This is a genomic window from Streptomyces sp. NPDC015125 (assembly GCF_043080045.1).
GTDB lineage: Bacteria > Actinomycetota > Actinomycetes > Streptomycetales > Streptomycetaceae > Streptomyces.
Window position 1 is genome coordinate 65559 of sequence record NZ_JBIBVF010000006.1, and the last position, 111513, is coordinate 177071.

Consider the following 111513-nt stretch of genomic DNA (forward strand, 5'->3'; position numbering starts at 1 on the left):
TGGTCACCGGAGCCTCCGGCACCACCGGCAGCCGCGTCGTGCGCCGGCTCACCGCGCTCGGACACCCCGTCAGAGCCGCCGCCCGCCACGCTCCCGAGCTGCCGCGCGCCCAGGCCGTCCCCTTCGACTGGTACGACCCGGCCACCCACGACGCCGCACTGCGGGGAGCGGCCCGGCTCTACCTCGTCCCGCCCACCGCGGCCCCGGACCCGGCCGCCGTGATGATCCCGTTTCTCGAACGGGCCCGTTCGGCAGGCACCCGCCGCGTCGTCCTCCTCAGCTCCTCCGCCATCCCCGCCGGTGGCCCGGGGGTGGGCCAGGTGCATGCGGCGCTCCCGGGCCTCTTCGAGGCATGGGCCGTGCTGCGCCCTTCCTGGTTCATGCAGAACTTCACCGGCCGCCACCCGCACGCGGAGAGCATCCGTACCAGCGGCGTCATCATGACCGCGACCGGTAAGGGCCGCGTCGGCTTCATCGACGCGGACGACATCGCCACCGTCGCCGTGCACGCCCTCACCGACGAACCGGCAATCCCGGACGCCGACCTGGTGCTCACCGGGCCGCAGTCCCTGAGCTACGACGACATCGCCGCCACCCTCACCGCCCTCACCGGCAGGCCGGTACGCCATCGCTCGCTCACCCACGACCAGCTGCACGACCGTCTGGCTGCCGGGATGCCCGCCGCGTTCGCCACCCTGCTGGCCGGCCTGGACCGCGCCATTGCCGACGGCGCCGAAGACCGCGTCACGGACACCGTCGAGCGCCTCACCGGCCGCCCGCCACGCAGCTTCGAGGAGTTCGCGGCAGCGTGGCGGCGCGGCTGAGCGGGGTGCACGTCAGCCGGCGAACCCCGGGTACACGAGGCCCGGGTACACGAGGCCGGGGTACATGAGGCCGGTGCCCGGGTAGACGGGGCTCCCCGAGCGCATGGGGCTCCCCTGGTACACGGGACTCCCCTGGTACGCGGGACTCCCCGGACTTCCCGGGCGCACCCGCTTTGCGGTGTTCCCCCGGTGTGCAGGGTTCACCCGGTGCGCAGGTTTCACCGGGTGCGCGGCGTTCACCCGATGTCCAGCCTTCACCGGGTGCGCGGTGCTCACCCGATGCCCAGCCTTCACCGGATGCCCAGCCTTCACCGGGTGTGCGGTGCTCACCGGGTGCGCGGCGTTCACCGGGTCCGCCGGACGCTCCGTGTTGGCAGACTGATCCGCGCTGTCCGAGTTCTCAGGACCGTCCGCGTTCCCAGGACCATCCGCGTTCCCAGGACCATCCGGGTTTCCGGGGCCGTCCGGGTTTCCGGGGCCGTCCGAGTTCCCCGGACCGTCCGCGTTCCCCGGACCGTCCGCGTCCTCCGGGCCGCCCGAAGACGCCGGGCCGTCCGTGTCTCCCGGGCCATCCGCACGCGCCGGGTCATCCGCACGCGCCGGGCCGTCCGGGTCACCCGGGTCGTCCGAACGCGCTGTGGTGTCCCGGTCCTCCGGCTCCTGCGGATACCGCGGGCCGTTCGCGCTCAGCCGCAGGCTCCCGAACCGCGCGTTGCGCCAGGATCCGGCGCGCACGGTGGTCACCACCGATCCGGAGCAGTCGCGGCCGTTGTACAGAACGAGGTCGGTGGGGGTGTCGTTGTCCACCTCGCCGTACCCTTCGCCCACTCCGTAGCAGTGGTCGTCGCCGGGATCCTCGATCCGGTACATCCGGTTGCCCTGCCGGATGTGGTACGTGATGACGCCGGAGACGGCCTCGGCGTCAGTGGGGCCGAACGCGGCGGAAGCCCCCGTGAAGGCCACAGCGCCAAGCAAAGCGATCATGCGTCGCACAGTCGGAACTCCTCGTCAGCCATGGGCAGCGGTCCGGCCCTCGGTCACACCCGTGCGGGATTTCGCCATGTGGGGTTCCCGATGACATATCGGGATATTCACCTCGGACGGGATATTCACCAGCCAGCAGGAGCCCGCGGGAGGCATTGCGGGCCCTGGGGCCGCTGTTCGAGGGACGGGCCGGACGCCGCCCGTGGGCCGGTGCCCGTCCCGTGGCCGGAGGGTCGGTGCCCGTCCTGCGGCCGGAGGGTCAGCGCCCGTCCTGCGGCCGGACGGCCGGTGCCCGTCCCGTGGCCGGACGGCCAGTGCCCGCCCTCCGGCCGGACGCTGCCCGGCCAGAGGACGTCGCGACGTCGCGGGGCACGGGTCATGGCAACGAAGAGCCGACCGCGGGCCGGCTCACCGCGCTCATCGGCCGTTTCGGTGGACGGGCTGTCGTCCGGCTTTCCCTCGGGCAGCCCGGCATCGTGCCGGGGCAGGTACACGCGCGGGAACTCCAGACGGCGGACCGGGCTACCGCCTACCCCACCCCCGCGACCGACGCCCTGAAGAGGCGGGCCGCCGACATCCCCAGCCCGGTCTGCTCGCCCAGCCACCCCGGCGAACCCGTGGGATGACGCAGCTCGGGCTCGGTGTAGCGCAGGCAGCCCCGGTGCCAGGTGAGGATGCCGGCCAGCCAGTTCTCCAGCTCGCGGACGTAGCCGTCGAGTGCCTTGCGGACCTCGGGCGACAGGCCGAAGTCGTCGCAGACGACCGGGAGTTCATGGGCCGCGACATGCTGGAACTCGTGCATACGCGAGGTCATGAGGTCATTGATGATGTTCAGCGCGGTCGGGTAGTCGCAGTCGAAGAAGTTCTGGACGACCAGGATGCCGTTGTGGACCTCGCCCTCGTACTCGATCTCCTTCTGATAGGAGAAGACGTCGTTCAGCAGACAGGCGTAGTCGGCCGCGGCGTTCTCCAGGGAGCGCAGGGTGCCGGTGCGGTAGACCTCCGGTGGGATCTGCCGGCCGTGGCCGATGCGGCACAGGCTCATGGTGAGGTCGGAACCGAAGGTCGCGCGGCGCATCTCGATGTAGTCGACCGGGTCGGGGATGCGGTGGTGGACCTGGTTGTCGAGCTCCCAGATCCAACTGGCCGTCATCGTGTCGACGGTTTCACGGAACATCCGGCGCGCTTCGGGGGTCATCGGTCCCGCCGTACGTGCCCACAGGTCGGCCAGCCCGCGTTCCATCGCGTTGACCGGCTCGGGCACGGCGGCCGAGGGGTCGAGCGGCATGCACGCCGACAGCCGCGCGGTGCACACCTTGGCCGAGGCGATATCGCGGGTCCGGCCGAAGACCTGGGGGTAGTAGTCGTCGGCGTAGGTGCCCCAGGCCAGCCAGGCGGCGCCCAGGTCCAGTTGCTCCGGAGTGGCGTCCGGGTGGAGACCGGCCGCGCACAGCGCCAGGTCGTAGCGGACCATCGCGGGCTCGTCCCAGACATCGGACAGCGGCACCCCGGGCTGCGGGCCGAAAATGCCCATGCGGCGCGCCCATGCGACGACGCGGTGGCGGGCGCCCTCCAGGTGCGGGCTGAGGGTGGTGGTGAAGGGCATGGCGAGGTCGGGGATGCGCGAGGGGCCGACCTTCTGGTGCGGGACATGGGTGGAGCTGCGGAAACGGTGCGCACCGGCCGTGGTCAGCGCGGTCCTCAGATCCGTCGCCGAGGTGCCGAGTCCACCGAAGGAGAAGGGCGACCAGGGCCGCGAGGTGCCGGCCGCGGACCCGCCGCCGTTCATATAGCGGCTGGAGCGCAGATGCCATTCGTGGCCACCCGACTGCCAGTCCTGGAGCCCCTTGGCGTACGCCAGCACCTGCGCACAGGACTTGGGATCCAGGCCCTGGTCCAGGAAGAGCGCGGGGAGTTCGGCGACCACGGTGTTCTCGAACTGCTGCAGCCGCGAGGTGATCAGGTCGTTGACGGCGTCCGCGGCCTCCTGGGTGGTGCAGTTCAAGAAGGTCTCCAGCACCAGGACGCCATTGCTCAGCTCGCCCTCCTCCTCCGTCTCCCGCTGGTAGGAGAAGAGGTCGTTGCGCAGATGCACCCCGTCGGAGAAGGTGTCGCGCAGCACCCGCAGCGGACGGGAGCCGGCGACGGCCGCGGGCACCTCGGCGCCGGTCGCATACTCCACCAGGCCCGCCGACCAGGGCGCGCCACCGACCTTGCGGCGCATCTCGATGTACTCGACGGGGTTGGGCACCCGGTGGATGTTGATGTTGGACAGTTCCCACAGCGACTCATTGAGCAGATGCTCGGTGCTCTCGGCGAACCGCTTCCGCCACGCCATGGACATATGCGGCACCGTGCGCGCCCAGAGATCGGCGAGCCCCGCCTCGACGGGATTGGCCGGTTCGGGAACGGCCGCGGTCAGGTCCATCGGCATGAAGGCGGGCAGCCGGTCGAGGTACTCCTTGCCGCCCTTCCGGTCGAGCGTCCGCTTGAACTTCTCCAGGAAGTGGTCGTCGAAGAAGAAGACCCAGACGTACCAGTCGGTCACCAGCGAGAGCGCATCCGCGTCGCAGTCCGGGTGGGTGTAGGAGCACAGCAGGGCGTAGTCGTGGGCGTCGAGATCCTTCTCCTCCCAGATGTTCGAGCCCTCCAGCATCCTCATCTCGCGGGCCCACTTCTTGGAGTGCGTACGCGCCGTCTCCAGATGCGGGTTCAACCGCGCCGGGTAGGGCGTGTAGAAGTCAGGCAGTTCGAATGGCTGTGTCACCGTTGCCGGCCTCTCCCCTTACGTACGGAAGGAAGGCGCGGGGAACCACGCCTTCCGAACGGGGCAGCGCTACCCCAGGGGTCAACGCATTAGGCCTTACGGAGGAGGAGCTTCCGCCTCCGATCCACTTCGGTTCGGCGCCCTCCGAACAGGGTTTATTTCTCGCCGACTTCTGCCACTTTTCTTTCGCCGGGGCCTCTTTTTCCGGGGCCTCTTTCGCCGGCTTTACCGGGCTTACCGGTCTTACCGGCGCCGAGGCTCCGGCCTCTCGCGGCCGTGCGCAGGGCGAGCTGTGCCAATGCCTCCGGGGCGCCGGCCTGGCCGCGGATACCGGGGAAGGCATTGATGTCCACGATGAGGGGCGCACCGCCACCGGCGTCGAGAACGTCCACCCCGTAGACGTCCAGACCGAAGACCTCGCCGGCCCGGAGCGCGGCGCCGGTCCAGCTCGCGGGCAGCTCACCGACCGGCAGCGGCAGCGTCGGCCCGCGGCCGTCCGGGGCCAGCTCCGACCGGCGCAATCCGGCGAAGAGCCGCCCGTCGACCACCCACAGCTTGTGGTCCCAGCCGCTGTTCGCGGTGAACTCCTGGACCACCACCGGCTCATCGGGCCAGTCGGCGGCCAGCTCCCGCAGCCGTGCGGCGCTGTCGGCACGGGCCACGAGGTCATGGCGTCGGCTGAACCGGCTCTTGATCACCAGCGGGCCGTCCGGTTCACCGGCCGCGGCCAGCTCCCCGACCGTGGCCACGGCCGCGGTACCGGCGAACGGCAGCCCGGCCGCGCGGGCCACCGCGGCCATCTCGACACGGTCCTGGCATCGCGCGGTCGCCGCCGCGGAGTTGAGCACCGGGGCGCCGTGCTCCTCCAGGAGGGCGGCAAGCGCCAGCGCCCGGGGCGTACGCGCCTTGAGGAGGTAGACATCGGCGAGCGAGGAGAGATCGAGCGAGGAAGAGTCGGGCCAGGAAGAGTCGGTCGAGGAAGAGTTGGTCGAGGAAGAATCGAGCGAGGAAAGGTCCCGGGCCTGCCCCTTGCTGCCCGGGTCCAGCCAGACGACCTGATGCTCCGGGGTCAGCAGCTCGGTGACCGCGGCCAGCAGCGGATGCCCAGGATCCGCGGTGACCAGCCCGATCCTCACCGGCCACCACCGATCGAGGCCGCGGGCCGGCTGGGGCGGGGAACGGGCGGAGCAACGGGCGCAGCGGTGAAGGGAGGTGTCGTGGCGGACGCCGCGGCCGCCGGCCCCGTCGTGGCAGGCGCCGCCGTCGGCTGCCCGGTCGTCGGCTGCCCGGTCGTCGGCTGCTCGCTCGTCCGCTGCGCGGCCGGCCCGGCCCCCTGCCCCGCCGTCCCGTGACGGGCGAGGTCCAGGATCGCGGCGGACACCCGGGCGACCGCGTCCGGCACCTGACGGAAGCTCGGGAAGTCATTGATGTCCACGACCACCGGACCGTCCGGTCCGAGCAGAATGTCGACCCCGTACAGATCGAGGCCGAACACCGTGCCGACCTCGGCGGCGAGCCGGGCGATGTCGGGGGTGAGCGGGACCTGACGTTCGCGTACGGCGTGCGCGGGGTGCAGCGGAGAGCACCGCTCGGTCGCGTACAGCTCGCCGGCGACGCTGTACACCTTCAGATCCGTACCGGAGTTGGGCACATAGGGCTGGGCGATGAGCAGCCCCCCGCCCGGCGCGCCCAGGTCCCCGGCACCGGCCGGCTCCACGGGATCCAGCAGCCGGTCCGGTGTCGCCACCAGCCGCACGGCACGCCCGGAACTGCCGTCCGCAGGCTTCACCACGAGAGGGAACTCCGCCTCTGCGATCTCCGCGAACTCCTCGGGACGGGCCGCCGCATACGTCACCGGGACGGGCAGCCCGCTGCGGCGGGCGATCACCGCGGCCAGCGCCTTGTCCCGTACGCCGCGGATCGCCCGGACATCGTTCACCGTCGTCAGCCCGACGGAAGCGGCGGCTTCCAGAAGCGTCAGCCCCGGACCACCCGAAACGGTCTTGAGGACCCAGGCATCATGACTGCCGGCCTGAATCGCCTCGGATATGGGGATCAGCGAGCGGCCGGGCCACAGCACATCCACCTGGTGGCCCCAGGCGCCGAGTTGGCGGATGACGTCCAGCGGCATGCCGTCGTGGCGGTACTGCTCCTCCACCAGGAAGCAGAGTCTCATCGGGGCACCCTCATCATCGCCGCACGTCCGTCCACCGTCCGTCCGTCCGGCAGATCCATGACGTACCAGGATCCCATGCGCATTCCGGCGGGAGCCGTGGACCCACGCACCCGGCTCCGGCCCGTATTTCCGGCGTGGCTGCGGCACCCTGCACGCCCGCCCGGCCCTTACGGCCCCTCCTGCCCCGCGCCTGTGCCGCTCGCTCTCCCGCCCTCGCGGTCGATATTCTGGGCGACTCCGACCGATTGGGAGGTCGCCCCGGTGACCAACAAGGCCGCGCCCTTCGACGACCTCGACCGCAAGATCGTTGCGGCGTTGATCGACAACGGCCGGGCGAGCTTTGCGGAGATCGGTGCGGAGGTCGGGCTGTCGTCCACCGCGGTGAAGCGACGGGTGGACCGGATGCGGGAGAACAACGTGATCACGGGGTTCACCGCTACCGTCCGGCCGGCCGCCCTGGGGTGGCTGACCGAGGCGTATGTCGAGGTGTACTGCGACAGCGCGGCGCCGCCCCGGCGGCTCGCGGAGGTGGTGCGCAACCATCCGGAGATCGCCGCGGCGATGACCGTGACCGGTGGCGCCGATGCGCTGCTGCACGTACGGGCGAAGGATGTCGAGCACTTCGAGGAGGTGCTCGAACGGATCAGGGCCGAGCCGTTCATCCGCAAGACGATCAGTTACATGGTGCTGTCCCATCTCCTGCCGGACAGCCCGGAGGCGGGCGCCAGCCAGTCCTCGGGCGGCTCCGCCCCCTGACCAGGGGCCGGGCGAAAAACGCGCCGGTGGTACGCGTGGTGCACAGCGTGGTGCACAGCGTGGTACGCAGCGGGCGCGTTGCGCGCAGTAATCCGGCGCCGGGCTGCACGATCACGCAGCATTCCTGCGTTGATGTGCAGCATTTGATTCTTGTGACCCGAATCCGTCGCTCCTTACCGTGGAAGCACCCCGGGTGACCCTCGGTGATATCCGGTCGCCCCGCATGCGACGCATGCCCCGTAAGGAAGCGAAGGGACATCCCGTGCCGATGAGTCGTGTGTCGCGCCCCCGGCGCTATCTGGTCTGCGAGCCCAGACACTTCGATGTGCGTTACGCGATCAATCCGTGGATGAGTGCGGACATCCCGGTGGACACCGCCCTCGCGGGGCACCAGTGGGAGACGCTGATGGGCGCCTACCGCGACCACGGGCACACGGTGGAGCGCGTGCCCCCGGTGGCCACGCTGCCCGACATGGTGTTCGCGGCGAACTCCGCGCTGGTCATGGGCGGCCGGGTCTTCGGCTCGTCCTTCCACGCGCCGCAGCGGCGGCCGGAGTCCGTGGAGTACGAGACCTGGTTCAAGGCGGCCGGGTACGACGTCTACCGGCCCGAGTCGCCGTGCGAGGGCGAAGGCGATCTCGTACCGGCCGGCCGCTTCATCCTGGCGGGTACGGGCTTTCGCACCACACCGGCGGCGCATCGTGAGGTGCAGGAGTTCTTCGGCGTACCGACCATCGGCCTGCAGTTGGTGGACCCGTACTTCTACCACCTGGACACGGCGCTGTTCGTCCTTGAGGAGACGGCGGAGACGGGCGACGCGAATATCGCCTACTACCCCGGGGCGTTCTCGACCGGCAGCCGTGAAGTACTGCGACGGCTCTTTCCCGAGGCGGTGCTCGCCACCCGGGACGACGCCATGGCCTTCGGCCTCAACTCCGTCTCCGACGGCCGCCATGTCTTCGTCGCCCCGCAGGCGACCGGCCTGATCGACCAGCTCAGCGCGCACGGTTATGTCCCCGTCCCCGTCGACCTCTCGGAGTTCCACAAGGCCGGCGGCGGCATCAAGTGCTGCACCCAGGAGATTCGCTCATGACCGCTCCCACCCGTACCGCCCGCGTGCACGCTCCCCGTTCGTCCGCGGAGCTGATCCAGGCCGAGGGCCCGGTCCTCGCGCACAATTACCATCCGCTGCCCGTGGTGGTCGCGCGCGCCGAAGGGGTCTGGGTCGAGGACGTCGAGGGGCACCGGTACCTCGACATGCTGGCCGGCTACTCGGCGCTCAACTTCGGCCACCGCCACCCGGCCCTGATCGAGGCCGCGCACCGCCAGCTCGACCAGCTGACCCTCACCTCCCGCGCGTTCCACAACGACCGGCTCGCCGGTTTCGCCGAGGGCCTCGCCGAGCTCACCGGCCTGGACATGGTCCTGCCGATGAACACCGGCGCCGAGGCGGTGGAGAGCGGCATCAAGGTCGCGCGCAAGTGGGCGTACGACGTCAAGGGCGTGCCGGCGGACCGGGCGACGATCGTGGTGGCCGGCGGCAACTTCCACGGCCGGACGACCACCATCGTCGGCTTCTCCGACGACGACACGGCCCGTATCGGCTTCGGGCCCTTCGCCCCCGGCTTCCGCACCGTCCCCTACAACGATCTCGCCGCGCTCGAAGCGGCCGTCGACGAGACGACGGCCGCCGTGCTGATCGAGCCCATCCAGGGCGAGGCGGGCGTCGTGATCCCCGACGACGGCTACCTCACCGGCGTACGCGACCTGACCCGGCGGGCCGGGTGCCTGTTCATCGCCGACGAGATCCAGTCCGGACTGGGCCGCACCGGCACCACCCTGGCCGTCGAGCACGAGTCGGTCGTGCCGGACGTGCTCCTCCTCGGCAAGGCGCTCGGCGGCGGCATCGTCCCGGTCTCCGCGGTCGTCGCCCGCCGCGACGTGCTCGGTGTACTGGGCCCCGGCCAGCACGGTTCGACCTTCGGCGGCAATCCCCTGGCGGCCGCGGTCGGTTCGGCCGTCGTCGAGCTGCTCGCCACCGGAGAGTTCCAGCGCCGCGCCGCCGAACTGGGCGAACGGCTGCGCAGCGGCCTGGCCGCGCTGACCGGCAAGGGTGTGACCGGCTTCCGCGCCCGCGGCCTGTGGGCCGGTGTCGACATCGACCCCGCCCTCGGCACCGGCCGGGAGATCAGCGAACGGCTGCTGAAGGAAGGCATCCTGGTCAAGGACACCCATGGCTCGACGATCCGGCTGGCCCCGCCGCTGACCATCACCGGTGAGGAGCTGGATGGGGCGCTGGGGAGCCTGGAGCGGGCGCTGGGGTAGGGGTCGCGGGTCGGCCCTGAAGACCGGCGCGGCCCCGGCGGTTCGTTCACCGCCGGGGCCGCGCAAGTGCGTCGGGATCAGCCGCGCTGCGTCGACCCGTCCGTGGGCGTGGACTCCGTCGAGGACGCCGTCGAGGACGCCGTCGTGGACCGCCCGGCCGTCACCGCGGCCGGCCGGTGTACGGGCGACGGGGCCGCCGCGCCGTTGTGCTGCGTGGTCCAGCCGTCCAGCGCGGTGCGGCAGGCGTGGTCCAGGTGCCGCAGTTCCGTCAGATCCAGCTCGACGGGCTTGTCACGGGGCAGCGCCTCCAGCGCGTCCAGGATCTTGGGCAGCCGCAGGAAGGTCGCATTGCCGCTGAGCGCGACGACGGTCCGTCCTCCGGTCAACTCCGGTACCCCGACCTGGACATGGGAGGTCTCCCAGGCTGCCTTCACCACAGCCAGCAGGAGGCCGAGCAGCACCCCCTCGAACATGTTGGTGAAGACGATCGCGCCCGCGGTCACCCCGAGGATCACCGCCTCGCCCCGGTGCTCCCGCCACAGCTGCGACAGCTGCCGTACGGGCACCAGCTTCGCCCCGGCGTGCACCAGGACGGCGGCGAGCGCGGCGAGCGGGACGACCCCGAGGGCTGCCGGGAGCAGCGCGGCGAAGACCAGCAGCCAGCCGCCGTGCAGCACCCGGGAGGCCTTCGTCCGCGCCCCGGCCTGCACATTGGCCGCACTGCGGACGATCACCGCGGTCATCGGCAGCGCACCGAGCAGCCCGCAGACGGTGTTGCCCGCGCCCTGCGCCATGAGCTCCTTGTCGTAGTCCGTGCGGGCCCCGTCGGCCATCCGGTCGACCGCCGCGGCGCTGAAGAGGCTCTCCGCGGAGGCGATGAGCGTGAAGGCGAGCACGGTGCCGATGACGGACAGCTGGGCCAGGCCGCCGAGTTCGCCGAGGCCGGGCGGCTGGATCGACGCCAGCAGGCCGTGCACCTCCACCTTGCCGATGGGCAGGGCGAACACCCAGGTGACAAGGGTGGCGACGGCGATGGCCGCGAGCGGGCCCGGCACCAGACGGACCTTCTCGGGCATCCGCTGCCACAGCACGAGCAGGCCGAGGGTGCCCACGCCGACCGCGAACGCGGTGAAGGCCTCGGGCCGGCTCGCGATCCCGGCGGCGAGAGAGGGCAGTCCGGTGATCTTGGCAAGGCCGCTGCCGGGCTGGTCGGTATCGGCCATGGCGTACACCTGGCCGAGGATGAGGATCAGCCCGATCCCGGCCAGCATGCCCTGGACGACGGCGACGGAGATCGCGCGGAACCACCGGCCGCAGCGCAGCGCGCCGAGTGCCAGTTGCAGGACTCCGGCTGCGAGCACGATCGCACCCAGGGACGCCAGGCCGAATTGCTGCACGGCTTCGTGGACGAGCACGGTGAGCCCGGCTGCCGGGCCGCTGACCTGGAACGAACTGCCCGGCAGACAACCGACGACCAGACCGCCGACAATGCCCGTGAGCAGCCCGAGTTCGGCCGGCACACCCGAGGCGACGGCTACACCGACACACAGCGGGACGGCGACGAGGAAGACGACGATCGAGGCGAGGACGTCACGGCGGAGCGTGCCGGGACTGAGCGGGGGGAGCTTGGCCGTGGTGCGCTTGAGCGCGGTGAGCATGGAGATCTCTCAGGTTGGAGGCGTAGGGCGGGGCGGGCGGCGGGCGGGCAGGCGGGCAGGCGACCGCTCAGAGCGGCTCGAAGCGCCCCGTCTCCGGCCGGTGCCGCCGCACGGCCCCCGTATGCACCTCGTAGAACCAGACGTCCAAGGACAGCCGCCCGGCGGCGAGGCCCTCCGCCACGCAGGGGTGGGCCCGCAGCCGCTCCGCCTGCGTCAGCGCATGCCGCTGCACAGCGGCGGCGAGTTCCGGTGTGCCGCCGTCCGCCCCGGCCGCCTCCGCGCCGCCCGAGAGTGCCGGCGCGGCGCTCTCCAGCCAGCCCCGGACGGCGGGCACCCCGGTCAGATCCTCCCCGCGCACCAGCGCACCGACCGCCCCGCAGTGCGAGTGGCCGCACACCACGATGTGCTCCACGCCCAGGACCCGCACGGCGTACTCGATGGTGGCGGCCTCCCCCGCGGGCCGCTCGGGGCGGTACTCGGGAACGATGTTGCCCGCGGTACGCAGCTCGAACAGATCGCCCGGCGCCGCCCCGGTGATCAGCGACGGCACGACCCGCGAGTCGGAGCATGTGAGGAACAGCGCCTGCGGCGACTGCCCGGCGCCGAGCCGGCGGAACTCCTCGCCACGCTCGACGCAGCGGTCCTCGAAGGAACGGGCGTGCGCGGTGAGTTGGTGCATGGTGGCCTGCCCCCTACTCGCCCCTGGGGGCGCGTGGTGTGGTCGGGTCATGGGTGGCGCGGCCGCTGCATCGACGGTGAGGTGGCGGCGGCGTGCCCCGGCGCGGGACGGTTCCCTGCGCCGGGCGTGCTCCATGAGCACGTGGGCCACTCTTACGGACCCTTCCTGAAGGCAACCTGAAGACCGCCCGAACGGCGAGCGCCCCGGCCCACGTCAGGCCGGGGCGGGCGCCTTCCTTGCCGGCCCTCCCAGGGCCGGCCCGCCCCCGCCGGAACGCCGACGCGGCCGCAGCTCGGGTGAGCTGCGGCCGCGTCGTGTCCCGCGGGGTGCCGCGCCGCGGATACCGCGTCACGCGACAGCACGGACCGGCGCCGGAGTGCCGGGGCAGCTGTCGCACGCCCCGCCTCCGTCCGCCCTCCCCCTCAAGGGAGCCGTTGCGGTTAGAAGGAGCCGTTGCGGTTGATCATCTCCAGGCAGGCCTTGTGCGGGCTGCCCTTGAAACGGACACAGAGATCTCCGCTCTCCTGCAGCCCCGGGGCGGTGTGGCCGACGATCTGGCCGCCGGACCGCTTCGCCTTGAACGAGTAGCTGAAGCCGCCCGGCTCGTAGATGTAGACGGTCGCGGACTTCCGGCTCTTGGGCGGGTTGGTCCAGGTCGCGGTGACAGTGCCGGGCTGGGGCGTCCCGTCCTGGCCGTCGGTCTTCATGCAGATCTGCGGCCCCGACCAGTCGTGGGTGCAGGCGGACGCGGCGGCGTGCGCGGCCGGTGTGGTGGCCACGGCGCTCAGCGCGATGGTTCCGGCGACGGTCAGCGCGCGAAGCAGCTTCGAACGGGTCATGTGTGGGGGGAGTCCTCTCCTCGGTGTACCGGCGGAAGACACAACAGCCCCGCCACGAATGGGGCGTGGCGGGGACCGCGGTCAAGTAGTTGATCTTAGTCTTACCTCGAACTCACGTGCCGTCAAAGGGGTTGCCCACCGCGGCGTGACGAGGTCGGCACAGGCCGCGGTACCGGGCCTCACCGCCCTGGCCCGGCCGGACAACGCCGGCCGAGGACCGCTCCCCTCGGCGGCTTCCGCCGACTTCGGTGATCGCCGCACCCACCCCCTCCGCGCTAACCACTCAAAAGCATGTGACCGGTTGACCCGTCCACACCTAACCCCTAAAGTTCAATTGAGTGGTTACGCCGACGGGGTCGAAGCCGCCCAGGTCGCCGTCCACCACCGCAATGCGCCCCGCGCACCTCTCCTGACCTCCCGGAGGCTCACGTCATGACCGCCATCGTTCTCGTCCACGGCCTGTGGGCCGACGGCTCCGCCTGGAGCGAGACCATCACCGCCTTGCGCGCCCTGGGCCACGAGCCGGTCGCCGCCCAACTCCCCCTGGACTCCATGGAAGGCGACGTCGCGGCCGTACGCCGGGTGCTGTCCACCGTCGACGGACCGGTGCTGCTGGTGGGCTGGTCCTACGGCGGCGCCGTCATCACCAACGCGGCCGTCGGCCAGGGCCACGTCAAGGCACTGGCCTATATCGCCGCCTTCGCCCCCGACCAGGGCGAGTCGGTCAGGGACCTCGCACACCGCCGCCCCGGCAGCGCGCTCCCCGAGCACCTCAAGGTCACCGACGACGGACACTCGTACATCGACCGGCCCGCGTACGGGAAGGTCGTGGCCGCCGACGCCGACGCCGCACGCATCGCGCTCGCCGCGGCCGTGCAGAAGTTCCCGCGCCTGGGCATCGACTCCGCCCCGTCCGGCACCCCGGCCTGGCGGGAGGTGCCTTCGCACTACCTGGTCGCCACGCAGGACCGTGCGCTGCCCGCCGCCACCCAGCGCGAACTGGCCGACCGCATGGGCGCCCAGACCACCGAATGGGACACCGGCCACGGCCCCATGTACGCCCACCCCCAGGACCTGGCCGACTACCTGCACACCCTCACCAAGGGCCTGTGACGCACCCCGCCCCGTTCCGCGGCGGTCCACCGGGAGGCCGGCCCTCCCGTAGGCGCACGGCACGCCCCTCGGCCCTCACCCAGGGACGGCCGGCGGCAGCCCACGCCGAACGGCGCTCAGGCCTCGCGCGTCTTCGCGTAGTGGCGAGAAGCCTTCGCGCGGTTGCCGCAGGCCGCCATCGAGCACCAGCGGCGGGTGCCGTTCCGTGAGGTGTCGAAGAAGTGCAGGATGCACGCCCCGTGCGCGCACCTGCGGATCCGGTCGGAGGCGGTGCGCAGCAGATCGAGGTAGTCACGGGTCGCGGTCCAGGCCGCGCCCCAGGACGGATCCTCGAACTCCGCCTCCTCGCCGGGACCCTCGGGAGTCAGGGTGGCGCGGATCCGGCCATGGTCGAGTACGGCGTTGACGCCCTCGATACCGGCCGCGCCGCCGGGGTCGTCGACGGCGGCGGCGAGCGCCTCGCGGGCGAGCAGCACATGCTCCAGCGCGGCGGCGTCGGCGGGAAAGCGGCGGTCGAGACCGTTGCTCGCGAGCCAGATGCGCAGCCCTTCGGGGCCGGTGAGCAGATCCTGGCGTACGCCGTCGAACATCCAGCGGGTATTCAGGAGATCCAGCGAGACGGGCTCTCCGATCAGGGGACGGGGGTCGGGTGCGGGCATCCCTGCCTCCTTCTGACGTCCGTATCCCCTCAGGGCTAACCACTCAAGAGTACGTAATCGGTTGCCCGCCACGTCTCTAACTCTTAACATTAAGTTCACCAGTTAGATCGGCGGATCGACCGATCCGCCGGAGAGGGGTCTGCCATGACGGCGACCAGCACACTCCGGGCCGGCCACGTCGGCCTGAACGTCACCGACCTCAACCGCTCCCTCGCCTTCTACGGGGACGTGCTCGGATTCGACGTGCTCGGCAAGGGCAGCGAGGACGGCCGGCACTTCGCCTTCCTGGGGCAGGACGGACAGCTCACGCTCACGCTGTGGCAGCAGGCGGACGGCGGGTACGCCCCGAGCCTGGCCGGGTTGCACCACCTGGCGTGGGAGGCCGGGACGGTCGACGAGGTGAAGGCGTTCGAGGCCCGCCTCCGCGAGCGGGGTATCGACTTCGCGTACAACGGATTCGTCGCCCACGGCGAGGGCGCCCCCTCCGGCGGGATCTTCTTCCACGATCCGGACGGCACGCGGCTGGAGATCTGCGTCCCCACCGGCGCGGAAGGCGCACCCACCCCGGTGACGGCCGCACCGACCTGCGGATTCTTCTGAGGAGCCAGAGGAGCTGGAGAAGCCGGAGTAGCTGGGGAAGCTGAGGACCGTGGACGATCGGAGCTGAGGAGCTGAGGACCGTGGACGATCCGTACCACGAGGGTGCGCGCGCCGTGCAGGACCGGCTCGGCGTACGCGCCGTGGCCGACCACATCGGCCGCTCCATCGGGCCGGGCATCCGCGAGGTGGCCGCGGCCTTCCTCGGACTGCAGCCGATGCTGGTGATCGGCGCGGCGGACGAGGCCGGCCGGATGTGGAGCTCCCTGCTCACCGGTACCCCCGGATTCGTGCGGGCCACGGGCCCCCGCCGGATCGCGGTCACGGGCGGCCCGCCGGACGGCGACCCGCTCACCGCGGTCCTCGCGGCCGAGGGAACCGACATCGGCACGATCGCCCTCGACCCCCGCACCCGCCGCCGTATGCGCCTCAACGGCACGGCCGCACCGACGGCCCGCGGCTTCGTGGTGGCGGCCGAGCAGGTTTTCGCCAACTGCCCGAGGTATCTGCAGCGGCGGACGCTCCGGGCACCGGTCCCCGCCCGGGCCGGTGCCGTGCGGCGGGGCCGGGAACTCACCCCCGGCCAGCAGCGGCTCGTCCGCACCGCCGACACCTTCTTCATCGCCACCGCGGCCGCCGACCGCACTGACGCCAGCCACCGCGGCGGCAACCCCGGATTCGTCCGGGTGACCTCGCCGAACGAACTCTCCTGGCAGGACTACCCGGGCAACTCGATGTTCCTGACCCTGGGCAATCTCGAAGGCGACCCGCGTGCCGGACTGCTGTTCGTCAACTGGAGCACCGGCACGACGCTCCAGCTCACCGGCACCGCGACCACCGTATTCGGCGCGGCCGGCCGCACCACGCGCTTCACGGTGGCCGAAGCCGTGGAGACCCCGCACGCCAGCCCGCTGCGCTGGTCCACACCCGAGTACTCGCCGGCCAACCCACCCGTGCGGGAGGGCGCATGAACCTCCCGGTGAACCTCCCGGCGAACCTCCTGGTGAACCTCCTGGTGCCGCCTCTCCTGCGCACCGAGCCGCCCCCCCCCCGCCAAGAGAAGGGCCCGCCCGGGTTCTCCCCCACAGTCAAGAGAAGGAGCCCGCCATGGGACCCCGCCCACCGTTCCCGCCGTTCGACGAGCCGAGCGCGCTGCAGAAGGTCCAGGCGGCCGAGGACGCCTGGAACACCCGCAATCCGGAACGGGTCGCCCTCGCCTACACCGAGGACTCGGTCTGGCGGAACCGGGACACCTTCCTCACCGGCCGCGACGAGATCGTCGCGTTCCTGCGCCAGAAGTGGGCCCGCGAACTGGACTACGCACTGCGCAAGGAGCTCTGGTCCTACAGCGGCAACCGCATCGCGGTGCGCTTCCAGTACGAGTCCCATGACGCGGCCGGCCAGTGGTGGCGCAGCTACGGCAACGAGCTGTGGGAGTTCGACGAGGAAGGCCTGATGCGCCGCCGGGAGGCCGGCCTCCACGACGTCGCGATCACCGGCGACGAACGCCGCATCTTCGGGCCCCGCCCAGTGGAAGAGAAGGGGCGGCCGATTCCGTTCCGCTGACCATCCGGAGGCGGGGATCCACCGGCAGACCCCTGCTCACCCGCCCGTCAGCGCCTCCCCCAGGACGGCCACCCCCTCCGCGATCTCGCCCGGTGTGCGGGCCGCATAGCCGAGGACCAGGCCCGGCGCGGCGGGGAGTTGGCGGTGCCAGGACAGCGGCTGGACCTTGACGCCGCGGGCGAGGGCCGCCGCGGCCAGGTCCGTATCGGAGCCGCGGCAGGCGCCCGGTGCGAAGGTGATCGTCAGATGCAGGCCGGCCGCCGCGCCGTGCACGGTCGCGCCCGGCAGCTGGGCCCGGATCGCCGCGATCATGGCGTCCCGGCGCTGCCGATGACGCCGGCGCAGCAGCCGCAACCGGCGTTCCAGCTCACCCGATTCCATCAGCCGGGCCAGCACCAGTTGCGGCAGTGCGGCATTGCCGAGGTCCGCGAACCGTTTGGCGTCGACCAGCGCCTTCCGGTACCCCGGCGGCGCCAGCACCCAGCCCACCCGCAGGGCCGGCGCGAGCAGCTTGGAGACGCTGCCGGCGTAACAGACCTGGTCGGCGAGGAGTGAGCGCAGCGCGGGGGCCGGTGCACGGTCGTAGCGGTGCTCGGCGTCGTAGTCGTCCTCGATGATCAGGCCACCGTCGGCCGCCCAGCGCATCAGTTCGCGGCGTCGGCCGCCGCCGAGCACCACCCCGGTCGGGAACTGGTGCGCCGGGGTGAGCAGTACGGCCCGCGCACCGCTCGCCCGCAGTGCGTCGACGCGTATGCCGTCCTCGTCGACCGGGACCGGCGGCGTCGCCTGCTGCCAGTGGCGCAGATGCTGTTGCGCTCCGAGGGACCCGGGGTCCTCCACCGCGATCTCCCGGATCCCGTCACGGTGCAGCACCTGGGCGATCAGGCCGAGGGCCTGCGCGGTACCGGCCACGATCAGCACCTCGTCCGGGTCCGCCCTGATCCCGCGGTTACGGGCCAGCCAGTTGGCTACGGCCAGCCGTAGCGCAGGAGTGCCGCGGGGGTCCCCGTAGCCGAGCTCGGTGGACGCAAGACCGGCGAGCACCGCGCGTTCGGCGCGGAGCCAGGACGTGCGGGGGAAGGCGGAAAGGTCGGGTACGCCGGGTGAGAGATCGATCCGCGCGGGAGTGGTGCGCAGCTCGTCGAAGATCTCCGGGCCGGGCGGAGCGGCGAACGGGGTGGTGGCCCGGTGCACGGAGGGCGCCGGGCCCGCGGTCCTCGCCGTGGCCGTCACGGGCGCGGCGACGACCACGGTGCCGCCTCTCCTCCGCCCGGCGAGCTGCCCGTCCTCGGTCAGCCGTTGATACGCCTCGGTGACCACACCCCGCGATACCCGCAGCTCGGCGGCGAGTACCCGGGTGGCGGGCAGCTTGCTGCCGACCGGCAGCCGGCCGTCCGCGATCGCGCGCCGCAACTCCCGGGCGAGCCAGTCCGACCGACCACCCGCGGGCGCCTCCGCGAGATTCAGCTGCAGGAAGTCGGAGGAGCCGGTGGCCCGGGGAGGGGACGACGAGCCGGCGGACGAGGACGCCGCGGACGAGGGAGTCGCGAACGAGGGAGTTGAAGGAGCTGAGGGAGTCGACGGAGCTGAGGGAGTCGAGGGGGTCGAGGGGGTCGAGGGGGTCGAGGAGGTCGACGGAGCTGAGGGAGTCGAGGGGGTCGACGGAGATATGGACCGGTCGATGATCCGTTCTTTGGACCTGTGCACCGGGCCATTGTCCCGGCACGGTGAAGCCATGAACACGAACACGGCGTACGTCCACGGCTACTTGCCCCGGGAGGCCCGGCGCCTCTGCGACCAGGCGGACACTCTGGCCGCATTGCTGCACGCCGGTACGGCTTACCCCGCCGGCAGCCAGGTCCTGGAGATCGGCTGCGGGGTGGGCGCGCAGACCGTGCATCTGGCCAGGAACAGTCCGGGGGCGCGGATCGTCGCGGTCGACCGTTCCGAGGAGTCGCTGGCCCAGGCCCGCGCCTACGTGACGGAGCAGGAGCCCGAGGCCGACGTGACGTGGCGAACCGCCGACCTCTTCCATCTCCCCTTTGAAAAAGCCGCGTTCGATCACATCTTTGCCTGCTTCGTACTGGAGCATCTTCGGGACCCCGACCGGGCGCTGGCCGGGCTGCGCCGCCTCCTGCGCCCCGGCGGGACGCTCACCGTGATCGAGGGCGACCACGGCTCGGTGGTCTTCCATCCGGACAGCCTGCACGCCCATGAGGTGATCGGTCATCAGGTGCGCCTGCAGGCCGCGGCGGGTGGCAATGCGCTGCTGGGCCGGGAGTTGCAGCCGCTGCTCACCGGCGCCGGATTCGGCAATGTGGTCATCCGGCCGCGTACGGTCTACGCCGACCGGACCCGGCCCACTCTGGTGAACGGCTTCACCCGGAACACCTTTATCGCCATGATCGAATCGGTCCGGGACGATGCACTGGGCGTCGGTCTGACCACCGCCGCCGACTGGGACCGGGGGATCACCGATCTGCGGCGGACCGCGGAAGGCGACGGGACCTTCCACTACACCTTCTTCAAGGCCGTGGCCGTCAATCCGCTGTCGTAGAGGGTCGTGGGCCGAGCTCTTCGCAGTGCAGGTCCCGCAACTCGCCGCCCTCGACGCATTGCCCCCGACGCGCTGAATTCCGCACGGCGCCTCGCAAACCGACCCCAACCACCCACCACCCACCCACCCCTTCACTCACTCACCACCCCTCGCCGACGCTCACCCATTCACCCGCTCACGCGCTCAGTCGCCCACCCGCCCCCCGCTCACTCGCGCATCGGCATTCCGCACTTCATTTGCGGATGTCTTAACGGGAAATTGACCGCCGTGGCCCGTCCCGCCAATTCGCCGCCGACCCCCCATAGGCCACCGCGTGCCGGAGCGCTATGGTCGGTTTTCCAGGAACGTAACGGGGGAGGGCAGCCGCGGATGGCACAGGACGATGCCGTAATCGGCTGTACGGGAGTGCTGCTGATCGGCACGCGCGGGACTGCCGGTCCCGGTGAGGTCCTGGTACGGATCAGAGGCGGTACCGAGGCGTTTCTCGCCTGGTCCGCCGAGCCCCTTCCGGTAGGGGCGACCGTGCTCGTGATCGAGTCGCGTGGCAGTCGTCAGGTCGACGTCATGGAGTGGGCCGATCCGTTGGACGCGTTGTCCGGCAATGCCGGCGACGCCGGTTGAGGAGACATAAGGATGTTCGGTTACCGCGTCCCTGCCCCCGATCAAGCCATGCTGATCTCGGGAGGCAGGCGTGGACAGGGGGGCGCGCCATTCCGAGTGGTCACCGGGCACGGCAAGTTCGTGCTCCCGGTCTTCCGCAAGGTCCGCTTCCTGACGCTGGCGATGTGTGAGGCGGAGGTCGCAGAGACCTGCGTGACCCGGCAGGGCATCGCGCTGACGGTGCGCGCCGTCATCGCCTTCAAGGTCGGCAACGACACCGAGAGCGTGGTCAACGCCGGTCAGCGATTCCTGTCCGACCAGGACCAGATGTCGGTACTGACCGGCCGGATCTTCGCCGGTCATCTGCGCTCCATCATCGGTTCGATGACGGTCGAGGAGATCGTCACCGAACGGCAGAAGCTGGCCACCGAGGTCCTGGAGACGTCCAAGACCGAAATGGCGAAGATCGGCCTGATCGTCGACTCGTTGCAGATCCAGTCGATCGACGACGGCGAAACGGGCTATATCGAGGCGATGTCCGCCCCGCACAAGGCGGCCATCCAGCAGCAGGCACAGATCGCCCAGGCCCATGCCACCCAGGCATCGGTCGAGGCGCAGCAGGAAGCCGCGCGTAATCAGGCCGAGTACTCCCGGCAGACCGCCGTGGTCCAGGCCGAGTACTCCGCCGAGGTGGACCGCGCCCAGGCCCGCGCCGCCCAGGCCGGCCCGCTCGCACAGGCCCATGCACAGCAGGAAGTCCTCGCCGCCAAGACCGAACTCGCCGAGCGCGCGGCAAAGCTGCGTCAGCAGGAGCTGGTGGCCGAGGTCGTCAAGCCGGCCGAGGCGGAGGCCGAGCGCATCCGACTGCTGGCACTGGCCGAGGCCGAGCGGATGAAGATCCAGGCCGAGGCCGCCGCGTCGCACGACCGGGTGGCCCTGGACCGGATGCTGATCGACCAGCTCCCGCAGATCGTCAAGGAAGCCTCCACGGGCCTGGCCAACGCCAATGTCAACGTCCTCAACGGCACCGACGGCCTGGGCGAGATCGCCGCGGGACTGGTCGGACAGGGCCTGACCATCCTCGACTCGGTCCGCCGCAACCTCGGCACCCCCGAGGGCCAGGACGGCAAGACCGACAAGAACGGCGGCACCGCCGCGCAGCAGAGCCGCAGCGGCCGGGTCGAGATCGAGTAGCGACCGAGTAGAGATCGGGGAGCGACACCGGACGCATCGGGGAGCGACACCGGGCGGGGTGGGGCGCAGGGGGACACCCCCGGCCCGGCCCCGCCCCGTTCACACCCCCCGCCCCCGCGGTGGGTCTTCCGCTGTGTGCTTACGGCGGGCGTGGGCCACCAGATGGTTGAGCACGGCGACGGTGGCGGCGATATCGGCGTCGTCGAAGCCGTCGAGCGCCTCGTGGAGACCGGCCTGGCTGGTGTGCTGGAGGCGGCCCAGGACGGCCTTGCCGTGGGGCGTGATCGCCACCTGCCGGGCGCGGCGGTCGAGCGAGTCGGGGGTTCGTTCGACCAGGTCCTGAGACTCCAACTGGCTGATCTGGCGGGTGACATGAGGGGGCTCGACCATCAGCAGTGCGGCCAGATCGCCGACCCGGCTGACCCCGCCGCTGTCCTCCAGAGCCATCAGCAGCCAGAGGTCGGAGCGCGCCGCCGTGACTCCCGCCTGGGCCGCCTGGCGTTCGTGCGCCCGGGAGCGGGTGAGCAGGTAGGACAGCGTGGCCAGCACTCTTTGCAGTGCGGCGATGGGGTCCTGGTCTCTTCCGGGGTCCGACATGCAGGCACTTTAGCTGCCCTTGGGGCGCCCGGATCCGCCCTGTGGCACGTCGCCCCGAGGGCGCGCGTCCGCTCGGTTTGAGCCAACCTCGGGGGCGCCTTGATCACCTCTTCCCTCCCCCGTTCGCGGTGAGTTAACGTGTGAACAACTTAGTTGCTTAAGTTAGGTAACTAGCCATCGGTGGCCGCGATCCCCACAGTTCACGGCGGCTGCCGAGGTGGTTGCCGAGTTCGCAGAGCCCGTCAAGGAAAAGCGCTACCCGCACCGTTCGCCACGGCAGTGCCGTGTCCCGATCGTGGAAGGACCAGCCGCATGACGACTGCAGAACGTACCGAGGCGGAGCACGACACCGGCCCGGGCGAAGACCTCGCCCCCCTCGCCCCCCTCGCCGTCCCGGCCAAGCGGGCCGAAGGCTGCCCGTTCGACCCCGCGCCCGGCGTCGAACGGGCTCGCCGGGAGGAACCGATCACCCGGGCCACGCTCTGGGACGGCTCCTCCTGTTGGCTGGTGACCCGGCATCAGGACGTACGGGAGGTGCTCGGCGACCCGCGGTTCAGCGCCGATGCGACCCGGCCCGGATTCCCCTTCCTCACCGCGGGCGGCCGGGAACTCGCCGCCTTCAAACCGACCTTCATCCGCCAGGACGACCCCGAGCACGCGCGGCTGCGCCGGATGCTCACCGCCGACTTCATGGTGAAGAAGGTGGAGGCGATGCGCCCCGAGGTGCAGCGCCTCACCGACGGCCTGCTCGACCGGATGACCACGGGACGCAACTCGGCGGATCTGGTGGCCGCATTCGCGCTGCCGCTGCCCTCCCTGGTGATCTGCCTGCTGCTCGGCGTCCCGTATGACGACCACGAGTTCTTCCAGGACCGCAGCCGCCTGCTGCTCAGCCTCCGGTCGACGGCCGAGGAGGTGCGCACCGCACAGGAGGATCTGCGGCGCTATCTGACCCGGCTCGCCGAGTCCAAACGGCGCGAGCCGGACGACGGCATCGTCAGCCGGCTGGTCGCCCGCGGCGACCTCGACGCGGAGGAAATCGCCTCCATGGGGCGGCTGTTGCTGATCGCGGGCCATGAGACCACCGCCAACATGACCGCACTGTCCACCCTCGCCCTGCTGCGCAACCCCGGCCAGCTGGAGCGGCTGCGCGCGGACCCCTCGCTGATCAAGGGGGCCGTCGAGGAGCTGCTGCGCTATCTGACGATCGTCCACAACGGTCTCCCGCGGGTCGCCTCCGAGGACGTCACCATCGGCGGCCGCACCATCCGCGCCGGCGAAGGCGTGCTGTGCACCCTCAACTCCGCCAACCGTGACGACGACGTCTTCCCCGGGGGCGACGCACTCGACGTCGGACGCGATGCCCGGCGTCATGTCGCCTTCGGCTTCGGCGTCCACCAGTGCCTGGGCCAGCCGCTCGCCCGGGTGGAACTGCAGATCGCCGTCGAGACGCTGCTGCGCCGCCTGCCGGACCTGCGGCTCGCCGTCCCCTTCGAGGACATCCGGTTCCGTCACGACATGGGGATCTACGGGGTCCACGCGCTGCCGGTCGCGTGGTGAGCCCCCCGCTCCGTCACCCGCTCCGTCACCCGTTCCGTCCCTCGCTCCGTCACCCGTTCCGCCCCCGTTCCGTCACCGGAACCCCTCCGGCACTCCGTACCTTCCGTCATCCCGTCCAACCCGTCCGCCCACGGCGCTCAGCAGCCCGGCGGCCCATCGTGGGGAGAACCATGCGCGTGCACATCGACCAGGAGAAGTGCTGCGGCGCCGGCAGCTGTGTGCTGTCCGCACCGGAGGTGTTCGACCAGCGCGAGGAGGACGGCATCGTCGTCCTGCTCGACGCCGAACCGCCGGCCGGGCTCCATGACGCCGTCCATGAGGCCGTGGCCATCTGCCCGGCCGCGGCGATCTCGGTGGAGCAGACGGACCGGGCGGAACAGGCCAACCGGGCGGAACAGGCGGACCGGGTGGGGCGGGTCTAGACGACAGGCCCCGGGACCGGTCCCCACCGGATCCGCCGGAGGGGACCTGGCGGGTCCGGTTCGGCGTGCAACAGGGGTGCACGGGCGTTTACCCTGGGGGGTGAACGCCCGTGCACCCCTGTCCGCCGTTCCGCCGCGCCCTATGGAGAGCCATGCCCGCAGCGATACCCGAGCCCGTCGAGACCGCCGTACCCGGCGGGGCCGGCCACCCGCGCGCACTCGTCGGCGTCCTCGCCTTCTGCGGTGTCGTCGTGGCCGTCATGCAGACCCTCGTCGTACCGCTGCTGCCGCACATCCCCCAGCTCACCGGCGCCACCCCGGCCACCGCCAGCTGGCTGGTCACCGTCACCCTCCTGACCGGCGCGATCTGCACCCCCGTCCTCGGCAGGGTCGGCGACATGTACGGCAAGCGCCGGGTGCTGCTGGCCTCCCTCGGCGTCCTGGTACTCGGCTCCGTGCTGTGCGCCGTCAGCTCACAGATCGGGGTGCTCATCGCGGGACGGGCCCTGCAGGGCGCGGCGCTCGCGGTGGTACCGCTCGGCATCAGCATCATGCGCGACGAGCTGCCACCGGCGCGGGTGCTGTCCTCGGTCGCGCTGATGAGTTCCACGCTGGGCATCGGCGCCGCGGTCGGACTGCCGATCGCCGCGCTGGTCATCGAGCACTCCGACTGGCACACCATGTTCTGGGTCTCGGCGGCCCTCGGGCTGCTGGACGTGGCGCTGGTGCTGACCTGGGTCCCCGAATCGCCGCTGCGCTCGCGCGGCCGCTTCGACGTCCTGGGCACCCTCGGCCTGACCGTTTCGCTGAGCTGCCTGCTGCTCGCCGTGACCCAGGGCGCCGGCTGGGGCTGGGCCTCCGTGCGCACCCTCGGGCTCCTCGTCGCGGCCGTACTGACCGGCCTGGCATGGGGCGCCTACGAACTGCGCTGCACGTCGCCGATGGTCGATCTGCGGGTCTCGGCCCGGCCCGCGGTGCTGCTGACGAACCTCGCCGCGCTGCTGATCGGCTTCGCCTTCTACGCCAACTCGCTGGCCACCGCGCAGATGGTGCAGGAACCCCGGAACACCGGATATGGGCTGGGCGCCTCCCTCGTGGTCAGCGGACTGTGCCTGCTGCCGGGCGGGCTGACGATGGTGGCGCTGTCGCCGGTGTCCGCGCGGATCTCGGCGAAGCACGGGCCGAAGGTCACCCTGGCGCTGGCCGCCGCGCTGATGGCGGTGGGGTATGCGGTGCGGTTCTTCACCAGTCATCAGCTGTGGATGATCATCACGGGGGCGACGGTGGTGGCCGCGGGCACCGCGATCGGCTACTCCGCGCTGCCCGCGCTCGTGATGCGCGCGGTGCCGGCCGGTGAGACCGGGGCGGCCAACGGCCTGAACACCCTGATGCGTTCGGTGGGGCAGGCGTTCTGCAGCGCGGCGGTCGCCGCCGTACTGACCAATGTCACCTTCCGCGCGGGCGGCCGGACCGTCCCGACCCTCCATGCGTACCTGCTGGTCTTCCTCATCGCCGGCGCCGCCGCCCTGCTCGCCCTCGCCGTCACCCTGTGCCTGCCGGGGGACCGCACACCGCCGCCGGCCGGTACGGTCGAACAGGTCCGGCGACCGTCCGCGCCGGCGCGGACGGCGCTCACCCAGGAGGACGCATGACCGCTCAGGCCGAGGCCGCCGCAGCCGCCCCGGAGGGCACGGGACGCCCGAGTCCGGCCACCGTCCCGACGCCCGCGACCGGCCCCGGGCCACGCCCCGCCACCGGCGCCGGCACGGACCCGAGCCCCGCCACCGCCACCGCCACCGACGCCCACGCAGGTACAGGCCCGAGCTCCATGGCCGACCCCGGCACCGACCCCGGCACCGGCCGCAGTGCCATCCTGCGCGCCGCCCGGCGGGCCTTCGCCCTGCGTCCGTACGCCGAGGTCACGCTGCGCGGTATCGCGGCCGACGCGGGGGTGAGCGCCTCACTGATCGTCAAGCGGTTCGGCAGCAAGGAGCAGCTCTTCGCCGCCGTGGCCGACTTCGGCCCGGCGGCCGACGCGCTGTTCACCGCACCGCTCCCGGAGCTCGGCCGGCACCTGGTGCGCACCCTCGTCGGCCAACGCCGCGCCCAGCAGGGCGATCCGCTGCTGCGCGTGGTCTTCTCCCTGGGCATCAGCGACGAACGCTCGCTGCTGCGCGACCGGTTCCAGGAGCAGATCACCGACCGGCTCACCACCCTGCTCAGCGGCCCCGACGCCGCCCTCCGGGCCGAGCTGATCGCCGCCCAGCTGATCGGCCTGGGCGCCACCCTCAGCATCCACCGCACCGGCGCCGCTTCCCAGGCCCCGCCCGAACGGCTCGCCGACCTCTACGCGCCCGCCCTCCAGCGGCTCCTCGAAGGCTGACCCGGCCCGCCCACCGGCGGCTCTCCGAAGAGCTGCCCCGACTCGGCACGAGCGGGCCCAGGGGAGACACCCCCTACGACCGGGGCACCAGCCCGTCCTCGACCAGCCCGGCCAGCACCGCCTCCCCCAGTGCCTGCACCGCGGACTGCGGCCGCACCATCACCGTGAACTCCTTGATCCGGCCCGCTTCGTCGAACTGCAGCAGATCGATGCCGTGGATCTGCTTGCCGTTCACGGTGGCCCGGAAGATCAGGATCGTCGAGTCCACGGAGCCGCCGTCCGGCCCCGCCGCCGTCTGGGCGCTGCCCGCGAGCTCGCCGACGTAACGGAAGTCCTGGAACGTACGCAGCAGCACCCCGAAGAGCCCGAGCACCATCGGCCGCCCCTCGAAGGGCGTGAACTTCACCGGGCTGTACAGCCGCACGTCCTCGGTGAACAGCCCCTCCACCGCGTCGAGATCCTTTGCCTCCACCGCCGCCTTGAAGCGGTCCGCCGTCGTCCCCATCGCTCTTCCTCCTCGCCTCGGCCGGGCAGACAACCCGACCGACCCCGGTGGGCTCTTAGTCACGACTATGATTAGTCATATTCTTGAGTATGGGAAGGGGCGGCCGGACATGGCTCTCAAACACGCGGTACTGGCGGCGCTGCTGGACGGCGAGTACAGCGGCTACCAACTGGCCAAGGCGTTCGATGCCGGTGTCGCCAACTTCTGGCACGCGCTGCCGCAGCAGCTCTATACGGAGCTGGCCAAGCTGGAGGCACAGGGGCTGATCGCCGGCCGCCAGGTGGTCCAGGAGACCCGGCCCAACAAACGACTGTTCCAGGTCACCGACGAGGGCCTGGCCGAGCTGGAGCGGTTTGCCGCGGCCGCGTCCAAACCGTCGTTCATCCGTGATGATCTGCTGGTCAAGGTGCAGGCCGTGGACCGGATCGACGCCGCGCCGGTGATCGAGCAGCTGGCGGAGCGGGCGCGGGTCGCGGCCGCCAAGGCCGAGATCTTCGACCAGCTGCTGACCCGGCTGCGCGGCGGCAGGGACGAGGCCGAGTTCCTGGTCCACGGCGACCGGATCGGCCCGTATCTCACCTGTCTGCGCGGCCTCGGCTTCGAGCGGGAGACCCGTGAGTGGTGCGAGCGGATCGCCGGCGTACTGCGGGAGCGGAGCGAGGTACGCCCGGGCCCGTAGTGCACCGTTCGCCCAGAACTCCTTCGTGTGACTACGGACATCAGCCGGCGCAGACACGGGAAACAGACATTCCACAAAGAAAAGGAATGGAAGGACATATCCCCATGCGTCTTCGCCACACCGTCGCCACCGCCGTCGGCGCCCTCGCGCTCGCCCTGGCCCTGCCCACCGCCTCGGCCGGAGCGGCCACCGGCCCCTTCACCTACGTGTACACCGACTCGACCGGCACCCCGCACGTGGGCCTGCTCGCCGACCCCCCGAGCCGGGCGTGCCTCGCCCTCCCCGAGGTGACCGACCCGTCCGTCCAGCCCGCCCACACCCCGAAGAACTACACCTCGTCCGTCGCCACGGTCTTCGCGGGCTCCGACTGCACGGGCGACCACTTCAGCCTCCGGCCGAACGGCGGTCACGCCTCGGAGCAGTTGAAGGTCCGTTCGGTGATCTTCTCCTGATCCGACGCCAGCAGCCGGAGCGCTTCGGCCGACCGCGACCCCGGTTCGGCGTGGTAGGTGATCACCTGCTGGTCGGGGTCCGCGGGCAGGGTCAGGGTTTCGTACGCCAGGGTCAGCCGGCCGGCCAGCGGATGGTGCAGGACCTTGCTGCCGAAGCCCTTGTCCTGCACGTCGTGGGCGGCCCACAACTGCCGGAATTCCCCGCTGCCGAGTGAGAGCCGGCCGATCAGCGAGGCCATTTCGGGGTCGTCCGGATTACGGCCGGCATCGCGCCGCAGATAGCCGACCACAGCGGTGGCCTTGGCGTCCCAGTCCTCGTAGAGCTCGCGCGCGGCCGGATCGAGGAACACCTGCCAGGCCAGATTGCGGCGCTCGGGCGGCAGCGCGGCGAAGTCGCCGAGCAGGGCGCAGGCGAGCCGGTTCCAGCCGATGATGTCCAGCCGCCGGCCGATGACATAGACGGGGACGCGCTCCATCGTGTCGATCAGCTGCTGCAGCGCGGGGCGTACCCGCTGCGGCCGGGGGGCCGGGCGGACCCGGCGGGAGACCGGGCGGACGAGATGAGCGAGGTGATCGCGCTCGGCGGGGGTCAGCCGCAGGGCGGTGGCGATGGCGTCCAGTACGGCGGACGAGACATTGCGGCCGCGGCCCTGTTCGAGGCGGATGTAGTACGCCACACTCACCCCGGCAAGCAGCGCCAGCTCCTCGCGGCGCAGCCCCGGCACCCGGCGCCGCCCGCCGTACTCCGGCAGGCCGACGTCCTGCGGCCGCAGCCGGGCCCGCCGGGAGCGAAGGAACTCACTCAGCTCCGTTCGCCGGTCCATGACCGCGGTCTGCGGCAGCGGACCGGGCCGGAGGGTGGTTCCGTCAGTACTAGGCACGCCATGCATACGTTCAAGAGTGCACTGGTTACGACCGGCGGGACGCCGCATTCTCGGTGTCATGACCCACACCTCTGTCTTCGCGTACGCCGCACCCGCCCCGAAAGCACCGCTGGAGCGGATCACGATTCCGCGCCGCGAGCTGGGTGCCCACGACATCCTGATCGACATCAAGTACGCCGGCATCTGCCACTCCGACATCCACACCGTGCGCGCCGAGTGGGGCGACGGCGGGGCCTTCCCGATCGTCCCCGGCCATGAGATCGCCGGTGTGGTCGCCGAGGTCGGCGCCGAGGTCACCCGCTACCAGGCGGGCGACCGGGTCGGCGTCGGCTGCTTCGTCGACTCCTGCCGGGAGTGCGAGAACTGCCGGGCCGGCCTGCAGCAGTACTGCACCGGCGAGCTCGGCAACGTCGGCACGTACAACGCGACCGGCCGGGACGGCGAGACCACCCACGGCGGCTACTCCACCCACCTGGTCATCGACGAGAACTACGCCCTGCGCATCCCCGAGAGCATCCCGCTGGACGCCGCGGCCCCGCTGCTGTGCGCCGGCATCACCCTCTACTCGCCGCTCGCCCACTGGCAGGCCGGCCCCGGCAAGAAGGTCGCCATCGTCGGCCTGGGCGGCCTCGGCCACATGGGCGTGAAGATCGCGCATGCGATGGGCGCCGAGGTCACCGTGCTGAGCCAGTCGCTGCGCAAGAAGGACGACGGCCTGCGGCTGGGCGCGGACCACTACCACGCGACCTCCGACCCGGCCACGTTCGAGGAACTGGCGGGCACCTTCGACCTGATCGTCAACACCGTCTCCGCCAACCTGGACCTGAACGCCTACCTCGAACTGCTGCGCACCGACGGCACCCTGGTCCAGCTCGGCGCCCCGGAGAGCCCGCTGCCGGTCGCGCCGTTCGCCCTGATCCCGCGGCGCCGCTCGATCGCCGGCTCGCTGATCGGCGGCATCCCGGAGACGCAGGAGATGCTCGACTTCTGCGGTGAGCACGGGCTGGCCGCGGACATCGAGGTGATCAGCGCGGAGCAGATCAACGAGGCGTACGAGCGGGTGCTGGCGAGCGATGTCCGCTACCGCTTCGTGATCGACACCTCGACGATCTGAGCCAGCTGATCCACCAGCGCCCTCCGCCCGGTTCCGGGCACGAGCGATCACGCCCGGGGCGGCCTGCCGCAGGCCGCCCCGGGCGTGCGCATGCCGTGACTCCACAGCGGCCGGGAACCTCATGGGGCGCCACCCTCATGGGGCGCCACCCTCATGGGGCGCCACCCTCATGGGGCCGCCACTTGAAAACGGTATCCATTTTCACATAGCCTCCTGACGGCACCCCGCCGGGGAACCGCTCCGGCTCGCCCGCCGCCCCGAAGGAGGCCCCGCTCCCATGGCCGTACCCAAGCGCAAGCTCTCCCGCAGCAACACCCGCCATCGCCGCGCCCAGTGGAAGGCCACCGTTCCCCAGCTGGTACCCGTCACCGTCGACGGCTCCGTCCACCAGGTCCCGCGCCGTCTCGCGAAGGCCTACCGGCTCGGCCTGATCGGCCCGAAGGGCTGAGCGGCCATGGCGGACTCCCGGCTGCCGGTCACCGTGCTCTCCGGCTTCCTCGGCGCGGGCAAGACCACCCTGCTCCACACGGCCCGGCAAGCGGCCCGGATCAGGCCGCAGCCGGGGCCGCCCGGGAGCTGGTCTTCATCGGCACCGGACTGCGCCCCGAGCCCCTGCACGCCGCCCTCACCGCCTGCCTGCTCGCCCCCGACGAGCCCGCACCGGCGGCCGCCGACGACCCCTTCCCGGCCTGGGAGGTTCACAGCACCGAGGACCGCTGCGTGCAGGAAGGCGGGGAGGTCACCTCAGCCGCGTGGACGGCCGGTTGAGGCAGGGGCGGGCGGCCCGCAGCCCTCGCCCCTGCCCGCGCCGCCCGCCGCCCGGAGCGCTCCTCGGCCCTACGCCCGCCGCATCGTCCGGGACGGCCACCAGGCCACCCGCCCCAGGAGGATCAGTACCGACGGCAGGATCACGACGCGGATGACAAAGGCGTCCAGCAGGACGGCCACCGCGAGGCTGAAGCCGATCTGCTTCATCTCGGCGAGGTGCAGGAACATATAGCTGGCGAAGACCGTCACCATGACCACGGCCGCGCTGGTGACGACCTTGGCGGAGGCGCCGACCCCGTGCAGCACCGCCTCCCTGGTCGGTACGCCGCGCAGTGCCGCCTCCCGTATGCGGCTGACGACGAAGACCTGGTAGTCCATCGACAGGCCGAAGAGGATCACGAACAGGAACAGCGGGACACGGGACCCGATGGCGCTGGTCGCCGTGGCGTCGAAGCCGAACAGGGTGCCGGCCAGGCCGTGCTGGAAGAAGATCACGACCAGGCCGAACGCGGCGGCAGCGGAGAGCAGGTTGAGCGCGACCCCGATCAGGCCGATCACGAGGGAGCGGAAGACCAGGGCCGTCATGAGGAACGTCAGAAACAGCAGCGCCCCGACGACCAAGGGCAGTTTCTCGTTCTGGTGGGCGAGGTAGTCGGTGTCGTGTGCGACGTCCCCGCTGACCGCGAACTCCGCGCCGGGCACCTTGCCCACGGTGGCCGGCAGATAGTCCCTGCGCAGGCGGTCGAGCGAGGCGAGCGCCTGCGGGGAACTGACCTTGTGGGGCGTCGACACGTCCATGGTGGTGGTGCGCCGGTCCCGCGAGGTGCGCAGGGGCGGCGCGGTGTCCTTGGCGTAGAGCGAATCCAACCGGGTGCGGGCACCCAACTCCCCTAGCGCGGAGGCCACTTCGGGCGCCTGTGCGGCGGCGGCACGGACCACGATCTGATGCTGGACCCGTAGGTCGGGGAAGGCCGTGGTCAGCCGGTCATAGGTCTGCAGGGCAGGGATCTCACGTGAGTGGCTGTCCTTGTTGAGGACGCGCAGCTGCATGCCCGCGGCGGGGGCCGCGAGGCCGAGCAGCAGCAGAACGGACAGGCACAGGGCGCGGACCGGGTGGGTGCTCGCCGGGCGCAGCAGGGCGCGCCAGAGGCGGCCGGCGCCGTCCGGCCGGACGCGCGGTGCCGGACGGCGTCCGGTCCGCTGTTCGCGGCGTGCCGCGCGGCGTTCGGCGCGCTGGGCGATCTTGACCAGGAGTGCGGGCAGCGCCGTCAGCGAGCTGAGGACCGCGGCCAGTACGACGATGACGGTGCTGGTCGCGAGCGAGGAGAAGACCACGTCGGTGGCCAGGTAGAGGGTGGCCGTGGAGACGACGACCGCGAAGCCGGAGACGACGATCGCCCGGCCGGACGTGGCGGCGGCCAGTTCCACCAGCGCCTCGGGCCGGAGGCGGCCGCCCGCGCGGGCCCGCTCCTCGCGTTCGCGCTTGAGGAAGAAGAGCGTGTAGTCGACGCCGACCGCCATGCCGATCAGCAGGATGACGTTGGTGCCCACCCCGGCGTCCGGCAGTACGTGGGAGACCACCATCGACAGGCCCACGGCGGCCGCGATCGAGGTCAGTGCCAGCAGCAGCGGCACCGCCACCATCAGTGCGGACCCGAAGGCGGCCAGCAGGGTCAGCAGGGTGACGGGCAGGGTGATCGCTTCAGAGAGCGCCAGATCCTGGCCGCGCTGGGCGTTGACCCCGACGCTGACCGACGGACTCCCGGTCTCCGCCACCCGCAGCCCCGGGTGGCTGCGCTGTACCGCCGCCGTCTGGCCGGCGAGCGGAGCGACATGATCCTTGGCGTCCGCCTCCGCCCCCTTCATGATCACGGCGACCCGTAAGGCGCTGCCGTCGGCCGAGCGGACCGGGGGCGCGACCCGCGCCACCTCGGGCAGCGCCCGCATCCGGGCGGTGAGGTCCCGGACGGCCGCACCGGTCGCGGCCTCGTCCAGCGGGCCGGACCGGGCGGTGATCAGCACCTGCTCGACCGGATCGTGTCCCAGCTGGGCCTCGGCGGCCAGGGTCTCCGCGCGGCCTGCCTCCCCGACGCGGTAGTCCTCCGCGGTGGCGTTGTGGGTCCCCGCCGAGATGCCGGCCCCCAGGCACAGCACCACGAACGCCAGCCATCCGGCGAGTGCGCGCCACGGATGCCGCGCACTCCAGGTCGCGCACCGCACCGTGACCGGCCGTCTTTCCTTCGGCCCGCGCTCCGTCGGCCGCGTTCGTACCGCCACGTTCATGTGCCTTTCCCCCTCGGCATCACATCGCGCCCCCCACTGGTACGCATGTAAGTCAAGAATTACAGGTGTCAGGCAGAGCGTCAACCGTAAGATGGCGATGGGCCGGCGGGCGCGGACGTGTGGGGCAGTCCGTCGATGACCGGCAGGCGCGGACGTGTGGGGCAGTCCGTCGATGGCCGGCGGGCGCGGACGTGTGGGGCAGTCCGTCGCGCCATACGGACCTCCGCCGACCGGCGTCCGGAACGGCAAGAAGGTGGGCCATGAACAGCGAGGAGCTGCTGGCCCTGCTGTCCGCCGTAGGCCATGCGCAGCGGCTGCGGGTGATCGCCGAGCTGGCCGGCGGCCGGCTCTACGTCAGTGAACTGGCCCGCCGGCTGGAGATGTCCCGGCCGCTGCTCTATATGCACCTGGACCGCCTGGAGAAGGCCGGTCTGGTGGTGGGCCGGCTGGAGCTGTCCGAGGACGGCAAGGCGCTCAAGTACTTCGAACTGACGCCGTTCGAGCTGAAGCTGAACCTGGCCACCGTCCTCGCGGCCCTCCAGGAGGACCGGTCCGGGACGGCCGCACAGCACGAGACCGGGGACGCGGAAGGCGCGGTGGAGCCGTCGGCCGCAAAGGGACCGAACGACCCTGGGGGGACCCGTACATGAACGGCAGCGCCCTCAACCCGATTGCCATCCTGGTGGTCATCTTCGGCTCGGTCACCGCGATCGTGGCGTCGCACCTCGCACTGCAGCGGCATCGCGCGGGCTGAGGGCGGTGGCACGGCGGGTCCGAGGGCAGTTTGCACGGCGGGGTCCGCGGGCTGCTGCACAGAAGGTGCCGAGGACCGCTGCACAGCGTGGGCCGCGGGCATCCGGCGGGCGGAAGCGGGGCCGCGGAAGTTTTTCCGCACCGCCCGGCAACCCCCGGCCCCACCGCACGTCGTGACGGGTGAGGGCGCCTTCAGGCGCCGCCCCGCCGACGAACGTGGAGCAGCCGACCGTGAAGTCCGTGAAGTTCACCCGCACCTCCCGCACCTCCCGTACCTCCCGCGCCTCCCGCACCTCCGCCGGCTTCCGGCCGTACGCCACCCGCCCCCGTCCGCGCGGTGCGGTCGGCGCCGCGCTGGTCGCGGCGCTCACGCTGGCCGCGCTGTCCGTGGCCGGCACCGCACACGCCGACGACCGGGCACCGCAGCCGCAGCGTCCGCACCCCGGCCCCGCGGCCCAGGCCCCCGCCCCGCAACCGGCCGCCGGCAGCACCCGGCCCACGCCCGGACCCGCCACCAGCGCCTCCCCGGCGCCCACCGCCCGGCCCAGCACCCCCGTTACCCCCCGCCCCTCCGTCTCGCCCAGCCACCCGGCGCCGCAGCCGCCCACCGCCCGGCCCCGCCCCAGCGCCCCGCCGACCTCGCCCGGCAAGCGCGGCGACGGCACCCACCCGTCCCCCCGCCCCGTTCCCGCCAAGGGGTCCGGGAGCGAGAAGGAACTCGCCCGCACCGGGGCCTCCTCCACGACCACCCTGGCGCTCGGCGGCACCGCCGCGGCCCTGATCGCCGCGGGTGGCGGCACCGTCTACGCGGTCCGCCGCCGGCGCGGCTGAGCCACCGCGAAAGGCCCCCGCCCCACCCCGAGGAATCGATGGAGTACTCCGCCGGCCCGCAGTACGCCCCGGTACGGTTCGCCCTGCCGGGGCCCCGGCCTGCCCTGTGGCGGTGGCTGCTGCGCACCGCCCGCCCGGCGGCCGCCCACCGCGAAACACCGCGCCCCGGCCACCCGGCCCGGTATCCCGCGTACGGCCAACCGGCAGATTTCGAGGCCTGGTTGCCGGACGAGGGCACCCCCGCACCCCCCGAACCACGGCCGACGATCAGCGAGCTCTACCACGCCCACCGGCTGACCATGGTCCGGCTGGCCGTCCTGCTCGTCGACGACCGCGCCACCGCCGAGGACGTCGTCCAGGACGCGTTCGCCGCGCTCTACAAACGGCACGGCGAACAGCTCGGCGAGGTCGACAATGCGCTCGCCTACCTGCGCACCGCGGTCGTCAACGCCGCCCGCTCGGTGCTGCGGCGCCGGCGTACCGCCCGCGGCTACACCCCGCCGTACGAGGCGGATGCGCCGTCCGCCGAGGAGCGGATCGTGCTGGACGAGGAGCACCGCGAGGTGTTCGCCGCGCTGAGCGGGCTGACCGCCCGCCGTCGGGAGGTGCTCGTCCTGCGCTACTGGGGCGACCTGACGGAGGCACAGATCGCGGCGACGCTGGGCATCAGCCGCGGCGCGGTGAAGTCGATCGCCAGCCGCGCACTGAACTCGCTGGAGAAGATCTTGGAGGAGCGGTCATGAACGGCCCCGGCACACGTACCGGTGGCGCCGGAGGCGGGCCCGGCGATGCCGCGGGTGACAGCGGCAGCGGCAGCGGCCCCGTCGACGGCGTCGGCGGTACGGGCGGCGCAGGCGGCAGTGGCGTCGGCGGTACGGGCGGCGCAGGCGGCAGTGGCGTCGGCGGTACGGGCCCCGGCCCCGGTGGCGCCGCGTCCGGACGCCCCGTGGAGGACCGGCTGCGCGGGGCCTTCGCGGCGCGCGCCGAGAGCATCGCCCTGCGGGACCTGCGGCCGGCCGCGCCCCCGGGCCCGCACACCCGCCGCAGCCGACTGCGGCGTCCGATGCGGCCCTGGCTGCGCCGTTTCGGGCTGCCGCTGGCCGCGGCCGCAGCGACCGCCGCCGTCGCGATCGGCTATCTGGCGACCACCCCCGGCGCCCCGCCGGACCGGCCCCTGCCCGCGACCCCGCCGAGCCCCGTCGGCCCTGCACCGTCACCGTCCCGTACGGGACCGTCTCCCGCCCCGTCACCGAGCCGGCCGTCGCCGGTCCCGCCCCGTACGGCCGGCCCCTCCGGCTCGGGGGCGCCCAGCGGGATTCCGGCCCGGCCGCCGACCCCTTCCCGTTCGGACACCCCCACAGCCCGGCCGACGAAACATCCGGACGGCGGCGCCTCGGGGACCACCGTGGCGCCCTCCCCGCCCCCGTCGACCACCCCCACCCCCCAGGGCAGCACCCGCGCCGCACCCGGCAGCAGTGGCACCTCCCCGTCACCGCCGCCCCGTTGAGAGCACCGCGAACGGACATCCACGGACAGCGGTCCACGGGGCAGCGGTCCACGGACAGCGGTCCGCGGACCGGCGCCCCGGCCTTGCACCGCCCGGCGGGCCGCCCCCGCCCGACCGGCCGCCACACCTGCCCCGGCCCCGGCCCCGGCCCCGGCCCCGGCCAACGAAAGGCCAAAAACCCATGGCCCGTTAGCCGTGCGTTAGCGGATCACCAGCACCCGCGCCGAAGGTCGTCTGGACGCCACCGTCCCGGGGGAGCTCCCTATGCCGTTCACCGCCACCGCCTGCCGGGCCGTTGCCGCAGGTCTCCTCGTCACCGCCGCGCTGTCCCTGACCACCGCCTGCCACGGCGCCCCCGGCAAGGGGAGCGACAGCTCCGTCACGGCCGTCTCGCCGGCCCCCGCCCCGCCCTTCCCGGACAGCGGCAATCCGCCCCCGGGCCCGGGCGGCCGGGTCGCCTGTACCCCCGAGATGCTCAGATTCCACGCCGGCGCACTGCCGCGACGGGACCACCGCATGCTGCTGACGGTCACCAACTTCTCCCGCCGGACCTGCGACTTCGCCGCCCAGCGCTACCCGCTGCTGCGGTTCGGCGACGGCCGGCAGCGGGCCCTGCCCGTGATCGGGGCGAGCCGGCCGCTCGCCGTGGTCTCCCTGTCCCCCAACGACACGGCGTACGCCACGATCACCACCTCCGCCGCGGGCGGGCCGGGCGGCACAGGCCACCACGGCCGGAAAATCTCCCAGTTCGGCGTCGCGCTGACCGCCCACGCCGCCCCCACCCAGGTCGGCCTGGACGGCCGCACCCCCGTCCGTGTCGACCCGCACACCGCCAGGGTCACCTACTGGCAGACCGGCCTGGCGGCGGCCCGGAAGTGGTGACGGTCCGGCGCGTTCGGAGGGGACAGGGCTCCTCCCTGTCCCCTCCGGAACGCGCCGCGCGGTAGCCCGTTCGGGTCGCATCCAGCCATATCCTCCGGGCCACCCCTCCCCAATGATCCAAATTTGCCGCCAATGATCCTTTTGCGTTGCTGCGGCATGGCTGCGCCCGGTGCCGCTCGCCCGGTAGGCTTTCCGTGTGATCTTCAAGCGCATCGGAAACGGTCGGCCGTACCCGGACCACGGCCGGGAGAGCACCCGCCAGTGGGCGGACGTCGCCCCGCGCCCGGTACGCCTCGACCAGTTGGTGACGACCAAGCAGCAGCTCGACCTCGAAACGCTGCTCGCCGAGGACTCGACGTTCTACGGCGACCTCTTCGCGCACGTCGTGAAGTGGGAGGGCGACCTCTACCTGGAGGACGGGCTGCACCGCGCGGTACGCGCGGCTCTTCAGCAGCGCCAGGTACTCCACGCCCGCGTGCTCGAACTGGGCTGACACGCCGCCTCCCCGACCAACTGGCCAACTGGCCGGAAAACCTCCCTTACCGCCCGGCACCCCCCAACCCACCCTGTCCGTATTGACCCTTTTGGGTTGGCTCTCGGGCGACGCGTTGATCATTTAGTAGGCACGGCCTGCCTCCCGCACTACGCTGCGCCCATGAGCATGCTGACGCCCCCAGGGATGGGCGGTAAGAAGTACCGCATCACGGGCGACAGGTATCCGCGGATGCGCCGTCCCCGCCACCGTCGCCGGATCGTCCTCACCGTCTTCGTCACGGCCTGCGCCCTCGGCCTGGCCGGCTGGGGGACCCTGCAGCTCATCGATGTCTTCGGCGGCCGCGGCAGCACCGCCCAGGCCTCCCAGGGGACAGCGCACTGCCCGGAGCACGGCAAGACGGACACCGCGCAGGCCAAGACCGCCGCACGGAAACTGCCCGCGCCCGGCACGCTGACCGTCAACGTCTTCAACGCCACCCCGCGCTCCGGACTCGCCAAGCGCACCGCCGACGAACTCCACAAGCGCGGCTTCAAAATCGGCAAGGTGGGCAACGCCCCTGCCGCCTACGACAAGAAGGTCAAGGGCTCCGGGATACTGCTCGGCCCCGAGGCGGCCGACGACCCCCTGAAGGTTCTCGCCACCCAGCTCACCGGCGCTCAGCAGAAGACCGACGGCCGCAAGGGCGCCGACCTCGACCTGATCATCGGTGACACCTTCAAGGACCTGACCACCCGGCAGAACGCCGCGAAGTCCCTGGCCCTGCTCACCCACCCGTCCCCGGCCCCCGCCTCCGACGCCAAGTGCTGACCGCATGCGGACGGGCCCCGCACCAACCCGTGGTGCAGGGCCCGGACTCTGATCGGGCAGGAAGGCCGTAGCGCGCTCAGCCGGCCGTGCCGTACATCCGGTCCCCCGCGTCGCCGAGGCCCGGCACGATGTAGCGGTCCTCGTTCAGCCGCTCGTCGACCGCCGCGGTGACCACCGTCACCGGCGTCCCGGCCAGCTCCTTCTCCATGACCGCTACGCCCTCCGGCGCGGCCAGCAGACAGATCGCGGTGACATCGTCCGCACCGCGCTCGATCAGCTCACGGATCGCCGCGACCAGCGTGCCGCCCGTGGCGAGCATCGGGTCGACGACGTACACCTGACGGCCCGAGAGGTCATCGGGCATCCGCGTGGCGTACGTGTGCGCCTCGTACGTCTCCTCGTTGCGGACCATGCCCATGAAGCCGACCTCGGCGGTGGGCAGCAGCCGCACCATGCCGTCCAGCATGCCCAGACCGGCGCGCAGGATCGGTACGACCAGGGGGCGCGGGTGCGACAGCCGCACACCGGTGGTCGCCGTCACCGGTGTCTCGATGCCGACCCGCTCGGTGCGCACATCACGGGTGGCCTCGTAGGCGAGCAGGGTGACCAGCTCGTCGGCGAGCCGCCGGAAGGTGGGGGAGTCGGTGCGCTTGTCGCGCAGAGTGGTGAGTTTGTGCGCCACCAGCGGGTGGTCGACGACGTGGATCCGCATGACATCGACACTAACCGAGCCGGAAGGCCGCGGCGCCCGCCGTGCAGCACCGACAGGCGCCCGCGGCATCGGAGTGTGATCGGCATCAAACCACCGAAAGGAGGGAAAGTGGGCACGTACGCCCGATCGGCCGTCCTGCCGTCGGGCGAAGTCCCCGCCCGAGGTGGTGTGCGTGTGCCCGACCACAAGCGGACCGATGACACGAACGACGCCGCCTTCGGCACCGAGGGCGCGGCCCCGGACACCGGGGCGGAGGCGGCGCGCCGACGGCGCCGCGCACAATTTCTGCGGGAACTGCACGAGGCCAAGGAGCTGCGGAACCGCGTCCAGCCGCGTCGCGCACGGGCCGAACGGATGCGCCAGGCCCTGCGGATGCGCACATTCCGCTGGTAGCGGAGCCCGTTCCGCCGGTAGCGAACCTCCGCCTCGCCCCCGCCCGCACTGCGGCACGTGAGCGACATCTCTCACAACCTCCGCACGACGCAGCGTCGAAGACCCCGCGCGAACGCGTTGTTTCTGCCACGATTCCGAAAGGGGCGGGACCAACGGCGTGCAGCGCCGCCCCGCCCGACCCGGCACGCCTATGACCAGTGGGAGAGTCACGGTGTACTTCGCCGCACTGCTCGCGCGCACCGAAGACGGGTGGGAAGCGAGCGATACGGAGCTCGACGATGTGGAGACGCTGACCGATCTGGCCGATCTGGCCCGAGAGGCGGCGGTCGACGACGACACGGTGGTGGCCTTCATCGAGCAGGAGGACGCCTGGTTCGGCGTCGTCCGGGTGGACGGCGAGGACGACCCGCGGGTCTTCCTCTCCAACGCCGCCGCTGCCGCCCGAAGCTCGTACGGCGCGATGCTGACCGACGAGCTGCTCGGCCGTGAGGAGGACGACGCGGCCGACGACCTCGACAGCCTCGACCTGGACGGCACGGAGGACGGCGAACCCGAATCGCACGACAACGTGGAGGACGACGACCCCCTGGAGGCGGTGAACGACACGGACGGCCCGCCGCACGGCCCGCTCGGCGATGCCGGCCTGCTGGCCGACCTGGGCATCGGCGAGAAGGAGCTGCTGGCCCTCGACACTGATGCGCTGAGCACCATCGCCGACGCGCTGGGCTGCACGGAGGTCCTCGAAGCCGTGCGCTGAGCCGGCCCCGGCCGGGCTCACCCCCGGGGCCCGACGGCCCCGCCACGGTCCCGTCCCCGACACTGGGGGACATGACCGTCCCCCCATCCGCCGCTCACTCCTCCCCCGCCCCCGACCCGCTGCGCGATCCGTGGATCGCACCGATGCGGCAGGCGCTGGGCGAGGCCGCCCGCGCCCCCGGGACCGGTGACGTCCCGGTGGGCGCCGTCGTGCTGTCCGCGGACGGCACGGTCCTGGGCACCGGCCGCAACGAGCGTGAGGCCACCGGCGATCCGACCGCCCACGCCGAGATCCTCGCGCTGCGGGCAGCGGCCCGGACCCTACGCGAGCAGGCATCACGCCCGGGGACCCGCCGGACGGACCTCGCGCAGGACGCCGCCGCGGATGCCGGCGGGCGACGGGCGGGCGAGTGGCGGCTGACGGACTGCACGCTCGTCGTCACCCTCGAACCGTGCACGATGTGCGCCGGCGCGATCGTGCTCTCCCGGGTCGACCGCGTCGTCTACGGCGCGCGCGACGCCAAGGCCGGCGCGGCCGGCTCCCTCTGGGACGTCATCCGTGACCGGCGTCTCAACCACCGCCCCGAGGTCATCACCGGCGTCCTCGAAGCCGATTGCGCGGCCCTGCTGACCGACTTCTTCCGCGACCGCTGACCGGTGTCCCGCCGCGCGCCGGCCCCTCCCCGGAATCCGATTTCGGCGCACGGCCCCCCTTGGGCTAAGCTCTCTCTCGGTAGCGTGTCCGAGCGGCCGAAGGAGCGCGCCTCGAAAGCGCGTGAGGGGGCAACTCCTCCGTGGGTTCAAATCCCACCGCTACCGCTCACACACCCCTCTGAACTGTGGAAACACAGGTCAGAGGGGTGTTTTGTGTGTGTGGACGGGTCCGCACCAGTCGTGCGGGGCTCACGTCCGAGCACATCAGCCCCCGCACGCCCCCAACTGACCTGCTGACACGGCTATCGAGCCCCCCCCCCCCCGGAACGGCGATCCTGCTGATGGCCGTGCGAGGTGGTCAGGAGACCGGCGTGGCGAAGTAATCGCCGTGCTCCAGGTCGTCGAGCAGTGTCGGGTGAACGGGCGACCAACCGAGCAGTTCCTGTGTGGAGGAGCTGGAGACGGGCGCGTCGATGCCGTAGACAGTGGCCATGAACGGGCTGGGGAAGTGCGCGACAGCCTCGTCCGGGGTCAACGAGACCGCGGGCAGTCCGAGGCTTCGAGCGATGGTCTCCGCGATGCTCTTGAGGGTGACGCCCCTTTCGGCCACCCCGTGCAGCATGCTGCCCGAAGGGGCCTTCTCCAATGCCAGGCGGAACAGTCTGGCAGCGTCGAGCCGATGCACTGCGGGCCACCGGTTGGTGCCGTCGCCGACGTAGGCCGACTTGCCGGTCTTTCGTGCGGCGGCGACGAGCATGCCGATGAAGCCGTGGTCCCCGGGGCCGTGGACGGTAGGGGCGAGCCGGACCACGCTCGCGCGGACCCCCCGGGCGGCCGAGCCCAGACAAGCTCGCTCGCCCGCGATGCGGAAGGCGGCGATACCGGACGGGTCGGGCTCGTCCTTCTCGGTGCTCTCCCGGCCGGCGGGCATGACCAGCGTGCCGGAGGTACTGACGAACGGCTTATCCGAGCGTTCCAACGCCTGACCGAGCGTCTCGATCGCGGTCCGGTCGCGCCTCATCATGTCGTCGAGGTCGGAGAAGTCGCCGCCGAAGGCCATGTGCAGGACACCGTCGGCGGCTTCAGCGCCGCTCCGCAGACTGTCGAGATCGTCCAGGGAGCCGCGGTGTGGTGCGGCACCCAGTGACTCCAGCCGAGCGGCGGCCGCATCCGAACGCGCCAGGCCGGTGACGGCGTGGCCGGCCGCGACGAGCTCAGCGACAACGGCGGGGCCGGTCAGGCCGGAACCACCGGTAACGAAGACATGCATGAAACACCCTCCCCTTTTGTCAGTCACTGGCGTTACTTAACGCCAGTGACTGACGCTAAGTAGTGTCAGTCACTGGCGTCAAGTAGTGCCGGTCACTGACATATGCGGTAACCTCAAGGGGTGCCACGGAGCGGAGCAGAAGCGCGCCGCCGCCTTCAGCAGGCGGCCTTGGAGCTGTACCGGGAGCGCGGGTTCGATCAGACCACCACGGCCGAGATCGCCGCCCGGGCCGGCGTCAACGAGCGCACGTTCTTCCGGCACTTCCCGGACAAGCGCGAGGTGCTCTTCGATGGCGAAGCCGCCCTGCGCACCGCGCTGACGCAGGCGGTGGCCGAAGCGCCCGATGATCTGCAGCCGCTCGACATGCTGCTCTGCGCCTTCCGGAAAGCCGGACGGACCCTTGAGGACAACCGCCCGTTCTCCGCACCACGACGAGAAGTCATCGCCAGGACACCAGCGCTCCGCGAACGCGAATTGACCAAGGCCGCGTCGCTCACCGAAGCCGTAGCGGAGGCGCTGCGGCAGCGCGAGGTCGCCGACCGGCTGGCCGGCCTGGCCGCTCGGACCGGCTGGGCCGCCTTTCACCAAGCGGTCCAAGCCTGGATCGACGACCCCTCACAGAGCTTGGACGCGCACCTCTCCCGGGCCTTCGACGATCTGCGTGCCCTCTTCGCGACCGCCCCGCCGACGACGGAACGCCCCGAAAGCTGATGTCGCCCCGCGCAGCCGGTTACTTCTTCACGGCCAGGGCGACGCCCAGCATGCGGGCGAATACTCCGACCATGGTCACGTCGTCCTGGTGCAGATCCCCCGACCGGAGACCGTCGACGGCCAGCACCCCGAACGATTCATCTCCCGCCGTCACGGCACAGGCGATATAGGTTTTGTAGCTGTCGCTGTCGGGCTTTAACGCAGCGGGTAAGAGGTCCACATTTTCCACGAATGTGCTGGTGCCGTCGTCGAGCAGCTTCAAGAGCTCCTTGCCGCGGAGGTCCGTTTCCCGGAATGTCGTCACGGGTGCCACATTCCGGCCCGACCAGAGACTGTTACGGCATTTCACCTCGCGCTGCCCGGCCGGCGTACCGGGAACCTGCTCCAGAAAACAGGCCCGTACATCCTGAGGACCGATCAGCGAAGCAGTGAGCGAAACGATGGCCTGCTTGGTCTGCTGCTGCAGCGCATTTCGTTCAGCCTTTGTCGGACTCGAAACAATCTGGCCGAGGTTGGACGCAAGGGGAACGAGGACATCCTCGAAAGCCCGCCGCTGGTTCTTCGTCGCCGCCTTCGCGGCTTCGTTTGCCGTGGTGACCCGACGGCTGGCCAGCCAGACCGTGGCCACCGTGGCCACGCTCCCGACCCCTGTGATCACCCAGAACAGCCACGTGGCCATGTCCAGCCCGATGACCATTTGAGCCACATACGCCAGGACCGCCAGCGCACCGGCGGAAAACGCACCCCACCCCATGTGCAACCCCTCCCCTGTCCCCAACCCCAGGCTGCTTGCGCTGTCACGCACGATACACACAGAGTAGTCTCTTCGGGCGAAATTCGTTTATCTCAGGGTTGGTTCGGGTACCCCTGGGCTAGTGTGTGATGCCGGATAAGGGCGATGTGCTCGACGTAACGGTGGGTGCACGTCGGGATGGGGGCCGCTCATGATCACAAGGCGAGTGGCCCAGTGGTAGTGATCTCGCTGTGAAACGGATCGGCAGCTCACGGCGGGTGTTCACCTCGGGGGTTAGGGACGGAACTCATGCCCGACCGCCGCGACAAAAGCACACGCGATGCAGAATCCTGGGGGGATTCCGTCATGAGTACGACTGCAGGTGTCTGGAACGGCGTGGCCTTAGAAACGGACCCGCGTATCGGGGAGTTTCAGGCAGATCCCGCTGCGTACATGGAGCAGCGCGCCGGAGCATGGCGTTCAGGTGACCTGGCGCAGGAACAGGCCCGCATCCTCAAGCAGAAGAACCAGTCCCTTCGGCTGACGCTGAAGACATTCCTGGGCCTTCTCCGCGGAAAGTGACGCAGCCACGGCTGCAGGCGCAGCCACGGCTGTAATCGGCCGGGGCCGAAACCGGCATCGCCGGAACGCCGACGGCCCGCGCGAAGGCGGCGCACGGCAAAAAGCGGCGCGCCCGTCGGAACGGACGCGCCGCGGGGCCTGGCCGGCCCGTAGGGAATGACTAGTCGTTGCGCCGGTTCCGCGCCGCGCGGCGGAAGAAGCGCACGATCAGCCAGATCACCAGAATCACGACGACGAGGAAGAGAACGAAGAGCACGAGCAGGAAGATGCCGAGCTTCTTGAAGAAGCCGCCCTTCTTCTTCGCCTTCGACTTCCACTTCGACGTCTTGGACGCCTTCGACTTCCACTTCGACGTCTTGGATGTCTTGGATGTCTTCGACGTCTTGGACACCTTGGACGCCTTGGACGTCTTCGACGCCTTGGACGCCTTGGACGCCTTGGACGCCTTGGACGTCTTAGGCTTGAAGGCCGTCTTGAGCGGAGCCGAGTGCGCGCTGTGGTGGCGGTAGGCGGCGGACTGCGCAGGCGCGGCAGCGAGCCGGGAGGCATCGGCGCTCCGGCTCGGGGCGCTCGCGGTGGCCGCCGCTCGTGTCCCGTCCGCTGCGCCGCGACCCGCTGCCGTGGCCGGTGCGACGGCCGCGGCCAGCAGGCCGACCAGCAGCGCCAGCACGACGGCCGGCCGTCGGCGCAGCAGCGGCGACCGGGATCCCCCGGGAGCCGGCCGGGCGGCCGCGTGGGACGAATCGGGCTCGCGCGGTACGGAGTTCATGGGCATCCTTCGTTTCCCCCTTGGATCGAGCGTTCAGCCATTATGGGCGGTGACGGACACTCCGGCCGAGGTCTCGACCTCCAGCAGAGAGGCGCTGTGCCGCTCCTCGTCGAAGGCCGCGCGCCCGCCCCGCAGCCCGAACAGCCGCTTGGTGAGCAGGATGTAGAGCACCGCCAGAATGTTGATCACCAGCGTAGCGATCTTGAGCCAGCTGACCTTCTCGGTGAGCTCGTAGATCTCCAGCGGCAAGAAGGCCGCCGTCGCCACCACCGTCAGATACTCCGCCCACCGCTTGGCGCGCCACAGCCCGACGCCCTCGACGATCTCCACCAGGGCGTACACCAGCAGCAGCGCGGCCACCAGCAGCAGGGTGGAGTGGCGGTAACCGAAGGTCTTCTGGATGGTGCCGACGACCGGCGAGTGGTCCAGGTCGTAGTGGAAGTGCCGGGCCACCGGGCGGAGCACGGCGATGTATTCGTCGAAGAACCGGCGGACGGCATCCTTGCGGTTGCTGAACTGCCATACGCCGACCGCGGCCAGCACGATGAACACTCCGCGCACCGCACGCTCGACGGCCAGGAACCGCAGGATGAACAGATCGCGCAGCACCTTCCCCCGCGGGACCAGCGGGGCATCGGCGGCCGGGCCGGAGCCGTGCGGGTCGCCGAGGGCGAAGTCGCCGCAGCGCAGGCAGCGCCAGGCCTCGCCGAGAGCGGTATCCGCGCGCAGCTTGCCCCGGAGGTGTTCCTCGTGGGGGAGGTAGGTGATGTGCCCGCGGCGCGCGCAGGTACGCCGGTCCCAGTCGATCTTCATCGTTGGAGCCTGTGTTCCTTTCGTCGTCCCGCACGGCCGCACGCCGCGGCTCGCGGCGCGCTGCCGCGCTCCGTTGTGTCGCGTACATGATGCATGCCGGATGCTGCGTGCCGACCAGGCGCTCCGAGCCGTATGAGGTCCGCGGGCATCCGAGTCGTACGAGGTGGGAGACGCGGGGGCCTTGCGGGCGGTTGCAGACGCACGACGGCGGACGCCCGGCGGGTACGGGGCCCGTGGCCGCGGACACCGTGACCGTGGGCGGCGCGTCCGGCCGCGGCACACGACGGAGCCCCGCCGCCGTGCCGTGTCCTGGGACCCCCCGTGGCATCCAGGGGCGGCTCGGAGGCGGGGCTCCTGTCCGGTCGGGAGCGGCGTCAGGGACGACTGCTCCCCCGGTGCGGACCGAAGCCCCAAGTCCGCGCCGCCGTCGCCGTCGCCGGAACGGTGCGGGCGCGGACCCGCAGCGAGGCCCTGGTCCCGGGCCCGTGGATTCCTGCCGGATCCACCGGGCCACCTCACTCATGGTGCCGTGGGGGACCTGTCCCAACAGGCAGGCAAAAGGCCTCCTTTGGTGGGCCTTTGGTCCATAAAGTCCGGATCAATGCCGGAGCGCGGGGGTGCGGTCGGCAGGCGGTTGCAGACGACCCGTGGGCTCGACTCCCGCGATCGAACACGTGTGGTTACACTCGCCCGACTGCCGGGAAGTGCAGGCACTGCCGTAGGGGACTGCGTAGGGGAGACGGGACTGATGGCGCAGGCGAAGAAGATCGCGTTGTACATGGTCATCGTCTTCGTGCTGTACACGATCATCACCTCCCCTCAGCGGGCCGCCGAGATGGTCCAGATAGGCTTCGAGGGCATCTCGTCCGCCGCCCAGGGCGTCGGCGAGTTCATGACGCAGCTGATCAAATAGGGACTGCCCGGTCCGACCGGCGGGCCCTGGAGCCGCCCGAGGCACCGGACCGGCCCGCGATCGGCCGGCGCCCCAGCCCCAGCCCCGGCCAGCCGGCCCACCGGACCGGCTGCGCCCCGCCCGCCGTACGGAGGCCCCCAGTGATCCGCCACCTGGTCCTGTTCAAGCTCAATGAAGGTGTCTCCCGCGACGAGGAGCGGGTACAGGCCGGCGTCCGCGCCTTCGCGGCGCTGGAGGGCAAGATTCCGGAACTGACGTTCTGGGAGTGCGCCTGGAACATCACCGACCGCCCGATCGCCTACGACTTCGCGATCAACTCCGCCGTGGCCGATACGGACGCCCTCAAGCGCTATATCGAGCACCCGGCCCACCAGGCGGCCGCCGCACAGTGGCGCGAATTCGCCACCTGGGTGATCGCCGACTACGAATTCTGAGCCCCGGCACCCCCGCACCCCATCTCGCCGAGCCCCTCGCCCCCTCCGGGCGGGGGGCTTCGCCGTACCCCCGGGCGCCCACCGCCGCCCACCGGCCTCCCGGCCGCTTCGCGCCCGCCTCAACTCTCTGTTCAACACGGCGTTATGGGGTGCTTGCACACAGTGCACATGTCTTGTGATGCTATGACCGCTTTTGCCGGATACATGCACTGTGAAGGGTGGCGTGACCGTGACGGCCCGTACTGCGCCCAAGGCTCCATCCCGCGAGAGCCGAAGCGCGGACACGCGGGCGCTCACGCAGGTGCTGTTCGCGGAGTTGACGGACCTGGAGCCCGGCACCCCGGAGCACACCCGGGTCCGGGCCGCGCTGATCGAAGCCAACCTGCCGCTGGTCCGCTATGCCGCGGCGCGCTTCCGCAGCCGTAATGAGCCGATGGAGGACGTCATCCAGGTCGGCACCATCGGCCTGATCAATGCCATCGACCGGTTCGATCCGGACCGGGGCGTCCAATTCCCCACCTTCGCCATGCCCACCGTTGTCGGCGAGATCAAACGCTACTTTCGAGACAATGTCCGCACGGTCCATGTACCGCGCCGCCTCCACGAGCTCTGGGTGCAGGTCAACGGCGCGACCGAGGACCTGACGGTGCTGCACGGCCGCTCCCCCACCACCGCCGAGATCGCCGAGCGGCTCAAGATCGGCGAGGACGAGGTGCTGGCCTGCCTGGAGGCCGGCCGCTCCTATCACGCCACCTCGCTGGAGGCCGCCCAGGAGGGCGACGGCCTGCCCGGCCTGCTGGACCGCCTGGGCTACGAGGACCCGGAGCTGGCCGGCGTCGAGCACCGCGACCTCGTACGGCACCTTCTCGTCCAGCTGCCCGAGCGCGAGCAGCGGATCCTTCTGCTGCGTTACTACAGCAATCTGACGCAGTCACAGATCAGTGCGGAGCTGGGGGTGTCGCAGATGCATGTATCGCGGCTACTGTCGCGGAGCTTCGCCCGACTGCGATCCGCAAACAGGATCGACGCGTAGCCGGGACGAGCGACCCGATCCTGCACAGATATGTCGACAAGGCGCTACAGCGTGTTGCCGACATGTGACATTCTGCAGGAACCGCGTTTGCCGTAGCGCTGCCTCCGGTATTCAGGTGGAGGTATCACTCCTCGGTCCACCCCGGTCCGAGGACGCCACAGCGACCCGACCGCGACCTCAAGGGGGTGGCATGTCCGTAGAACTGGGCAGCTCGAAGGTGCTTCCCGCGATTCCCGCGCCCGCACCACACGTGCATGACGACGACGCCATCAACACCCGCACGCTCTCCCGCTCCCTGTTCCTGCGGCTGGCCTCGCTCGACAAGGACTGCGCGGAACGCACCTACGTCCGTGACACGCTCATCGAGCTGAACCTCCCGCTCGTCCGCTATGCGGCCGCTCGCTTCCGCAGTCGCAACGAGCCGATGGAGGACATCGTCCAGGTCGGCACCATCGGCCTGATCAAGGCGATCGACCGTTTCGACTGCGAACGCGGCGTGGAATTCCCGACGTTCGCGATGCCGACCGTGGTCGGCGAGATCAAGCGCTTCTTCCGTGACACGTCGTGGTCGGTACGCGTCCCGCGCCGGCTCCAGGAGCTCCGGCTCGCCCTCACCAAGGCCAGCGACGAGCTCTCCCAGAAGCTGGACCGTTCCCCGACCGTCCCCGAACTGGCCTTGTGCCTGGGGGTGTCCGAGGAGGACGTCGTCGACGGCCTGGCCGTCGGCAATGCGTACACCGCCTCCTCGCTCGACTCCCCCTCTCCCGAGGACGACGGCGGCGAGGGCTCCCTCGCGGACCGCCTCGGCTACGAGGACACCGCCCTGGAAGGCGTGGAGTACCGCGAGTCCCTCAAGCCCCTGCTGGCCAAACTCCCGGCCCGCGAGCGGCAGATCATCATGCTGCGCTTCTTCGCCAATATGACGCAGTCCCAGATCGGCGAGGAGGTCGGCATCTCCCAGATGCACGTCTCCCGGCTGCTCACCCGCACCCTGGCGCAGCTGCGCGAGGGCCTGATCTCCGACTGAGGAACGGTCCGCCGAGGGGCCGCAAGGCGCTCCGTGCCGCTCGGCGGACAGTTGCAAAGACGCAGGGAGGAATGCGGGGGCGTGGCGCGAGGTGCGCCCGCCCGGCCGCGCGAGAGCCACGGTCCGGCCGCACGACGGCCGTGCGACCGACCTCTGTACACCTGACGCACCGTCAGCAACACTGACCCGATGCGACGGACAACGACTGTGGCCGCCGCCTCGGCGGCCGTGCTGTGTCTGGGTTCCCTGCTCACGGGCTGCGGAAGCGCGGCCGACCAGGGCTATGTCGCGGTGGGTGCGGCAGGCCCCGCCGATGACCGTGCGCCGACCCGGGCCGTACCGCCCGAGGGCGGTGTCGAGCTGACTCCACTGGACGGCGACGGAGGCCGCGCGGACGCCGGCGGTGAAGGGCGCGGTGGCGACGACGGCAGCAAAGGCAACGGCAGTGACAGCGGCAGCGGCAGCGGACGGGCACGTACCGGGCGGCCCACATCGGAGTCCCCCGCCGGGTCGGGCAAGGGTGACGAGGCCGACGGCACAGGAGCGCACGGCAGCGCCGGCACGTCGGGCGCCTCTCCCGGCTCCTCCGCGCCACCCTCCGGAGGACACGGCGGTCACGGCGGCGGCGCGACGCCCCCCGCCTCACCGGGCGTGCCCAACTCCCCCAGCCGCCCCGGAGGTTCCACCCCGCCGCACGGCTCCCCGGCCCCCGAACCCCCTTCCCCCACCATCCCAGCCGGGCCGGGCGCTCCCGCCGGCCTCCTGATAGGCAAGCCGGCTCTCGCCGGCACCGACGTCCGCTGGTGCCAGAAGGTCACCGTGGACTTCCTCAACACCGGCGACCGGCCCGTCACCGCCGGCACCGTCAGCTTCGGCACCCACATCATCGGCGCCCTCGGCATCGACTGGGCCACCCTCACCTCCACCCGTCCCCTTCCACTGCCGCTCGCCGTGGGCAGGAGGCAGACCGGCACCTGGCGGGTGTGCGTGGACAGCTGGCGGGTGCCGCTGGGTATGCACCTCGACACCAAGGACGTCGCCTTCAGGTGGAAGTGAGAGCCGGCTCAGGTGGAAGTGAGGGCCGGCTCAGGTGGAGGTGAGGGCCGGCTCAGGTGGAAGTGAGGGCCGGCTCTCGGGCCTGGCCGAAAATCGCCCCTGACGGGCGACGCGGAAGACCTCTCCGAAGAGCGATGAGTTCCGACCGGTGGGACCGTCTAAAGAGGCACAGACGCAGCCACCGGCAGCGACCCCGTCTCAGGGAGAAGACCATGCCCCAGATCACCCCCAACCTCTGGTTCGACACCCAGGGCAAGGAAGCCGCAGAGTTCTACTGCTCGGTGTTCCCGAACTCGAAGATCAAGAACGTCACCTATTACAACGAGGCAGGTCCGCGCCCCGCGGGGACCGTACTGACGGTCGAATTCGAGCTCGACGGACAGCAGTACACCGCGATCAACGGCGGCCCCGAGTTCACCTTCGACGAGGCGATCTCCCTGATGATCGTCTGCGCCGACCAGGACGAGATCGACTACTACTGGACCAAGCTCTCCGAAGGCGGCGAGGAGGGCCCCTGCGGCTGGCTGAAGGACAGGTACGGCCTGTCCTGGCAGGTCGCGCCCGGCGGCATGGCGGAGCTGCTGAACGACCCGGACCAGGAGCGCGCGACCCGCGCCATGAAGGCCATGCTCGGCATGAAGAAGATCGATGTCGCCGCCCTCCAAGCGGCGGCGGATCAGGCGTAAGCCGGGCACCGGGCGCAAGCCGGGCACCAGGTAAGCCGGGCACCGGGCGCAAGCCGGGCACCAGGTAAGCCGGGCACCGGGCGCAAGCCGGGTGCCAGGCGCCGGTGACGCGCCGCGAGAGCCCCGGGCCGGCCACGGTCCGGGGCTCACCGGCGCGCCGGAACCGGACGTCGCCCGGGACGCACCGCTGCGGGCCGGGGGTCACCGGCGTACCGAAAGCGGCCATCGCCCGCGACGCGCCGCTGCACCCCGGGGCGCCGGCGCTTCAGGGCCGGCTGCGATTGCGCCCCGTCCGTAGCGGGCGCGGTGCAGGGCGGCGGTCCACGCCCACCTCGCGCAGCGCCCGGGCGGCAGCATGCACGGCCGTGGGGGACGCCTCGGCGAAGACCGCCTCGTGGGCGTCGGCATGGGCGCGGACGGCACGTTCGGCGGTGCGCACCCCGTCCCGGGTCAGCCGGATCATGGTGCTCCGGCCGTCGTCCGGTGCAGGTTCACGGAGGACGAGTCCGCGGCGGGCGAGGTGGTTGACGACGTTGCTGATGCCGCCGGAGGACAGCAGCAGGGCGCGGACCAGGTCGTTCGGCTTCATACGGTATGGCTCGCCGGCCCTGCGCAGGGCCGCCAGGATGTCGAACTCGGCGACGGTCAGCCCGAGTTCGGGCAGGACTGCGCGAGTGGCCGCGTCCAGCGCGCCGGCGAGCTGCACTATCCGCTTCGACAGCTCCGTCGTCGGGCGCAGCACATCCGGCAGCTCGGTGCGCCAGGCGCTCAACAGCGCCTCGACGGGGTCGGCGCCTGGTTCTGAGCCTGGTTCTGAGCCTGGTTCTGGGCCTGGGCCTGATTCTGATCCCGGGCCTGGGCCGGATGCTGCGGTCACCTCGGCAGGATAGTAGATCGCCATCGTGATAGCTTTCTATAAAGCTTTCTTCCGAACGTGTAGAGGGAGACGCGCCATGGGAATCGAGCGCCATCACACGCCGCGCCTGCTCCTGCGCGGCGGCCTGGTCATCGACACCGCCCCCCGCCCCATCGCCCACCCGCACACCGATGTCCTCGTCGAGGAGGGCCGGATCGCCGCCGTGGGCCCCGATCTGCCGGTCGACGACACCGATACCGGCCTGGAGGTGATCGACGCCCGCACGATGGTCGTGCTGCCCGGCTTCGTCGACACCCACCGGCATCTGTGGCAGGGGGTGCTGCGGTCCGCCGCGGTCGACGAGAGCCTCGACGACTACCTCCACCGGATTCTCGGTGACCTCGGCGCCCGTTTCACGCCCGCCGATGTGTACACCGGCAACCTCCTCGGCGCGCTGGAGTGCCTGGACTCGGGGGTCACCACCGTCCAGGACTTCTCACACGTCCAGCACACGCCGGAGCACACCGCGGCCGCCGTCGAGGCGCTGACGGAAGCGGGGATCCGTGCCGTCTTCGGCTACGGCTACCCCGTCTTCGACGAGGCCGCCCGGCAGGCCGACTGGGTGCGCAAGGCCCGCACCGACCACTTCCCGTCGCGCGATGCGCTGGTCACGATGGCCCTGGCCCCGGTCGGCCCGTCCTTCACGCCCCCGGAGGCCGTGCGCGAGGACTGGCTGCTCGCCCGCGAGCTGGGCCTGCCCCTCGCCGTCCATGTGCAGGCCGGGCCGGTGGCGCAACGGCCGATCGCCGCCCTTCAGGAACAGGGGCTGCTCACCGCCGGCACCCTGTACGTACACGGCAACTCGCTGCCCGACTCCGAGCTGCGGCTGATCGCCGAGTCCGGCGGGGCGGTGGCGATCACGCCGGCGATCGAGGCCTCGATGCGGTTCGGCGCGCCGATGGCGGGGCGGCTGCGCCGCGCGGGCATCACCACGGGGCTGGGCGCGGACGCGGTCACCTCGGCGCCGGGCGATATGTTCTCGCAGATGCGGGCCGCCTTGATGAGCAGTCACTTCGACCCTGACGCCGCTTCCGGAACATCCACGATCAAGGCGGCCGATGTGCTGCGCATGGCCACCGCCGAGGGGGCCGCGGCCCTCGGCCTGGGCGACGAGGTGGGATCCCTGGGAGTCGGCATGCGCGCCGACCTCGTCCTGCTGCGCGCCGATGCGCTCAACCTCGCCCCGGTGGCACACGACCCGATCGGTGCGGTGGTGACCGCCGCCCACCCCGGGAACGTCGACACGGTCCTGGTGGAGGGGCGCCCGGTCAAGCGCAACGGGCGACTGCTGTACGAGCACCTCGGCGACGTACTGACCGAGGCCCACCGTGCGGCCGAACGCCTCGGGGCACCGGGGTCTTAGTGGCTCGTCTCGCCTGGATCGTGATTCTCCCGGCCCGCCTCGGCGCCAGGAACTACCGTCGCGAGCATGGTCGAACACAATGCGCTCAGCGCCACCCGCGAGGCCTACGATGCCGCTGCCCCCACCTATGCGCAGCTGTTCCGCGACACGCTGCGGGACAGTCCCCTGGACCGTGCGATCTTGGGTGCCTTCGCCGAGGCCGTACGTGCGAGTGGGGACGGTCAGGTCGCGGACCTGGGGTGTGGGCCGGGTCATATCACCGCTCATCTGGACGAACTGGGGCTGGCGGCGTTTGGTGTTGATGCCTCTCCTGCGATGATCAAGTTGGCTCGACAGGCCTATCCGGGCCTGCGGTTCGACGTGGGCTCGATGGCCGCGTTGAACATCGCCGACGGCGTGCTGGGCGGCGTACTCTCCCGCTGGTCCATCATCCACACTCCGCCGCAGGAAGTCCCCGTCATCCTGGCGGAGTTCCACCGTGTGCTGGCACCTGGCGCCCACCTTCTGGTCGGCTTTTCGGCAAGCGAGGGTCCGTCTCACCCCACGCAGGTCTTCGATCACACAGTCGCGCCGGCCTATCGGTGGTCGCCTGATCACCTTGCCGCGATGCTGCGCACGGTCGGGTTGGTCGAGGTGGCCCGGCTGGTCCGCGAGCCTCAGCCCACCGACCGACGGCAGTTCCAGGAGGTTCAACTACTTGCCCGGAAGGCCTAGGGTCACGCGGCTGCCGGGTCAGGAGAAGGGTCCCAGGACGACGTGCCGTGGACGGTGCCGACGGACTGTACGGCACATCCCCTGCAGAAGAAGCTCGACTTGTGGTCAGGGGCCCGGGGCGACGACACATGGGGAAATACCGGCGGCATCGGCATCGACCGGATCGACGCGAGCCTGTACTACTCCAAGACCTGGGCCGGAGCCGAGAACCAGCAGAACTTCATGCTCAAGCACGGTGGGGAGGAAGTCCCACAGTCCCAGGCGCGGCCCGGCGACATCGTCTACTACGAGCAGCAGGGGCCCGACGCCGAAAGCGAGCGGGGCAACACCCACCACGCCGCCGTCGTCACGGCCGTGATGCCGGACGGCGAGGTCAAGTACACCCAGCACCAGGACTCTTACCAGAACGTGAGTCTGCAGGGCCGGCTCCCGGCAACGGAGAAGGCCGAAGGGCAGCAGAGAATCCGCATCGTTCGCCCGCACCCGGCTTGGTACTGACAGTGACGACCGAAGCGAGTCCACCACCCGCGACGCCGGCACCACGTCCTTCGGGACGCTGGCAGCTGATGATCCTCTCCGTGCCGTTGCTCTCGGCGGCGGCAATCGTCGGCTTCTTCGGGTCGGTCTCCCTCTCCAACGGACACTACGCTTTCCAGTCGAGGGCCTGCCGGTACACGCTGCTGCCGTGGACGAACTTCGCCGTCGCTTACGGCGGCCTGGTAGCGGCCGTCCTCGCGGTGACCGTCCGTCTGTTGATGTTCCGGTCCGCACGACGCGCCGGGCAGGACCCCAACCGTGGTTGGCAGAGCATGGTTTCGACGCTCTTCTTCGCCCTCGCTTGCCTCACGGTCCTGCTGACGGCCGGCAGGGTGGTCGTGACCCATCTGCAAGCCGCCGAGGCAGCCGCGGACATCGGAAAGACGATGTGTGAGGGCTGAGGGCCTGACGCTGCCCGCCCCCGGATGGATGCTGATGACGGACACCTCAACCAGCAGCGCCCGGCGCTCCCCCCCCTGCTGGTCCCGCTGTTCGCGCTGCTCGGCCTGGGCGGTCTCGCTGCCTACGGCAAGGCTGACGACGCGCATGTCGCCGCGGAGTGGGCACACTGCGGAGTCCTCCCGCTGACCTGGCAGATCTACCTCAGCGCCTACGGTGCGCCGGCCTGCGGGGTACTCACACTCGCACTGTTCTGGTGGCTCTCCATGCGCGCCCGGCGGCGCGACACATGGGTGAGCGACGGCCGGCCGGGCACGCTCGCGATTGCCGCCCTCGTCGTCGACATCCCCCTGGTGGCACTGCAGCTCTTCGTGGTCTGGTACCTGTATCAGCCGTCGCCCGGTGGGCCCATCAGCTGCGTCTGGTTCAGTCCCTCGGCACGCAGCCCGGGTGCACCTTTTGACTCGTGGTGGTGGCGATGCCGAACTCCTCCGGCCTGGCGACCGCTGAGGGGGGACGGAGCCCCTCTGCCGGACGGCACATCGAACGGAGAGGACACGCCATCGTGTGTCGTGTGCGGGCTGGTTAAGCTGCGAGAGAAGGCAGGACCAGCTGATGGGGGAGATGGCTGTGGAGCCAGTCGAGCCAACCGCATTCTTCGACGCAGCGGAAGCCGAGACGACGAAGGAACAGAGGCACTTACCCGAAGACAGAGACGTCGGGACCACTCGCCCCGGATCCCCTGGGTCTGCGTTTGTCGAGGTCGTCATCACTGCTGTGGGCACAGCAGCCGTACTCCCTTTCATGCAGGCGCTTGCGACCCAAGCCGGGAACAGCGCGTTCGAGGCTGCCCGTCGGCTGGTGACGCGCTGGGTTCGCGATCCCGGATCGAGTACTCCGCTGGTGGTGGACAAGGGGGAGACCCTGAGAGTCGTCGACGAAGGTGACGGACGACTGACATTCGAGGTTCCTTCAGGGCTTCCTGACGAAGCGTTGGAAGCCCTGACCCGTGTCAATCTGGAGGCTCTTGCCGCACCTTCGCGCGATGGTGGGACGGTGCTGATCCGATGGGACCGCGACGGTTGCGAGTGGAGCAGGACCATCATGTAGCCGGCTTGCAGGAGTTCGCAGCGTCAGCGGCCCTGCGTGGGTGACCTGCAGGTGCTGCCGCAGGTTCCGATGGTCAGTGGCTGACAAGAGCCCCTACCGGGTGTGGTGACGATGAGCCCTTCTTCCCGGAGGGCGGCGGAGGCGACCGCCGGGGAGCTCCGGTTCTGTGTCCACAGGCTGTGCGAAGCGTTGCGGGACACGCTGCGGATCGCGGAGAGCAGGGGCGGGCGCGTGACGTAGCCGGCGGGCGGAAAGATCAAGGGCCCGGCATCGTGATGCCGGGCCCCGTACGCGTAAAGGCGGCTGCCGCGCAAAGAAGGCGGCTGTCGCGTGAAGACAGCCGGGAAGAGACTCGTTACGCCAGCGCCAGCCAGGCCGCGCCCGCGACGACCAGGATCGCGACGATCACGCCGACGATGACGCCCACGCGGGGGCCGGCCGACTGCTGCGGAGCCGGTGCGCGGCGGCTGCCGGCCTGCGGGGTGCCGCCCTCGTCCACGAAGGCGCGGAACATCTGCGTGCTGCCCGCCGGGTCGTAGTTGCCGCCGGCCTGGTTCTGCGGGTTGGTCGCCATGGGGAAGGACCCTAGCGAACCGGGGGCGGAGGGGCACCCCTGGGGCGCGTATACGGCGCTCGCGAGGCCGCCTACGGAGCGGGGTCGGGCCGGGTACGGCGCGTGGGCGGGAGCGGGGGCGGGTCGTCTGGGGGTGTCCCGCTACCGACCGGTATCGGCCGTGCCCCCTCGCCCGGCCGCTGACCTGCACCTTTACGCGCCACGTCACGCCGATTGACCAACCCTCGGCGCAGACTTTCCGTTCCCTTTACTTCAACCCTGGACCATTTCGTTTGCCTTCAGCAACCAACTTTGATTATGGTTGCCCCAAGCAACAAAAGATCGTGGATGCATGCGATGTGCGAGGGATGGTGGAGGAGCCCGTGGCCGCCCACAGTCAGTACGAGGAACTGGCCAGGCAACTCAGCGCCATCGGTGCCGTCAAGCGCGAAATGGGGCGGATGCTGCCCCAGGAGTGCCCGCCCGCTTCGGCCGGGGTGCTCACCCTTCTCGACCGCCACGGTGAGATGCGGATGAGCCAGCTCGCCGAGCTGCTCGCCATCGACATGTCGGTGACCAGCCGGCATGTCGCCCATGCCGCCGAGCGCGGCTGGATCGAGCGGAAGCCCGATCCGGCGGACAAGCGGTCGCGACTGCTGCGCCTGACCCCGAGCGGCACGGAGCTCCTGGAGGAGCTCGCCGAGCGCTACACCGCAACGCTCGCCCGGTACCTGGACGACTGGACCGACACCGACGTCGGACACCTCACCGAACTGCTCGCCCGGCTCCGCACGAGCTTCGGCGACTGCCGCCCCCGGGCGCATCACGACTCCACCACCCGTACACCCGCAGGATGAAAAGGAACTACATGGCTACGACCACACCAGCCGGTGTGCGGGGCGGCCACGCCAGGCACGGAGGCGGTCACCACCACGCCTCCGACGGGACCCCCATGACGCACCGTCAGATCATGGAGGCGCTGTCCGGGCTGCTGCTCGGCATGTTCGTCGCCATTCTGTCGTCGACGATCGTCTCCAACGCACTGCCCGAGATCATTCACGACCTCGACGGCGGACAGAGCGCCTACACCTGGGTCGTCACCGCCTCGCTGCTCGCGATGACCGCGACCACCCCGCTGTGGGGCAAGCTCTCCGACCTGTTCAGCAAGAAGCTGCTGGTGCAGTTCGCGCTGATCATCTATGTGGCGGGGTCGGTCGTCGCGGGTCTGTCGCAGAACACCGGGATGCTGATCGCCTGCCGCGTGGTGCAGGGCATAGGCGTGGGCGGTCTGTCCGCCCTGGCCCAGATCGTGATGGCCGCGATGATCTCGCCGCGTGAGCGCGGGCGTTACAGCGGCTACCTCGGCGCCACCTTCGCCGTCGCCACCGTCGGCGGCCCGCTGCTCGGCGGCGTCATCACCGACACCGACTGGCTCGGCTGGCGCTGGTGCTTCTACGTCGGTGTCCCGTTCGCGGTCATCGCGCTGATCGTGCTGCAGAAGACCCTGAAGCTGCCCGTCGTCAAGCGCGAGGGCGTCAAGGTCGACTGGGCGGGCGCCTTCTTCATCAGCGCGGCGGTCTCGCTGCTGCTGGTGTGGGTGACGCTGGCCGGTGACAAGTACGACTGGATGTCGTGGCAGACCGCCGCGATGGTCGGCGGCGCGGTCGTGCTCGGCGCGATCTTCGTCTTCGTCGAGACCAAGGCCAAGGAGCCGATCATCCCGTTGCGGCTGTTCCGCAACAAGACGATCACCCTGGCGTCGGTGGCCTCGCTGTTCGTCGGTGTCGCGATGTTCTCCGGCACCGTCTTCTTCAGCCAGTACTTCCAGCTGGCGCGGGACAAGTCGCCGACGATGTCCGGCGTCATGACGATCCCGATGATCGGCGGACTGTTCATCTCGTCGACGGTCTCGGGGCAGATCATCACCAAGACCGGCCGCTGGAAGGCCTGGCTGGTGGCCGGTGGTGCGCTGGTGACCGCGGGGCTCGGGCTGCTGGGCACCATCCGCTACGACACCGAGTACTGGCACATCGCGATCTTCATGGCCCTGATGGGTCTGGGCATCGGCATGATGATGCAGAACCTGGTGCTCGCCACGCAGAACCAGGTGGCCCCCGAGGACCTCGGCTCCGCCTCGTCCGTCGTGACCTTCTTCCGCTCGCTCGGTGGTGCGGTGGGCGTCTCGGCCCTCGGTGCGGTGCTCGCCAACCGCGTCACCCACTACGTCAAGGACGGACTGGCCGACCTCGGCCCCAAGGCCGCCAAGGCCGCCGCCCACGGCGCCGGCAACAGCGGCGGCGGCATCCCCGACCTGGACTCCCTCCCGGCACCGCTGCGCACCGTCATGGAGAGCGCCTACGGTCACGGTGTCGGCGATGTGTTCCTCTACGCGGCGCCCTGCGCGCTGCTCGCCTTCCTCTTCACCCTGTTCATCAAGGAGGTCGCGTTGAAGACGCGTGGCGGACTGTCCCAGAGCGCGGAGAGCGCCCAGGCCGCGGCCGACCCGTCGGCCGCCCCGGAGATCACTCCGACGGCCGTCCCAGCGGCGGATGCCGTCGTCCCGGACCTCGCCGGCGCCGCCACGGCGCCGGGCGAGGAGCGGGAGCCCGCTCTGGTGGGTGCCCCGTCGGCGGCCCCCGACGACGACCTGCACACGCCCTCCTGGGCGCAGCCGGCCGCGGCCACCGCCTCCGCCGCCCAGCCGCTGGCGGCGTACGCCTCGGCCGGCGGCGGTGACGCCCTCCCGACCGGTACCGCGGTCCACGGCTTCGTCCGCAATGCGGAGGGCCACCCCGTACCGCGCTCCGCGGTGACGCTGATCTCGCTCAGCGGGCGTCAGTTGGGCCGCGCGGTCGCCCAGGCCAACGGCTCGTATGTGCTCGACGCCCCGGGCGCCGGTTCGTACGTGCTGATCGCCGCGGCCGACGGCCACCAGCCGCAGGCGTCCACGGTCGTCGTCGGCGACCAGCCCTACGGCTACGACATCCTGCTCAGCGGCACCAGCGGCCTCGGCGGCCAGGTCCGCAGCGCGGCCACCGGCGCGCCGGTCGACGGTGCGATGGTCGTGGTCACCGACGTCCGCGGAGAGGTGCTGGCCACCGGAATGACCGGCGCCGACGGCTACTTCGCCTTCGACGAGCTGGCGCCCGGGACCTTCACCGTCGCCGTGAACGCCCCGAACCACCGCCCGGCCGCCCTGCCGGTCGAGATCGGCGGCCAGGGCACGACCCGGATCGAGATCGAGCTGCTGTCCGGCGCGCGGGTGCAGGGCATCGTACGGGCGGGCGGTCCGGACGGCTCCCGTCCGCTGCCCGACGCACGGGTCACGCTGGTGGACGCGGCGGGCAATGTCGTGGCCACCTCGACGACCGGGGAGGACGGCGCCTACGCCTTCACCGACCTGGACGCCGGCGACTACACGGTCATCGCGAGCGGCTACCCGCCGGTCGCCACCGGCCTTGCGGTCGGTGCCCGCGGAGTCGACGGCTACGACGTCGAGCTCGCCCACCCCGGGGACTGAAACACCCCGAGGACCGAAGCACCCGGGGGCTGGACCTCCGGGGGACCGAAAATACCCCGGGGCTCAACACCCCGGGCCCGGGGATCCACCTCGGGAGCAATACCCCGGGCCGGGGCGCGCGTTGAGCGGAGACGCGTCCCGGACCGGGCCCCAGGGCTCCGGCGGCGGCGCTGCGCACAGGCAGGGGACGGCCTGCACGCCGCCGTCCGGAGCCCGACACTCCCCCGAACTCTCGGCGTCGCCGGAGCGGGGGAACCCGACCAGGCAGGAAACAGGAGAGGCAATGACTTCGACGGGCGCGGGAGCTGCGGGACTGAGGGCTCAGGTCCGCACACGCGACGGCTGGGCGGTCCAGCACGCCGTACTGACCGTCACCGATATGACGGGCGCGCAGGTGCTGCGCGCGGCGGCGGACGACGAGGGCGCCATCCGCAGCGCACAGCCGCTGCCCGCCGGTCCGTACACGGTCATCGTGACGGCGGTCGGCTATGCACCGGTCGCCTCCAGCGCGATCGTGACGGCGAGCGGCCGGATGGACGTCGGCAGCGTCGTCCTGGCGCGGCAGGGCGGGGCCGAGCTGCCGCCGCCCGGCGCCTGGACCATCGACCCGATGCACTCGACGGTGGCCGCGGTCGCCCAGCACCTGGGGATCTCCAGCGTGCACGGCCGGTTCACCGAGTTCAGCGGCCGGATCGAGATCGCCGAGGATCTTGCCGCTTCGCGGGTCGAGGCGGCCATCAAGGCCACGTCCATCGACACCGGCAACGGGATGCGCGACGGGCATCTGCGCTCCGAAGACTTCCTGAACGTCGAGGAGTTCCCGGAGATCACCTACCGCAGCTCGGGCCTGGCACCGGCCGGCCCGGACCGCTGGACGGTCCACGGCGAGCTGTCGCTGCACGGTGTCCAACGCCCGGTGGACCTCGATCTGAGCTACCTCGGCACCGGCCCCGACCCCTGGGGCGGGGTGCGCGCCGCCTTCCGCGCCACCGCGGAGCTGCGTCGCGAGGACTTCAAGATGAACTACAACCAGGTCGTCGCGGCCGGTATCGCGGCGATCGGCACGACCCTGAAGGTCGAACTGGACATCCAGGCGGTGCAGGGGGAGAGCCTGCCCATGGGGTGAGGTGCTGCGGGGTGGTGGGGTCCCTGGGGGGCGGCTTCACGCCGCTGTGCGCACTGCAGCGGTTGAGTACAGCGGAGCGCCTGGCTGTACCGCCTGCTGCGAGCTGTGCGAGCGGTACGTGCCTTGGGTAAAGCTCCACCCCCCGCCGGGGTCGGCTGACAGGATGCCCAGATGTCGAACACCCAGCCGATTACCTATGTGCGGATAGCCGAAGTCCTCACCGACCTCGGCATGATCACCAAAGAGAAGGCCCGGAGCGTCCTGGACGAGGCCGCCGCATACGCGACCGAGCCGATCAAGCAACGCTACGAAATCGCCAGTGCCCTCGAATTCTTCGACGTTGCTGTTTCCCTCCACACCGAAGACGTCGACTTCGCCGACGAGCACTACGAATGGCTCCTCACCGAGGCCGCAGCCCTCACCGGCGGAAAAGTCACCGTCTCCAACTACCGCTTCGAGAAGGCCAACCCGGACGACGAAGACTGCGGCCTGGGGACGATGCACTTCGAATGCAACGGCAAGCCGCTCTCCTTCGGCATCGAGCAGGAGTCGAACGACTACCTCGACATGGGAGCAGCGCAGCAGGCCATCGAAGCGCTCAGCCCCCATGACGACCCCCGGGACTTCCGCTGCGTCGAGCAGAAGGGCTCAGAACTCGACGACGACATCATGGTCCTGGCCACAACCGAGCAGCGTGCAGGTCTCCTCCGGCACCTGGGCATCACGTTCGAACCTCCTTTGGGCCCATGCTGAGCACGACGCCGCCCCCGGTACGCGACCGGGGGCGAAGCCTCGGCGCGAGCACCCCATGCCCTAAGGGGCGTCTCCCTTAGGGCCGGTCCCGCATCGCCTCGATGCCCGCGATCTGCAGGTCGAGGGCGAAGGCGAAGTCCCGGTCCAGCATGTCCACGGCGCTGCGGCCCCGGCGGATGTGGTCGGCCCGGGTGGAGGGTTCCAGCAACTCGGCGAACTCCGGCCGGTCGGTGAGCACGGCGACGACCTGTTCGAAGTAGTCGTCAAGACTCATGCCCACGGCCCGGCAGCGGGCCTCGTGCGTGGCCCGGATCGTCGAGAAGCCGTAGACGAAGTGGAAGAGGGACGCCAGCGCGCCGGACATCCGGTCATCGGCCAGGCCGCTGCGGCGCATCACCCGCTGGGTGGCGTTGGCGAAGGCCGTCGAATGCGGGCCGATGTTGAGGAACTCGCCCAGCAGCCGGGCTGCCCAGGGTCGGCCCAGCAGCATGTCGCGGTAGCCGATGGCGAGCGTGCGCAGCTGGTCGCGCCAGTCGGCACCGGCGTCCGCCGCGTCGGGCAGGGTCATCTCGCCGACTACCGCGTCAACGGCCAGTTCCAACAGGTCGTCCTTGGTGTCGACGTACCAGTAGACGGACATCGCGGTGACGCCGAGCTCGGCGGCGAGCCTGCGCATCGAGAACTTCGACAGGCCCTCGGCGTCCAGCAGCCGGACCGTCGCCCCGACGATCTTGTCGAGGTCGAGCCCGGCCGGCTGTTCCGCCTTCCGTTTGAGCGGGGGACGTTCGGTCAGCCAGACACTGTTCGGCCGCTTTCCGGTGCGGTCGTCCGTCGCTGCCATGGCGCCCCTCCCTGTCCCGAGCGTCTTCGACGTCGTGGGTGCCGTCGTCGAGGTCGGCGTCGGTGTCGTCATCGGTGTTGTCATCGGTGTTGTCGGTGCTATCGGTGTTGTCGGTGCTATCGGTGTTGTCGTCGGTGCCGTCATTCGGCGACGCCATTCGGTGACGCCATTCGGTGACGGCGTCGGTGGCGGTGCCATCGGTGTCGTCGTCGGTGACGGCGTCGGTGACGGCGTCGGTGACGGCGTCGGTGGCGGCACGTACGGATGTCATACGCGCCGCCGGTACGCGCTGTTCACGCGCACCTACCGAAGCGATGCTATTCCGCCGCGGCGGCGGCCGGTTGCGCACCGGGAGCCGTGGCGATCTGCTCCGAGTCCCCGCCGGTACGCTCCGCCCGGCGCAGCAGGACGGCGGCGAGCAGCCCGCCGAGGAACACCGCGGCCGCGCCGACCAGCTGGCTGGTGCCGATGCCGGCCGCGAAGGCGTCGTGGACGGCGTCCCGTTCGGCGCCCGTACGGGTCCGGGCGAGCGCCGCGGGCAGCGACCCGGCGCCCGCGGCAGCCAGCGGAAGCAGCGCCGTGAAACGGGAGTTGAGCACCGCACCGAGGACGGCGACGCCGAGACCCTGACCGAATTCCATCAGGGTGCCGTTGACGCCGGCCCCCACGCCCGCCTTGGCCGGAGGGATCGCGGACATGATGGCGTTGGCCATCGTCGGCATGGCCAACGCGATACCGACACCCATCACGACCAGGCCGCACAGCATGCCGTCGTAGCCGGCACCGCCGAACAGGGAGATGGCGGCGAGGCCGGCCGCGAGCAGTGACATCCCCGAAACGATCATTCCGGGGGTGCCGAACCGGGGGACCAGACGGGCGCCCAGGCCGGTGAAGTTGACCAGGACGACGGTGACGGCGAGCGGCGCCATCCGCAGTCCGGCATCCAACGGTCCGTAACCGAGCACCAGTTGGAGGTGCTGGGTGAGCAGGAACATCGAGCCGCCCATCCCGAAGGCGACGAGGATGCCGCCCGAGACGGCGCCGATGAACCGGCGGTTGCGGAAGAAGTGCATGTCCAGCATCGGGTGCGGGACGCGCAGCTCCCACAGCGCGAAGACGGCGAGCCCGGCGACTCCGACGGCCGCGGAGATCAGCACCCGGCCGGACAGCCAGCCGTGCATCGGCCCGGAGATGATCGCGAAGACCACCCCGACCATGCCGATCATGGACAGCAGGGCACCCGGCAGGTCCAGGGGGGTCCGCCCGGCCGAGGGCGTACCCGCCGTGGAGAGGGCGCCGCCGCGGCTGCTCGATTCGGGGACGAGGACGACGACGGCCGCCAGCGAGATCACCGCAACGGGGAGATTGACCAGGAACAGCGAGCCCCACCAGAAGTGGTCGAGCAGCGAACCGCCGATCAGCGGTCCTGCAGCGAAGCCGAGGGAGTTGACCGAGCTCCAGATGCCGATGGCCCGGGGGCGCTCCTCGTCGTCGAAGATCTGCATGACAACGGCGAGGGTGGTGGTCACCAGCAAGGCCCCGCCGATGCCCATGCCGGCGCGCGCGGCGATGAGCTGACCGGGTGACTGGGCGAGGGCGGCGCCGAGCGAGGCGGCCCCGAACAGCGCCAGGCCGACGATGAGCATCTTCTTGCGGCCGTAACGGTCCGCGGAATTGCCCGCGGTGAGCAGCAGACCGGACTGGACCAGCGAATAGGCGTTGATCATCCACTGGACGTCGGCGGTGGTCGCGCCCAGCTCCTCGGTGAGGGAGGGGATCGCGACGTTCAGGACGGTGTTGTCGAGGACGACCGTCAGCTGGGCGAGGCAGATGACGGCGAGGATCAGCCAGCGGGCGGCGGGGCGGCCCGGCGGCTCAAGAGAGGCGGTGGTGGCGTTGGAGGCCACGGAGGACATACGGGCTCCCTGTACGGTGCGAGCGGTGACTTACACCGTACAGGGAGCGCTATACGCCGTACATTGATTTTCGGCCGCCCGGGGGAGTGGGCCTGGAGTGGGCCTGGAGTGGGCCGGTCTCGCGGCTACGCTTCCCGGGTCACGCCGCCGGGTCGTGCCACTCGGGTCACGCCCCGGGTTACCCCCTGCGGGGCACGCCCCCGGGTTACCCCCTGCGGGTCACGCCGTCCGGGTCACGCCGTCGGTTCACGCCTTCCGGGTCAGGTCGTAGAAGGTGGCGCTGCCGACGGTGACCTTCTTGAAGGTCTTCTCCACCCAGGACGTGATCTTGGATGAGCCGCCGCGGCCGCCGCGGCCGCCGCGGGCGCCACCGGGCCCGCCCTGTCCACCCTGTCGGCCCTGTCGGCCCTGTCGGCCCTGTCGGCCCTGTCCGCCCGCGATGAAGTAGTGGATCTTCCCCGCCGCTACCTCCTTCTTGAACTGGTCAAGGGTCGGCGAAGGATCACTCCCGTTGAAACCGCCGATCGCCATCACCGGCTTCTCGGTGGCGAGTTGATAGCTCGCGGCGTTCTGCGAGCCGATCGCCGCGGCGACCCAGGTGTAGTCCCCGGCATCCTTCTCCAGCAGCGCCTTGGCCTGAGCGCTCACCTTGCTGCCGTTGAGCAGACCACCCGTGCCGCCCATGCCGCCCGTACCGCGCATCCGCCCGGCGCCCCGCTCACCGAAGCCGCCCGGACCGCCGGGGAAGCCCTGCCACCCGCCTTGCAGACGGCCACCGGCGCCCTGCCCCGGGAACCGGCCCGTACGGGTGCCCTGCTGGCTGCCCTGGTGGTTGCCTCGGGGTCCACCCAGGCCCTGACCCTGCCCCTGGCGCTGGCCCTGACCCTGGCCCTGACCCTGGCCTCCCGGCATGGTTCCGTTGTTGCCCCGCCACATACCGGGCCGCCCGCCACCGGGGAAGCGGCCGCCGGGCCCGCCCCTGCCGCCTCGCACCGTGGGACCCGCGGTGATGATCGACCCGCCCTTGGGCGTGTTGACCGTTTGAAGCGTGTACGCGACCGGACCGGCCAGCGCCGTCGCCACCCCGAGCCCGGCCGCCAGCACCACCAGGCGTCGCCCCGTCCGCCGCGGGGCGCGTCCCGGCTCTCCATCCCGCGCCGATCCTCCATCGCGCGCCGGCTCTCCATCCCGCGCCTGCTCCGCGTCCCGCGCCTGCGCTCCGTCCCGCGCCGACGCTCCCGCCCATACCGGCACCAGCAGCCCCAGCACCGACAGCAGCCCGAGGGCCACCACCGTCCAGCGCAGCCACGGCAGCCAGCCCGGCGACCGGTTCAGCAGCACGAACGACCATCCGGCGGTCACCGCGACCGTCCCGGCCAGCACCAGGGCGGCGCGCCGCCCGCCACGACGCCACCACTGCGTCGCCCCCATCCCGACCAGCGCCGCGATGTACGGGGCCAGCGCGATGTTGTAGTACTGATGGAAAATCCCGGACATAAAGCTGAAGATCGCGAAGGTCATCAGCAGCGCGCCGCCCCACACCAGGAACTCCGCCCGCTGACCGGCCTGTTCGGCATCGGCCGCGCGCCGGGCCCGCCACAGCACCCACACGCTCGCGACCAGCAGGATCAGCGCCGCAGGCAGCAGCCACGAGATCTGCCCGCCCATGTCGGACGAGAACAGCCGGGTGATCCCGGTCTCCCCCCATCCGCCACCCCCGCCGCCGGGACGGCCACCGCCCCCGCCGACACTGCCGGTCTCATTTCCGCTGATCCGCCCGAGGCCGTTGTAGCCGAAGGTCAGCTCCAGGAAGCTGTTGTGCTGCGAGCCACCGATGTACGGGCGCGAGGACGCCGGCCACAGCTCGACGACCGCCACCCACCAGCCGCCGGACACCACGATCACCAGCCCGGCGAGCAGCAACTGCCCCAGCCGCCGGCGCAGCGCAACCGGAGCACAGCAGGCGTAGACGACGGCCAGGGCCGGCAGGATCAGCCACGCCTGCAGCGTCTTGGTGAGAAACCCCAGGCCGAAGCAGACACCGGCCAGCACCAGCCACTTCGTACGGCCGTCCGCCAAGGCCCGTAGCTCGGCGGCGATCGCACAGACCATCAGGAGGCACAGCAGCGCATCGGGGTTGTTGAACCGGAACATCAATGCCGCGACCGGCGTCACGGCCAGCGCCCCGCCGGCGAGCAGCCCCGCCCCCGCCCCGAACCGGCGCCGTACCGCCCCGTAGAGCACCCCGACCGTCGCCACACCCATCAGCGCCTCGGGCACCAGGATCGCCCCCGAACTGAGCCCGAAGAGCCGTACGGACAGCGCCATCGGCCACAGCGCGGCGGGCGGCTTGTCGACGGTGATGGAGTTCGCCGCGTCGGAGGAGCCGAAGAAGAACGCCTTCCAGCTCTCGCTGCCGGCCTGTACGGCGGCCGAGTAGAACTGGTTGGCATAACCGGAGGCGGACAGGCTCCAGAGGTAGAGCACGGCCGTGACCAGCAACAACGCCAACAGCGCGGACCGCGCCCAGCGCGGATCGGCAGCGGGCCCCGCCCCCGCCCGGGGAGTGGTGACCGCCCCCGCCCGGGAAGCGGCGACCGACGCCATAGCTCTCTCCTGTGACGAGCGGGGGGACGGATGCGACGGCTGGGCCGGCGTACCGAGTGGGCACGGGGTCATCGAGCGCTCCTGCTGAAGTCGGGGTGGTCGTACGTAGGGGACGGGGTCATCGAGCGCTCCTGCTGAAGTCGGGGTAGTCGTGCGTAGGGGACGGGGTCAACGAGCGCTCCTGCTGAAGTCGGGGTGGTCGTGCGCGGGGTACGGCTGCGGTGCGCCGGCGTCGTCGCGTCGCTCGCGGTCCGGGAACACCCAGGCGCGGAAGAGCAGGAACCGCAGCACCGTCGCCGCGAGGTTGGCGGCCACCAGCACCGCGAGTTCGGTGCCGTGCGAGGAGCCACCGCCGGCGGCGGCGAGGGCGGCCAGGGAGCCGCTGGTCAGGGCCAGCCCGATGGCGAAGACCACCAGTCCCTGAGCCTGGTGACGCACGGCCCGGTCCCGGCCCCGCACCCCGAAGGTCAGCCGCCGGTTGGCAGCCGTATTGGCCAGCGCTGACAGCAACAGCGCCACGGCATTGGCGGCTTGGGGCCCCACACCGAGCCGGAACACCGAATACAGGCCGAGGTAGAGCAGGGTGCTGAGCCCGCCGACAACGCAGAAGCCGACCAGCTGACGGGCCAGGCCGCCGGGCACCCCGGACAGCTCACGGTCCCGCGGGTCGTCCCCGAACGGCCGGGCGAGCCGGTCCAGCGGCAGCGTACCGGTCGCCAGCGCCCGCCCCACCCGCCATACGCCCTGGAGGTCGTCGGCGGCCGTCCGCACCAGCTGCACGGTGCTGTCGGGGTCGTCGACCCAGTCCACCGGCACCTCGTGGATCCGCAGCCCGGCCCGCTCCGCGAGCACCAGCATCTCGGTGTCGAAGAACCAGCCGGTGTCCTCGATCATCGGCAGCAGCCGCGCGGCGACATCGCCGCGGATGGCCTTGAAGCCGCACTGCGCATCGGAGAAGCGTGCGGCGAGCGAGCCGCGCAGGATGAGGTTGTACATCCGCGAGATGAATTCCCGCTTCGGGCCGCGCACCACCCGCGCACTGCGGCTGAGCCGGGAGCCGATCGCCAGATCCGAGTGCCCGGAGATCAGCGGTGCCACCAGTGGCAGCAGCGCATTGAGGTCCGTGGACAGATCGACGTCCATATAGGCCAGCACCGGCGCCCCGGAGAGGGACCACACGGTGCGCAGCGCCCGCCCGCGCCCCTTCTGCTCCAGCCGTACCGCCGTGACCTCGTCGATCGCGTCGTCGAGCAGGGCGGCGACCTCCGGCGTACGGTCCGTGCTCGCGTTGTCGGCGATGGTGATGCGGAAGCCGTACGGGAAGGTGCGGGCGAGGTGCTGGTGCAGCCGCCGCACGCAGGGTTCGAGATCGCGCTCCTCGTTGTGGACCGGGATCACCACATCGAGGACGGTCGCGATCTGACCGAGCCGCAGATGCTCGCGCGGTGGCAGGGAACCCAGCGGTGTGCGGGGCGGCTGTGTCGTCGTCATGCCGACGACATTCGCCGCCCGCGCTGTCACGGCGGTGTGCTGAGCCTGTGTCCTGGCTGTGAGCGTGACGGTGTCACCGGGACGGCCGGTGGCTACGGGACGGCCGGTGGCTTCAGGACGGCCGGTGGCTACGGGACAACCGGCCCCTTCAGCGCAGTCTTTGGGGCAGCCGGTGCCTTCCGGACGGCCGGTGCCTTCGGGACGGCCGGTGCCTTCGGGGCAGCCGGTGCCTTCGGGCCAGCCGTCATCGTCGGCAGCATCACGGTGAAGACCGTCCGTCCCGGCACGCTGGCGACCCCGACCGTGCCCCCATGCGCGGCAACCACCGCCTGCACGATGGCGAGGCCGAGCCCCGTGCTCCCGGCGGTACGCGAACGCGAGGCGTCACCCCGCGCGAACCGCTCGAAGACGCGCGGGAGGAGCGCGGCCGGAATGCCGGGCCCGTCGTCCTGTACCTCCAGCACCACGACGTCGTGGCGCCCGGCAGGGCCACCGGCGGCGGCGCGACCGGCCGCACCACCAACGGCGGAGGCACCGGCCGTAACACCAGCGGCGGAGGGACCGGCCGTAGGGCCGGCGGTGCGCACCCTGGCCGTCACCGTCGTGCCCTCGGGCGTATGCGTACGAGCATTGGCCAGCAGATTCACCAAGATCTGGTGCAGCCGCCCGCCATCGCCGTACACCAACGCGGGCTCATCGGGCAGCTCCAGCCGCCACCGGTGACCGGGCCCCGCCACCCGCGCATCGCTGACGGCATCCACCACCAACGGCGACAGATCCGTGCTCTCGTACGAGAGCGGGCGCCCGGAATCGAGCCGGGCGAGCAGCAACAGGTCCTCCACCAGCCCCGTCATCCGCTCCGCCTCCGACTCGATCCGTCCCAGGGCGTGCCGGGTCTCCGGCCCCGGCTGCTCCTGCCCGCGCCGGGTCAGCTCGGCATAGCCGCGGATCGACGCGAGCGGCGTACGCAGCTCATGGCTGGCGTCGGCGACGAACTGCCGCACCCGCATCTCGCTCTCCTGGCGGGCCGAGAGCGCCGAGCCGACATGCCCCAGCATCCGGTTCAACGCCGCACCGACCTGGCCCACTTCCGTCCGGCCGTCCGATTCGGAGGCCGGCACCCGGACGTGCAGCGCCACCTCGCCGTGGTGCAGCGGAAGTTCGGACACGTGGGTGGCTGTGGCGGCGACCCGGCGCAACGGCCGCAGGGCGATACCGACCATGGTGGAACCGGCGATACCGGCCGCGATCAGCCCGGCGACCGTCACACACTCCTCGATGACCACCAGTTGGCTGACCGTGTCCTGCACCTTGCCGAGCGGCAGACCGAGCAGCAGCGAGCCGTCCCTGCTGGACTCCACCCGGTAGTCACCGAGCCCGGGCAGCTCCGCGGTGTGCGGCCTGCCGTCCCGCGGCACCGATTTCAGCACATGAGCCTGCACCTCGGACAGCGGCGACAGCCGGTCGTCGTGCAGCCGGTTCGAGCTGCTCAGTCTGGCACTCTCCATGCCGTCGGGCCCGAACCGCGCCCCCACCGTCTCCAGGGGCTGACCGCCCATCGCCACAAACTCCAGCCCTTGGGTACGCCGTGGATCACCCGGCGGCGGGGCCTGGGCATGGATCACGGAACCCCTCAGCTGCCGGTCCAACTGCCTTTGCAGATAGAGGTGCAGCGCAATGGTGGTCACCGTGCCGATGACGGCACCGACGACAGCGATCAGCGCAACCGCCGACACGACGAGACGGGTCCGGAGCGACCAGCGGCGGCGGGGGGTGGAGGTGGGAGTGGGAGTGGGGGTGGGGGTGGCAGTGGGGGTGGCGGTGGGGGTGGCAGTGGGAGTGACAGCGGGCGTGGCCGAGGCGTCTGAGCCGGCCGGCCCGGTGGCCGGGGTTCGCGGCACCGGCCTACCCGCCCGGCTTGATGAGATAGCCCGCGCCCCGCCGGGTGTGGATCATCGGCGTCCGCCCCGCGTCGATCTTCCGCCGCAGATAGGAGATATACAGCTCCACGACGTTGGCCTGGCCGCCGAAGTCATAGCTCCAGACCCGGTCGAGGATCTGGGTCTTGCTCAGCACCCGCCGCGGATTACGCATCAGATAGCGGAGCAACTCGAACTCGGTGGCGGTCAGATGGATCTCCTGGCCGTCCCGCCACACCTCATGACTGTCCTCGTCGAGCACCAGATCGCCCACCGTCAGCCGCGACTCGCTCCGGGCTGCGGCCGCCCCGGCCCGGCGGAGCAGCCCCCGCAGCCTGGCCACCACCTCTTCCAGGCTGAACGGCTTGGTGACATAGTCGTCGCCGCCCGCCGTCAGCCCGGCGATCCGGTCCTCGACCGCGTCCTTGGCGGTCAGGAACAGCACCGGCACATCCGGCAGTTCCCGCCGCAACCGACCGAGCAACGTCAGCCCGTCCATGTCCGGCAGCATCACATCGAGCAGCACCGCATCCGGCCGCCAACTACGTGCGCAGTACAGCGCTCCCGCCCCGTCCCCTTCCGAGCGGATGTCCCAACCCTCGTAACGCAAGGCGAGGGACAGCAGGTCGGCGAGCGAGGACTCATCGTCCACGACCAGCACCCGCAGCGGACTGCCGTCGGGCCGCAACAACGCCGGCTGCTTCGCGGGCGCGCCCCTGGAGGACGAGGCCGTAGCCGGGATACGAAACGACGCTGAGGACGACGAAGTCACGGTCATGCCCGTGAGCCTGACCCGCTCCCGTGAAAGCTCCCTTGCGCCTTTCTGTGAATCTCCTGAGAATCCCCATGCTTCGTCCCTCCGTGGCCTCTCCCCCTCCCCCCGGTCCCCGGCCCTTGACCGACCTGGGCCGCCCCCCGCGCGGTCCAGGTCGATCACCACTTCTTCAGCATCGCACCCGCCACTGACAACCGCTCTGACCAGCACCTTCACGGCCCCACGAAAGCCCCTGTACCGTCACCCCATGAGACTCCTCGCGCTCTCCGGCAGTCTGCGTGCGCGCTCCTCCAACGGCGCGGTGCTGCGCTCCGCTCTCAGCTTCTGGGACGGCCCGACCGCCACCGCGGACATCGGCGCCCTCCCGCACTTCAACCCCGATCTGGACGGTGAGGACGCCACACCCTCGGCACCCGTCGCCGCCCTGCGCGCCGAGGTCGCGATGGCCGACGCCCTGCTCGTCGTCAGCCCCGAGTACGCGCACGGCGTCCCCGGCGCCCTCAAGAACGCCCTCGACTGGCTGGTCAGCAGCGGCGAATGCGTCTCGAAGCCGGTCGCGGTGATCACCGCCTCGCCGTTCCCCACCGGCGGCGATCACGCCAATGCCCAGCTCCGCGAGATCCTGCGCATGATGACCGGCGAGGTCATCGAGGCCGCCTGCCGCGAAATCCCCGCCATCGGCCCGAAGATCGATCCCACTACGGAACGCGTAACGGATGAGGCCACACTCGCCGATCTGCGCGCGGCCCTGTCCCATCTGACGGCAGCAACAGACGCAGTCGCATCCACCGCCACCTCCACAGCCACAGCCACAGCCACCACCCCACACACGTCCGAACGCCCCTGAAGACGCCGAACTACGCCCCGCGTACGGCTCAGAAGACCCTGAACGCGCCGAACCGCGGCCCGTACACGCTCAGAAGACCCCGTTCGCCCCGAGAGCACACAGCACCACCAGGCCTCACCCCCCGAACAGCCCGGCCGCATTCCCGTAACAGACCCCCCGCAGCCACTCCTCACCCAGCTCCAGCCGGTCAAGCGCCTCCAGCGCATGCAGGTACCCATAAGGGATGTTGGGAAAGTCGCTGCCGAACAGCACCCGGTCGCCGAGGTCCGTGAGCCGGCGGCGTTCGGCCCGCGGGAACGGCGCGGTCCGCTCGGAGAAGTCCGTGAAGACCATCGTCGTATCGAGGTGCACGCCCGGATAGCGCTGTGCAAGGTCCAGGAAGTCGACGTACTCCGGCATCCCCATGTGCGCGATGATCAGTCGCAGCCGGGGGTGGCGGGCCAGCAGCCGCCCGATCGGCTCGGGCCCCGTGTGCTTGCCCGGCGCCGGTCCCGACCCGCAGTGGATGACCACCGGCACACCTGCCTCCGCAAGGGCACCCCACACGGAGTCGAGCAGCGCATCGGTCGGGTCGTACCCGCCCACTTGCACATGCGCCTTGAAGACCCGGGCCCCGCCGGCCAGTTCGTCACGCACATACGCTGCGGCGCCGTCCTCCGGAAAGAAGGTCGCGGTCCGCAGACAGTCCGGCGTACGGGAGGCGAAGTCGGCCGCCCAGCCGTTCAGCCACTGCGCCATCCCCGGCTTGTGCGGATAGACCATCGACGTGAACGCCCGCACCCCGAAACCACGCAGCACCGCCAGCCGCTCGTCCTCCTCGAACCGGTACGCAATCGGCCACGCCTGGCCCACCAGCGGCCCGGCCGCGTCGAAGTACGCCCAGACCTTCGCCATCACCCGCTCGGGCATGAAATGCGTATGCACATCGATCAGCCCCGGCAGCCCCAACTCCCGCCAGAATGCGCCGACCTGCTCATCACCCTCCGCCACGCCGGGCCCCTCCCGATACGGTTCCGACCACTACGGTTCCGGCCACTACGCCCGCAACCAGGACGCCCGCCCCGCTGCGAGCCGGCCCCTCCTCCACAAGCCGGCACAACACGCTCAGCCGAGGCCAACGCAACCGCGCCCAGCCAACGCCAACGCCAACGCGCCCAGCCGACGGCACACACCGAACCAGCCCAACACGCCCAGCTACCGCGCTCCCGATCTACGGGCCCACCGGCCTACTTGCATACAGCATCTAAACGCCCCCACCCGGCCCGGAACAACCCCCATCAGCCGCTTTCCGGCAAGCCCCGCAAGCCCAGAGGAAGCCCAGAGGAAGCGCAGTCCCAGCCTCACCAGTCCCGATGCCCCCACCTCGCCCCCACCTGCCTGCCCGCCCGGCCGGGCCCGGCCCCTCAGAACAACCCCTCCTGGCGCCCCTTCTCCTCCCCCGCCCCCGCCCGCTCCCCCGTCCCGGACACCGCGGTCCGCACCGGCGCCGTCGTCACCCGCCCCACAGCCGCCCCCAGCACCCACCCCGACAACACCCGCGCATCCATCACCGCAACCACCCCACCGGCCCTGCTCGCCGCACCGGCCCCACTCATCGCACCGGCTCTGCTCGACGCCCCGCCCGGGCCGGCCCCACCGACCACGCCGGTCACAGCACCCCGCCCCGCCCCAGCACCGACGCCCCCCACCACCTTTCCCCCTCCCACTTCCACTTCCCCACCCCCACCTGCACCCCCACTTCCATCCCCATCCCCGTCCCCATCCCCCACCAGCCGCAGATACACATCGGGCCCCACCCCGGTCAGCACCTCCCCCACGATCTCCATCCCGGACGTCATCCCGCCCAGCTCCGCCACCTCGCCCGGAATACGGTCAAGCCCGAACAGCTCCGTATGGTCCGTACAGGCGAACTCCACCGGCTGGAGCGTCTCCGGCCAGCCCGGCAACCTCCGTGCAGCCCCGTGTAGTTGCGCCAGCTCGGCGGCCCGTTCCGGCACCGGGGGCAACGCCCCACGAGCCGCCCGTTTCGCCGCCTTCCCGAACCGGTCGGGGACCGCCAGCGCGCTCCCCAGCAACGCCTCCGCCCGCCGCGCCGCCATCAAGGGCCCGCGCCCCAGCCATGCGTACGCCACCGCCCCCTGCTCCACCAGCCGGGCCGGGCCGCGCTCGACGGCCGTGATCCCCACCTTGAGCAGGCCGGGACCGAAGTACGCGAGGTAGACGCCATAAGGGCGCGGATCATCGGCCATGGTGTCCGCGGCCACCGACCGCGAACGATCCAACTGGGCGCATCGGGCGCACTGGTCCTTGGCACTCGCACCGTCGAGCACCGCACCGTACGGGCACACGATCCAGCGTGCGGCCCGCCGTACGCCCAGGCAGCGACGCTCCCCCTGCGCGGCGAACGCCAGCGCCTTGCCCGCGGGCAGCATGCTCACCCGCTCCTCACCCCGCTCGGCGCAGTACCAGCCGAGCCGCTGCCCGAACCGCCCCTCCGGTCCCGACCCCGGCCCGCCGCCCGACCAGCGCGGTCCCGTACATCGCCACACACCGCCAGCGTACGACCACCCACTGACAACGCCACCCGCACACAGTCACCGGCGGTCCTCAGCCCACACCCCACTGCCCACTGCCCCGCAACACTCGCCCCCCGCGCGGCGCGCACCACCCCACCGGGCCGCCCACCCAGGCCGAACGCCCCACCAGACCTCACACCCCACCGGGCCCCCACCAGACCTCACGCCACCAGCCCACCCCCATCCCCATCGCCTTCCCCACTCCCATCGCCATCCCCGCCTCCCGGCCCCCGGAACGTGCGCCGATAGGCCCGTGGCGACACCCCCAGCACCGCCTGCAGATGCATCCGCAGCGAGGCCGCCGTCCCGAAGCCCGCCTCCGCCGCGATCCGGTCCACCGTCAGCTCCGTCTCCTCCAGCAACTGCCGTGCGCGCTCGATCCGTTGCTGCGTCAGCCACTGGAGCGGCGAGACCCCGACCTCGTCCCGGAACCGCCGGGTGAAGGTCCGTACGCTCATCGATTCGCGCGCCGCCAGCTCCCGCAGGCTCAGCGGCCGGTCCAGATGTTCCAGCGCCCAGGCCCTCGCCGCCCCCGTGGAGGACATCTGAGGCTCCGGCACCGGCCGCCGGATGTACTGCGCCTGCCCGCCCTCCCGGTGCGGCGGCACGACCGTCCGCCGCGCCACATCGTTGGCCACCGCCGCCCCGTGATCGCACCGGACCATGTGCAGACACAGATCGATCCCTGAGGCGACCCCCGCCGCGGTCAGCACCTCCCCCTCGTCCGTGTACAGCACATCCGCATCCAGCTCGACCGCCGGGAACAACTGCCGGAAGTCATCCACCGACCGCCAGTGTGTGGTGGCCCGCCGCCCGTCCAGCAGCCCGGCCGCGGCCAGTACGAACGCCCCCGTACAGATCGACGCGATCCGGGTCCCGGGCCGGATCCGGCCCAGCGCTGCGGCCATCGCCGGACTCAGCCGCCCCGCACCTCCGCCCTCCCCCCACCCGTAATCCGCCCCGGACGCCGGGACGACCACGGTGTCGGCCTCGGCCAGCGCCTCCGGCCCGTGCCCGACATTCACCGTGAAGTCCGTGTCCGTACGCACCTCCCCGGGCTCCAAAGCGCAGGTCACCAGCTCGTACAGCCGCTCCCCGCCCGCCGACCGGGCCTCCCCGAAGATCCGGTGCACGATCCCCACCTCGATCGGCAGCATCCCGTCCCGCACCAGCACCGCCACCCGATGCGGCCGCCCACCCCCCGGAACGGCCCGCACATTCCCACCCCCACTACCACCGTCGCCACCGCTCTCCACCACACCCATGGCCCGACTCATGGCCCGATCCTTGCACACCATGGCCATCGGGCCACTCGAATGCCACCACGGCTCCCCGGACAGTGGAGGACATGAAGGTCCTCTGGCTGTTCGCCCACCCCGACCGGCGCTCCCTGAGCGGCGCCCTGCAGGCCGAGGGGCTGCGCACCCTCGACGCCCACGGCCACCAGCACCGCGTCTCCGACCTCTACGCCATGAAGTGGAACCCGGTGGTCGACGCCGCCGATTACGACCACGACCCGGCCGACCGCCTGCTCATCGGCACGGCCTCGGAACGCGCCTACTCAAACGGCCACTTGAGCCCCGACATCGACGCCGAACAGCAGAAACTCACCTGGGCGGACACGCTGATCATCCAGTTCCCCCTCTGGTGGTACGGCATGCCGGCCATCCTCAAGGGCTGGTTCGACCGCGTCTTCGTCAAGGGCTTCGCCTTCGGCCTCACCGACCCCGCCACCGGCCGCCCCCAGCGCTACGGCGACGGCAAACTCACCGGCAAGCGCGCCATGGTCATCACCACCGCCGGCGCCCGCGCCGCCACCCTCGGCCCGCGCGGCGTCAACGGAGACCTCAACGACCTGCTCTTCCCCCTCCAGCACGGCACCCTCTGGTACACCGGGATCTCCGTCGTCCCGCCCCTCCTGATCCCCGGCGCGGACCGCACCACCCCCACCGCCTACGCGAGCGCCGCCACCCGCCTGCGCGAGCGCCTCCACTCCCTCCCCACCACCGAGCCGCTGCCCTTCCGCCACCAGAACAACGGCGACTACGACGACAACCTGCTCCTCCACCCCGACCTGGCCCGCCCCCACACCGGCCCGGCCGCCCACTACACAGCCCCACCCCCACCGGTCCACGACTGAACCGCCCCGCCCGCCCGCACGCACCCGCACGCACAAAAGCCGCAGGCCCAGTGGAAGAAATTCCACTGGGCCTGCGGCTATCAGTAGCGGGGACAGGATTTGAACCTGCGACCTCTGGGTTATGAGCCCAGCGAGCTACCGAGCTGCTCCACCCCGCGTCGGTGAACTGAACATTACGCCACTCCCCCGCCAATGCCTAATCGTTTCCTTCACCACCACTCCACTCCCCTGCCATCCCCTCTCAACTCCGCTCCACACCAAGCCAGTTGACGCTGCGCACCCACCCCCTCCCGCCAGCAGTCGTCGGCAACAGCCCGGGTGTCGGAAAGTCGACCCTCTGCCGCTCCCTCCGTCCTCCCTCGTGCAAGGCTGCCGCCATGACGAGGCACCTGATAGCAGTCGTCGGCAACAGCCCGGGCGTCGGAAAGTCGACCCTCTGCCGCTCCCTGGCCGCCTGGCTGAGGGACACCGGAGCAGCGGTCGACCACTTCCAAGAGGCCGACATCCTCAGCCGCCCCGCCTTCCGCCCCGTGGCCGAAGAGTTCGCCAACGGCAACAACAGCGTCCGCCCCGAGACCTTGATCGAATCCACCCGCGCCTATCTCACCGAGTCCCGAGACGCCGGCATCGACGTCCTGGTCACCGACGCGCTGCTCCCCTTCATCCCTTCCCTGGTGGCCTGGGGCCACGACGAGCCCTCCATCACCCATGTCCTGCACGAGTTGACCACCGCCGTCGAACCGACCCAGGTGACCGTGGTCTACGTACACGACGACCCCTCGACCGCCCTCCACCGCGCCCTCACCCGCGAGGGCCCCGACTGGGAACACTGGTACCTCACCAGACTCGCAGGCTCCCCCGGCACCCGCTCCGTCCACGATCTCGCCTCGGCCGCCGCCCACCTACGCTACGAAGCCGCCCTGACCCTGCGCCTTCTGGCCACCACCCCGTGGAACGTCATCACCGTGGACGTCGCCGACCTCGACGCCTCCCGGACCGCCGACCACGTCCGCCACCAACTCACCGGACTCATCGACGTCACACCCCACTGAAGACCCCCCAGCCCCCTCACCCCGCCACCACCACCGCCACACCCCCCATCGGAGCCACACTCGCCGTTGACCAGCCCGGCTCCGCGCCCTGCACTGACCAGCCCGGCCCGCCCCCCAGGCCGCTCGACGACCGGGGCGACGCCCCGGACACCCCTGTTCGCCCCTGAAGGTCACTCAGCACACCGCCGGCACCCACAGGAGGCCAGCTCCCGCCCTCCCAAACTTCGAAGCAAGGGACGGCCCCGGCGCATAACCCGGTTGCTGCACTCCGCTACTGCCGTACGGCACGAAAAAGCCCCCGCCCGGAGAACCCGGCGGGGGCTTTGATCTGCTGTGCGCTCGGCAGGATTCGAACCTGCAACCTTCTGATCCGTAGCTCTATGCGGATCGGTCAGCGAACATCGTACGGGGCACTTCGCGGCCTCCTGGGCGCATCAACGGCCGCGATGGGTTGCGGTGGTTGCTGTACTCCGCTGCTGTACAGCAACCGCCTCCCCGCAACCCGCTTCTCGCATCCATGGCGCTTCTATGCATCTCGAACACCCGTGAACACACGTCCTGTTGGGCAGCCGACTGCCGCGCGCCCTTGGGGCCTGTAATCATCTATCAGGGCACCTGGGGGGGTCATGACATGATGATCTTTTGACGCTTGGGGGGTTAATGAACGGGGGATCTGGCGGCTTCTCTGCGGATGCCGCCTCCATCAACGGCAGCTCCAATCTGCTCAACGAGCTTGCCGGGCTGCTGAACGCGGGGCGCATGGACGGGGAGAACGCGACTCAGTGCCGCGTCCCGCGCGCGCATCCAGACGTGGCGCAGGCCGTGGAGGAGTTCGCGCGCTACACACAGGACCAGTACGCAGACATGGTCACCCTGCTGTCTGCGCTGTCCACCAAGTTGCACGCTACTGGGAACGCCCTCGTGCACGCCGACGCAACCGCTCAGCGAGGCATGGACGAGATCCTCAGCAGGGGCCGCTACGTAGCCCCCGAGGACCGGTGAGTGACGTGACCTACCGATCCGACGTGGATTTTCTGGAGCTGTGCAACCCTCCGCTCATCGAGCAGACAGGCGATGAGTACCGGAGGCTGCACCTCCTGCTCGACTCGTGCGAGGACGACTTCCGCAAGGCCGGCCGTATCGACTGGCAGGGTGAGGGACGCGAGCAGTACACCGCTCGTCTGAAAGAAGCCACGGCTCTGGGCGAGCACCTCTCCACAGCCTTCCGGCGGGTTCGCAGTGCGCTCTACACCTATGCGAAGGCCGCGACCCGTGCCAAGCACCACTTCGAAAGCGGGCAATCGACGGAGTCGCGCTTGGCCGAGGTCATCTCACGTGAAGGCACTCCGATCACTCCCACCGCGCGGGCGGCCGAACCCATGCGGCAATGGGAGGACCTGCGGGCAACTACGGGGTTCTGGGACTGGGCTGCAGAGCTTTTCGCCGACCCGGACGAGATTCGTGAAGAGGCAGATCGCTACTACAACGCAACCAGCGATCACTACGCCGATGCCCTGCGCGTCGAGGGCGAAGCACGCAAGGACTGTCTCGCCGAGATCCGTGTCGCCTTTCAGTCCCTGCCGGACTTCCGCGGCGGCGACTTCATCGACGCCACGCAACTCCAAGGTGGCGTCGACGCTTTGCGCCGTGAGACGAAGGACGCGGCAGATGACCCGCACGCCCAATTGTTCGGTACTGGCGTCAAGACGGACTCCATTCCCAAGGTCGGTCCAGGAGTGGCGATTTCACCTGCGCTGTTGCGCATCAAGTTGAAGACTGCCGGCCTCGAAGCGGACGGCAACTACCACTGGCTGCCCAGCAGCTCCGATGAGGAGCGACGCCAGTACATCTCCACCAACAAGCATCTGCTGCGCAACGCGGCCCGCGACTCGGGGCTGCCGCCCGAGATGGTCGCGGGCATCGCCTGGAAGGAAGTGGAAGGCGATCCCAGCTGGACGGACGACGCTTTCCCCTGGGCACGTCGCAACCTGCCCTTCACCGGGGACCAGGACATGACTTCGTTGGGCCCGATGTCCATCCAGGTCCGGCGCGCAGCAGAGGTCCTCGGATACGACCCGGAGAATCTCAGCGACCAGCAGCGCGACGAGGTCACCGGTGCGCTCAAGAATCCGGCCCAGAACGCCTACATCGCGTCGGAGTACCTGGCGCAACTCAAGGCCGAGAGCGGCTTCGCCGACGTCCCGCCCGAAAAGATGACCCGCGAGCAGATGCAGGAGCTCGCCGCCCGCTACAACGGCGGCCCCTACTATCAGAGCGAAGGGGCACAGCGGTACGGACGCCAATTCGACGAGCACGTTGACCAAGCGAAGGAAGCCCTCGGATAGTGACGACGCCCACCCGCCCCAGAAGCCCAGGTGGCCGACTGCTCATCGGCACATTTTTGGGGGCATGCCTGCTGGTCACGATTGAGGCGCCGCTGGCCTTCGTCACCCTGGTCCAGCTCATGCCCCGCGGCGAAGAGGCTGTCGAGTTCGACGCAGCTGTGGAGTTCTCGCTTCTCAGCAAGCTCGGCATCGGCTGGGCCCTCCTCTGCCTCGCCCTCACCCTTCCCTTCGTGAAGACACGAAGGCTGCGCCCCTGGTGGTACGCGCCGCCCCTCATCATGCTCGCGGCGCTGGCAGTGCGGCTGTCCTTCTTCCCGCCCTACGGCAGCTGACCGCATCTGAGCCGTGTTGGGCGCGAACAGCGGGAGCGCTAGCTGGAGCTGGGCATCACTCATCTCGGCATCGATACCCTCCTGCCTTAGCGAGAACCGCTCTGCCCAGGGCTCAGCCCTGAAGCCCTGAGCTTGGAATCACCGGCGGTTTGCCTCACTTATGAGCGCTGGCCAGGGGAAACGGCTCGCCGCGGCACTGCTGCGAACCCTCGGATCGAACCACTGTTGACCGCGGCTCGCCACAACTGGTGCGCTTCTGGTCCGCTAGTCGTGCGGCCGATTCGGGCTGCGAGCGTCCGGCCCGGCACCGCTAACGACTGATCGGGACTTCGTAGACGATCTCGCATAGCGCGGCGGGGACGACGATATCCGCCGTCTCCACGGGCCGCCCTTGGTCGCTGTAGTACGTCCGCCGGATGTGCGTGACGAAGGCGCCCTTCTGGATGCCGAGGAGCGATGCCTCCTCGGCATTCGCTTGCCGCGGCTCCGGCTGCTCCACAGCGTGGCCGACCTTGATGCCGATCTCGGCCATGCGGTTCACCACGCCCACCCCGGAGTGCGGCCCGCCCTCCGGGAGGACGACGAGCGTGCCGCCGGTGAGGTCGTACGGCTCCCAGCTCGTCGACAGCTGCACCGGCTTGCCGTCGGCCAGGAACTCATACACGGTGCGAACGCACAGGTCGCCCTCGTCGATGCCGAGGCGTGCCGCGATCTCGGCCGGCGCCGGCACCTTCGCCTCGGTCCGGCTTTCCCAGTCACCCAGCTTGCCCAGGGCCTTCATGTCCGTGCGAAACGGGGAACCGTCAGGCCGCTCGCGCGCCGAGGAGCGGACCATGCGTACGCGCTGACGAGGAGCGGCCTGGCCCGCGATGCTGAAGCGGAGTGGTCGGCATGAGCGGCAAGCGCGGCAACGGTGAAGGCTCCATCTACCCCTACAAGAACGGCTTCGCCGCCTACGCCTGGGTCACCACCCCGGACGGCAAGAAGAAGCGCAAGTACGTCTACGGCAAGACCCGCGAAGACGTCCACGACAAGTGGATCAAGCTTCATGCGGAAGCGAAGAACGGTCCGGTCGCTACTCGACACCGCACGGTCTCCGCCTTCCTGGCGTACTGGCTCGAGTCCATCGTGAAGCCCAACCTCGCGCCCCTGTCGTACGTCTCGTACGAGGGCTGCGTGCGGCTCTACATCGCTCCCCACCTCGGCACGAAGCGGCTGGACAAGCTCACCGTCCGGGACGTGCGCGAATGGCTGACCAAGCTGACGATCAGCTGCCAGTGCTGCGCCCAGGGGAAGGACGCCAAGAGGGCTCCCAGCCGGCGGCGCTGCTGTGCGGCCGGAGAGTGCTGTGAGGCGTATGCATCCCGCCGGGTGATTCAAGCCGCTCGCGATGCGCTGCGGGCCGCCCTGACGCACGCGGTCACCGAAGAGGAGATCGGAAAGAACGTCGCCGCCCTGGTGAAGGTGCCCAAACCGCGGCGCCGCCGGATCAAGCCGTGGTCCGCGGTCGAAGCTGGGCAGTTCCTCGCGGATGGGGTGACTCGTGAGGATCCCCTCTTGGCGGCTTGGGTGCTCGTGCTGTGCCTCGGGCTTCGCCGCGGTGAGGTGCTGGGCCTGACGTGGAAGTCCATCGACTTCGAGGCTGGTGAGCTGTACGTGGATCACCAGATCCAGCGGGCGGGGCGTCAGATCCTCCATCGGGAGACCAAGACGGAGGACTCGGACGACTTCCTGCCGCTGCCCACGCTGTGTCTCAAGGCGCTCCGGATGCGCCGCGCTCAGCAGATCGGGGACCGGAAGGCGGCCGGTGATCTCTGGCAGGACAGTCACGGGCTGGTCTTCACGACGAAGTACGGCACGCCGATCGAGCCGGGCAACCTGACGCGGATGTTCGCGCTGCGTGCTCGTCGCGCCGGCCTGCGTGTCATCCCGTTGCGGAACACCCGGCACACCTGCAGCTCGCTCCTGGTCGCCCTCGGCGTCCACCCCAAGGTGGCTCAGCGGATCCTGCGGCACTCACAGATCGCGATGACGATGGAGGTCTACGCCGAGGCGAGTGAGGAAGAGGTCCGCTCGGCTCTCGGCAAACTCTCCGAAGCGATGGGTGGCACCGGCTGACCCGGTTGCTGTACTTCGCTGCTGTACGGCACGACAAAGCCCCCGTCCGGGTTACCCGGCGGGGGCTTTGATCTGCTGTGCGCTCGGCAGGATTCGAACCTGCAACCTTCTGATCCGTAGTCAGATGCTCTATCCGTTAAGCTACGAGCGCTTGGCTTTCCGGCGGTTTTTCTTGCCGGTCGGCGTTGCGGGAACAACATTACATGACCTGCGCCGTGAGGCGAAATCCATTGCTCGCAGCACCTCTGACCTGCGGAAACGCACCTCTGGGGAGGTTCGGGGGGCTATTCGGGCCAGGGGGAGTCCTCGATGATCCGGACGAAGTTCGGGCGGGTGTAGTCCTCTTCGAAGCGATCCAGGGCGTCGGCCTTCGTATGGGGCGTGGGGCGGCGAGGCGTAGCAGCCTCTCGGGCCGGGCCGGGCGCGGCGTGGATCGGCGTGGCGTGGATCGGCGTGGCGCGGCCGGGGCGGGTGAGTCCGGCACCGCGTGGAAGAGCCGCAAGGCCCGTGCGGAAGGCATGATCACTTCGCATGTGGCGGGAGAAGTCCGCAGGTGCGGGGAGAAGATCGTTTCGCGGGCGGGGGCGCGAAGATCGTTTCGGGGGCGCATAAAGGCGTTCAGGCCCCGGTCGGGAGGACCGGGGCCTGAACGAAGAAGAGCGGAGGCGGAGGGATTTGAACCCTCGATGGGGGGTAAGCCCCAAACCGCATTAGCAGTGCGGCGCCATAGACCGGACTAGGCGACGCCTCCACACACCCCACGCGTGCACGCACGCTGTGGTGTGTCCAGATGATGGCACAGCCCCCAGGGCTGTCACCAATCGCCCCCTACGGTACTAGGCGCTCGGGCCTGCGGGCAAAGACGTTCCTGCAGCGCAACGTCGGGGGCGGCAGCGCGTTAGAAGTGTCGGGGCCGTGGCGACCCGCGTCGTCGTGCGCCCCCGGCGTGTACGTATCGCGTACCGCCCCGCACTCGCCTCCCTGGAGCCTGTGATGCCGCACCGCCGTACGTCATCCCTCTTCGCCGCGGCCGCCGGCGCCGCCACCACGGCCGTGGCCCGTCTGACCGCCACCACGGCCGCCGCAGGCCGCGTCTCCGCCATCGCCGCCGTGTCCGTCGTCTCCGCGGGCGCGGCGCTGGTCCTGGCGGCGCCTGTCGCGTCGGCCGCCCCGATCCCGCTGCGGCACCACTGGTCCGGGAGCGGCATCACGGGCACGGGGGACCACATGCCCGCCGCGCGGCACGACCGCACCGATCACGGCAGACATGTTGATCACGGCAGGCACGTTGATGACGGGAGACCCGTTGATGACGGCAGACCCGTTGATGACGTGAGGCCCGTTGATGGCGGGAGGCACGTTGATGATGGCGCGCCCCTCGATCACCGGATCCCCGCATCCGTTGGTCACGACGCGCCCGTCGGGCACCGCACCCCCGTCGGTCACGACGCGCCCCTCGGACACGGCGCGCCGGTTTCCCGCCGCACGCCCGCCGACCACCTCACCGTCACCGTCCACGACTCCGGTTCGGCGGCCGCCAATGGCACCTTCGAGCTGTACTGCCACCCGGGCGGGGGCAACCACCGTCACATCAAGGGCGCCTGCGCCAAGCTGGACGGGATGACGAAGTGGGGCAAAGACCCGTTCGCACCCGTACCGCAGGGCGTGAACTGCACGATGATGTACGGCGGCCCGGCCACCGCGCATGTCACCGGAACCTGGGCGGGGCGTCCCGTCAACGCGGATTTCCGGCGCACCAATGGGTGTGAGATCAGCCGCTGGGGCCGGTTCGAACCCCTGCTCCCGTCGACCCGTTCCTGACCCGGTTCGTGCCCTAGTAGCGCGCCAGGTCAGGACGAGGGGTACATGTCGGGCGTGCGGTGAGTCGCACAAGGCCGTGGCATTACCTCCTCGTCATCCGCCTCCGCGCCTGGGGCAAGTGCCCGTAGACTCCATTCCAGCGATCCGCCACGGTGGGTCGGCAAGGTGCGGTAACAGGGAGGAAGCGTCGTCGTGAGCAGCAGGCCATCCCGAGGCGCTGCTCGCCTCGCAGCCATACTCGACGCCCTCCCCGACGCGCTGTTGCTCGTCAACTGCAACGGCACGGTCGTCAACGCCAACTCCATCGCGCTGGAGACCTTCGAGGCGCCGGGCACGGCCCTGGTGGGGCGCGGGCTGCTCGATCTGCTGCCGTCCTTCGACTCCAAGCGCATCCCGGGCTCCATGCGGCGCCGGGACGAGGACACCGAGGGCGGGCGGACGAAGCCGACCCGTATGGTCGCGCGGCGGACGGACGGGACCGAGCTGCTGGTCGAGGTGACCAGCGCCAACCTGGAGGACGGGCGCACCCCCTACGAGTCCGCCTTCGAGGCCGCGTACGCCGATCACCGCAATGGCTACACGGGCAATGAGCTGCTGATGCTCGTCGTCCGTGATCTGACCGGGACGCTGGACACCGAGACCGAGCTGGCCCGCCAGCAGCGGCAGACCGAGATGATCCTGCGGGCCGCGTCCGAGGGCGTGGTCGGTGTCGACGCCGAGGGCAAGGTCGTCCTGGTCAACCCGTCCGCCGCGCAGATCCTGGGGTTCCGGGCGAGCGAGCTGGGCGGCAAGGAACTGCACCCGCTGATCCACCACTCGCGGGCGGACGGCTCGCCGCTGCCGTGGGAGGACACCCCGCTGGCCGACACCCTCAAGTCCGGGCGCAAGCACCGGGTGCGCGGGCAGGCGCTGTGGTCGAAGGACGGGCGGGCGGTGCCCGTCGATCTGACGACGGCGCCGGTGCGGGACGGCGATCAGCTCGTCGGCGCCGTGATGACCTTCACCGACCGCCGTGCGTTCGACTCGCTGGCGGCCCGGCACACCCAGCTGCTGGCGGTGCTCGACCAGGCGCTGCGCGGACCGCTGGAGGAGCTGAAGGGCGAGCTGGGCACGCTCGCCTCCGACCCGGCCGGCCAGCTCTGGCCCGAGGCGAACCAGATCCTGCACCACCTCGCGGCCGGCCACGCCCGGATGACGACGCTGGTGGACAATGTCCTGAGCTATCAGCGGCTGGACTCCGGCAAGGAGAAGCTCAACCGCACGAAGGTTTCGCTGGACGGTGTGGTCGCGGCGGGCGTGGAGGGCGCGATCGAGCTGATCGGTCCTGGCCGGGCGCAGTTCGCGGTGCATGCGCCGCCGATAGAGGCGACGGTCGACGCGGAGCGGATCGCCCAGGCGCTCTCTCACCTGATCGCGGATGTCGCGGGGGTGGACTCGACGGGCCGGATGCCGGCCGGTGAGGCTGCCGTCGGCGGGCGCTCGGGGCCGATCCCCGGCGATTCGACCATCGTGGTGGCGGCGGCCAAGCGCGGTGATGTCGTACGGATCGAGGTGCGCGGCCCGTTCGATGGCGGCGACCCGGTCCATGAGCCGATCGTCCGCGGGATCGTGCGGCAGCACGGCGGGCTGATGCAGACGCATGAGGTGCCCGGCGGCGGGCCCGGCGCGGGCGGCAGCGCGTATGTGCTGGAGCTGCCGGTGGTGGCGGACGGCACGACGGTGGACGGCGCGACGGGCGGCGCGGACCGGGCGGACGGGCCGACCGGCAATGAGACGACGGTGATGCCGGTACCGGCCGCCCATGCGCGGGGCACCCGGGGCAACGCCGCGGACGCGGGCAAGGGCGCGGGTGACGGCTCGGGCAGTGGCCCGGGCGATGGCTCGGGCAAGGGCGATCAGGGGCCGGACGGCGAGGGTTTCGGGGGCGGCGAGGGTTTCGGGGGCGGCGAGGGTTTCGGGGGCGGCGAGGGCGGCGAGGGCCGCCCTGGTGGTGACGGTGGGTCCGGCGGGCCTGGCGGATCCGGTGGGTCCGGTGGGTCCGGTGGGCCTCTCGGTGGCAGTGGCGGAGGCGCGGAGCGCGGCGTCGTGGGGCCGGACCAGGCACATGGGGCACAGCCGACCGGCCGTCGCCGTGCGCGGCACTCGGGCGCGGAGCAGGGCGCGGAACACGGCACACACCCGGGCGGCCCGGCCACGGTAGCGGGCGCGGGGCCGGAGGCCGGTGCGGCGCACGGTGCCATGGGCGACGGCGGGACGGGCGAAACGGGTGCCGGGGCGGCCGAGGGCGGCCGCGGGGCTCATCCGCCGCACGGTGACGGCGCGCCGGGCACACAGGGCGGCCGGCCGGCGAACGGTACAGGGCTGCCGCCGGGCATGGCGGGTGCCGAGTCCGTACCGGCGAGCGGACGGCGCCGGGCACGGCAGAACGCCCCGGAGGGCGGCGGGCTGCCCGCGCTCCCCTCCGGAACGGGTCAGACATCGGGGCAGCAGCCGGGGCACGGTCCTGCGGCGGGCGCACGGGGCGGCCCGGCGGCCGGTACCCAGGGGCCCGCGGCGACGCCGTCGGCCAACGGGCAGGGATCGGCTCCGGGTCCTGCCCGTCCGCAGATTCCCGGGCAGGCATCGGCCTCGGCGTCGGCGTCGGGGCAGACCGCGGTTCCGGGGCAGACCCCGGCTTCCGGGCAGCCGCATGTTCCCGGTCAGGCATCGGCTCCGGGCGGGCCGCAGGGCCTCGGTCCCGTACAGCCGAGCGGGCGGCGGGCGCGCCGGGCGCTGGCCGAGGCACCCGAGCGGACACCCGAGCGGACCGCGCAGGGTGACCGGGAGCGGGCATCGGCGGCCGCCGCCTCCGGGGCGCAGCAGCAGTCCGGTGCGCGTACGGCCTTTGCGCTGCCGCCCGCCGCGGCGGACCGGGCCCCGCAGTCGCTGCCCGCGACCGCCGACCAGGTGCCCGCACAAGCCACCGGGCCGCAGGAGGCCGGCGGTCCGCAGGAGGGCGCCGGCACGGGACGCCGTCGGGCGCGCCGGCCGGTGGCCAACGGGCCGGAGCAGGCGATGCCTGCCGGACAGCCGGGATACGAGCTGGAAGCGGCCGTCAACTCCGGTGCGGCACAAGGCGAGTGGGACGGCGAGCCGACCGGCCGGCGACGGGCCAGACGGGCCGCGGCCGAGGAGCGTGCGGCGGCCGCCATGGCCGATTCCGAATCGTCCGGCACCTTCGTGGCGGGCCCGGAGGGGCTCGTGGCGCAGCACACCGAGCCGGCGGAGGCGACGGGTACGGCCACCGGCACGGCACCCGGGATCGCCCCGGCCCAGGCTTCGGCCCCGGACGCGAGTGCGCCTCAGGCGCCCGACGCGCCCCAGGAACCCACCGCCGCCCCAGCCCTCCAGAACTCCCCGGCGCCCGGCGCTCCCGCCCCCACCGGCCGTCGGCGTGGTCGCCCCAGCCCCGCCGAAGAGGCCGCCGGGCAGGTACCCGTACCCCCGCAGGGCGGCCCGGCCGCCACACCGCACCGTCAGCCGCTGCCGCCCGCCGCCGAGGACGACGCGCACGCCGCGGGACACTCCCACGGGCGGGCGTTCAGCGTACGCACCCTCGGGCAGGGCGTGCCGTTCACCCAGCAGATCGCCGACCAGCAGCGCCCGCAGGTGCCGCCGGGCAGCGCACCTCCGGGCAGCACGGCTCCGGGCAGCACACCGCCCGGCAGCACACCGCCCGGTGGTACGTCCGCCGGTTCGGGCCGCCGCCGTAAGCTCGCCGCGCCGCCGCAGGAGGGCGCGGCCGCCGGTTCACCGCCGGCCGAGACGCATCCGCGCCCCGGTGCACCGCAGCCTCAGCAACAGCAACCCAGACCGCCGGCTCCGCACCAGGCCCCCGCCCAGCCGCAGCCCCAGCAGCAGCCGCAGCAGCAGCCGCATCTGATGGACGTCGGCGAGGGGCGGGCCTTTGCCATCTCCGCGCCCGACGAGGGCAGCGAGGGCCCCGAGCCGCTGGACGGCCCGAACGGCGCCATAGAGGTGATGGACCGTCAGCCCATGCCGATGGACGACGAGTTGCCGCCGGAGCCGCTGGACAATCCGCGTCGGCTGCTGGTCTGGCCGGCGCCGGATGTCGCCACCCAGCAGGCGCTCAGCGACCGCGGCTACCGCCCGGTCATCGTCAACTCCCGCGAAGAGGTGGACGCCCAGATCGCCGCGTACCCGGCGGCGCTCTTCGTCGACCCGCTGACCGGGCCGATCACCCGCACCGCACTGCAGTCACTGCGCCAGGCGGCGGGGGCGGCCGAGGTCCCGGTGCTGGTGACCGCCGGTCTGGGGCAGGCCACCCGGGAGGCCGCGTACGGCGCCGACCCGGCCGTCCTGCTCAAGGCGCTGGCCCCGCGCGACAGTGAGGTCCACCCGCCGCGGGTGCTGCTGATCGAGGAGAACGACGCCATCGCGGGCGCCCTGACCACCTCGCTGGAGCGGCGCGGGATGCAGGTCGCACGGGCCGGCGGAGACGCCGACGCGGTCACCCTCGCGACGCAGATGCGGCCGAATCTGGTCGTGATGGACCTGATGCAGGTACGCCGCCGGCGGGCCGGGATCGTCGACTGGCTGCGCGCCAACGGCCTGCTCGACCACACGCCGCTGGTCGTCTACACCTCCGCCGACCTGGACCCGGCGCAGCTGCCGCGGCTGGCGGCCGGCGAGACGGTGCTCTTTCTCGCGGAGCGCTCCACGAGCGCCGAAGTGCAGGCCCGGATCGTCGACCTGCTCGCCAAGATCGGCACGAACTGAACAACTGAGCCGAGCCGAGCCGAGCCGAGCCGAGCTGAGCTGGGCCGAGCTGAACGCGGTGGGCGGCGGCCTTCGGCCGGCCGGAGGCCCGAAGGCCCGAAGGCCCGAGGCGGTCAGCCAGGGGGCCGACCCGTTCCCGTATACGGGTCAGCCGGACCCCGGATACGGACCGGGCCGGCCGGGCGCCCCCGCCGATACGACGCCCGGCCGTCGTCGGCTCATGCCAGCAACGTCACATCCAGCTCGCCCTCCGCGTACTGCCGGCGCAGCACCTTCTTGTCGAACTTCCCCACGCTCGTCTTGGGCACCACCGGGATCACCGCCCACCGCTCCGGCAGCTGCCAGCGCGCGATGCGCTCACCGAGGAACGCCTTCAGCTCCTCGTACCCGATGGTCGCGCCCTGGGTGAACACCACCGTCGCCAGCGGCCGCTCGCCCCACTTGTCGTCCGGTACGGCGACCACCGCGGCCTCTGCGACATGCGGATGGGCCATCAGATGGTTCTCCAGCTCTACCGAGGAGATCCATTCGCCGCCGGACTTGATCACGTCCTTGGCACGGTCGGTCAGCGTCAGGTAGCCGTTCGGGGTGATGGTGCCGACATCGCCGGTGCGCAGCCAGCCGTCGGGGCTGAACTTGTCCTCGGGGCGGAGCGGTTCGCTCTGCGCGCCGCCGTAGTAGGCGCCGGCGATCCACGGGCCGCGGACCTCCAGTTCGCCCGCGGCCTCGCCGTCGCAGGGGAGCTGTTCGCCGTTGGGGCCGATCAGCCGCGCGGCGACGGAGGCGGGGAAGCGGCCCTGGGTGGCGCGGTAGGCCCACTCGTCGTCGCCGCTGACTCCGGCCGGCGGGTGGGCAACGCTGCCCAGCGGGGAGGTCTCGGTCATGCCCCAGGCGTGCACGACGCGGATGCCGTGCCGCTCCTCGAAGCCACGCATCAGGGCGGGCGGGCAGGCGGAGCCGCCGATGACGACGGTGCGCAGACAGGCCACGTCGTTCTGCTTGGCGTCGAGTTCGGCGAGCAGGCCCTGCCAGATGGTGGGCACGGCGGCGCCGATGGTGGGCCGTACGGTCTCGATCATCTCGGCGAGCGGCGCGGGCTGAAGGAAGCGGTCCGGCATCAGCAGCGAGGCACCGGCCATGAAGGCGGCGTGCGGCAGGCCCCAGGCGTTGACGTGAAACATCGGCACGACGGGCAGGGTGATGTCGCGCGAGGTGAGCGCGAACGCCTCGGCGCTGTTGACCTGCATCGAGTGCAGATACAGCGAACGGTGGCTGTAGAGCACGCCCTTGGGGTCGCCGGTGGTCCCGGAGGTGTAGCAGAGGGCCGCGGCCTCCCGCTCGTCGATCTCCGGCCAGTCGTAGCTCTCCGGCCGCCCGGCGATCAGCTCTTCGTAGTCGTGCACCCGCGCCCGGCCGCCCGTCACCAGGGAGCGGTCGCCGGGACCGACGACGACCACGTGCTCGACGTTCGGCAGCTGGGGCAGCAACGGGGCGAGCAGCGGCAGCAGGCTGCCGTTGGCTAGTACGACCCGGTCCTCGGCGTGGTTGACGATCCACACCAGCTGCTCGGCGGGCAGCCGCAGATTGAGTGTGTGCAGCACCGCCCCCATGGAGGGGATGGCGAGATAGGCCTCCAGGTGCTCCGCGTTGTTCCACATGAGGGTGCCGACCCGTTCCTCGTCGGCGACGGACAGCTCCTCGCGCAGCGCATGGGCCAGCTGCGCGGCGCGACGGCCGACCTCGGCGAAGGTGCGCCGGTGCGGATCTCCCCCGGTCCAGGTGATGACCTGCGACTCGCCGTGAACCGTCGCCCCATGGGCCAGGATTCGCGAGACGGTGAGCGGTACGTCCTGCATCGTGCTGAGCACCGGGTGCCTCCGCTTTGTTACGGGCGGGTAGTGGTGCTGAGATTGTCAGCGCATACCAATCGGTATGTCACGCCCTCCGAGGTGTGTTCTTACCCTCTCGTGCCGGAATGTGGCCATGAGCGGGTCGCACCCGGAGCACGGGAGCCCGCCGCAAGCCCCCTCGTGGCGTCGCGCGCCTGCCTGCCCTCGCACCGCCGAGGGGCCCCGGCCTAGCGCCGCCGAGGGGCCCGGGCCGATCCGGAAGAGCCGCCCCGGTCGCCCGCGCCGTCGTTACCCGGCGCCCGGTCACTCGGTTATTCGGCTACTCGGCCGCCGGTCACACGGCCACACGGTCACCTGGCCACGCGGCTTCCCGACTACTCGGTTTCCTCTCCTGAAGGAGCATCACATGCGCCCCCACCTCCGTCGATTCCTCGTCGCTGCCGCCCTGGGCGGCGTCAGCGCACTCGCGTGCGGTACCGCTCAAGCGGCACCGCAGGACGCACCGGCCCAGCGGCCCTCCGGCGACGGTCCTTCCCTCGGGCGGCCGCTCTTCGGCGGGCAGTTCGATCCCGTCGCCGGTATGGGCGGAGGGGTGATTTCCGGCGGGGGAAGGCCGGTGTTCACCCACGCCGACAGCAGGTCCTGAGACCGCGGCGCCGGTCGGCCGCCTCCGGGGGCGGGCCGCCCCTCCCCTGGGTCCGCCCCGCCCCTCACGGGCGCCGGACCGGCCAAGGCGCCTCCGCACCGCTCAGGTGTGCCGCAGCGTGGCGGTGGCGATCTCCAGCTCCTGCTCGAAGCCCTGACCTGACGGCTGAGCACCGGCCGGGTGATGCAGAGCTGTTCCGCCGCCCGGCCGAAGTGCCGGTGCTCGGCCACCGCGACGCAGTAGCGGAGCTTGCGCAGGTCGAGATCCATGCCTTCAGGGCATCAATTGCCGGAAAGGGTATTGGACGCCGCAGGCGGCACGCGCCGAGACTCGAAACATGATCGTCATCACCACTCCCACCGGCCAGATCGGCAGCCGGCTCCTGGACATCCTGCTCAACGAGGCCCCCACTCGCGGTGAAGAGCTGCGCGTCATCGTGCGCGACCCCGGAAAACTCCCCGCCGCGGCCCGCGCCCGCGTCGACGTCGTCACCGGCTCCCACGGCGACGCAGCGGTCGTCGATCGGGCCTTCGCCGGCGCGGACGCCGTCTTCTGGCTCGTCCCGTCAAACCGGCAGGCGCCGAGCCTGGACGCGGTGTACTCCGGGTTCACTCGCGTCGCCGCGGAGGCGTTCAAGACCCACGGCGTGGAACACGTCGTCGGCGTCTCGGCGCTCGGCCGCGGCACCCCTGTCGCCGGCCGCGCCGGGCTCGTCACAGCGTCGCTGGCCATGGACGACTTCATCGCGAGTACAGGCGTGGCCTACCGGGCGCTCGCGAACCCGACCTTCATGGACAACCTGCTGCGGCAGGTGGCGGCGATCCGCGACCACGGCGTGTTCACCGACACCGTCACCGCCGACCGCAAAGCACCGATGGCCGCCACCCGGGACATCGCCGCGGCCGCCGCCGGCCTGCTGCTCGACCGCTCGTGGACGGGGACGGGCGAGGTCCCGGTGCTGGGCCCCGAGGATCTTTCGGCGAACGACATGGCGCGCACCATCTCCGACGTGCTCGGCCGCCCGGTCCGCTACGAGCGGCAGTCGCTCGACGACTTCCGCGCCGCACTCACCGGACACGGGGCCGGGAAGGCGATCGTCGAAGGCTACCTGGACATGATGCGCTCCAAGGACGACGGCCTCGACGACGGCGTGCAGCGCACCCCTCGGACCGCGAGCCCGACAACCTTCCGCGAATGGTGTGAAGAGGTCCTGAAGCCGGCGGTCCTGGCATGAGTGCCAAGAGATCGGCGACGTCCCGGAGGAGATGTTTGTCGAGGTCATGGTCACGAGCGCGCTCAGCCCGATGCGCGTCGTCGGGTCCTTCCGCTCGCTGATCGCGCCAACCGGGACCATCGGCGTCATGTCCTCGCGCCAGGGCAGCGTCAGCTTGAACTCCAACGGCGGTCAGGACGTCTACCGCGCCGGCAGGTCCGCCCTGAACCGGCTCATGCGCAACTACGCCGCCCGGTACGCCGACGCCGCGCACACACACTCCTGCTCGTCTGCCCCGGCCGTGTCCGCACCGAACTCGGTGGACCGGGCGCACCGCTGACCATCGACGGCCGGCCGGCCGCTCACGACCGCCGGCCGGCCGCCGGGGTCACCGCCTGGAGGACCAGCACCGACAGATCGTCCTCGACCGGGCCGGTGCCGAAGTCGTGGGCGGCGCGCCGTACGTGCTCGGCGAGGGCCTTGGCGCCCAGCCCCGTACCGTCGCGCATCACCTCGATCAGACCGTCGTTGTCGTCCAACTGCCAGTTGCCGCACCGGCGTTCGGTGACGCCATCGGTGACGCACAGCAGCGTTTCGCCCGGTGCCAGGGCGAAGCAGCTGGCGTGGAATTCGGTCCCCTCGTCGATGCCGAGCAGCATCTGGGGGTCGGAGGCCGGCTCCACGGCGCCGTCGACGAACATGTGCAGCGGTGGCGGGTGGCCGGCGCTGGCGACCGTACAGCGGGCCCCGGGTACGCCCGGATCGACCTCCAGCTCCCCGTACAGCAGGCTCAGGAAGCGGGAGGTGGCCTGCTCGCCGCCCAGTTCCACCGCCTCCGCGCTCTCCTCGGCCATGGCCAGATTCAGCCTGCCGAGCACCGACTCGACGCCATGGCCTTCGCGGGCCAGCAGTCGCACCAGATGGCGGGCCAGGCCGGTGACGGACATCGCCTCGGGGTCCTTGCCCTGTACGTCCCCGAGCAGGAAGCACCAGCGGCGGTCGCCCATCGGGAAGACGTCGTAGAAGTCGCCGCCGACGGTCTGCCCCTCGCCGTGCGGCTCATAGACGATCGCGGTGTCGATGCCGGGGATGCTGGCGAGCGTCGCGGGCAGCTGCCGGCGCTGGAGGGCCAGGCTGATCGTGGTCTGCCGGGTGTACTGGCGGGCGGTGAACACGGCCTGTGCGACCCGGCGTGCCACGTCCTCGACCATCCGCACCACGGTGTCGGTCATCTGGAGGTGCCCCGCCCGGCCGAGCAGCAGCATGCCCTGGTCGACGTCGCGGGCGACCAGGGGGAAGGCGAGCGCGGAACCGCCCGAGGGGGACGCACCGGCGCATTCCGGCCAGGGCCAGGGGGTGCCTGCGGTGCGGATGATGTCGGTCGGCGGGTCCCGTTCCAGTTCCGCGCGCAGGGGGGTGATCCGCCGCTCGTCGACGTGCCAGACCCGCGACAGCTGCACCCCGCCACCCTCCGTGGTCAGCCAGATGGCGCACCAGTCGGCGAGCCGGGGCACCAGCAGCTGGGCGGCGAGCGCGGTGACCATGTCCTGGTCGAGCTGCCCGGCCAGCAGTTCGCTGGTCTCGGCGAGGAAGGACGGGCCCCCGCGGTCGGCCCATTCGGCGGCGAACCCGTGCGGGCGGCCGCGCGGGGTCACGGGGTGGGCCAGGCGTACGGGAGGCTCGGTGCCGCGCGACTCGCGGTGGGGCGCGGCGGGCGCGGCGCGGGCGCGCAGCGGCTCGCCCTCGGTGGAGTCCAGGCGGAACCAGACGGTCTTCACCGCATGGCGGTAGGTCACGCCCCAGGACTCCGCCAGCGCGCTCACCAGCTGGAGTCCGAATCCCGGCTCCCCGGTGCGGGCGTCGACCCCGCCGCGTACGCCCCGGGCTGGATGGCGGTCGGAGACCTCCACCACGACGCTCACCTTGGCCGGGCGGCGCTCCCCGTCGCTCTCGGCGTCCGCCGGCCCGTCGTGCTCCAGGCGGCAGGTCACATCGATATCGGTACCGGCGTACATCACGGCATTGGTGACGAGCTCGCTGGTGAGCAGGACGGCGTCGTGGATGAGCTCGGCGCTGATCGCCGCCGCACCGGGCCCTGCCGTGGCAGGCGGGGCAGTCGCCCGTTCGGTGAGCAGCGCGCGCACGAATTTACGTGCGCCGGCGGCCGCGAGCTGGTTGGCGGGCAGGCCTTTCCGGGACACGGATTCCGTCGTGTACGGGGAGGACAGCGGTACCACTGCGCCCCCTGAATATGCCGGGAAAAACTCATTACAAGCGCTTTATACTATGTCATATCTGCCCAAATGGATCACTCTGCTCGACTGACTCTCTCCGCAACGATCATTGGGGGGATGGTGTGCCATGGCGCTCGACCCGGCCCGGCCCGAGTCTGCTTCTTTGCCCCCGGAGCCTTCCGAGCCCACTGAGCCCCCACAGCCCCCCGCCCCCCGGCACGACGGGCAGTGGGTACGGACCAGTGAGCTGCGGCCTCTCCTCGCGGCGATGATTGCGCTGCGGGACGGGGATTTCACCGCCCGTGTGGATATCCCGCAGGACGGCTCCTCCACGGATGGCGTGGTGGCCGATATGACGGGCGTCTTCAACCAGATCGCCGCCCGCAACGCCCATCTCGCCTCCGAGCTGCAACGCGTACGCAGCGAGATCATCCGGCAGGGCCGGCTGGACGAGCGGATCTCCGCCAGCCCCGGCCAGGGGACCTGGACGACGAACATCGAGGCCGCCAACACCGTGCTCCAGGCGCTGGTGGTACCGCTCGCCAAAGCCACCCGGGTGCTGGACGCGGTGGCCGACGGCGACCTGACCCAGCGGGTCGATCTGCACGACGGCAACCGCGCGCTCCGCGGCGATCTGCGCCGCCTGGGCAGCGGGGTGAACCGCATGGTCGACCAGCTGTCGCTGTTCACCGGCGAGGTCACCCGGGTCGCCCGCGAGGTCGGCACCGAAGGCCGGCTGGGCGGCCGGGCCAAGGTCCAGGGGCTCTCCGGCGACTGGCTCCATGTGACCGAGGCGGTCAACACCATGGCGTCGCGGCTGACCGCGCAGGTCCGGGACATCGCCGTGGTCACCACCGCGGTGGCCACCGGCGACCTGACCCAGCAGGTGACGGTCGAGGCCACCGGCGAGCTGCTGGAGCTGAAGCTCACCGTCAACAAGATGGTCGACCAGCTGCGGGCGTTCGCCGACGAGGTCACCCGGGTCGCCCGCGAGGTCGGCACCGAGGGCCAGCTCGGCGGCCGGGCGCAGGTCAGGGGCGTCTCCGGGGTCTGGAAGGACCTCACCGACAACGTCAACTTCATGGCGTCCAACCTGACCTGGCAGGTCCGCAACATCGCCCAGGTCACCACGGCCGTGGCCAACGGCGACCTGAGCCAGAAGATCACCGTGGATGCCCGGGGCGAGATCCTCGAACTGAAGTCGACGATCAACACCATGGTCGACCAGCTCTCCGCCTTCGCCGACGAGGTCACCCGGGTCGCCCGCGAGGTCGGCACCGAAGGGCGGCTGGGCGGCCGGGCGCAGGTCAGGGGCGTCTCCGGGGTCTGGCGGGACCTCACCGAGAGCGTCAACTTCATGGCGGACAACCTGACGTCCCAGGTCCGCAACATCGCGCTGGTCGCCACCGCCGTCGCGGAGGGCGACCTCGGCAAGACGATCACTGTCGAGGCCAAGGGCGAGATCCTGGAGCTCAAGACCACGATCAACACCATGGTCGACCAGCTCTCCGCCTTCGCCGACGAGGTCACCCGGGTCGCCCGCGAGGTCGGCACCGAAGGAAACCTGGGCGGTCAGGCGCAGGTCAGGGACGTATCCGGGGTCTGGAAAGACCTCACCGACAATGTCAACTTCATGGCGCTCAACCTGACGTCCCAGGTCCGCAACATCGCCCAGGTCACCACGGCCGTGGCCAACGGTGATCTGTCCAAGAAGATCGACGTGGATGCCCGCGGCGAGATCCTGGAGCTCAAGGACACGGTCAACACGATGGTCCAGCAGCTGCGGGCGTTCGCGGACGAGGTCACCCGGGTGGCCCGCGAGGTCGGCACCGAGGGCCGGCTGGGCGGCCGGGCCCAGGTCCACGGCGTCTCCGGCGTGTGGAAGAACCTCACCGACAACGTCAACTCCATGGCCGACAACCTCACGTCCCAGGTCCGCAACATCGCCCAGGTCGCCACCGCCGTCGCCAAGGGCGACCTGTCCAAGAAGATCGACGTCGACGCCCGCGGCGAGATCCTCGAACTGAAGACGACGATCAACACGATGGTCGACACCCTGTCGTCGTTCTCCTCCGAGGTGACCCGGGTGGCCCGTGAGGTCGGCAGCGAGGGCCAGCTCGGCGGCCAGGCCCGGGTCGAGGGCGTCTACGGCACCTGGAAGCGGCTGACCACCAGCGTCAACGAGCTGGCACTGAACCTGACCACGCAGGTCCGGGCGATCGCCGAGGTGGCCAGCGCCGTCACCCAGGGCGATATGTCCGGCTCCATCTCCGTGGAGGCCCAGGGCGAGGTCGCGGCCCTGAAGAACAACATCAACCTGATGGTCGCCAACCTCCGCGAGACCACCCGCGCCAAGGACTGGCTGGAGTCCAACCTGGCCCGTATCGCCAGTCTGATGCAGGGCCACCGCGACCTGGTCGAGGTCGCCGATCTGATCCTGCGCGAGCTGACCCCGCTGGTGAACGCGCAGTTCGGCGCGTTCTTCCTGGCCGAGGCGGGCGCCGAACCGGGCGAAGGCCTGGAGCTGATCGCCGGTTACGGCACCGGCCAGCCCGAGGGCCGCCGCTCCCTGCCGCGGCTGCGGCTGGGCACCCCCGGCTGGGGCCTGATCACCCAGTCGGCCATGGAGAAGAAGCGCATCGTCGTCGACGCCGTCCCGTCCGACTACATCACCATCAGCTCCGGACTCGGCGCCGCGGCCCCGGCCAGCATCGTCATCCTCCCGATCCTCTTCGAGGACCAGGTGCTCGGCGTCATCGAGCTGGCCTCCTTCAGCCGCTTCAGCGAGGTCCACCTCGCCTTCATCGACCAGTTCGTGAACACCATCGGCGTCTCGATCAACACCATCATCGCCAACTCCCGCACGGAGTCCCTGCTTTCGGAGTCCCAGCGCCTGACCGCCGAGCTGCGCCAGCGCTCCGACGAACTCCAGCTGACGAACGCCGAGTTGGAGGAGAAGGCGGCCCTCCTCGCCACCTCCTCCCAGTACAAGTCGGAGTTCCTGGCGAACATGTCGCACGAGCTGCGCACCCCGCTGAACTCCCTGCTGGTGCTCTCCCGGCTCCTCGCCGACAACCCCGACGGCCGGCTCTCCACCCAGGAGGTGGAATTCGCCGTCACCATCCACCGCGCGGGCTCCGACCTCCTCCAGCTCATCAACGACATCCTCGATCTGTCGAAGATCGAGGCCGGCCGGATGGACGTCCACCCCAAGGCCCTGCCGCTGATCAAACTGCTCGACTACGTCCGCGCCACCTTCCGGCCGCTCACCGTCGACCGCGGTCTCACCTTCGACGTCACGGTCGGCGAGAACGTCCCCAAGGAGCTCTTCTCCGACGAACAGCGCCTCCAGCAGATCCTCCGCAACCTCCTGTCCAACGCCGTGAAGTTCACCTCCTCGGGCAGCGTGGAACTCATCGTCCAGCGCCTACCGGGCACGGATTTCGAGGAGGACGCCCTCCGCGCCGCCGACGACGTCATAGCCCTCTCCGTGAAGGACACCGGAATCGGCATCCCACCGGAGAAACTCGACGGCATCTTCGAGGCGTTCCAGCAGTCCGACGGCACCACCAACCGCAAATACGGCGGCACCGGCCTCGGCCTGTCCATCAGCCGCGATATGGCCGCACTGCTCGGCGGCCGGATCATCGCCGAGAGCGAGCCGGGCGTCGGCTCGACCTTCACCCTCTATGTGCCCGCGCGCTACACCGGCCCCTTCCCCGCGCCGAGCCCCACCGCCGCGACCCGCCCCGCCGACCGCACCGCACAGGCCGGCCCCGCCCGCCCCGTCCTGGCCGAACAGCTCACGGCCACGCCGCCCGGCCCGGCCGCCATCACCGCGGGGAGCAGCCCTTCCGGTGACGTCAGTGACGTCTTCCCCACCAAGGGGGAACAGGAACAGGCCCCGCAGGCCCCCCACCTGGGCGGCCCCTCCCCCGACGGCGGCGATGTCACCTGGCCCGAGACCACCCGCCTCAGGGACTGGCTCAGCGGACGCCCCGGCGAGGTACTGGCCGACCGCCGCATCCTCATCGTCGACGACGACATCCGCAATGTCTTCGCGCTCACCCACGTACTGGGCCGGGTCGGCATCAGCGTCAAATACGCCGAGAACGGCCGCGAGGGGCTGGAGGTCCTCGACCGGACACCGGACGTCTCGCTGGTGCTGATGGACATCATGATGCCCGAAATGGATGGTTACGAGATGATCAAGGCGATCCGACAAGCACCTCGATTCGCGGCCCTGCCGGTCATCGCGCTCACCGCGAAGGCCATGCCGGGAGACCGCGAAAGGGCGATCGAGAGCGGGGCCAATGACTACATCCCCAAACCGGTGGATGTGGACCGTCTGCTGTCCGTGATCTGCGGCCTTCTGGACCCGCAGCACGGCGCTCCGGCCCCCGTCCCGGCCCCGCACCCGGCGGCCCACCCGGCGGCCCACCCGGAGGTCGTCGGTTCCGAGGACGTCGACCCCGAGGCCGTCGACCCTGAGGACCCTGAGGACCCTGAGGACGCCGGGGACGCACGGGACGCCGGGGACGCCGGAGGCGCAGGGGACGCAGGGGACGCCGAGGACGCAGGGGACGCAAGCCAGGACGGGCGGGGAACGGCGGGGGAGCAGTCATGACGACCACACCGGACACCTCATCCAGCATCCTCATCGTCGACGACATGGAGGAGAACCTCGTCGCGCTGGAAGCCGTACTGGGCTCGCTCACCCAGAAGGTGGTCCGTGCGCGATCCGGCGAAGAGGCCCTGAAGGCCATGCTCCGCGAGGAGTTCGCGGTCGTCCTCATCGATGTGCTGATGCCGGGCATGAACGGCTTCGAGACCGCCGCCAACATCAAGGGCCTGGACCAGACCAAGGACGTCCCGATCATCCTCCTCACCGGCGCCTCGGTCGACCCGAACTACGCCTACCGCGGCTACACGGTCGGCGCCGCCGACTTCCTCATCAAGCCCTTCGACCCCTGGCTGCTGCGCACCAAGGTGAACGTCTTCCTCGACCTCCACCGCAAGAACCGCCAACTCGCCGCCCAGGCAGACCAGTTGAAGCGCCTGCTGACGTCGGACGATCACCCCGGAGGCGAGGGTCCACCGCCCACCACGACAACGACGACGACCACGGCCCCGGCCGCGCCGACGACCACAGCCGGCACCACGGCCGGAACGGACGCGGCGCCATCCCCGGACGTGGCTTCGCCCTCGCCCGCGGCGCCGTCCGGGCACCCTCCCATCCCCCCGGAAGCCCCCGGCACCCCGGCGTCTTCGGAACCGCCCCCGCAGCCCCCGCAGCCCGCGGCGCCCGCGGCCGGCGACGCCTCCCGCCTCGCGGAAGTCGCCGGCCAGCTCGCCGAGGTGGAGCTCCTCCTGCGCGACGCAAAGGGCTCCGACAAGGAGCGTCTCGCCGACCGCATCGCCGAACTGGAGGAGGCAGTGGGCAGGTTGATGGTCAGCCGGGGGACGTGAACCCGACGCCACATGCCGCACAGGCACAGCCATGCCGGTGGCGCCCAGTGGACACCACCGACATGGCCGGCTTTTCTTCAGCTCGCTACCACTTGCCGCGCGCCAGGAAGCGACAGCCGACTCTCAAGGATCAGCCGACCCTCAAGGAGCGAAAACACTGACGCGAGCACTGACGCTGACACTGACACTGACGCGAGCACTGACACTGAAGCGGGTACTGACGCTGGCACTGACGCCAAGAGAGTTAAACTTCTGAGCCTTCTCGGGTGCTCTTTCCGCGAGGTCCCGGCACCTTGTTGACAGTAAAGGCGTAAATTCCCCCCAGGGCGAATATCGCCAGATACTGAGCCCAGGTCACGTCATCCAGCACCCTGTTTACCGCGATGACCACACCGGCCCAGAGAACAGTAAATACAATCTTGGCCATCAGGATTTCCTAACCCTTAGGCGAGCGAGGAGAGGCAGCCGGTGGCTCCGGCGACAACGGTCTTGCTCGCGATGTCCTTGGCCACGTCCTTGCTGACGTACCGGCCGACGATCAGCGCTCCGGCCCCGCCGATTGCCCCCTTGATCAGGCAGTTCTTCACCATCTTGATCATCTTGGTGTTGTGCATCAGGTAGGCGCAGTCGTCCTTGCTCTTGGCCATCATGCACATCGAACGAGCTTCTTCGATGGGGTTCACCATGGTCGACCGGGCCGCGGGCCGCGGGCTCGAATCAGCGTTGGCCACACCGGCACCACTGCCGAGGACGATGCCTCCCAGCATGACGGCCGACATCGCACCCGAAACAAGGCTCTTCATTGAATTTCCCCCATTCAACTTTTTTCATTCAGGGCGGTATGGGTCAGATACCGCGCCCTCTTGGTCGTCCACAAACGTACTAGCCGGTATCGACGTCGCGAAACCCAGTTGAGCGGATCTTGAGCTTTTTTGAGCTTGATGATTTTGTGAAACTCTCACGTGGCAGTTAATGGCGGCGTTTCGGCCGACTGATAGCTCAATGTCCACCTATCCACAGAAGGGGGCAAGTTGCGAAACACGGCGCGGCGGCCGTCAAGTCCGCCGGGACCTCCCCCGGTGGGGACACTGCCAGGATCGTCACCCCACGGCTCAAGGTCCCAGCTATCGACCGGAGTTGGACGCAAACGCCACAGCCTGGCCAGGGGCGAGCCCGTGGAGATGACGGAAGACCCCGCCTCTACGATGGCCCGATGGCGTCGATCAAGCAGGTCCAAATCACCTTCGACTGCGCAGAACCTGAGCGCGTCGCGCGCTTCTGGTCCCAGGTGTTGGGGTACGTCGCACCGCCGCCACCGGAGGGGTTTGCTACTTGGGACGATTTCGATCGTGCCCTGCCCCCTGAGCATCAGGGGCCGGCGTTCGCCTCCTGCGCAGATCCCTCAGGTGTGGGCCCGCGACTGTTCTTCCAGCGCGTTCCCGAAGGCAAGGTCGTCAAGAATCGGGTGCATCTTGACCTGCGGGTCGGCACCGGACTCGTGGGTGAAGAGCGCCTGGCCGCGCTTGAGGCCGAGTGCGCACGGCTGGTCGCGCTCGGCGCGGTACGCGGGCAGCTACTGCCTGCCGATGACGACAACGAGTCGTGCCTCGGGATGCAGGACATCGAGGGCAACGAGTTCTGTCTCGACTGAGTGGCCGAGAACGCGGCACCTTCGCGAGTCGACCGGTCCCGCCCACCTCCCGGTCCGCGTCATCCAGCCCCGGAGACGCCTTGGCGGACGATCTGACACGGATGTTCCTCAGAGCCCGCCAACTCGCCGCGGGCGACCGCCAGTTCACTGGGCGCCCGCCGCCTCGGCGGGCACATCGTCGAGTTCGGCCGCCCAGAGTTCGGACCACCGGTGCAGTCCCCGCGATTCGTCGGACGCGCCCTTGCCGAGCGCGGTGAGGCGGTAGCCCTCCTCGGCGTCGCGTTCCACGAGCCGGGCTTCCTGCAGTTCGGTGAGGCGCTGCTGCAGCACGCTGGAGGACATTCCGTCGCGCCGCTGCTGCAACGGGCGGAAACCAAGGGCGCCGTCCTGTGGGAGCGGCTCATCGCCGAGTTCAGTCCGGAACAACTCCTGGACCTGCTGATGCCGTGCGGCGGGTATCACGCCATCAGCTTCGCCGCCCGCGCCACCAGACTCGCCCCGGAACCTGGTGCACCGCGGTTCCGAGAATTCCCGCCCCCCCCCGCACAACAGACACCGTGACAAATGGCGACGGCACCGGCCCATCTCACCATGTGAGAATCTCCTCTTTATATGGTGCGGACTCAGCAAAACCCCCGGGAGAGGAATTTCCACCGTTCGCGACATTCCCTACGATCAAGATCAACCTCGTTCAACATCCTTGCCCAATCCCCTTGTTCGGACCTAGGTTTGTTCATGTCGCTGACCACGACATGAGTGAAAAACGAGGGGAACAATGCCCAAAATTCTTCGCATGGGCGCCGGGGCGGTTGCTACCGCCGTACTCGCGGGCTGCCTCACCTTCGGTGCGGCAGCTCCCGCCTCTGCTGAATCGCCGTTCGAAGGCATCAAGTTAGCCTGTATGCACGGAAACCAGGACATGTGCGAGGCGGTCTACGACCAGAAGCCGATTCCCAAGAGCGTCAAGACCTGCCTGGTGAAGGGTGCCGTAGCCGGAGCGGCCGCCATCGTGATCGGCCGGATCAACAAGACGATCGCCAAGAAGCTGGCGAAGGAAACAGTCACCGCCGGCGCAGCGGCGTGCGTCGCCGCCATCACATAAAGAGCTGTCGAGGTCCTCATGAAGGTTCTGCTCTATGTCGTATGGGGTGTGAGCCTCATCCTGACCAGCAAGTACCTGATCGACCCCCTCTGGGGGCAACTGCTCTACACCTTTATTACCGCCGGAGCAGTGACCGCAATAGCATCGAAGATGGACAGCCGTAAAGAATAGCGGCACAGGCTGCGCTGGGGAAAGCATTCAACGACTGCCTTCCCCGGCGCAGTTGGTGTTTTTCCTGCGTCGGACCGGATGTAGCCCTGCCCCTGCCCCTGCCCCTGCCCCTGCTCGACGGCGTTGCACACATCGCGTCATTCGGGGTCAGGAAGCGGCCCGCTGTTCTGCTGCGGCCCCCTCTTCCACTGCTGCCGGATGGCGGCAATCACGGCAGCGGCCCGGGGCCGGAGCGCGGAAGGCGCGGTCGCAGCCGTCGCAGGTTTGGAGAGGTGCCGGGCGGGCGCGGGTGGGGGCGGCCGGGGATGCCGCCGGGAGAGGTGGGGGAAGCAACTCCGTGAGGCGGTGAGCGAGCAGTGCCGCCGGGTGACGCAGGGTGGGCGGCAGACCGGTGGCCAGGGCTCTGCGTACGGCGTCCGGAGAGGCGCCGCATTCCAGCCAGGCGGCGATGGGCGGGGTGAGCCGGTGGATGTCCCGTACGGAGAGCAGCAGGCGGGGATCATCGCGGCGGAGGTTCGCCAGGAGGGCGGCGGCCGGGGTGTGGTGCTCGCGGGTCGCGGGCTCCGGCAGCGACTGGATGTGGGCGGCGAGCCCGATCGCGAGGCCGGACAGGGACCGATGCTGGGCGAGATGATTGCCGACGATCGTGTAGCCGGGGTCCTGGTACTCGGTGACTTTGCGGACGCCGGCCGGGGATCGCCGAATCTCGTGCTGGGCGCGCGCAGGCGCATTAAGCTTCTGCTCAGCCATGGGGAAGCTCCTGACTTCCTCGTTGGTCAGGCCCTCGATCGGGATGCCAGTCCCGGCCGGGGGCCGTCGCATGTGTGCGGGTTTTTGGGGTTGTTGTTGCCGAGAGTGCATGGGTGAGGGCAGCGGAGGCGAGCCTTCCGGTCATGGATCACCCGAGCGAGTGACGACAGGGTGCACCGGGGTGGGTTCGGCTGGGTCGGGCCGGGTCGGGCTGGGTTGGACCGGTTTCTCTACCTGGGGTTATGGGTCTTTTACGGGCCGAAACTCCGGCCCACGGCACACCGGCGTCCGGTTTTCCGGCCTCCGGTTGACGGGCTGCCAGTCGTCTCACCCGCGGCCTCATCGGCCCCACATCGGTAGGTCGAATTCCGCCCAGACCGTTTTGCAGGGGAACGGCCCCCGGCAGGTACCCCAGCGGTCGGCGAGCGCTTCGACCAAGACCAGTCCGTGACCCGAATCCCGTAGACCTGACACCTGTGGGGCCGGGAGCCGGTCACCCCGCGCGTCCGTCACCTCGATACGGAGCGTGTCCGCGTCAGACAGGACGGCAAGGCGGAAATCGCGGCCCGGCACGCGCCCGTGCGTGGCGGCGTTCGCGGCCAGTTCGGCGATGACGTGGGCCGGTGATTCGAACGGCACGCCCCAGGAACGGAGTTGCTCGGTGGCGAGGAGCCGTGCGAGGCGCGCGCCCCGGCGGGTGGCGGAGAGCTGGACCTTGAACTGGAGCTTGTACTCGGCGATTTCCTGATTCATGTCACTCAGCGTGGTCGAGCCTGCTTACGCTGAATAGTGATGACGCCAGTACGCATGGTGATGTCCAGGATTTGTCCAGGGGCGTCCCTGCTGTCCAGGAGGTGGATTCGGATGAATGTTGACGGTGCGGAAGACGGGGGTTGGGAACTTGACCCGGAAGACGACGCACAGGCTGCCGTGGAGACGGTCGGGCGCCAGCTCAAGCTGTGGCGGGAGGCGGCAGGTCTGCGCCCAGCCGAGTTCGGGGCGGCTATCGGGTACGGGGAGAACCTGATCTACAAGATCGAGCGCGGTGTGCGGATCCCACGCCCGGAGTTCCTCGACAAGGCCGATGAGGTCTTAGGCGCGGGCGGCAAGGTCGCCGCGATGAAGAAGGACGTGGAGCAGGCCCGGTATCCGAAGAGGATTCGAGACCTGACGCGGTGGGAAGCCGAGATCGTCGAGCTGGGCGCGTATGGCAATCACAACCTGCATGGGCTGTTGCAGACGAAGGAGTACGCTCACGCATTGTTCGAGATGCGACGCCCTGCCTACTCGCCGGACAAAGTGGAACGCGAGGTGGCCGCGCGCATGGCTCGCCAGTCGATCTTCGCCCGGACTCCCGCACCGGCCCTCATGTTCGTCCAGGAAGAAGTGACACTGCGCCGCCCCATCGGAGGCACAATGGTCCTGCGACATCAACTCGAACGCCTGCTGGAGGTAGGTCGGTTGCGGAACGTCGAGATCCAGGTGATGCCGACGAACCTCGACGACCATGCCGGGATGGGCGGTGAGATCGAGATTCTGAAAATTCGGGGACGGTTCAGTGGTGGGACGCCCAGATGACCAGTTCAGCAGCCGTCTGATCTCCGGCCCGAAAGAGACCCGGATCCTCGAACTGCGGTATGGCATCATCCGGGCCCAGGCTCTCACGCCCCGGGAGTCGCTGGCCTTCATTGAGAAAGTGCTGGGAGAGACATGACCCTCAAGCCCTCTGCCGGAAAAGCCTCCGAGCTGGCGTGGACCAAGAGCAGCTACAGCGGCCAGGGCAACGGCAACGAATGCCTCGAAGTCGCCTGGCAGAAGAGCAGCTACAGCAACAGCAACGAGCGCGACGACTCCATCGAAGTGGCGTCCACCACCGACACCCTCCACATCCGCGACTCCAAGAACCCCCACGGCCCGCAGCTCCACCTCCGTCCCGCCGCCTGGGCCGACTTCGTCACGTACGCCGCTGCCGGGAGCTGACACACACCAGAGAGCCTCGGGATCCTCGAACGCGGTATGCCGACGGCCTTCATCGAGAAAGCGCAGGGAGAGACATGACCCTCAAGCCCTCTGCCGGAGACGCTTCCGAACTGGCGTGGACCAAGAGCAGCTACAGCGGCCAGGGCAACGGCAACGAGTGCGTCGAAGTGATCTGGCAGAAGAGCAGCTACAGCGACAACGGCAACAGCAACGAATGCCTCGAAGTCGCCACCACCCCCGACACCCTCCACATCCGCGACTCCAAGAACCCCCACGGCCCGCAGCTCCACCTCCGCCCCGCCGCCTGGGCCGACTTCGTCGCCTACGCCGCTGCCGGGAGCTGACGCACGTCAAAGGGACTCGGGTGCCTTGCTCCTGGGTCCGCCCGCGTCACCCGTATTGAGCGTGCCGGCCGGTTCGAAGAGGAGGATGGCGGTCTCCTCCTCGGCCACCGGGCAGTGCTCGACGCCCCGGGGGACGACGACCAGTTCGCCGGGGCCGAGCACCACATCACCGGCCCTGAGCTGGAGGGTGAGCCGGCCGCTGATGACCATGATCAGTTCGTCGGTGTCGTCGTGCGTGTGCCAGACGAACTCCCCGTGCAGCTTGGCGAGTTTGACCTCGTAGTCGTTCAGGTCGGCGATCTTCTTCTGCGACCACAGGTCGCTGAACTGCGAGAGCTTGTCGGTCAGATGGACGGGAACGGGAGAGTTGGTCATGTCTTGAGACTGCCGTGCCCGTGCTCCGACGGTCTTGTACGTTCCTGGCATGACAGGAGGAGGCCCGCCCCGTACGACGATCAGCGCCTGGCGGCCGCCCGTCCCGGGCATAGCCGAGGTCTTCCACGCGCACTTCACCGAGCACGCGTACCCGTCCCACACCCATGACACCTGGGCCCTGATGATCCTCAATGACGGGGCGGTCGACTTCGCCTGTGACCGCCACCGTCATGGCGTGACCGGCTCCGACACGGTCGTCCTGCTGCCTCCCGGTGTAGCCCATGACGGCAGGACGGTCACCGCGGCGGGCTTCCGCAAGCGCGTGCTCTACCTCGACGCGGCCGTGCTCCCCGAGGACCTGACCGGCCGCGCGGTGGACGGTCCGGTCTTTGGTGATGCGCTGCTGCGGCACCGCATCCACCAGTTGCATACGTCCCTCGGTCACGCGGGCGACGTGCACGCGGGCGACCTGCCGGCGGGCGACGTGCCGGCCGGCGACGCCTTCGAAGCCGAATCCCGGCTGGCCTTCATCCGGGAACGGCTGCACTTCCACCTGGACGCGTTGCGGCCCCCTCGTACACCGGGCCGCGAGGCGAACCGGCTGGCTGCCGCCTTGCGGGAGCTGCTGGACGCCCGTCTGCCGGCCGGCCTGTCCCTGCGGGAAGCCGCCGCCGTCCTGCATGCGCACCCCACCCATTTGATCCGCTGCTTCAAGCAGACCTACGGCCTGCCGCCGCACACCTACCTGACCGGCAAACGCATCGAGCGGGCCCGCGGGCTCCTGCTCGACGGCAGGCGTCCGGCGGAGGTAGCGGGCACCGTGGGATTCCATGATCAAGCGCATCTGCACCGGCACTTCACCCGTCATGTGGGCACGACGCCCTCGCGCTACGCGGCCAGGTGAGGGCGGGCTCCCTGCCGCCGAGGGGGCGTCAGGTCACCCATGACGTCACGTGACATGGCGCGCTCCCCGCCCGCGCAGGATGAGTGGCTCTATCGTGCCGCCGGCTGGTGGAGCCAGGGCGTGCTGGTGGCCCAGAACATGACGTTGGCTCCGAGGGTGTTCGTGCCGAAATCGGTGAACTCTTGCCGGGTGTACGGCTTCTTCGTTGTGGGATTCTTGTATTCGAAGTCGGGTTCCTGTACGGCCATGGCCACGATCGGGAGCTTGCCGCGGTATTTCTTGAAGAAGGGGTATGAGTTTTCCATTTGTGCCGGGCGGTTCGGCAGGACGTCAGGTCCGCCCAGGCCGATGCCGTGCGCCTTGGCGAACTCGAAGGTGCGCTTCATATAGTTGCGGCTGTTGTTCCATTCACCCGGCCAGAAGTTGACGTACTGAATGAACTGCGTTTTGGTGAAGACCTTCTTGCCGTAAGCCATGTTGGCGAGTTCTGCCTTGAAGTAGGCATCGTGACTATATCCAGTACGGTCCTTCTTGGTGTCCACTCCGGTAGCGGTTTCCGGAAGGTTCACCCCGGCGAGGCGACCGTCGAATCGCTGCGCCAGCGCCTTCAGCAGATGCTGGAAACGGCCTCGCACCTGCGGGTTCCATTGCGCTGCGACCGCTCCGGGCTGACCGGGGCCAAGGCCGCTTTCGTTCGTTGTCGGAGCCGCGCCTCCCTTGTATTCCGGATCACGCAACAGATAGTCCGGAAGCCTGGTAGGCGGCGCAAAGAACCGGTCCTGGATCTGGATGAACAGCTTCTTGTGGCGGGGCTGCAAATAGTTCAGCACCCGGTCGATCTCCGAGAAATCGTACTGATTCTTCTTCTGCTCAAGCGCCTTCCACGGCACCACGAGCTGCACACCGGCGATATCGGGGCGATCAATCAGCGGTTTCACGTCTGTATCGAAATCACCAATGGATGCGTACAAGTAGTTTTCCGCTGCCTTGTTGCCGAGCGCTGAGGCGGAAGCCTTGCCAGACGTCGGAGCGGGACCCGCGGCGGCCGTCGCGGCTACGCCCGCCAAGGTTATCGTCACGAGCATTCCGACACCGATGGCAATACGTTTGGACACCATGAACCCGAGCATGCGGCGCAGTTATTAGAGAGATGTAAGAACACCACGACCAACTACCTGGCCGGCTTCACCTCACAGGCATCTACCGCCGGACACGGCCCGAGGCCGTCAGACGAGGCTCACCTCGTGGCGTGTTCTCCGGCCGTCGGGAGAGATGCACAGCCGGTGTCTTTCGGTTCCGGGCCGGCCGGCGGACACGTACTCCTCGTGGGCCCGGACGACTTCGTCCCAGAGCCTCCTGGGGCCGTACTGCGCCACCGCGAACGTCGACGTCTGCCGTCCGTCGTAATCCACACCGGCCCAGCTCGTCGCCCGGTCGTCGGCCAACCACAGCCGGGTGTGCGCTTCTTGCACGCCGGTGTCCCACGCATGCCACACTCCCGGCACATGGAGGCCGATGTGCATCTGGGCATCGAGGTCGTTCCCGGCGACTGACCAAGGGGACAGCTCCGTCATGGAGCGCTCGGGGATCTGGTCGTCCCGCAGGATGTCGCGGTGCAGTTCGACATCGACCTGCTGGGCCCGCATGAGCATGAACGAGCCGTAGGGGACGAGCGAGCCCTCGGCTGTTCCGTCTGCTCGTACGGTGGCGATGAGCGTCCCGAAGTTGCACCACGCGGTGTCCCACGGCGTCACGAGGCGACCGCCGGGTGAGAGCTGCTCCAGCCAGGCGAGAGGCACGGTCCTGACGGAGCAGGTGGAGATGATCCGGTCGTAGGGCGCGTTCGGCCGCCAGCCGCCCGCGCCGTCCGCACAGACCGCCTCCGGCTGTTGTCCGCTCGCCTTCAGCGCTCGCCGAGCCTGGCAGATCAGGTCGGGGTCACCATCGAGTGATGTCACGTTCTCGGCGCCGAAGAGGAACGAGAGCAGGGCCGCGTGGAATCCGGTGCCGGTGCCGATCTCCAGCACGCGGTGACCCGGCTGCACATCGAGGTCCCTCAGCATCCGGACGACCATGCTGGGCATCGATGCGGAGGAGGACGGCACGAGACCGCCGTCGGACAGCTCGGCGAACCGGGTGACCAGAGGAGCGTCGCGGTAGGCCGCACTCCACCAACGATCGGGGTCTTGGTCCCGGTCGTACCGCTCGTAACTTCCCTTCCCGCCGCGCACCCACACCGTGGGCGGCAGAAAGAGATGGCGGGGCACGGCCTGCAGGGCCGCGCGCAGAGGGGCAGGGACGGGGGAACCAAGCACTTCGGCGATCTGCTCCAGCAGATCGCCGATGGCTTCCTCGGGCATCGGATGAGAGGTCAACGAGCCCGCTTCGGCCGCGGTGGTGGAGTCGGCTCCGGTGGAATCGACCGGCCCGGCTGCTGTCCGTCGTCTCCGATCGGGCTGCGATGTTTGCCCACTACCGCCCCCTTCGCCAGATGCCAGAGCCTCTGGGAGTGTATGAGCGGTCACAGCAGTGCCGGTAGGGCGCATGTGCGGACGGGTGCGCTCCCCTGACGTGCACCCCGACGGCGGGATCAGGCCGAAACGGCGAGGGATTCAGGCCGAGATCATCGCCAGCTCCGGGTCTTCCCGGAGTTTGGCCAGGGCGCGGGAGACGGCGCTCTTGACCGTGCCGATCGAGACCTCCATGACCTCGGCGGTCCGGGCCTCGCTGAGATCCTCGTAATACCTGAGGACGACCATGGCCCGCTGGCGGGCCGGCAGTCGCATCACCGCGCGCCACATCGCGTCGCGCAGGCCCTGGAGCTCGGCCGGGTCGGGCGCGGGCAGCGGGTCCGGCTCCGGCAGCTCGTCGACGGCGAATTCCTCGACCTTGCGCTTGCGCCACTGGGAGGTACGGGTGTTGATCAGCGCGCGGCGGACATAGCCGTCCAGGGCGCGGTGGTCCTCGATCCGGTCCCAGGCCACAAAGGTCTTGGTCAGTGCCGTCTGGAGGAGATCCTCGGCGTCGTTCGGGTTGGGCGACAGCGACCGCGCAGTGCGCAGCAGGACCGGCCCCCGGGCCCGTACATAGGACGAGAACGTCGGGAACACAGCGGCGGTCGAAGCGCTGGTGCACACTGGCGTGGTCATGGGCACCACGCTAGAAGCGAGGGTGGGGCGAGCGGATCGCCCCAAGGTGCCGAAGCGCCATCCCTCTCAAGTTGTAGGGGTGGAGCCGGCTCCACCTCCTCTGGGGGGACGGGGGCCGGCAGACCCCTAGGGTCCGGGATCATGGCGCGCACCGGCCCCGGAGGGGATTCGGGCGACGGGCCGCGGCCCCGTGCACGGCCGTAACCGGCGACGGGCCCCGCCCCGGACACGGCCCCACCGGTGGCCGACTTCGCCCCGGACACGGCCCTACCCGTGACCGACTTCCGCCCCGGACACGGCCCTGACGGCGACGGGCCTTCGCCCCGGACACGGCCCCACCGGCGAGGGGCCGTTCAGCCGTCCGCG

107 protein-coding genes, 4 tRNA genes and 4 pseudogenes (2 of these 115 running past the window's edge) are annotated in these 111513 nt (G+C 70.5%); 69 read left to right on the plus strand and 46 right to left on the minus strand.

The features are described 5' to 3' along the window. On the plus strand, positions 1-824 hold the 3' portion of the coding sequence (locus tag ACF088_RS16170; protein ID WP_392376404.1) for an NAD(P)H-binding protein. 22 nt of this gene lie to the left of the window's left edge; the window shows 824 of its 846 coding nt (coding positions 23-846); its start codon lies beyond the left edge, outside the window; it ends in the stop codon at positions 822-824. A gap of 1513 nt (positions 825-2337) precedes the next feature. Here the strand turns inward: ACF088_RS16170 and ACF088_RS16175 are convergent. From ACF088_RS16175 to ACF088_RS16185, 3 genes are all read right to left on the minus strand, one after another. Continuing rightward, the gene (locus ACF088_RS16175; RefSeq protein ID WP_392376405.1) at positions 2338-4575 is read right to left on the minus strand and encodes a family 2 encapsulin nanocompartment cargo protein terpene cyclase; all 2238 of its coding nucleotides are present in this window, start codon (positions 4573-4575) and stop codon (positions 2338-2340) included. 155 nt (positions 4576-4730) lie between these two features. Next, complete coding sequence (locus ACF088_RS16180) at positions 4731-5711, minus strand: RimK family alpha-L-glutamate ligase (protein WP_392376406.1); 981 nt, start codon at positions 5709-5711, stop codon at positions 4731-4733. Beyond that, a complete protein-coding gene (locus tag ACF088_RS16185; RefSeq protein ID WP_392376407.1) occupies positions 5708-6751 on the minus strand; it encodes a RimK family alpha-L-glutamate ligase in 1044 nt (347 codons plus the stop codon). The genes ACF088_RS16180 and ACF088_RS16185 overlap by 4 nt, the downstream gene beginning before the upstream one ends. A 261-nt stretch (positions 6752-7012) precedes the next feature. On the opposite strand from ACF088_RS16185, the gene ACF088_RS16190 reads away from it, so the two are divergent. The 3 genes from ACF088_RS16190 (at position 7013) to rocD (ending at position 9832) form a co-directional block, all read left to right on the plus strand. Beyond that, positions 7013-7507, plus strand: coding sequence for an Lrp/AsnC family transcriptional regulator (locus ACF088_RS16190; protein WP_392376408.1), 495 nt, complete (start codon positions 7013-7015; stop codon positions 7505-7507). Positions 7508-7775: 268 nt separating this feature from the next. Next, a complete protein-coding gene (gene ddaH / locus ACF088_RS16195; protein WP_392376409.1) occupies positions 7776-8600 on the plus strand; it encodes a dimethylargininase in 825 nt (274 codons plus the stop codon). Continuing rightward, the gene (gene rocD, locus ACF088_RS16200; protein WP_392376410.1) at positions 8597-9832 is read left to right on the plus strand and encodes an ornithine--oxo-acid transaminase; all 1236 of its coding nucleotides are present in this window, start codon (positions 8597-8599) and stop codon (positions 9830-9832) included. The genes ddaH and rocD overlap by 4 nt, the downstream gene beginning before the upstream one ends. Positions 9833-9909: 77 nt before the next feature. Here rocD and ACF088_RS16205 read toward each other — a convergent pair whose 3' ends face one another. The 3 genes from ACF088_RS16205 to ACF088_RS16215 form a co-directional block, all read right to left on the minus strand. Further along, entirely contained in the window at positions 9910-11490 is a 1581-nt protein-coding gene (locus tag ACF088_RS16205; RefSeq protein ID WP_392376411.1) for a SulP family inorganic anion transporter, read from the minus strand. A gap of 67 nt (positions 11491-11557) precedes the next feature. After that, positions 11558-12169 carry a carbonic anhydrase gene (locus ACF088_RS16210; RefSeq protein ID WP_392376412.1) on the minus strand — a complete coding sequence of 204 codons (612 nt, stop codon included), beginning with the start codon at positions 12167-12169 and terminating at the stop codon, positions 11558-11560. 440 nt (positions 12170-12609) lie between these two features. Next, positions 12610-13008: a hypothetical protein gene (locus ACF088_RS16215; RefSeq protein WP_392376413.1), complete on the minus strand. Its 399-nt coding sequence runs from the start codon at positions 13006-13008 to the stop codon at positions 12610-12612. A 432-nt stretch (positions 13009-13440) separates the two neighbouring features. Here ACF088_RS16215 and ACF088_RS16220 point away from each other — a divergent pair, with 432 nt between their 5' ends. Further along, entirely contained in the window at positions 13441-14121 is a 681-nt protein-coding gene (locus ACF088_RS16220) for an alpha/beta fold hydrolase (RefSeq protein ID WP_392376414.1), read from the plus strand. 116 nt (positions 14122-14237) lie between these two features. Here the strand turns inward: ACF088_RS16220 and ACF088_RS16225 are convergent, their stop codons facing one another. Then, complete coding sequence (locus tag ACF088_RS16225; RefSeq protein ID WP_392376415.1) at positions 14238-14780, minus strand: CGNR zinc finger domain-containing protein; 543 nt, start codon at positions 14778-14780, stop codon at positions 14238-14240. A 144-nt stretch (positions 14781-14924) separates the two neighbouring features. Here ACF088_RS16225 and ACF088_RS16230 point away from each other — a divergent pair, with 144 nt between their 5' ends. From ACF088_RS16230 to ACF088_RS16240, 3 genes are all read left to right on the plus strand, one after another. After that, positions 14925-15380: a VOC family protein gene (locus tag ACF088_RS16230; protein ID WP_392376416.1), complete on the plus strand. Its 456-nt coding sequence runs from the start codon at positions 14925-14927 to the stop codon at positions 15378-15380. An 80-nt stretch (positions 15381-15460) separates the two neighbouring features. After that, positions 15461-16348 carry a pyridoxamine 5'-phosphate oxidase family protein gene (locus tag ACF088_RS16235; protein WP_392376417.1) on the plus strand — a complete coding sequence of 296 codons (888 nt, stop codon included), beginning with the start codon at positions 15461-15463 and terminating at the stop codon, positions 16346-16348. Positions 16349-16484: 136 nt separating this feature from the next. Next, on the plus strand, positions 16485-16943 hold the full coding sequence (locus tag ACF088_RS16240; protein WP_392376418.1) for a nuclear transport factor 2 family protein: 459 nt from the start codon (positions 16485-16487) through the stop codon (positions 16941-16943). Positions 16944-16979: 36 nt separating this feature from the next. On the opposite strand, the gene ACF088_RS16245 is transcribed toward ACF088_RS16240, so the two are convergent. Then, positions 16980-18416 carry a PLP-dependent aminotransferase family protein gene (locus tag ACF088_RS16245; RefSeq protein ID WP_392376632.1) on the minus strand — a complete coding sequence of 479 codons (1437 nt, stop codon included), beginning with the start codon at positions 18414-18416 and terminating at the stop codon, positions 16980-16982. A gap of 262 nt (positions 18417-18678) precedes the next feature. Between ACF088_RS16245 and ACF088_RS16250 the strand changes: the two genes are divergently transcribed. The 3 genes from ACF088_RS16250 (at position 18679) to ACF088_RS16260 (ending at position 21294) form a co-directional block, all read left to right on the plus strand. Further along, entirely contained in the window at positions 18679-19500 is an 822-nt protein-coding gene (locus tag ACF088_RS16250) for a methyltransferase domain-containing protein (protein ID WP_392376419.1), read from the plus strand. Between the two features lie 369 nt (positions 19501-19869). After that, positions 19870-20121, plus strand: coding sequence for a hypothetical protein (locus ACF088_RS16255; protein ID WP_030989681.1), 252 nt, complete (start codon positions 19870-19872; stop codon positions 20119-20121). 12 nt (positions 20122-20133) lie between these two features. Further along, positions 20134-21294 (plus strand): SPFH domain-containing protein, encoded by a 1161-nt coding sequence (locus ACF088_RS16260; protein WP_392376420.1) that lies wholly within the window; start codon positions 20134-20136, stop codon positions 21292-21294. A 99-nt stretch (positions 21295-21393) separates the two neighbouring features. Here the strand turns inward: ACF088_RS16260 and ACF088_RS16265 are convergent, their stop codons facing one another. After that, positions 21394-21891: a MarR family winged helix-turn-helix transcriptional regulator gene (locus ACF088_RS16265; protein ID WP_392376421.1), complete on the minus strand. Its 498-nt coding sequence runs from the start codon at positions 21889-21891 to the stop codon at positions 21394-21396. A 312-nt stretch (positions 21892-22203) separates the two neighbouring features. On the opposite strand from ACF088_RS16265, the gene ACF088_RS16270 reads away from it, so the two are divergent. From ACF088_RS16270 to ACF088_RS16285, 4 genes are all read left to right on the plus strand, one after another. Then, the gene (locus ACF088_RS16270) at positions 22204-23451 is read left to right on the plus strand and encodes a cytochrome P450 (RefSeq protein WP_392376422.1); all 1248 of its coding nucleotides are present in this window, start codon (positions 22204-22206) and stop codon (positions 23449-23451) included. 170 nt (positions 23452-23621) lie between these two features. Then, a complete protein-coding gene (locus ACF088_RS16275) occupies positions 23622-23873 on the plus strand; it encodes a ferredoxin (protein WP_392376423.1) in 252 nt (83 codons plus the stop codon). Between the two features lie 152 nt (positions 23874-24025). Then, entirely contained in the window at positions 24026-25525 is a 1500-nt protein-coding gene (locus ACF088_RS16280) for an MFS transporter (RefSeq protein ID WP_392376424.1), read from the plus strand. Then, positions 25522-26256, plus strand: coding sequence for a TetR family transcriptional regulator (locus ACF088_RS16285; RefSeq protein ID WP_392376425.1), 735 nt, complete (start codon positions 25522-25524; stop codon positions 26254-26256). Before ACF088_RS16280 ends, ACF088_RS16285 begins: the two co-directional genes overlap by 4 nt. A gap of 73 nt (positions 26257-26329) precedes the next feature. Here the strand turns inward: ACF088_RS16285 and ACF088_RS16290 are convergent, their stop codons facing one another. Then, on the minus strand, positions 26330-26761 hold the full coding sequence (locus tag ACF088_RS16290) for a nuclear transport factor 2 family protein (protein WP_392376426.1): 432 nt from the start codon (positions 26759-26761) through the stop codon (positions 26330-26332). A gap of 109 nt (positions 26762-26870) precedes the next feature. Between ACF088_RS16290 and ACF088_RS16295 the strand changes: the two genes are divergently transcribed. Together ACF088_RS16295 and ACF088_RS16300 are read left to right on the plus strand one after the other, a co-directional pair. Continuing rightward, entirely contained in the window at positions 26871-27440 is a 570-nt protein-coding gene (locus tag ACF088_RS16295; RefSeq protein ID WP_392376427.1) for a PadR family transcriptional regulator, read from the plus strand. Positions 27441-27544: 104 nt separating this feature from the next. Beyond that, complete coding sequence (locus tag ACF088_RS16300) at positions 27545-27892, plus strand: hypothetical protein (protein WP_392376428.1); 348 nt, start codon at positions 27545-27547, stop codon at positions 27890-27892. On the opposite strand, the gene ACF088_RS16305 is transcribed toward ACF088_RS16300, so the two are convergent. Next, the gene (locus ACF088_RS16305) at positions 27847-28716 is read right to left on the minus strand and encodes a helix-turn-helix domain-containing protein (protein ID WP_392376429.1); all 870 of its coding nucleotides are present in this window, start codon (positions 28714-28716) and stop codon (positions 27847-27849) included. The genes ACF088_RS16300 and ACF088_RS16305 overlap by 46 nt on opposite strands. Before the next feature lie 118 nt (positions 28717-28834). On the opposite strand from ACF088_RS16305, the gene ACF088_RS16310 reads away from it, so the two are divergent. From ACF088_RS16310 to ACF088_RS16320, 3 genes and pseudogenes are all read left to right on the plus strand, one after another. Then, on the plus strand, positions 28835-29890 hold the full coding sequence (locus ACF088_RS16310) for an NAD(P)-dependent alcohol dehydrogenase (protein ID WP_392376430.1): 1056 nt from the start codon (positions 28835-28837) through the stop codon (positions 29888-29890). A gap of 277 nt (positions 29891-30167) precedes the next feature. Further along, entirely contained in the window at positions 30168-30338 is a 171-nt protein-coding gene (gene rpmF, locus ACF088_RS16315) for a 50S ribosomal protein L32 (protein WP_392376431.1), read from the plus strand. Between the two features lie 6 nt (positions 30339-30344). Continuing rightward, a pseudogene (locus tag ACF088_RS16320) lies at positions 30345-30440 on the plus strand (GTP-binding protein); the annotation flags it as partial. 287 nt (positions 30441-30727) lie between these two features. Here ACF088_RS16320 and ACF088_RS16325 read toward each other — a convergent pair. Next, entirely contained in the window at positions 30728-32941 is a 2214-nt protein-coding gene (locus tag ACF088_RS16325) for an MMPL family transporter (protein WP_392376432.1), read from the minus strand. Positions 32942-33201: 260 nt separating this feature from the next. Between ACF088_RS16325 and ACF088_RS16330 the strand changes: the two genes are divergently transcribed. From ACF088_RS16330 to ACF088_RS16360, 7 genes are all read left to right on the plus strand, one after another. Then, positions 33202-33591, plus strand: a complete 390-nt coding sequence (locus ACF088_RS16330; RefSeq protein ID WP_392376433.1) for an ArsR/SmtB family transcription factor — start codon at positions 33202-33204, stop codon at positions 33589-33591. 334 nt (positions 33592-33925) lie between these two features. After that, positions 33926-34525 carry an LPXTG cell wall anchor domain-containing protein gene (locus tag ACF088_RS16335; protein WP_392376434.1) on the plus strand — a complete coding sequence of 200 codons (600 nt, stop codon included), beginning with the start codon at positions 33926-33928 and terminating at the stop codon, positions 34523-34525. Between the two features lie 38 nt (positions 34526-34563). Further along, positions 34564-35268, plus strand: a complete 705-nt coding sequence (locus ACF088_RS16340; RefSeq protein WP_392376435.1) for an RNA polymerase sigma factor — start codon at positions 34564-34566, stop codon at positions 35266-35268. Further along, complete coding sequence (locus tag ACF088_RS16345; protein ID WP_392376436.1) at positions 35265-36032, plus strand: hypothetical protein; 768 nt, start codon at positions 35265-35267, stop codon at positions 36030-36032. The genes ACF088_RS16340 and ACF088_RS16345 overlap by 4 nt, the downstream gene beginning before the upstream one ends. A 264-nt stretch (positions 36033-36296) precedes the next feature. After that, on the plus strand, positions 36297-36914 hold the full coding sequence (locus ACF088_RS16350) for a DUF4232 domain-containing protein (RefSeq protein ID WP_392376437.1): 618 nt from the start codon (positions 36297-36299) through the stop codon (positions 36912-36914). A gap of 196 nt (positions 36915-37110) precedes the next feature. After that, complete coding sequence (locus ACF088_RS16355; protein ID WP_030084955.1) at positions 37111-37407, plus strand: type II toxin-antitoxin system VapB family antitoxin; 297 nt, start codon at positions 37111-37113, stop codon at positions 37405-37407. A gap of 162 nt (positions 37408-37569) precedes the next feature. After that, positions 37570-38217: a LytR C-terminal domain-containing protein gene (locus ACF088_RS16360; RefSeq protein WP_392376438.1), complete on the plus strand. Its 648-nt coding sequence runs from the start codon at positions 37570-37572 to the stop codon at positions 38215-38217. A 76-nt stretch (positions 38218-38293) separates the two neighbouring features. On the opposite strand, the gene upp is transcribed toward ACF088_RS16360, so the two are convergent. Continuing rightward, positions 38294-38929, minus strand: a complete 636-nt coding sequence (gene upp, locus ACF088_RS16365; protein ID WP_392376439.1) for a uracil phosphoribosyltransferase — start codon at positions 38927-38929, stop codon at positions 38294-38296. A 174-nt stretch (positions 38930-39103) separates the two neighbouring features. Here upp and ACF088_RS16370 point away from each other — a divergent pair, with 174 nt between their 5' ends. The 4 genes from ACF088_RS16370 to ACF088_RS16385 all read left to right on the plus strand — a co-directional run bounded on the left by ACF088_RS16370 (position 39104) and on the right by ACF088_RS16385 (position 40897). Beyond that, complete coding sequence (locus tag ACF088_RS16370; protein ID WP_392376440.1) at positions 39104-39322, plus strand: hypothetical protein; 219 nt, start codon at positions 39104-39106, stop codon at positions 39320-39322. Between the two features lie 190 nt (positions 39323-39512). Beyond that, a complete protein-coding gene (locus ACF088_RS16375) occupies positions 39513-40079 on the plus strand; it encodes a hypothetical protein (RefSeq protein ID WP_392376441.1) in 567 nt (188 codons plus the stop codon). Between the two features lie 71 nt (positions 40080-40150). Continuing rightward, positions 40151-40732, plus strand: coding sequence for a nucleoside deaminase (locus tag ACF088_RS16380; RefSeq protein WP_392376442.1), 582 nt, complete (start codon positions 40151-40153; stop codon positions 40730-40732). 78 nt (positions 40733-40810) lie between these two features. Then, positions 40811-40897: transfer RNA gene (locus tag ACF088_RS16385), tRNA-Ser, on the plus strand. A 193-nt stretch (positions 40898-41090) separates the two neighbouring features. On the opposite strand, the gene ACF088_RS16390 is transcribed toward ACF088_RS16385, so the two are convergent. Further along, positions 41091-42002, minus strand: a complete 912-nt coding sequence (locus tag ACF088_RS16390) for an SDR family oxidoreductase (RefSeq protein WP_392376443.1) — start codon at positions 42000-42002, stop codon at positions 41091-41093. Between the two features lie 120 nt (positions 42003-42122). On the opposite strand from ACF088_RS16390, the gene ACF088_RS16395 reads away from it, so the two are divergent. After that, a complete protein-coding gene (locus ACF088_RS16395) occupies positions 42123-42713 on the plus strand; it encodes a TetR family transcriptional regulator (RefSeq protein WP_392376444.1) in 591 nt (196 codons plus the stop codon). Positions 42714-42732: 19 nt separating this feature from the next. Here ACF088_RS16395 and ACF088_RS16400 read toward each other — a convergent pair whose 3' ends face one another. Then, positions 42733-43518 (minus strand): hypothetical protein, encoded by a 786-nt coding sequence (locus ACF088_RS16400; RefSeq protein WP_392376445.1) that lies wholly within the window; start codon positions 43516-43518, stop codon positions 42733-42735. 294 nt (positions 43519-43812) lie between these two features. Here ACF088_RS16400 and ACF088_RS16405 point away from each other — a divergent pair, with 294 nt between their 5' ends. Continuing rightward, on the plus strand, positions 43813-44028 hold the full coding sequence (locus ACF088_RS16405; protein ID WP_143034551.1) for a hypothetical protein: 216 nt from the start codon (positions 43813-43815) through the stop codon (positions 44026-44028). Positions 44029-44188: 160 nt separating this feature from the next. Here ACF088_RS16405 and ACF088_RS16410 read toward each other — a convergent pair whose 3' ends face one another. Together ACF088_RS16410 and ACF088_RS16415 are read right to left on the minus strand one after the other, a co-directional pair. Further along, positions 44189-44797 carry a hypothetical protein gene (locus ACF088_RS16410; protein ID WP_392376446.1) on the minus strand — a complete coding sequence of 203 codons (609 nt, stop codon included), beginning with the start codon at positions 44795-44797 and terminating at the stop codon, positions 44189-44191. A gap of 33 nt (positions 44798-44830) precedes the next feature. Next, positions 44831-45610 carry a DUF2127 domain-containing protein gene (locus tag ACF088_RS16415; protein WP_392376447.1) on the minus strand — a complete coding sequence of 260 codons (780 nt, stop codon included), beginning with the start codon at positions 45608-45610 and terminating at the stop codon, positions 44831-44833. A 748-nt stretch (positions 45611-46358) separates the two neighbouring features. On the opposite strand from ACF088_RS16415, the gene ACF088_RS16420 reads away from it, so the two are divergent. From ACF088_RS16420 to ACF088_RS16445, 6 genes are all read left to right on the plus strand, one after another. Then, positions 46359-46523 (plus strand): hypothetical protein, encoded by a 165-nt coding sequence (locus ACF088_RS16420; RefSeq protein ID WP_164993001.1) that lies wholly within the window; start codon positions 46359-46361, stop codon positions 46521-46523. A 140-nt stretch (positions 46524-46663) separates the two neighbouring features. Next, positions 46664-46957, plus strand: a complete 294-nt coding sequence (locus ACF088_RS16425; RefSeq protein ID WP_392376448.1) for a Dabb family protein — start codon at positions 46664-46666, stop codon at positions 46955-46957. Between the two features lie 223 nt (positions 46958-47180). Next, positions 47181-47990 (plus strand): RNA polymerase sigma factor SigF, encoded by an 810-nt coding sequence (locus tag ACF088_RS16430; RefSeq protein ID WP_026169670.1) that lies wholly within the window; start codon positions 47181-47183, stop codon positions 47988-47990. 190 nt (positions 47991-48180) lie between these two features. After that, on the plus strand, positions 48181-49017 hold the full coding sequence (locus tag ACF088_RS16435) for an RNA polymerase sigma factor SigF (protein ID WP_085928175.1): 837 nt from the start codon (positions 48181-48183) through the stop codon (positions 49015-49017). A gap of 189 nt (positions 49018-49206) precedes the next feature. Beyond that, complete coding sequence (locus ACF088_RS16440) at positions 49207-50073, plus strand: hypothetical protein (protein ID WP_392376449.1); 867 nt, start codon at positions 49207-49209, stop codon at positions 50071-50073. A 212-nt stretch (positions 50074-50285) separates the two neighbouring features. Beyond that, the gene (locus ACF088_RS16445) at positions 50286-50759 is read left to right on the plus strand and encodes a VOC family protein (protein WP_392376450.1); all 474 of its coding nucleotides are present in this window, start codon (positions 50286-50288) and stop codon (positions 50757-50759) included. A 265-nt stretch (positions 50760-51024) separates the two neighbouring features. On the opposite strand, the gene ACF088_RS16450 is transcribed toward ACF088_RS16445, so the two are convergent. Next, on the minus strand, positions 51025-51531 hold the full coding sequence (locus tag ACF088_RS16450) for a MarR family winged helix-turn-helix transcriptional regulator (RefSeq protein ID WP_392376451.1): 507 nt from the start codon (positions 51529-51531) through the stop codon (positions 51025-51027). 181 nt (positions 51532-51712) lie between these two features. On the opposite strand from ACF088_RS16450, the gene ACF088_RS16455 reads away from it, so the two are divergent. The 5 genes from ACF088_RS16455 (at position 51713) to ACF088_RS16475 (ending at position 55798) form a co-directional block, all read left to right on the plus strand. Next, complete coding sequence (locus tag ACF088_RS16455) at positions 51713-53038, plus strand: amidohydrolase family protein (RefSeq protein WP_392376452.1); 1326 nt, start codon at positions 51713-51715, stop codon at positions 53036-53038. A gap of 66 nt (positions 53039-53104) precedes the next feature. Next, the gene (locus ACF088_RS16460) at positions 53105-53752 is read left to right on the plus strand and encodes a class I SAM-dependent methyltransferase (RefSeq protein WP_392376453.1); all 648 of its coding nucleotides are present in this window, start codon (positions 53105-53107) and stop codon (positions 53750-53752) included. 42 nt (positions 53753-53794) lie between these two features. Next, positions 53795-54250, plus strand: coding sequence for a hypothetical protein (locus tag ACF088_RS16465; RefSeq protein WP_392376454.1), 456 nt, complete (start codon positions 53795-53797; stop codon positions 54248-54250). A 68-nt stretch (positions 54251-54318) separates the two neighbouring features. Then, a complete protein-coding gene (locus ACF088_RS16470) occupies positions 54319-54690 on the plus strand; it encodes a hypothetical protein (protein ID WP_392376455.1) in 372 nt (123 codons plus the stop codon). Positions 54691-55492: 802 nt separating this feature from the next. Then, the gene (locus ACF088_RS16475; protein WP_392376456.1) at positions 55493-55798 is read left to right on the plus strand and encodes a hypothetical protein; all 306 of its coding nucleotides are present in this window, start codon (positions 55493-55495) and stop codon (positions 55796-55798) included. A gap of 355 nt (positions 55799-56153) precedes the next feature. Here the strand turns inward: ACF088_RS16475 and ACF088_RS16480 are convergent, their stop codons facing one another. After that, positions 56154-56372, minus strand: coding sequence for a hypothetical protein (locus ACF088_RS16480; protein ID WP_392376457.1), 219 nt, complete (start codon positions 56370-56372; stop codon positions 56154-56156). 362 nt (positions 56373-56734) lie between these two features. Between ACF088_RS16480 and ACF088_RS16485 the strand changes: the two genes are divergently transcribed. From ACF088_RS16485 to ACF088_RS16500, 4 genes are all read left to right on the plus strand, one after another. Continuing rightward, positions 56735-57208 carry a MarR family winged helix-turn-helix transcriptional regulator gene (locus tag ACF088_RS16485; protein WP_088802206.1) on the plus strand — a complete coding sequence of 158 codons (474 nt, stop codon included), beginning with the start codon at positions 56735-56737 and terminating at the stop codon, positions 57206-57208. 11 nt (positions 57209-57219) lie between these two features. After that, entirely contained in the window at positions 57220-59871 is a 2652-nt protein-coding gene (locus ACF088_RS16490; RefSeq protein WP_392376458.1) for an MFS transporter, read from the plus strand. Positions 59872-60154: 283 nt separating this feature from the next. After that, on the plus strand, positions 60155-60997 hold the full coding sequence (locus ACF088_RS16495) for a YceI family protein (protein ID WP_392376459.1): 843 nt from the start codon (positions 60155-60157) through the stop codon (positions 60995-60997). 171 nt (positions 60998-61168) lie between these two features. Next, the gene (locus ACF088_RS16500) at positions 61169-61750 is read left to right on the plus strand and encodes a hypothetical protein (RefSeq protein WP_392376460.1); all 582 of its coding nucleotides are present in this window, start codon (positions 61169-61171) and stop codon (positions 61748-61750) included. A 76-nt stretch (positions 61751-61826) separates the two neighbouring features. Here ACF088_RS16500 and ACF088_RS16505 read toward each other — a convergent pair whose 3' ends face one another. From ACF088_RS16505 to ACF088_RS16530, 6 genes are all read right to left on the minus strand, one after another. Next, positions 61827-62591, minus strand: coding sequence for a TetR/AcrR family transcriptional regulator (locus tag ACF088_RS16505; protein WP_392376461.1), 765 nt, complete (start codon positions 62589-62591; stop codon positions 61827-61829). 317 nt (positions 62592-62908) lie between these two features. After that, positions 62909-64507: an MFS transporter gene (locus ACF088_RS16510; protein ID WP_392376462.1), complete on the minus strand. Its 1599-nt coding sequence runs from the start codon at positions 64505-64507 to the stop codon at positions 62909-62911. Positions 64508-64753: 246 nt separating this feature from the next. Then, the gene (locus ACF088_RS16515) at positions 64754-67186 is read right to left on the minus strand and encodes an ArnT family glycosyltransferase (RefSeq protein ID WP_392376463.1); all 2433 of its coding nucleotides are present in this window, start codon (positions 67184-67186) and stop codon (positions 64754-64756) included. Positions 67187-67282: 96 nt separating this feature from the next. Then, positions 67283-68605 carry a glycosyltransferase gene (locus tag ACF088_RS16520; protein WP_392376464.1) on the minus strand — a complete coding sequence of 441 codons (1323 nt, stop codon included), beginning with the start codon at positions 68603-68605 and terminating at the stop codon, positions 67283-67285. Positions 68606-68733: 128 nt separating this feature from the next. Further along, complete coding sequence (locus tag ACF088_RS16525) at positions 68734-70341, minus strand: sensor histidine kinase (RefSeq protein WP_392376633.1); 1608 nt, start codon at positions 70339-70341, stop codon at positions 68734-68736. 169 nt (positions 70342-70510) lie between these two features. Next, complete coding sequence (locus ACF088_RS16530) at positions 70511-71212, minus strand: response regulator transcription factor (protein ID WP_392376634.1); 702 nt, start codon at positions 71210-71212, stop codon at positions 70511-70513. A 334-nt stretch (positions 71213-71546) separates the two neighbouring features. Here ACF088_RS16530 and ACF088_RS16535 point away from each other — a divergent pair, with 334 nt between their 5' ends. Continuing rightward, on the plus strand, positions 71547-72146 hold the full coding sequence (locus ACF088_RS16535) for an NADPH-dependent FMN reductase (protein WP_392376465.1): 600 nt from the start codon (positions 71547-71549) through the stop codon (positions 72144-72146). A 114-nt stretch (positions 72147-72260) separates the two neighbouring features. Here ACF088_RS16535 and ACF088_RS16540 read toward each other — a convergent pair whose 3' ends face one another. The 3 genes from ACF088_RS16540 to ACF088_RS16550 all read right to left on the minus strand — a co-directional run bounded on the left by ACF088_RS16540 (position 72261) and on the right by ACF088_RS16550 (position 75987). Next, the gene (locus tag ACF088_RS16540) at positions 72261-73136 is read right to left on the minus strand and encodes an amidohydrolase family protein (RefSeq protein ID WP_392376466.1); all 876 of its coding nucleotides are present in this window, start codon (positions 73134-73136) and stop codon (positions 72261-72263) included. A 413-nt stretch (positions 73137-73549) separates the two neighbouring features. Beyond that, positions 73550-74695 (minus strand): DUF2797 domain-containing protein, encoded by a 1146-nt coding sequence (locus ACF088_RS16545; protein WP_392376467.1) that lies wholly within the window; start codon positions 74693-74695, stop codon positions 73550-73552. A gap of 188 nt (positions 74696-74883) precedes the next feature. Beyond that, entirely contained in the window at positions 74884-75987 is a 1104-nt protein-coding gene (locus tag ACF088_RS16550) for a GlxA family transcriptional regulator (protein ID WP_392376635.1), read from the minus strand. Between the two features lie 83 nt (positions 75988-76070). Here ACF088_RS16550 and ACF088_RS16555 point away from each other — a divergent pair, with 83 nt between their 5' ends. Continuing rightward, positions 76071-76862: an NAD(P)H-dependent oxidoreductase gene (locus ACF088_RS16555; protein ID WP_392376468.1), complete on the plus strand. Its 792-nt coding sequence runs from the start codon at positions 76071-76073 to the stop codon at positions 76860-76862. A gap of 84 nt (positions 76863-76946) precedes the next feature. Here ACF088_RS16555 and ACF088_RS16560 read toward each other — a convergent pair. After that, positions 76947-77020, minus strand: a tRNA-Met gene (locus ACF088_RS16560). Between the two features lie 219 nt (positions 77021-77239). On the opposite strand from ACF088_RS16560, the gene ACF088_RS16565 reads away from it, so the two are divergent. From ACF088_RS16565 to ACF088_RS16580, 4 genes are all read left to right on the plus strand, one after another. Beyond that, positions 77240-77914, plus strand: coding sequence for a hypothetical protein (locus ACF088_RS16565; protein WP_392376469.1), 675 nt, complete (start codon positions 77240-77242; stop codon positions 77912-77914). A 660-nt stretch (positions 77915-78574) separates the two neighbouring features. Beyond that, a complete protein-coding gene (locus ACF088_RS16570; RefSeq protein ID WP_392376470.1) occupies positions 78575-78916 on the plus strand; it encodes a hypothetical protein in 342 nt (113 codons plus the stop codon). 5 nt (positions 78917-78921) lie between these two features. Next, the gene (locus tag ACF088_RS16575; protein ID WP_392376471.1) at positions 78922-80259 is read left to right on the plus strand and encodes a hypothetical protein; all 1338 of its coding nucleotides are present in this window, start codon (positions 78922-78924) and stop codon (positions 80257-80259) included. Next, the gene (locus ACF088_RS16580) at positions 80259-80591 is read left to right on the plus strand and encodes a hypothetical protein (protein WP_392376472.1); all 333 of its coding nucleotides are present in this window, start codon (positions 80259-80261) and stop codon (positions 80589-80591) included. Before ACF088_RS16575 ends, ACF088_RS16580 begins: the two co-directional genes overlap by 1 nt. 310 nt (positions 80592-80901) lie before the next feature. Here ACF088_RS16580 and ACF088_RS16585 read toward each other — a convergent pair. Beyond that, positions 80902-81450: pseudogene (locus ACF088_RS16585) on the minus strand (UTRA domain-containing protein); the annotation flags it as partial. A 23-nt stretch (positions 81451-81473) separates the two neighbouring features. On the opposite strand from ACF088_RS16585, the gene xerC reads away from it, so the two are divergent. Then, the gene (gene xerC, locus ACF088_RS16590; protein ID WP_392376473.1) at positions 81474-82709 is read left to right on the plus strand and encodes a tyrosine recombinase XerC; all 1236 of its coding nucleotides are present in this window, start codon (positions 81474-81476) and stop codon (positions 82707-82709) included. A gap of 78 nt (positions 82710-82787) precedes the next feature. On the opposite strand, the gene ACF088_RS16595 is transcribed toward xerC, so the two are convergent. The 3 genes from ACF088_RS16595 to ACF088_RS16605 form a co-directional block, all read right to left on the minus strand. Further along, positions 82788-82860, minus strand: a tRNA-Arg gene (locus tag ACF088_RS16595). Positions 82861-82993: 133 nt separating this feature from the next. Continuing rightward, a complete protein-coding gene (locus tag ACF088_RS16600; protein ID WP_392376474.1) occupies positions 82994-83242 on the minus strand; it encodes a hypothetical protein in 249 nt (82 codons plus the stop codon). Between the two features lie 127 nt (positions 83243-83369). Further along, a tRNA-Ser gene (locus tag ACF088_RS16605) sits at positions 83370-83460 on the minus strand. 638 nt (positions 83461-84098) lie between these two features. On the opposite strand from ACF088_RS16605, the gene ACF088_RS16610 reads away from it, so the two are divergent. Both ACF088_RS16610 and ACF088_RS16615 read left to right on the plus strand, forming a co-directional pair. Continuing rightward, a complete protein-coding gene (locus ACF088_RS16610; protein WP_392376636.1) occupies positions 84099-84530 on the plus strand; it encodes an SSI family serine proteinase inhibitor in 432 nt (143 codons plus the stop codon). Positions 84531-84722: 192 nt separating this feature from the next. Continuing rightward, positions 84723-89309, plus strand: a complete 4587-nt coding sequence (locus ACF088_RS16615) for a PAS domain-containing protein (RefSeq protein WP_392376475.1) — start codon at positions 84723-84725, stop codon at positions 89307-89309. Between the two features lie 218 nt (positions 89310-89527). On the opposite strand, the gene ACF088_RS16620 is transcribed toward ACF088_RS16615, so the two are convergent. Next, positions 89528-91177, minus strand: coding sequence for a long-chain fatty acid--CoA ligase (locus ACF088_RS16620; RefSeq protein WP_392376476.1), 1650 nt, complete (start codon positions 91175-91177; stop codon positions 89528-89530). A 388-nt stretch (positions 91178-91565) separates the two neighbouring features. On the opposite strand from ACF088_RS16620, the gene ACF088_RS16625 reads away from it, so the two are divergent. Then, a complete protein-coding gene (locus ACF088_RS16625) occupies positions 91566-91805 on the plus strand; it encodes a hypothetical protein (RefSeq protein ID WP_392376477.1) in 240 nt (79 codons plus the stop codon). Positions 91806-91954: 149 nt separating this feature from the next. Here the strand turns inward: ACF088_RS16625 and ACF088_RS16630 are convergent. Next, a pseudogene (locus tag ACF088_RS16630) lies at positions 91955-92074 on the minus strand (LysR family transcriptional regulator); the annotation flags it as partial. A gap of 68 nt (positions 92075-92142) precedes the next feature. On the opposite strand from ACF088_RS16630, the gene ACF088_RS16635 reads away from it, so the two are divergent. Together ACF088_RS16635 and ACF088_RS16640 are read left to right on the plus strand one after the other, a co-directional pair. Further along, positions 92143-93039 (plus strand): NAD(P)H-binding protein, encoded by an 897-nt coding sequence (locus ACF088_RS16635; protein WP_392376478.1) that lies wholly within the window; start codon positions 92143-92145, stop codon positions 93037-93039. A gap of 31 nt (positions 93040-93070) precedes the next feature. Then, positions 93071-93358, plus strand: coding sequence for a hypothetical protein (locus tag ACF088_RS16640; RefSeq protein ID WP_392376479.1), 288 nt, complete (start codon positions 93071-93073; stop codon positions 93356-93358). A gap of 22 nt (positions 93359-93380) precedes the next feature. On the opposite strand, the gene ACF088_RS16645 is transcribed toward ACF088_RS16640, so the two are convergent. Beyond that, on the minus strand, positions 93381-95219 hold the full coding sequence (locus tag ACF088_RS16645) for a SpoIIE family protein phosphatase (RefSeq protein ID WP_392376480.1): 1839 nt from the start codon (positions 95217-95219) through the stop codon (positions 93381-93383). A gap of 301 nt (positions 95220-95520) precedes the next feature. Here ACF088_RS16645 and ACF088_RS16650 point away from each other — a divergent pair, with 301 nt between their 5' ends. After that, positions 95521-99879: a HAMP domain-containing protein gene (locus ACF088_RS16650; RefSeq protein WP_392376481.1), complete on the plus strand. Its 4359-nt coding sequence runs from the start codon at positions 95521-95523 to the stop codon at positions 99877-99879. Continuing rightward, positions 99876-100721, plus strand: coding sequence for a two-component system response regulator (locus tag ACF088_RS16655; protein ID WP_392376482.1), 846 nt, complete (start codon positions 99876-99878; stop codon positions 100719-100721). Before ACF088_RS16650 ends, ACF088_RS16655 begins: the two co-directional genes overlap by 4 nt. Before the next feature lie 244 nt (positions 100722-100965). On the opposite strand, the gene ACF088_RS16660 is transcribed toward ACF088_RS16655, so the two are convergent. Beyond that, positions 100966-101148, minus strand: coding sequence for a hypothetical protein (locus tag ACF088_RS16660; protein WP_392376483.1), 183 nt, complete (start codon positions 101146-101148; stop codon positions 100966-100968). Positions 101149-101164: 16 nt separating this feature from the next. Continuing rightward, on the minus strand, positions 101165-101524 hold the full coding sequence (locus tag ACF088_RS16665) for a hypothetical protein (RefSeq protein WP_392376484.1): 360 nt from the start codon (positions 101522-101524) through the stop codon (positions 101165-101167). 410 nt (positions 101525-101934) lie between these two features. On the opposite strand from ACF088_RS16665, the gene ACF088_RS16670 reads away from it, so the two are divergent. Then, a complete protein-coding gene (locus ACF088_RS16670; protein ID WP_392376485.1) occupies positions 101935-102372 on the plus strand; it encodes a VOC family protein in 438 nt (145 codons plus the stop codon). A gap of 144 nt (positions 102373-102516) precedes the next feature. On the opposite strand, the gene ACF088_RS16675 is transcribed toward ACF088_RS16670, so the two are convergent. Further along, a complete protein-coding gene (locus ACF088_RS16675; protein ID WP_392376486.1) occupies positions 102517-102834 on the minus strand; it encodes a winged helix-turn-helix transcriptional regulator in 318 nt (105 codons plus the stop codon). A gap of 439 nt (positions 102835-103273) precedes the next feature. On the opposite strand from ACF088_RS16675, the gene ACF088_RS16680 reads away from it, so the two are divergent. Beyond that, complete coding sequence (locus ACF088_RS16680; protein WP_392376487.1) at positions 103274-103474, plus strand: hypothetical protein; 201 nt, start codon at positions 103274-103276, stop codon at positions 103472-103474. Positions 103475-103492: 18 nt separating this feature from the next. Further along, the gene (locus tag ACF088_RS16685) at positions 103493-103645 is read left to right on the plus strand and encodes a hypothetical protein (protein WP_392376488.1); all 153 of its coding nucleotides are present in this window, start codon (positions 103493-103495) and stop codon (positions 103643-103645) included. A 147-nt stretch (positions 103646-103792) separates the two neighbouring features. Here ACF088_RS16685 and ACF088_RS16690 read toward each other — a convergent pair whose 3' ends face one another. Together ACF088_RS16690 and ACF088_RS16695 are read right to left on the minus strand one after the other, a co-directional pair. Then, positions 103793-104395, minus strand: coding sequence for a helix-turn-helix domain-containing protein (locus ACF088_RS16690; RefSeq protein ID WP_392376489.1), 603 nt, complete (start codon positions 104393-104395; stop codon positions 103793-103795). A gap of 339 nt (positions 104396-104734) precedes the next feature. Next, positions 104735-105148 carry an ATP-binding protein gene (locus ACF088_RS16695; protein ID WP_392376490.1) on the minus strand — a complete coding sequence of 138 codons (414 nt, stop codon included), beginning with the start codon at positions 105146-105148 and terminating at the stop codon, positions 104735-104737. Between the two features lie 111 nt (positions 105149-105259). Between ACF088_RS16695 and ACF088_RS16700 the strand changes: the two are divergent. From ACF088_RS16700 to ACF088_RS16710, 3 genes and pseudogenes are all read left to right on the plus strand, one after another. Next, a pseudogene (locus ACF088_RS16700) lies at positions 105260-106109 on the plus strand (helix-turn-helix transcriptional regulator). Beyond that, a complete protein-coding gene (locus ACF088_RS16705) occupies positions 106106-106375 on the plus strand; it encodes a DUF397 domain-containing protein (protein WP_392376491.1) in 270 nt (89 codons plus the stop codon). Before ACF088_RS16700 ends, ACF088_RS16705 begins: the two are co-directional and overlap by 4 nt. Positions 106376-106449: 74 nt before the next feature. Then, positions 106450-106719 (plus strand): DUF397 domain-containing protein, encoded by a 270-nt coding sequence (locus tag ACF088_RS16710; RefSeq protein WP_392376492.1) that lies wholly within the window; start codon positions 106450-106452, stop codon positions 106717-106719. 6 nt (positions 106720-106725) lie between these two features. Here the strand turns inward: ACF088_RS16710 and ACF088_RS16715 are convergent, their stop codons facing one another. Then, on the minus strand, positions 106726-107094 hold the full coding sequence (locus ACF088_RS16715) for a cupin domain-containing protein (protein ID WP_392376493.1): 369 nt from the start codon (positions 107092-107094) through the stop codon (positions 106726-106728). A 49-nt stretch (positions 107095-107143) separates the two neighbouring features. On the opposite strand from ACF088_RS16715, the gene ACF088_RS16720 reads away from it, so the two are divergent. Then, positions 107144-107998 carry a helix-turn-helix domain-containing protein gene (locus ACF088_RS16720; RefSeq protein ID WP_392376494.1) on the plus strand — a complete coding sequence of 285 codons (855 nt, stop codon included), beginning with the start codon at positions 107144-107146 and terminating at the stop codon, positions 107996-107998. 89 nt (positions 107999-108087) lie between these two features. Here ACF088_RS16720 and ACF088_RS16725 read toward each other — a convergent pair whose 3' ends face one another. From ACF088_RS16725 to ACF088_RS16740, 4 genes are all read right to left on the minus strand, one after another. Beyond that, positions 108088-109116 (minus strand): hypothetical protein, encoded by a 1029-nt coding sequence (locus tag ACF088_RS16725; protein WP_392376495.1) that lies wholly within the window; start codon positions 109114-109116, stop codon positions 108088-108090. A gap of 108 nt (positions 109117-109224) precedes the next feature. Continuing rightward, the gene (locus ACF088_RS16730; protein WP_392376496.1) at positions 109225-110358 is read right to left on the minus strand and encodes a methyltransferase domain-containing protein; all 1134 of its coding nucleotides are present in this window, start codon (positions 110356-110358) and stop codon (positions 109225-109227) included. A gap of 252 nt (positions 110359-110610) precedes the next feature. Next, the gene (locus ACF088_RS16735; protein WP_392376497.1) at positions 110611-111147 is read right to left on the minus strand and encodes a SigE family RNA polymerase sigma factor; all 537 of its coding nucleotides are present in this window, start codon (positions 111145-111147) and stop codon (positions 110611-110613) included. A gap of 353 nt (positions 111148-111500) precedes the next feature. Next, on the minus strand, positions 111501-111513 hold the end of the coding sequence (locus tag ACF088_RS16740) for a lipid-transfer protein (protein ID WP_392376498.1). It continues 1154 nt past the right edge of the window; only the last 13 of its 1167 coding nucleotides appear in the window; its start codon lies off the right edge, out of view; its stop codon occupies positions 111501-111503.

Excerpts from the sequence above, each read along its gene's own strand:
- ACF088_RS16705 (WP_392376491.1), top strand. The coding sequence starts at position 106,106 with ATGACCCTCAAGCCCTCTGCCGGAAAAGCCTCCGAGCTGGCGTGGACC.
- ACF088_RS16360 (WP_392376438.1), top strand. The coding sequence starts at position 37,570 with ATGAGCATGCTGACGCCCCCAGGGATGGGCGGTAAGAAGTACCGCATC.
- ACF088_RS16650 (WP_392376481.1), top strand. The coding sequence starts at position 95,521 with ATGATTGCGCTGCGGGACGGGGATTTCACCGCCCGTGTGGATATCCCG.
- ACF088_RS16285 (WP_392376425.1), top strand. The coding sequence starts at position 25,522 with ATGACCGCTCAGGCCGAGGCCGCCGCAGCCGCCCCGGAGGGCACGGGA.
- ACF088_RS16510 (WP_392376462.1), bottom strand. The coding sequence starts at position 64,507 with ATGTCCTCCGTGGCCTCCAACGCCACCACCGCCTCTCTTGAGCCGCCG.
- ACF088_RS16725 (WP_392376495.1), bottom strand. The coding sequence starts at position 109,116 with ATGGTGTCCAAACGTATTGCCATCGGTGTCGGAATGCTCGTGACGATA.
- ACF088_RS16730 (WP_392376496.1), bottom strand. The coding sequence starts at position 110,358 with ATGCCCGAGGAAGCCATCGGCGATCTGCTGGAGCAGATCGCCGAAGTG.
- ACF088_RS16655 (WP_392376482.1), top strand. The coding sequence starts at position 99,876 with ATGACGACCACACCGGACACCTCATCCAGCATCCTCATCGTCGACGAC.
- ACF088_RS16255 (WP_030989681.1), top strand. The coding sequence starts at position 19,870 with ATGGCACAGGACGATGCCGTAATCGGCTGTACGGGAGTGCTGCTGATC.
- ACF088_RS16570 (WP_392376470.1), top strand. The coding sequence starts at position 78,575 with ATGAACGGGGGATCTGGCGGCTTCTCTGCGGATGCCGCCTCCATCAAC.
- ACF088_RS16490 (WP_392376458.1), top strand. The coding sequence starts at position 57,220 with ATGGCTACGACCACACCAGCCGGTGTGCGGGGCGGCCACGCCAGGCAC.
- ACF088_RS16270 (WP_392376422.1), top strand. The coding sequence starts at position 22,204 with ATGACGACTGCAGAACGTACCGAGGCGGAGCACGACACCGGCCCGGGC.
- ACF088_RS16260 (WP_392376420.1), top strand. The coding sequence starts at position 20,134 with ATGTTCGGTTACCGCGTCCCTGCCCCCGATCAAGCCATGCTGATCTCG.
- ACF088_RS16555 (WP_392376468.1), top strand. The coding sequence starts at position 76,071 with ATGAAGGTCCTCTGGCTGTTCGCCCACCCCGACCGGCGCTCCCTGAGC.
- ACF088_RS16735 (WP_392376497.1), bottom strand. The coding sequence starts at position 111,147 with ATGACCACGCCAGTGTGCACCAGCGCTTCGACCGCCGCTGTGTTCCCG.
- rocD (WP_392376410.1), top strand. The coding sequence starts at position 8,597 with ATGACCGCTCCCACCCGTACCGCCCGCGTGCACGCTCCCCGTTCGTCC.
- ACF088_RS16275 (WP_392376423.1), top strand. The coding sequence starts at position 23,622 with ATGCGCGTGCACATCGACCAGGAGAAGTGCTGCGGCGCCGGCAGCTGT.
- ACF088_RS16680 (WP_392376487.1), top strand. The coding sequence starts at position 103,274 with ATGCACGGAAACCAGGACATGTGCGAGGCGGTCTACGACCAGAAGCCG.
- ACF088_RS16520 (WP_392376464.1), bottom strand. The coding sequence starts at position 68,605 with ATGACGACGACACAGCCGCCCCGCACACCGCTGGGTTCCCTGCCACCG.
- ACF088_RS16290 (WP_392376426.1), bottom strand. The coding sequence starts at position 26,761 with ATGGGGACGACGGCGGACCGCTTCAAGGCGGCGGTGGAGGCAAAGGAT.
- ACF088_RS16210 (WP_392376412.1), bottom strand. The coding sequence starts at position 12,169 with ATGCACCAACTCACCGCGCACGCCCGTTCCTTCGAGGACCGCTGCGTC.
- ACF088_RS16660 (WP_392376483.1), bottom strand. The coding sequence starts at position 101,148 with ATGGCCAAGATTGTATTTACTGTTCTCTGGGCCGGTGTGGTCATCGCG.
- upp (WP_392376439.1), bottom strand. The coding sequence starts at position 38,929 with ATGCGGATCCACGTCGTCGACCACCCGCTGGTGGCGCACAAACTCACC.
- ACF088_RS16460 (WP_392376453.1), top strand. The coding sequence starts at position 53,105 with ATGGTCGAACACAATGCGCTCAGCGCCACCCGCGAGGCCTACGATGCC.
- ACF088_RS16220 (WP_392376414.1), top strand. The coding sequence starts at position 13,441 with ATGACCGCCATCGTTCTCGTCCACGGCCTGTGGGCCGACGGCTCCGCC.
- ACF088_RS16535 (WP_392376465.1), top strand. The coding sequence starts at position 71,547 with ATGAGACTCCTCGCGCTCTCCGGCAGTCTGCGTGCGCGCTCCTCCAAC.
- ACF088_RS16415 (WP_392376447.1), bottom strand. The coding sequence starts at position 45,610 with ATGAAGATCGACTGGGACCGGCGTACCTGCGCGCGCCGCGGGCACATC.
- ACF088_RS16390 (WP_392376443.1), bottom strand. The coding sequence starts at position 42,002 with ATGCATGTCTTCGTTACCGGTGGTTCCGGCCTGACCGGCCCCGCCGTT.
- ACF088_RS16600 (WP_392376474.1), bottom strand. The coding sequence starts at position 83,242 with ATGCGAAGTGATCATGCCTTCCGCACGGGCCTTGCGGCTCTTCCACGC.
- ACF088_RS16495 (WP_392376459.1), top strand. The coding sequence starts at position 60,155 with ATGACTTCGACGGGCGCGGGAGCTGCGGGACTGAGGGCTCAGGTCCGC.
- ACF088_RS16690 (WP_392376489.1), bottom strand. The coding sequence starts at position 104,395 with ATGGCTGAGCAGAAGCTTAATGCGCCTGCGCGCGCCCAGCACGAGATT.
- ACF088_RS16215 (WP_392376413.1), bottom strand. The coding sequence starts at position 13,008 with ATGACCCGTTCGAAGCTGCTTCGCGCGCTGACCGTCGCCGGAACCATC.
- ACF088_RS16720 (WP_392376494.1), top strand. The coding sequence starts at position 107,144 with ATGACAGGAGGAGGCCCGCCCCGTACGACGATCAGCGCCTGGCGGCCG.
- ACF088_RS16295 (WP_392376427.1), top strand. The coding sequence starts at position 26,871 with ATGGCTCTCAAACACGCGGTACTGGCGGCGCTGCTGGACGGCGAGTAC.
- ACF088_RS16330 (WP_392376433.1), top strand. The coding sequence starts at position 33,202 with ATGAACAGCGAGGAGCTGCTGGCCCTGCTGTCCGCCGTAGGCCATGCG.
- ACF088_RS16185 (WP_392376407.1), bottom strand. The coding sequence starts at position 6,751 with ATGAGACTCTGCTTCCTGGTGGAGGAGCAGTACCGCCACGACGGCATG.
- ACF088_RS16280 (WP_392376424.1), top strand. The coding sequence starts at position 24,026 with ATGCCCGCAGCGATACCCGAGCCCGTCGAGACCGCCGTACCCGGCGGG.
- ACF088_RS16310 (WP_392376430.1), top strand. The coding sequence starts at position 28,835 with ATGACCCACACCTCTGTCTTCGCGTACGCCGCACCCGCCCCGAAAGCA.
- ACF088_RS16380 (WP_392376442.1), top strand. The coding sequence starts at position 40,151 with ATGACCGTCCCCCCATCCGCCGCTCACTCCTCCCCCGCCCCCGACCCG.
- ACF088_RS16420 (WP_164993001.1), top strand. The coding sequence starts at position 46,359 with ATGGCGCAGGCGAAGAAGATCGCGTTGTACATGGTCATCGTCTTCGTG.
- ACF088_RS16265 (WP_392376421.1), bottom strand. The coding sequence starts at position 21,891 with ATGTCGGACCCCGGAAGAGACCAGGACCCCATCGCCGCACTGCAAAGA.
- ACF088_RS16685 (WP_392376488.1), top strand. The coding sequence starts at position 103,493 with ATGAAGGTTCTGCTCTATGTCGTATGGGGTGTGAGCCTCATCCTGACC.
- ACF088_RS16340 (WP_392376435.1), top strand. The coding sequence starts at position 34,564 with ATGGAGTACTCCGCCGGCCCGCAGTACGCCCCGGTACGGTTCGCCCTG.
- ACF088_RS16345 (WP_392376436.1), top strand. The coding sequence starts at position 35,265 with ATGAACGGCCCCGGCACACGTACCGGTGGCGCCGGAGGCGGGCCCGGC.
- ACF088_RS16350 (WP_392376437.1), top strand. The coding sequence starts at position 36,297 with ATGCCGTTCACCGCCACCGCCTGCCGGGCCGTTGCCGCAGGTCTCCTC.
- ACF088_RS16240 (WP_392376418.1), top strand. The coding sequence starts at position 16,485 with ATGGGACCCCGCCCACCGTTCCCGCCGTTCGACGAGCCGAGCGCGCTG.
- rpmF (WP_392376431.1), top strand. The coding sequence starts at position 30,168 with ATGGCCGTACCCAAGCGCAAGCTCTCCCGCAGCAACACCCGCCATCGC.
- ACF088_RS16230 (WP_392376416.1), top strand. The coding sequence starts at position 14,925 with ATGACGGCGACCAGCACACTCCGGGCCGGCCACGTCGGCCTGAACGTC.
- ACF088_RS16565 (WP_392376469.1), top strand. The coding sequence starts at position 77,240 with ATGACGAGGCACCTGATAGCAGTCGTCGGCAACAGCCCGGGCGTCGGA.
- ACF088_RS16515 (WP_392376463.1), bottom strand. The coding sequence starts at position 67,186 with ATGACCCCGTGCCCACTCGGTACGCCGGCCCAGCCGTCGCATCCGTCC.
- ACF088_RS16475 (WP_392376456.1), top strand. The coding sequence starts at position 55,493 with ATGCAGGCGCTTGCGACCCAAGCCGGGAACAGCGCGTTCGAGGCTGCC.
- ACF088_RS16305 (WP_392376429.1), bottom strand. The coding sequence starts at position 28,716 with ATGGACCGGCGAACGGAGCTGAGTGAGTTCCTTCGCTCCCGGCGGGCC.
- ACF088_RS16250 (WP_392376419.1), top strand. The coding sequence starts at position 18,679 with ATGAACACGAACACGGCGTACGTCCACGGCTACTTGCCCCGGGAGGCC.
- ACF088_RS16205 (WP_392376411.1), bottom strand. The coding sequence starts at position 11,490 with ATGCTCACCGCGCTCAAGCGCACCACGGCCAAGCTCCCCCCGCTCAGT.
- ACF088_RS16325 (WP_392376432.1), bottom strand. The coding sequence starts at position 32,941 with ATGAACGTGGCGGTACGAACGCGGCCGACGGAGCGCGGGCCGAAGGAA.
- ACF088_RS16635 (WP_392376478.1), top strand. The coding sequence starts at position 92,143 with ATGATCGTCATCACCACTCCCACCGGCCAGATCGGCAGCCGGCTCCTG.
- ACF088_RS16375 (WP_392376441.1), top strand. The coding sequence starts at position 39,513 with ATGACCAGTGGGAGAGTCACGGTGTACTTCGCCGCACTGCTCGCGCGC.
- ACF088_RS16640 (WP_392376479.1), top strand. The coding sequence starts at position 93,071 with ATGTTTGTCGAGGTCATGGTCACGAGCGCGCTCAGCCCGATGCGCGTC.
- ACF088_RS16440 (WP_392376449.1), top strand. The coding sequence starts at position 49,207 with ATGCGACGGACAACGACTGTGGCCGCCGCCTCGGCGGCCGTGCTGTGT.
- ACF088_RS16480 (WP_392376457.1), bottom strand. The coding sequence starts at position 56,372 with ATGGCGACCAACCCGCAGAACCAGGCCGGCGGCAACTACGACCCGGCG.
- ACF088_RS16695 (WP_392376490.1), bottom strand. The coding sequence starts at position 105,148 with ATGAATCAGGAAATCGCCGAGTACAAGCTCCAGTTCAAGGTCCAGCTC.
- ACF088_RS16300 (WP_392376428.1), top strand. The coding sequence starts at position 27,545 with ATGCGTCTTCGCCACACCGTCGCCACCGCCGTCGGCGCCCTCGCGCTC.
- ACF088_RS16550 (WP_392376635.1), bottom strand. The coding sequence starts at position 75,987 with ATGGGTGTGGTGGAGAGCGGTGGCGACGGTGGTAGTGGGGGTGGGAAT.
- ACF088_RS16625 (WP_392376477.1), top strand. The coding sequence starts at position 91,566 with ATGCGCCCCCACCTCCGTCGATTCCTCGTCGCTGCCGCCCTGGGCGGC.
- ACF088_RS16455 (WP_392376452.1), top strand. The coding sequence starts at position 51,713 with ATGGGAATCGAGCGCCATCACACGCCGCGCCTGCTCCTGCGCGGCGGC.
- ACF088_RS16445 (WP_392376450.1), top strand. The coding sequence starts at position 50,286 with ATGCCCCAGATCACCCCCAACCTCTGGTTCGACACCCAGGGCAAGGAA.
- ACF088_RS16715 (WP_392376493.1), bottom strand. The coding sequence starts at position 107,094 with ATGACCAACTCTCCCGTTCCCGTCCATCTGACCGACAAGCTCTCGCAG.
- ACF088_RS16405 (WP_143034551.1), top strand. The coding sequence starts at position 43,813 with ATGAGTACGACTGCAGGTGTCTGGAACGGCGTGGCCTTAGAAACGGAC.
- ACF088_RS16670 (WP_392376485.1), top strand. The coding sequence starts at position 101,935 with ATGGCGTCGATCAAGCAGGTCCAAATCACCTTCGACTGCGCAGAACCT.
- ACF088_RS16505 (WP_392376461.1), bottom strand. The coding sequence starts at position 62,591 with ATGGCAGCGACGGACGACCGCACCGGAAAGCGGCCGAACAGTGTCTGG.
- ACF088_RS16500 (WP_392376460.1), top strand. The coding sequence starts at position 61,169 with ATGTCGAACACCCAGCCGATTACCTATGTGCGGATAGCCGAAGTCCTC.
- ACF088_RS16225 (WP_392376415.1), bottom strand. The coding sequence starts at position 14,780 with ATGCCCGCACCCGACCCCCGTCCCCTGATCGGAGAGCCCGTCTCGCTG.
- ACF088_RS16710 (WP_392376492.1), top strand. The coding sequence starts at position 106,450 with ATGACCCTCAAGCCCTCTGCCGGAGACGCTTCCGAACTGGCGTGGACC.
- ACF088_RS16470 (WP_392376455.1), top strand. The coding sequence starts at position 54,319 with ATGATCCTCTCCGTGCCGTTGCTCTCGGCGGCGGCAATCGTCGGCTTC.
- ddaH (WP_392376409.1), top strand. The coding sequence starts at position 7,776 with ATGAGTCGTGTGTCGCGCCCCCGGCGCTATCTGGTCTGCGAGCCCAGA.
- ACF088_RS16665 (WP_392376484.1), bottom strand. The coding sequence starts at position 101,524 with ATGAAGAGCCTTGTTTCGGGTGCGATGTCGGCCGTCATGCTGGGAGGC.
- ACF088_RS16435 (WP_085928175.1), top strand. The coding sequence starts at position 48,181 with ATGTCCGTAGAACTGGGCAGCTCGAAGGTGCTTCCCGCGATTCCCGCG.
- ACF088_RS16410 (WP_392376446.1), bottom strand. The coding sequence starts at position 44,797 with ATGAACTCCGTACCGCGCGAGCCCGATTCGTCCCACGCGGCCGCCCGG.